Raw genomic sequence first — 115,343 nt, 5'->3', positions numbered from 1 at the left:
AATGGTTTTGGAATGATATAGTCTTTACCAAAGGTTAATCTAGTTTCACCATAAGCAATATTAACTTGCTCTGGAACTGGCTCTTTAGCTAAATCGGCTAATGCCTTAACAGCAGCCATTTTCATTGCTTCATTAATTTTAGTTGCTCTAACATCTAAAGCACCTCTAAAAATAAACGGAAACCCAAGAACGTTATTAACTTGATTAGGATGATCACTTCGACCTGTGGCCATAATAATGTCATCTCGTGTATCAACTGCAAGTTGGTATTCAATTTCAGGATTAGGATTAGCCATAGCAAAAACAATTGGGTTGGCTGCCATCACTTTTAACATACTTGGCTTAACAATATCTGCCATAGACAAACCAATAAAGACATCAGCATCTTTCATAGCCTCATCAAGTGTATCTATTTTTCGATGTGTTGCAAACTCTGCTTTTTGAGAGGTTAAATCATCACGATCATTTCTAATAACGCCTTTGCTATCAAGCATTACCATGTTTTCACGTTTAGCACCACAAGCTTGATATAATCTTGAACATGAAATCGCTGCTGCTCCAGCTCCACTTATGACGATTTGGACTTCATCAATCTTTTTATTAGCAATTTCTAAAGCATTAATAAGTGCTGCTGCAGAAATAATTGCCGTTCCATGTTGGTCATCATGCATGACTGGAATATCCAATTCTTCCTTTAATCGCTTTTCTATCTCAAAAGCTTCAGGAGCTTTAATATCCTCAAGATTAATTCCACCAAAAGTGGGCGCAATCATTTTTACAGTTTTTATAAATTCCTCAACATCTTCTGTATCAACTTCTATATCAAAAACATCAATGTCTGCAAAGATTTTAAATAGCAAGCCCTTGCCTTCCATTACAGGTTTAGAGGCTTCAGGACCTATATTACCAAGACCTAAAACTGCTGTTCCGTTTGAAATTACGGCCACTAAATTTCCTTTGGCTGTATATTTATAGGCATTGTTTTTGTCTTTTTCAATTTCTAAACAAGGCTCAGCAACACCTGGAGAATAGGCTAAAGACAAATCACGTTGTGTAGCATATTTTTTTGTAGGAATGACTTCTATCTTTCCTGGTTTCGGTTTTGCGTGATATACTAAGGCTTCCCTTCTTTTACTTTGCTTGCTCATGAAAATGTGAATTAACTACCTGAATTAAATAAGCTACAAATGTAACGGTTTTATAGCAAATGTTATCTTAAAAAAAGGGATTACAAGCCTTGGTTTTTAAATAGAATACTATATTTATACTTTACACGTTTGTAAGAATAATCAACCATCAACATCAAAATGAAAAAACTCTTCTTTTTTATTTTATTAATTGCGTTTAAAGCCTATTCTCAAGGTGAATTGTTATTTACAATTATTGACTTTGAAACCAAAGAACCCGTTGCCTTTGCTAATATCATCTTTAATGATGACGTTTATAGTGGAACGATCTCAGATATCGATGGCGTTTTTTATGCTTCAGCTACGGTGAAAAAATTCACCATTAGTTACGTGGGATATGAATCTAAAACATTAGTCGTATCTAGCCTTAATTCAAATATCATTTCGCTTAAAAAAGAAATAAGTGCGCTTGATGAGGTCGTCATTACGAATACTGAAAACCCAGCACATCGTATCATTAGGAATGCAGTAAAGAATAAAGAATTAAACAATCCTGAAAACTTGAATACATTCACTTATCAATCCTATGATAAAATTATTGTTGATGGCGAAGAGATGAAAGTCAAAGAAGATACACTAAATGAGTTGGGGAAATTTTTTGAGAAATCACATTTATTTATAACTGAAACTGTTGCTAAGCGAAAATATCTAAAACCTAAATTCTCAGAAGATAGCATTATTGCAATTAGAACCTCTGGATTTAAAAGTCCGAATTTTGCATTTTTAGCCAATACCATTCAGCCCTTTTCTTTTTATGAGGAATACATCACATTATTTGAAACTGATTATTTAAATCCTATTTCAAAAGGAAGCACAAATAAATATAAATTCAGACTTAAAGAGGAATACTTACGAGGTCAGGATACTATTTTCGCCATTTCATTCGAGCCAAAAGCAAATCGTAATTTTGAAGGTTTAAAAGGTTTGATTTATATCAATTCTAATAAGTATGCGGTTCAAAGTGTAGATGCTGCTACATTTAATTCTGGAAAAATAGATGTGTCCATACAACAGAAATATAAATTGATAAACCAAGAATATTGGTTTCCTGAACAGTTAAATTTTCAAATTAGAATTGGTGAAAAATATGGAGCTATCAAATATGTTGGTAAAAGTTACCTTTCTAAAATTGACCTCAACACGACACTAACAAAAAAGGATTTTCCAATCTTACCTATTGGAATTCAAACAGAACAGGTAAAAAAAGACGCTAACTTCTGGACTTCTGTTCGACAAGATTCTTTAAACATAAAAGAAGCACGAACGTATGTTGTGATTGACAGTATTGGAGAAAAATTAAAATTTGATAAACTACTTACATTTTCATCAAAACTTGCCAAAGGTAGAATTCCTTTAAAATATGTAGACGTTGACCTAACTAAACTTATTCTTTATAATAAATATGAAGGTTTGAGATTAGGTGCTGGTTTTTTTACAAATGAAGATGTTTTTGAAAATGTTTCTATTGGTGGATTTGCAGGTTACGGATTTCAAGATTACAAATGGAAATATGGGGGTGAACTTTTGATTGATGTGCCGAGTAAAAAAGACATTAAAATTCAGTTGAAGTATGAGAATAATTTAAAAGAAACTGGCACATCTTATTTCAAGCATAATAGTCCGTTGCTAAACACAAGAAGCGTACTCGCAGAACAAATGGATCAAATTGAAGCGTTTAGTTTTAAGACTAAAATGAAATTATATAGAAATATCGATTGGTCGATCGGATTCAATACGTCAGATATTAAACCGCTTTACGATTACAGTTTTAATTCTGGTAGTGCATCTTTAATTAACTACACTAATTCAGAAATAAACATAGGCATCAGTTATTTTGTGAATGAAAAATTGACCAATGTTTTCAATTCTATAACGCGACTAACTAGTGATGATCCCATTTTTAATTTAACCTATTCACGAGGTTTAGCTAATGTATTTGGAAGTGATTTTAGTTACAATAAAATCCGTTTTACGTTTGACGACAGCTTCAAAACTAAAGGTTTAGGGAAAACGACCTATCGATTAGATATGGGTTATATTGACACTTCTCTTCCTTATGGTCAATTGTTTACAGGTGAAGGCAGTTATGATGAAAACTTTCCATATGTGTTTCAGAACTACTTTCAAACCACTGTCCCTTATGAGTTTTTATCTGATAGATATGTGAATCTATTTACCAATCATAACTTCGGCATGTTACTCAATAATAAAGGCTTTTTTACACCTGAAGTTGTGCTTCATAATAACTTTGGAATTGGAAATTTATCACATGCTTCTCATCATGAAACTATAGCCTATAAGATTAAAAATGAGCTCTTTTTAGAAACAGGCTTGGAGCTTCGAAACATTATCAAATTGAATTATCTAGACATGGGTTATATCGGACTTGGAGCTGGTGGTTTTTATCGTTATGGTTTTCATAACTTGCCTAGCTCAGGTGATAACTTTGTGTTTAAATTAGCTACAAGTTTTACGTTTAAGTAATTACTTTTATGAAAAAGAAATTGTTTTTGTACGACCTTCTTCGCTAAATGACACACTAAATATATACGTCTGAAGATTTGCTTTTAACTCTGCCGTATGTTCATTATTTGTCCATATAATATGAATTTCATTTTCGAACGACTTTTTGATTATAATGTCACCCAAAAAAGCTTTTGAAGTATTTCTAAGTCTAATTATTTTTAATTGATTTATAACAATATCATCTTTTATACTCTTATTTATATCTTTTATTGATAGTGTGGTTCTGTTAATTTCTTTATGACCTCCTTCACCTGCATCATCTGCTGCTTGATAATTATTCTTACCAGCAAACAAATCTAAATACCAAACTTGGGGTATTCCTGGCATAAACATTTGAATAGCTCTTGCTAAAAGTAGTTTATCTTCATTCTCACCTAAGGCACTAAAAAAAGTGGCATTCACTTGATAATATGATATTTTTTTACCTGATGGACCATAAAGGTTTTTTACACGTCCACCACGTTCTATAATGGTATTCATTATCGTTTCTATCTCATTGTCTTCAAGTAAGCCTTTGTTATATTTACCATTAACCTCTTTGCCTTTTAAATCTAAAACAGGAATACCATCATGACATCCCAACATATTTACCGTTTTATACCCTTTCGTAACTATTTCATTTGCCCATTTTAAAATGGCCTTATTATTACTGGATTCTAGTGTATGAATTAAAAGTCCAGGGAGGAAAAAATCATAAATATGGTACCCTTTTTTAGACACTTCATCATGAAGCCCTGAACCATATTCCGCATGAATTTCTGGCAAAAGCATTAGGTTATACTTAATAGCTATTTGTTTAATTCGCTCTAGGTATTCCCAAGTACCTGGTGTATTAAAAAAGTTTGATTGCCCTACTTCTTTATGAAGGTATGCAAATGCGTCCAATCTTAATATTTGGCACCCAAACCCTTTTAGTTTTGCAAGTGTCTCTTCATAAAAATCCCAAACTAATGGAGATTTTGCATTAACATCCATTTGCCCTAAATAAGTGCGTTTTTTATTGACAACACTAATTATTTCATTTTTAGAACAATCAGAATCACCAAAATCTATAGTTGAAAAATCTTGACTACTATCGATCGCAAGATTGATTTTAGCACAAATTATTTTAGCATCTTGTGGTTTGAGTTGTGGTACAACTTTTAAATCATCAATAGTAATTGGGTGATACTTTATGTCCTGATAAAATGTATTCCAATATGGCCGTTCACTCCCATCTGGAAATAAGACTTTTAATATTGGAAGACCAGATTTTCTCATAAATAATTTATTGAGATGTTCCGTTTTTGGAATAACAATTCCATCTTTATTCAATTCACCGTGATTGGACCAAAACTCATTCCAATTAATAAAAAAATCTTTAAATTTTGATTGCTCTCCTTTTTCTAAAACATCTTTAAATTGAGGTGAAGCCACAGATAAATGGTTTAAAACAATGTCAAACTTTAGTTTTATATTAAGCTTATCTAAAGCTTTCAAGTCTTCTTTTGAAACAAGATCATTATTTATATTATAATCTACAATTGAAAACCCTCTATCTAAATCACTATTAAAAAAAGTTGGTAACACATAAAACAATGAGAAAACATCTTTAAATTCTGGTCGTTCTAACATGCTTAATGTATCACTCCATTTTTGACCAATACTATCAGGATAAGCGTTAAGCATAACTCCTTTCAAACTCTGATTTTTCAAATCTATATGCATAATGATTTTGAGTTTTAAACTATAATAGTTTTGAAAGTATATTGATATTATCAGGCAACCTTCCTACGTTTTGCAATTTGAGAGCTGCTAATTTTAATGCAACTTCTAAGCATTCTTCAATAGGTTTTTTCTTTATATACGCAAATAAAAAGCCAGACCAAAATGCATCTCCTGCACCAGTTGCATCCATTACTTTTTCAATTTTTATGGCAGGCATTTCTATAATTTTTTTATCTTTTTGAGATAACTTAACACCTTTAGACCCTAATGTTAAACATACAATATCAACACCTTCTTTATGGAAAAATTCAAAAATTTGCTTATGAGATAATGTTTCATGAAAAAGCCTAAACATATCATCCTCACTGATTTTTATTAAAGGATTAAACTTACAATAGGCTTTAATTATTTTTATAGCTTCTTCTTTATCACGCCATAATTTACCAGAATAATTTACATCTATACTTAGTTTACAACCTAAATTAAAAGCTTCTTCTGCCTTTTTAATAATTGTAGTTTGCGCTGGGTCTTTACTTAAAGCAAAACATGTTGTGTGAAAAATATTAGTTTTTAACAAGACATCTTTTGATATTTGGTCTTCTGTTATCAGTACGTCTGCTTCTCTAAAGGGAATGAAATCTGGTGTAGATTCTGACCTAGAGACAAAAATCACACTTGTAGGTATATTTTCAACAATTTTAACATTATCAATATTTACACCTACCTCAGAGAATCTATTGAAAATATAGTCTCCAAAACCATCATCACCAACAGTAGCTACCATTGCCGATTGCAATCCTAATCTTGAAGAGTTCATAGCAACATTTGTAGGTGAACCACCTAAGTATCTGTGATAATCTCTAGTATCATTAATTAAAACTTCTGATTGATGACCTATAAAATCAATTAGCACCTCTCCTACACATAGAATGTCTATGTTTTTCATATCAAAATTTATATTAAATAGTTTCTAATGCCCTGTTTGAATTGGTTTTACTACATCATCAACATCTATTGCCTTTTTTGTTTTTATAAAAAGTGTACAAATTGTCGCAATTAATAATAAAACACCAGCAAATGTAATTGCGTTTCGTGGATCATTATTTAAAAAATGCTTTAAAATATATCCAAATGATAATGTTTGAATAATCATTGGTATTACAATCATCATATTAATTATACCCATATAAACTCCATAGCGCTCTTTAGGAATATCAGCTACTACCATTAAATATGGTATTCCCATCATGCTTGCCCAACCAATACCAAAACCAGTTATAGCAAAGAACAATAAATTTTTATTTTCAATATGAGGAAATGCCAAAAAACCCAAAGCTGCTATAACTAAACAAAAAGCATGTACTTTTTTCGCACTATACTTTTTTGCAAATCCCACCAATGCAAAGGCTACTAAAAAAGTGACTACGTTATACCAACCATTTACTAATCCTGTCCAACTAACAGCTTCACTATAGGCATCTGTGTTTTCTGGTGTCGCATTCCAAACAGAAAGGGCTACACTCTTTGAGGAGTTTTGCCAATAACAAAATAAAGCATACCATTGAAACAAGTAAATTAAGGCAAGTTGCCACATAACTTTTGGCATGTCTTTTATTGCAGAAAAAATTTCTATTAATGGTCCTAAAACACTTCTTTTTTCACTTTTAAGTTTTGCTAATTCTTCTTCTGTTGGAGGAATCTCCTTGGTTTTACTAATACTCCACAAAATTGTTGCTATTGAACATATTGCTCCTAAGAAAAATGATGCGTATACCCAAGTTGGTAATGACCCAGTAGTACCTATAAAAATTAATGGAAAAATAAACAATGATAAATTAGCTAAAACTTGTCCTAAACCAGTAAAGAAACTTTGCATTTGAAATCCTAAAGGTTGTTGCTCTCCATCTAACTGATCTGCTATGAGTGCCCTGTATGGTTCCATTGCTGTATTATTTCCAGCATCTAAAACCCATAATAAACCAGCTGCCATCCATAACGTGCTACTAAAAGGAAATGCTAATAAAGTTAAACTACACAAAATAGCTCCAATTAAAAAAAAAGGTTTACGTCTCCCAAATCTAGGACTCCATGTTTTATCACTTAGTGCTCCAATAATAGGTTGTACTAATAGACCTGTTACAGGTCCTGCTAAATGCAGTAATGGGATCTGATCTGGACTTGCTCCTAAAAAATCATAAATTGGTGTAACAGCACTTTGTTGTAAACCAAAACTATACTGAATTCCAAAAAATCCAACATTCATATTGAGAATTTGCCAGAAGCTTAATTTTGGTTTTTTTAACATAGCCATGGTTTTTATAACGCTTTTATTTTTGAGTAATGTACTTTAATTTTAGTAAAAAAGAGCCAATGCTATAAATATGCATTGACTCTCAACTCAAATCAATTTAAAAATCTATAAATTTTGTTAACACTTAATTAAAATTTATTAGAAACTATAGTTAAGTCCCAGTGAAATTGATCGACCTGGAACTGGCCTAACTCTTAAATAGTTTGTTTGTCCTTCTGCAATACTTCCCTCTTCAGATTCTGTAATTCCCAAAGAGTCAAATAAATTGTTAGCAGAAAGATTTGCATTTAATTTATCTGTAATTCCAAGATTAATAAAACTATTCACTATTACAAAACCTGGTAAAACTAGTTCATTTGAATCTTGTGCATAAGCCTTACTCTGCCCTATAAAACTCAAACCAAAAGAGTTTTGTTTAGCTTTTCCAAAGTTAAAAGTTGGAATGAAATTATATATAAAGTCTGGTTGTCTTCTTGGCGTCTTACCTGCGTTATCTCCAGAATCAATTTCAGCATCTGTAAACGTTAATCCTCCTCTAACACCAATAGATTCACTAAATCTGTAAGAACCTTCTATTTCAACTCCAATAGATTTATAATCATTTTCTATTATACTGTTTGATGTCGCTTCAAAACCACCTTCTTCAACTGTTTTAGCATAAAAGAGGGTTGCATATAGTGATCCTTTTTCAAATCCTCTTTTATAACCAATTTCAGCTTGATTGATAAAATCTAAAGCATTTATTCTATCACTATTAGTATAATCTAAACCTGCAAATAAAATACGATCAGCCTTCGCTGAACCACCTCTACTGTAACGTGCAAATATTGCTTGGCTATCATTTAATAAATAATTAGCACCAACTGAAAATGATACATAATCATACTCATAATTTACTGTTGTTGGATTTGCTAAATCTATAGATTGAACTGTTTGTTCTGGTAAAGAAATATTACCATCGTTATTAATATCATTTTGCGAAGTAGCTGGACCAGCAAATGAACCATCTACTTGTCCTTTATCGTAGCGAATACTAGCATCAATATTTAATTTTTCTGAAGCCTCAAATGCCACAGCTAAATAAGGTGCTGAAGTATTGTATTTAGTATCATAACTTCGTTGACAACAATTTCCAAAAAACGCAGCTCCATAACCTACCAAACCATTTGAAGATAGTGGATTACCTCCAGCATCTAAAGCATCAATTAATCTTGCGTCATCTCCCCTAGCTTCTAATAAATATGAATTCCATAACCATGACATAGATACATTTTGCATGCCTTTAAAATAACCAACTGTTATATCAATATTATCAAAAGACTTAGTCAGACGAATATCGTTCATAAAGTTATTGAAGTTATTTAATTGTGTGTCAAATAAAACAACAGGAGTTATTAGAGAGTTTCCTCCAACAGGTCCATCTCCATTAGCATAAACTAATGAGTCATATCCATTATCTGTTGCGAAATCTCCAGCTAAAAAATCTGAAACAGTTGAAACACTTGCAGGAAAAGGGGAATTGAAACCTCCTCTATTAGACGAAAATCTTCCGTTATTTTTAATTTTAAATCCATCACCTAAGTCAAAAGAAGCTTCCATTCCAATTGAAGTAGAAATTGGATTCATCCCATCACTAACATCTGACCTTCTTAATTCACCACTTTCTCCAAGACCAACATTTTGTGTTAAGTATGGCGTATGTAAAGTTTCATTATTAGCATCAAAGTTTGGAACATTTTCAAAATTTGGATTATCATTAGTTCCAGTAACTTTTATTGGATTCGGTAAATATGCAATTGCTCTATCATTTAAATACTTAGTATATACTCTCACATAACCTTTTTCAAATTCTTTTGTGATATTAAACTTGAATTGTCCTCCATTATTTGCAGTATAACCTGCGTTACGAATACCTTCACCAACTCTATAAAATCCACCCATGTGAAAATAAAGTCCATCAGCGATAGGAGCTCCATATTCAAAATCTGTTCTGAAATTACCATAATCTAAACCGAAAGACGTCGCAATTGAACCTCCCTCTTTCTTTCCTGTTTTGCTAATTAAGTTAATAATTGCACCAGGTGAGTTTGAAGACAATGTAGAAGCAGAACCTCCTCTTATAGCTTCAATTCTTGATATATTAGAATCAAATCTTGTGAAAATATCTGCTGTTGCAAAAGACATATCACCAAATAATAATACTGGCAAACCATCTTCTTGTAATTGTACATACTTTGAACCACCAGAAGAAACTGGTACACCACGAACTGCTATATTTGAATTACCTTCTCCACCTGAAGATTCAGAGCGTATTCCAGGTATTGTTCTAAAAATTTCTGCAGTAGTTCTAGGTGCTGATTGCTGAATAACTTCTGGACGTATTGTTGTAACTGACACACTAGACTCAATTCTAGATTTTGGATTAGTCACACCTGTAATAATAATTTGGTCTAAAGATTCAGCATCTTCAGTCATTGTTATGTCTATCGTAATGTCTTCATTATTAACAGTCACACTTTGAGTAAATTTAGAAAACCCTAAATACGTTGCATTTAAAGTGTATGTGCCGTTTTCAACATTTGTAATGGTGTAGTTTCCATCAAAATCAGAAACAGCTCCTTGAGTTGTTCCTTCAATTATAACATTAACTCCTGTTAAGGGTATACCTGAGCTATCAGATATGTTTCCCGAAATATTCGACTGTGCAAAAACTGTCGATACAGAAATCATTAGTATAAGTAATAAACTGTAACATTTTTTAGTTGTAATCATTTTTAGTCTATTTATTAATTTGACAATTATTCTGGTTAATTATTGACGAATCTATATTTATTATTCTATTAATAATGAAATTAACAAATCGAAAACGTTTTCGATTTCACGAAAACGTTTTCGATATTGCTTTTTTTTAGTATTTTGCATAAAAAATTTAGAACTTTTGAAACCAGCAACCTTAAAACAAATTGCCGAAACTTTAGATATTTCTGTTTCTACAGTTTCTAAAGCATTAAAAGATTATTCAGACGTTAGTGAAAAAACCAGAAAACTAGTTAGAGAAACGGCAGCACAACTAAACTATAGACCAAATTCTTTCGCCGTTAATCTTAGGACAAAAGAATCTAAAACAATTGGGTTAATCATACCAGAAGTTGTCCACCACTTCTTTTCTACTGTAATAAAAGGAATTATTTCACAAGCTGAAAAAAAGGGGTATCTCGTTATTATTTTACAATCTAATGAATCTTATGAGCTTGAAAAAAAACAAATTGATTTGTTATTAAGTAAACATGTTGATGGTATTTTAATTTCATTGGCAAACGGAACTTCAGATTTCAAACACTTAACTGATGTCATCGATCAAGACAAACCTATAGTTATGTTTGACAAAATAGCTAAAATTGTTAATTGTTCAAAAGTAATTATAGATGATCGAAAAGCCGCATATACTGCAACACAACACCTAATTGATACTGGCTGTAAACGAATTGCCCATTTTAGAGGTCCATTGTTACCTCAAAACTCCATTGACAGATTTCTTGGTTATAAAAAAGCACTTTTAGACAACAATATACCATATGATTCTTCTCTTGTATATATATGTGATTGTAGTGATATGAGTTTTGAAGAGGGTAAAAAAAATGCTGCTCAATTACTAAAAGATCATAAGGATGTCGATGGTATTTTTATAAATACAGATATGGTGGCTATTGGAGCAATAACAGAGTTTAATAAAAGAGGTGTTAAAATCCCAGAAGATATTTCAATTGTTGGTTTTAGCAATTGGTTTATGTCTTCAGCTATAACGCCATCCCTTTCAACTATAGATCAACCAGGTTATCAAATGGGTAAAATAGCTTTTAAACAACTATACAAAGAACTAAAAGCATTAAAAAAAGAGAAAGAAGTACGCCCTAAAATTATAGAACTAGAAACTGCATTAGTTAAGAGAGACTCAACGAGGACTATGGTTTCAGAAACTTAATATTCCTCTGTAAGCCTTCAAATTTTGTGCGTTTAACTGCAGATTTCTTGAACACTTTATTGAAGGTTTCTTTTGTAATCTCTTCCCAATCGTTTTTGGACATGGATAGTAATTCTGGATGTGGATTAAACAAGGGTTCGTTGTGTGCTTTTGAAAAACGATTCCACGGACAAACATCTTGACATACGTCACAGCCGAACATCCAATCATCAAATTGACCTTTAAATTCTGTTGGAATATTCTCTTTCAATTCAATAGTAAAGTACGAAATACATTTACTTCCATCTACAACATAAGGCTCTGTAATTGCTTCTGTTGGGCAAGCATCAATACAAGCAGTGCACGTACCGCAATGGTCTGTGACAACATGATCATATTCTAAGTCTAAATCAATAATTAACTCAGCAATAAAATAAAAAGAACCTACTTGTTGCGTGAGGAGATTACTGTGTTTGCCAATCCATCCTAATCCTGATTTTGCTGCCCAAGCTTTATCCAAAACTGGAGCCGAATCTACAAACGCACGTCCATGAACATCACCAATTTCATCCTGAATGGCATGTAATAAGTGTTTCAATTTGTCTTTTATCACAAAATGATAATCGGTACCGTAAGCGTACTTTGATAATTTGTAGGTATCTGAATTTTGAGTATCTGAAGGATAATAATTTAAAAGTAAGGACACCACACTCTTAGAGCCTTCAACCAATTTTGTTGGATCTAAGCGTTTATCAAAGTGATTTTCCATGTAACGCATTTCGCCATGCGCATTAGATTTTAACCATTTTTCAAGTCTTGGTGCTTCCTGTTCTAAAAATTCAGCTTTACTAATTCCGCAGGACAAAAAACCTAGGCGCTTGGCTTCCGCTTTTATAAAATGGCTGTATTTAGATTTAGTATTCAATTTCTGTTTTTAGTTCTTTTGTCAGGCTGAGCGCAGTCGAAGCCCTTCCAAATTTGATTATCATTATCTAGTTTAAATTTGAAATGTGTTGCGTTTCTACATTCTGATAGTATTTGTAACCTATCAAAATTGCCTTCGATAAGAGCTTTCTTTTTAGCTCTTGTCCATTTCTTTATTTTTTTTTCAAAATAAATAGCTTGTAAGACATCATTAAATTCTTGATGAAATTCTATTGTTAAAGGACGCCTTTTAAATGTATAACAATCTCTATATTTACCCTTTTGATGTTCTTCAAATCTACGTGAAATGGTATTAGTTATTCCTGTATAATAAGAACTATCCGAACATTTTAATATATAAACGTAATATATATACATATTTCTACATTAGGACTTCGACTGCGTTCAGTCTGACATTATAGTTATTATCGTTCTTCAAATCTCAAAAAAGCATTCTTGGGTTTCAAGGTAATTAACGGCGTAATTTCAATCCTATCAAAATCAGCATGAATTTTATATTTAGACACAAGTTCACTTACTGCGATTATCATTTCGAACATGGCAAAATTATTTCCTATACATTTTCTTGGTCCAGCTCCAAAAGGAAAATATTGAGCTGAGAACTGTCGTCCACCTTCATTAAATCGTTCAGGCAAAAAGGTTTCAGATTGTTCCCATAAATTTGGATGACGATGCATTTCATAAACTGAAAACAATAAATTTGAACCTGCATCAAAATGCATTCCGTTAAACGCATCATCAGTAACATTTACACGATCTATAAAATAAGCTGGAGGATATAATCGCATGGACTCTTCAAGTACTTGCTGACAAACTTTAGAAGTAGAAACTCTTGACATTAAATCGGTGTCATTTCCTCCTAAATTCAACCATTCATCATAAATTCTATCTTGCCATTCCGGATGTTTCGCTAACAACTGAAATGTAAACGTCAAAGCATTAGAAGTGGTTTCATGTCCAGCAGTGAAAATAATTAAGATTTCATCTATGAGTTGCTCTTCCGACATACCTTTCCCATCATCATATCTTGTTTCTAAAAGCATATCAAGCAAGTCATCATATCGCTTTCCTGAATTTTTTCTTTCTTCAACAATGCTTTTTAAAATGGTTCGTGCTTCTTTTGAAAAATTTAAATGTTTGTTTAAAGTACCGCTTAAATTAAACCACCATCCTAAATAAGGTTGACGTAATTCTCTAACTAGCATGCGTTGATTCGCTTCGGTTATAAACTGAAGCCTTTCCATATCTTTTCCCTTTGCGGCTTTCGTAAATAATGATTTCACTACGGTTTGAAAGGCTAAATCATTAAGAATGGGAAAAAGATCCAGAGTTTTATTTGCTTCAATTGCTTCATATTCTGAAACTATAGTGTCTCGCATGCCACTTAGTAAATTCTCTAGTTGCTTTTTATGAAATGCTGGCTGCATCATTTTGCGTTGCTTCTTCCATTTTTCTCCTTCGGAAGTTAATAAACCTTCACCAACATATTTAACTAAATCAACCGTTTGGATTTTAGACTTGACGTAATTCTTCTGATTTTTCTGAAGTACATATTGTGCAAATGCAGTATCTCGAATAAAAAATACTTCATTATTAATTCCAATTTTTAAACGAAAAATATCCCCTTTCTCATTAAAATTTTGACGATGAAATGGTAAAGGGTTCTTGAGAATCTCAAGAGAATGCTTTAAGAATCTATGTAAAGGAACTGTAGGAATTTCTTTTTTTGAATGCATTAAAACTGTTTCCTATAAAGGTAAGATGAGATTCTGAATTAAGCCTAAAATGGAATAAGTATTTTTTAAAATAAACCGCCTTGTGTTGGGCCTTTAATTTTTCCTAAATGTTTATAAGCCAATTCGGTTACTTCACGACCTCGAGGTGTTCGCATGATAAATCCTTGTTGAATTAAAAAAGGTTCATAAACTTCCTCGACAGTTTCCGTACTTTCGCTTACCGCAGTGGCAATAGTACTAATACCTACAGGTCCACCTTTAAACTTATCGATGATGGTTGAAAGGATTTTATTATCCATTTCATCCAAACCATGAGCATCCACATTTAGTGCTTCTAGCGCAAATTTCGCGATCTTGATATCAATGTTTCCATTGCCTTTAATCTGAGCAAAATCTCTCACACGACGTAATAATGCATTAGCAATTCTAGGAGTTCCGCGACTTCTTCCAGCAATTTCAACTGCAGCTTCCATTGAGATTGGAACATCTAATATTGTCGCACTTCGTTGTACTATTGTTGTAAGAAGATCTGTTTTATAGTATTGTAATCTACTTTGGATTCCGAAACGAGCACGCATTGGTGCTGTTAATAATCCTGAACGTGTTGTAGCACCAACTAAAGTAAACGGATTTAAATTGATTTGAACTGTTCTGGCATTTGGACCAGATTCAATCATGATATCAATTTTATAATCTTCCATTGCAGAATATAAATACTCTTCAACTATTGGACTTAGTCTATGGATTTCGTCAATGAATAAAACATCACGTTCTTCAAGATTGGTTAACAAACCTGCTAAATCTCCTGGCTTGTCTAATACTGGACCCGAAGTTACTTTGATTCCAACACTAAGTTCACTTGCCAAAATATGAGCAAGGGTGGTTTTACCTAGACCTGGAGGGCCATGAAACAAAGTATGGTCTAAAGCCTCATCCCTTTGATTAGCCGCTTGAACAAAAATCTGAAGATTTTCTAAAACTTGATCCTGACCCGTAAAATCATCAAATGATAAGGGTCTTAATTTTTTTTCTACATCCAGTTCTTCTGGTGAAAAATGGTCGTTTGAAGGATCTAAGTTTTCGTTCATAACTATAATTAGACACTGAAACAATTTCAGCATAAGCAAATATAAACAAAAAGCCTTTCGATATTTACGAAAGGCTTTTCAATATTTTATAAAAACTATTTAATGTTGTAGTTCTTCTTCTCCATCCTTTAATGGCACATTTTGAGGAACAAAATCGACATCATATCCTGGTTTGCTATAATCATAAGCCCAACGGTGAACATGAGGAATTTCGCCTTCCCAGTTTCCGTGAATATGCTTTATTGGAGCTGTCCATTCTAATGTAGTAGATCTCCAAGGGTTTTGAACAGTTTTTTGTCCGAAGAATATTGAGTAGAAGAAATTCCACAAATATACTAACTGGAAAACACCACCTACGATGGCAAACATTGTAATTACAACATTAGCATTAGCTGTATCGTCAAATAACGGAAAATTAGAGTTTGTATAATAACGTCTTGGAAGACCTGCCATACCTATAAAGTGCATTGGAAAGAATACACCATAAGCGCAAATAGCTGTTACCCAAAAGTGAATATAACCTAAGTTTTTATTAAGCATTCGTCCAAACATTTTCGGATACCAATGATAGATTCCTGCAAACATTCCGTAAAGGGCAGAAATACCCATTACTAAGTGGAAATGCGCTACAACGAAATAGGTATCGTGAACGTTAATATCTAAAGCACTATCTCCTAAAATAATACCAGTTAATCCACCAGTGATAAACGTTGATACGAAACCAATTGAAAACAACATGGCTGGATTCATTTGGACGTTACCTTTCCAAATCGTGGTTATCCAGTTAAATGCTTTTACTGCGGAAGGAATTGCAATCAACAACGTTGTAAATGTAAATACAGACCCAAGGAATGGGTTCATACCAGAGATAAACATGTGGTGACCCCAAACAATTGTTGACAAAAATGCAATCGCTAAAATTGACATAATCATTGCTCTGTATCCGAAAATTGGTTTTCGTGAGCTTGATGCCATAATTTCAGAAACTAATCCCATCGCTGGAAGGATTACAATGTAAACTTCAGGGTGACCTAAGAACCAAAATAAGTGTTCAAATAATACAGGAGAACCACCTTGATAATGTAAAACCTCACCTTGAATAAATATATCTGATAAGAAGAATGATGTTCCAAAACTTCTATCCATAATTAACAATAAAGCTGCAGATAATAAAACTGGAAATGATACCACACCAATAATTGCAGTTACAAAAAATGCCCAAATTGTTAAAGGCAGTCTTGTCATAGACATTCCTTTTGTACGTAGGTTAATTACAGTTACAATATAATTTAATGACCCTAATAATGAAGACGCAATAAATATAGCCATGGAAACTAACCACAAGGTCATTCCCATACCAGAACCACCTTGAGCCAGTGGTAAGGCACTTAAGGGCGGATAAATCGTCCAACCAGCAGCTGCTGGTCCTGCCTCAACAAATAATGATATTACCATTATTACACTTGACAAGAAAAACAACCAATAGGATACCATGTTTAAAAAACCTGATGCCATATCTCGTGCACCAATTTGCAATGGAATAAGCAAGTTACTAAACGTACCACTTAATCCAGCTGTCAATACAAAGAATACCATAATAGTACCATGAATAGTCACCAATGCTAAATAAATATCTGCATCCATAACACCATCGGGAGCCCATTTTCCAAGAAGTGCTTCAAAAAGCACATTAGGTTCTTCTGGCCATGCAATTTGCATACGGAACATTATTGACATTAAAACACCAATAACTCCCATTATAGTACCTGTTATTAGATACTGTTTAGCAATCATTTTGTGATCTTGACTAAAAATATATTTAGTCACAAATGTCTCTTTATGATGATGTCCGTGATCGTCGTGTGCGTGAGTATCTGCGTGTGCTGACATAATCTATTTTCTTTTTTAAGTCTTTTAGTTAGTTAAAGAATTCTTGAAGGTTTTTTGTTCACTTATCCAAGCATCATATTCCTCTTGGGTTTCTACAATAATCTTCATTTGCATATTATAATGAGATTTACCACATATTTTATTACATAACAATAGGTAGTCAAACTCATATAATAACTCTTGTCCTTTAGCTTCAATTTCTTCTTTTCTGTCTAATCGTAGTGCGTTAATATTAGCTACTTTTTCAACAATATCAGGATTTTGACGCATTTCTGCAGTTGTCACAGTTGGTGTAAATCCAAACTGCGTAATCATTCCTGGCACACAATTCATTTGTGCTCTAAAGTGAGGCATATAAGCTGAGTGTAAAACATCTTGAGAACGCATCTTAAACAAGACAGGAGTCCCAACTGGTAAATGAAGTTCAGTTGTTATCACATCATCTTGAGCATTTGGATCAGACTCATCAACTCCTAAAATATTAGCTCGGTCAATATCAATTAATCTCACATTAGCCATTCCTAGTGTATTATCTTCTCCTGCATAACGTGCTTTCCAGTTAAATTGTTGAGCGTATAATTCGATGACCATTGGGTCTTCACTTTCGTCAACATTCATAATGCTTGTCCAAGTAAATAAACCATAAATAATTAATCCTGCTAATACAACAACAGGAATAAATGTCCAGATCGCTTCTAACGTATTGTTATCTGCATAAAATAATGCTTTACGACCTTTTTCTCCTTTGTATTTATAAGCAAAATAGTGTAACAAAAACTGAGTAAAGGTTTGTACTACAAAAATAAGAGCCATCGAGATAATCATAAGATTATCTAAACCAGGTCCATGTTCTGAAGCAGAATTTGACATTAAAGGCAGATCTCCCAAGTACCAAAAGCTAGCAATAGTAATCGCATAGATAAAGATTAGGAATCCCATCATTAAATATGCATTAATTGTATTGTCTTTATCTGTAGCTACTTGTCCATTATTTGAACCTACTTGAGCAAGGTCAAATATTTTTACCATTTGCCAAATGGCAATAGCTATAAAAAGTACTATTATAAGTGTTAAAAAAGCAGTCATTGTCGTTTGTCTTCTTTATTTAATTTATTAATAATGGAAATGTTCACTCTCTTTAATAAATGGATTTCCTTTCGCCAATAATGGATGTTTTGCTAATGCTGTAAACACTACAAAAATGAATATTCCAGCAAAAAGCATTACTGACGCTATCTCAGGAATACCAATATACCATCTATCTCCAACAGTTGCAGGCATTATCATATTGAATACATCAATATAATGTCCACATAAAATAACGATGCCAGCCATTACTACGAACCAAGGAATACGCTTATAATCACTATTCATTAAAAGTAATAGTGGGAAAACGAAATTCATGGCTACCATACCTAAGAACGGTAATTGATAATCTTGGAAACGTGTTACGAAGTATGTTACCTCTTCTGGTATATTAGAATACCAAATTAACATGAATTGTGAAAACCATAAATACGTCCAAAATATACTGATTGCAAACATGAATTTAGCTAAATCATGTAAGTGACTATCATTTACAAATGGTAAATGACCTCTAGATTTTAAGTACATTGTAATCATTGCAATTACTGTTATACCACTAACAAACATAGATGCAAATACATACCATCCAAATAATGTTGAGAACCAGTGCGGATCAACACTCATTATCCAATCCCAAGACATCATAGATTCTGTATAAATATAGAATACTAAGAATGCAGCTGAAATACGGAATGTTTTCTTGAAATAACTATTATCATTAATATCTGCTTGATCTTGAGCCAATGAGAATTTTCTTGCATAAGTTCTATATAAGACCCATCCTCCTAAGTAAATTAGACCTCTAATAAAAAACCAAGGTCTATTTAACCAACCTTCTTTTCCGGCAACTAAAGCATCATATTTATCACTTGTTGGATCTACCATATCTGGATTCATCCAAACAAAAATATGATCTCCAGCAAAAAATGCTACAGCTAAAACAAATAAACCTCCCCATAAAACGTATGCAGTAATACCTTCCATAACCCTGAATAGGACTGGTGACCATCCTGCTTGAGCAGCCCATTGAATTCCGTAGAATGCTAAAGCTCCTAATGCAATCATAAAGAAGAAAAATGCAGCAACATACAATGCTGACCAAGGTCTATTATGTATTTGATGTAGAACATGCTCTTCATGGCTCATTTCGTGTCCTTCACTAGCATGAGCTTCTTCTCCATCATGAGCATCATCTGCGTGTGTTCCAGCGTCAACTGCATGTGAAGCAGTATCGTGGCTTGTATCAGCATGTGCATCGTCATGACCATGACCATGTTCACTTGCTAGTAATACCTTTACATCTTCTTCGGTTTGATAATGGTGAGAATCCCAAAAACCATAAGCAACGCCAAGTGCACCTAAAACAATAAGTACAATAGAGAATGTTTTTAATTTACTTGAAAATGTGTACATATCTGTATATAATCTTTATCTAAATTATTATTCTAGATCCGCTTTTAATTTTAAAACGTAATCTACAACTTGCCAACGTTCTTCTTCGTTTAATTGATTAGCGTAAGAACCCATTGCATTTTTTCCGTAATAAATAGTATGGTAAATACTACCTTCAGTAATTGCTCTTCCAGCATCATCATAACTAGGTACACCTAGTATTTTTTCTCTCTTCACTAATTTTCCTTGACCTTTACCTTTATTTCCATGGCAAATTCCACAATAAATATCGTACAATTCTTTTCCTCTTTCACTATCTACTTTAGTCGAATCCAAAGGGCTCATTAAAGTCTCTTTAGCTAAAAGGTAGCCATCATTAGTGTTTTCAATTTCAAATGGCATAAAATCTCCCCTTGGAATTGAACCCTCTGCAGGTAATTGAGCTTCAACTCCTCCTGGAAAAGCATCAGACTCAGCATAAGTTTCATAACCTACAGGCTCATACATATTTGGCATAAACTGATAGTTTGGTCTAGTATCCTTCTTACATGAAAGACTACTTGCAAATACCATTAATACTACTATTATTTTAAATAAGCTTTTCATCTGAATAAATTAGTGCTCTTTATCAATTAAATTAACTTCTACTGCTCCAGTTTCCTTTAATAACTTAGACAATTCATTTTCGTTACCATGAACGGCAATTTCCATAAGAAAATGATCATCTGTAGTTCTAGGATCAGGATTTTCAGCTTTTTTAAATGGCCACATTCTACTTCTTAAATAAAATGTGATTACCATTAAGTGAGCTGCAAAAAATACGGTCAACTCAAACATAATAGGTACAAAAGCTGGCATGTTTTCTATATAACTAAAACTAGGCTTACCTCCTATGTTTTGAGGCCAGTCTTCAATCATGATGAAATTCATCATTACAATTGCAACCGTTAAACCAACACATCCATACATAAATGATGCAATTGCAATACGAGTTGGTTCTAATCCCATAGCCTTGTCTAGTCCATGAACTGGAAAAGGTGTATATATCTCTTCAATGTGATGTCTTTCTGACTTTACCTTTTTAACAGCAGCCATTAAAACGTCATCATCTGTATAAATAGCGTGAATTACTTTTGAAGCTTCCATGTACTATTTTAGTTTATTAATTTTTTAGCTTGTCCAGACCAATCATCACGTTCAGCTCTTCCTGGGAAAGAACCTGTAATTGAATCTAACAAGTCATATTCTCTTTTTGTCATTTTACTCACTTGCAAGAATGTATAAATACCAATACTATTTAGTACTTCTTCCATTTTAGGACCAATTCCATTGACTTGTTTCAAATCATCAGCTGTTTGTGAACTAGCATCAAAAGAACCAATAGAACCTAATAAGTCGGTTACTTTAGCAGAATTATCAGCAACTGGTTTAGTAGTTGCTTCTGTTTTTACAGCTACTGTTTTACCAGACGTTCTTTCATCTGAACCTGTACCTACTAAACTATCTCCTCTATCTCTAATATTTTTATAACGTTCTCCTGAAGATTTCAAAATTGTTTTCACCTCTGCTTGTGCAATTACAGGGAATGTTCTCGCATATAAAAGGAATAGTACGAAGAAGAAACCAATTGTTCCAATGAAAATTCCAATATCAACAAACGTTGGTGAGAACATTGTCCATGACGATGGTAAATAATCTCTGTGTAATGATGTTACGATAATCACGAAACGCTCAAACCACATTCCAATATTTACAACAATAGAAATAAAGAAAGAGAACATGATACTTGTTCGTAACCTTTTAAACCACATAAACTGAGGCGAGAATACGTTACAAGTCATCATTGCCCAATATGCCCAAGCATAAGGACCAGTTGCTCTGTTTAAGAATGCATATTGCTCATATTCAACTCCAGAATACCAAGCTATAAATAATTCAGTAATATAAGCCACACCAACAATAGAACCTGTAATCATAATTACAATGTTCATTAACTCAATATGTTGTACTGTAATATAATCTTCAAGGCTACACACTTTTCTCATAATAATTAAGAGTGTGTTTACCATCGCAAATCCAGAGAAAATCGCTCCTGCAACAAAGTAAGGAGGAAAAATAGTTGTATGCCAACCAGGAATTACTGAGGTTGCGAAATCAAAAGATACAATAGTATGTACTGAAAGTACAAGAGGTGTTGCTAAACCAGCAAGTACCAATGACACTTCTTCAAATCGTTGCCAATCTTTAGCTCTACCAGACCAACCAAAACTTAATAACGAATAGATTTTCTTTTGGAAAGGCTTCACAGCTCTATCTCTAATCATTGCAAAATCAGGAAGTAAACCTGTCCACCAAAATACTAATGATACTGAAAGATAAGTCGAGATTGCAAATACATCCCAAAGTAAAGGTGAGTTAAAGTTTACCCAAAGTGAACCAAATTGATTTGGTATAGGTAAAACCCAATACCCTAACCAAGGACGACCCATGTGAATAACAGGAAACAAACCTGCTTGAATTACTGAGAAAATGGTCATTGCTTCCGCAGAACGGTTAATTGCCATTCTCCATTTTTGACGGAATAGTAAAAGTACCGCAGAAATAAGTGTTCCTGCGTGACCAATACCAACCCACCAAACGAAGTTAGTAATATCCCAAGCCCAACCAACGGTTTTGTTTAGACCCCAAACACCAATTCCAGTAGAAATTGTATAAATAATACACCCTATTCCCCAAAGGAAAGCGATTAGTGCTATTGAAAATACAATCCACCAAGATTTGTTTGCTTTTCCTTCAACTGGAGCAGCCACATCTATCGATACATCGTGATATGATTTTTCTCCCGTAACTAAGGGTCTTCTAATAGGTGCTTCGTAGTGAGACGCCATAATCTATTATAATTGTTTCTTAATTAATTTTTATGCTTCAGTTGTATTTCTCACTTTAGTATGGTACTGCACATTTGGCTTAGTACCAACACTTTCTAATAAGTGATACATACGATCATCTTTTAAAAGTTTTGCAACTTTACTGTCTTTATCATTGATATCTCCAAATACCATTGCTCCATTACTACAAGCAGAAGAACATGCTGTTTGGAATTCTCCATCCTTAATTTCACGTCCATCACGTTTTGCATCTAAAATTGTTTTCTGTGTTTTTTGAATACACAATGAACATTTTTCCATTACACCACGAGAACGAACTACAACATCTGGATTTAATACCATACGACCTAAATCATCATTCATATAGTAATCAAACTCATCATTTTGAGCGTACAAGAACCAGTTGAATCGTCTTACTTTGTAAGGACAGTTATTTGCGCAATAACGAGTTCCTACACAGCGGTTGTAAGCCATATGGTTTTGACCTTGACGACCATGCGATGTTGCCGCAACTGGACAAACTGTTTCACATGGTGCATGATTACAATGCTGACACATTACAGGTTGGAAAGCTACTTGTGGATTATCAGCTGGATTTTCCATTTCTCCAAATCCGCCTAATGATCCTTTTTCTCCAAAAAGTCCTGAAAATTCATCCTTCTTGCTATCATCTTCAGCAAACGAATCTTCTGAAGAATAATATCTATCTATACGCAGCCAATGCATATCACGGCTTCGTCTAATTTCTTCTTTACCAACTACAGGTACATTATTTTCAGCGTGACATGCAATTACACAAGCACCACATCCTGTACATGAATTTAAATCAATAGATAAATTAAAATGATGACCAATAGATCTGTCAAACTCATCCCATAAATCAACTTCAGGAGAAGTCACTGGTGTTTCAACGTGATTTAATGATACCACAGGAATTGGGTTCCAGTGCTTTTTATCTTTTGTATTAAATACTTCTAAAGTTGTTTCTCTAATAATATCGCCACGACCCATTAAGGTGTTTTGCAACTGAACACATGCAAATTCATGCATTCCAGTCGCTTTACTAATCGTTACGTTTTGAGCATTATTAAAATTCTGATATAACGGATAAGCGTTAACACCAGTTTTCATTTCATCTTTTAAACCTGCTGTTCTACCAAACCCTAAGGACAACCCTAAAGATCCCTTAGCTTGTCCTGGTTGAATAATTACAGGCACATTTTTCACAGTAACTCCATTTACAGTTAAATCTGCATAACTACCATTTAAGGCTCCAGTTGCTTCATGTTCATTTATTAAATTCAATGATTTAGCATCAGCTGCAGAAACTGTTACATAGTTATCCCATGATGTTCTTGTTATTGGATCAGGAAATTCTTGTAACCAAGGGTTATTAGCATCTTGACCATCTCCCATTCCAGTCTTTGTATAGAGTTGTAACTCCATCCCATCAGATTTAGCTGACGTTGCTAAAGTTCTTGCCGCACTACCTGCGTTAATTGCAGCCATACCTGCAACAGAATTAGAGCCACCTGTTGTTGTAGTTGAAGAAGATGATGATGTTACATATTCATCTTTATCTTCATCCTTAATCCCAACGCCTACAGCGACGTCATGAATAATTCCTCCTACAAAAGTTCTGTCTTTCTTATCTTTTAATTCAGATGACGTATCAGTTGTTGTAACAGATGATCCTGCTGGAATACTACCAAACATTCCTGGAACATAAACACCATCCTGAACCGCTTTATTAAACGATGATCCAGATAATATTGACGTTCCCCAAGCATCTTTAATATACTCGCGATAGGTCATATCATTACCAGTCCATTTTAATAATGCTTCCTGAAATTGGCGCGTATCAAATAATGTACGGATTGTTGGTTGTGTTATACTGAAATGACCTTTTTTCATTTCAACATCTCCCCAAGATTCCAAATAATGAGGTGCAGCTGCAGTGTAATTACAAACTGAAGATGTTTCATCAGATTTTAAAGAGAAAGCAACAGATACTTCTGTGTTTGCTAGACCTTCAGCAAATTCAGAAGCATTAGGAAGCGTATACATTGGATTTACACCACTCATGATTATTGCACCAACCTTACCTGCTTTCATATCTGCAACTAAAGACATCACATCTTTATCGTTACCTTGTCTTGTTTTTATTGTCGTTTTTGGATCAAATGCTTTACTGCCTAAAGACTCGTTAATTGCTATTGCAACCGTTTGTGCATTTACATCCTGAATACCTGTAACTAAAACGCCGTTACTTCCAGCTTTTTTTAATTCGTTAGCTGCATTTTGAACAGCTGTGTTTATATATTCTGGCAAGTCTGTTGCTACAGAACCACCAACTACTAAACTATATAATTTTGCTAATGCCTGTTTTTGTTGACTTGGCGTTAACGGCACGCGTTTGTCTGCATTGGCTCCAGTTAATGACATATTGGATTCAAACTGAATATGTCTAGACATTTTACCATCCTTTGGTGAACGCCCTTTTGCGTATCCTGAATCAAATCCTCCACCTTGCCAATCTCCTAAGAAATCTGCTCCAACAGACACAATAGTAGCTGCTTTTGAGAAATCATAATTTGCTAAACCACGCTCACCATATTGAGCTTGATAAGCATCAAGAGCAGGAGATTCTGAAACTGCATCATAAACTACATGACGCACATTTCCGTATTTTGCTGAGAATTCAGAAATCAATTTTGAAGTCGAAGGACTTGCAAAAGTTTGTGTTAATAACACGATTTGCTTTCCTGATGATTTCGCTGATTCTAATGCCTGACCAACTTCAGCATCTAAGGTTGACCAAGAGATCTCTGATTCACCTTTCATTGGAGACTTCACTCTCAATATATCATACAATCCTAGAACTGAAGCATTTACTCTAGCATTTGCACCACCATTGGTAGCTGCCATTGTATTATTTTCAATTTTAATTGGACGACCTTCACGAGTTTTAACTAATACACTTGCAAAATCAAAACCGTTAGCAATAGTTGTTGCATAGTAATTAGCAACTCCAGGAATAATCTCCTCAGGTTGTACTACGTAAGGAATAGATTTAATCACTGGTCCTTCACAAGCTGCTAAAGATGCCGCTGCAGTACTAAAACCAACGTACTTTAAAAAGTCACGACGCGTAGTAGAAGAGGTTTCTAAAGATTCTTTATTACCTAAAAATTCTTCGGTAGGAATCTCATTAACAAATTCATTCTGTTTAAGCGTCTCAACAATAGAGCTGTTTTTGTTTAGCTCTTCAACACTTTTCCAGTATTTCTTGTTTGATGACATATTATATAATTGAATTACTTCTTATTAAACTTATTAGTAATGGCATTTTCCACATTCCAGTCCACCCATTTGAGCTGCCGTTAATTTATCTACACCATATTTCTTAGATAATTGCTCATGTATTTTAGTGTAATATGCATTATCTTTTACATTTACTTCAGTCTCTCTATGACAATCAATACACCAACCCATAGTTAATGGTGCATATTGATACATTACTTCCATTTCTTCCACTGGACCATGACATGTTTGACATTGTACACCAGCTACAGTAACGTGTTGTGAATGGTTGAAATATGCGAAATCAGGTAAATTATGTATTCTCACCCATTTAACAGGAGACGTTTCGCCAGTATATTTTTGTTCAGCATCATCCCAACCAACAGCGGCATAAAGTTTTTTGATTTCAGCATTATAATCAACTCCATATTCATTCATACCTTCAGCCTGTGTTTCTGCTGCAACTTCATAAATAGACTTATGACAGTTCATACAAACATTTAATGAAGGAATACCAGATGTTTTACTAACTCTAGCAGACGAGTGACAATATTTACAATCAATACCATTGTCACCAGCGTGAATTCTATGCGAATAATGAATAGGCTGAACAGGCTCGTAACCTTGATCTACACCTATTTGTGATAAGTATCCAAAAACGAAATAAGCACTTGCCAATAAGAATAAAATTACAGTTACTAAAATCAAAAATTGATTTTTAATAAAGGCTTTCCAAATCGGAAGGTGTTTATCTTCACTAGCAGTATCTATACCTTTAGCTTCGGCAAAACGATTCAACGTTTTTCGCACTAAAACTAAAGCCATAGCTAGCAATGCAAATAAGATAGCTAACGCTCCTAAGATTAATTTATTTGAAACTCCGCCTTCAGCTTGATCAGTTCCTGCTTGACCTCCTCCGCCATTTACAACTTCTGGCTCTTTCTTAGGTTCAGCAGTATAAGCTAAAATATCCGAAATATCTTGATCAGACAATTGAGGAAAAGCTGTCATTGCCGTTCCATTGTACTCATTATAAATTTGGTTAGCATAAGCATCCCCAGATTTAACTAAACCAGCACTATTTCTAATCCATTTGTCTAGCCATTCTCTATCTAATCCTTGTTCATCTGATAGACGCGCTTCTATATTTCGTAAAGCAGGACCAGTCATTTTCTTATCTAATTGGTGACAAGAAGCACAATTTGTATTAAATAAAGTTTTTCCTTTTGCTGGATCACCTTCCTGAGCAGTAAGTGAAGTAGAAATCGTGAGTAAAAAAACTAACCCTAAATTGAGAAAATTTGCTGTTAGTTTACGGTAAATCACTTGTATCATAGTGTTAGTTGAATTATCTTCTAAACTTTGGTATGATTTTTTCATTAATTAAAATTGAAAAAAACGTTTGTAAAATCTCACGCAAAAATAACACTTAATGTCGATTTTAGAAATGTTAGTGAAGTGTTAATTGTTAATTTATACAGATTCTAAATAATATTTTAAAACTTCAATAAGTTATATAATTGATACAAATATAGACACACTAAAAAAAAAACATTTTCTTTGCATTAAATCACACAGTTATGATAAAACATAAGATCAAATTTTCATTATTTTTAATCGCTTTATTTAGTTTCACAGTTGGGAGTTTTGCTCAGGATGGAACTGTTATTGTTGATCAGGATAGTGATATAGACAAATTACTAGAATTTAAGAAAGACATTAAAACGGTGAATCTGTTTAAAATCCAGGTGTATTCTGGCACTCGTTCTGGAGCCGAAGCTTCTAAACAAAATTTTCTAAACTCATTTAACGAATGGCCAGTTAGCATGGAATTTGATTCGCCAAATACAAAAATTTGGGTCGGAAATTTCAGAAGCAGGCTAGAGGCAGATAAAGCACTTTTAAAAATAAAAAGGAAATATAATAACGCCTTTATTTTTGAACCCAAAAAAGACAAGAAATAAATAGTTCTAATTTAATGTACATAAAAAAAGCGACCATTTATTTTGGTCGCTTTTTTTATTTCATATATAATTGATTACTTCAATTTCTTTTTGACTTCAACTTCTTGGAATGCTTCAATGACATCATCAATTTGAATATCGTTATAACCTTTTAATTGAATACCACAGTCGTAACCTTTTGCTACTTCTTTAGCATCATCTTTAAAACGTTTTAAGGACGTTAACTCACCAGTGTGAATTACAACTCCATCACGTATTAATCGAATTCCTGAACTTCTAAAGATTTTACCATTAGTAACCATACATCCTGCGATAGTACCAATTTTAGATATTTTGAAAGTTTCTCTAATTTCAGCTGTACCTGTAATCTCTTCTTTAAGCTCTGGAGACAACATGCCTTCCATCGCATCTTTCAGATCATTAATCGCATCATAGATAATTGAATATGTTCTGATATCAATTTCTTCGTTGTCTGCAATTTGACGCGCATTACCCATTGGCCTTACATTAAACCCAATAATAATTGCATCAGAAGCTGTTGCTAATAAAACATCGCTTTCAGTAATAGCTCCAACACCTTTATGAATAATATTTACCTGAATTTCTTCAGTAGATAATTTCTGGAATGAATCTGTTAATGCTTCAACTGAACCATCTACGTCACCCTTAAGAATGATATTTAATTCTTGGAAATCTCCAAGAGCAATACGACGTCCGATTTCATCAAGCGTAATATGGCGTTGTGTTCTAACAGATTGCTCGCGTTGTAACTGAGTACGTTTAGCGGCAATTTGTTTCGCTTCTCTTTCATCTTCAAACACATTAAACTTATCACCTGCTTGAGGCGCACCATCTAATCCTAAGATTGAAACTGGTGTTGATGGTCCGGCAACTTTAATTTCCTTTCCACGTTCATCATGCATTGCTTTTACCTTACCACTGTTTTTACCAGCAAGAACGTAATCTCCAACTTTTAATGTTCCAGCTTGAACTAAAATTGTTGACACGTATCCACGTCCTTTATCTAAAAAGGCTTCAACTACAGTTCCACTAGCTAATTTATTTGGATTTGCTTTTAATTCTAATAATTCAGCTTCAAGCAATACCTTTTCTAATAATTCTTTGATTCCTGTACCGTTTTTAGCTGAAATATCATGAGACTGAATTTTTCCACCCCAATCTTCAACTAATAAATTCATTTGTGCTAATCCTTCTTTTACTTTTTCTGGATTTGCACCAACTTTATCAATTTTGTTAATCGCAAATATAATAGGCACTTCTGCTGCTTGAGCATGTGCGATTGCTTCTTTTGTTTGTGGCATTATTGAATCATCTGCCGCAACTACAATAATTGCTAAATCGGTAACCTGAGCACCACGAGCACGCATAGCTGTAAAAGCTTCGTGACCTGGTGTATCAAGGAACGCGATTTTTTGTCCGCCTTCTAATTCAACACCATAAGCTCCAATATGCTGCGTAATTCCACCAGATTCTCCAGCGATTACATTTTCTTGACGAATATAATCTAGTAAAGATGTTTTACCGTGATCTACGTGACCCATAACAGTAACGATTGGTGCACGAGGCACTAAATCTTCTGGTTTATCGACAACCTCTTCTATTGATTCTTCAATATCAGATGTTACAAAGTCAACATTATAACCAAATTCATCAGCAACAACCGATAAGGTTTCAGCATCTAAACGCTGATTCATGGTTACCATCATACCAAGTGACATACATGCCGAAATAATTTCTGTAACAGAAACATTCATCATGGTAGCAACTTCATTGGCAGTTACAAATTCAGTTACTTTTAGAATTTTACTTTCAGCAGCTTCAATCTTCTGATCAATTTCGGTCTGTTCTCTATGCTGATCTCTTTTCTCTCTTCTGTATTTTGCGCCTTTTCCTTTACTTGATTTTCCTTGAAGTTTTTCAAGAGTTTCACGTACCTGCTTTTGAACTTCTTCAGCACTAGGCTCTTCTTTAACTGTTGTTGGACGCTTTCCTTTTCCTTTAAATCCGCCTCTTTGGTTTCCACCTCTATTTCCATAGCTGTTATCACCTCCAGAACCTGGTCCTTTACTTATACGTCGTCTTTTCTTTTTATTAGCGTCTCCTGAAGCTGTTTTATTATCAGCTGGTTTCTTTTCTTCCTTTTTCTTCTTAGGTTTATTAAACTTAGAAAGGTCAATTTTTTCACCTGCAATTTTAGGTCCAGTTAACTTTTTATATTGTGTTTTTAAAGTTTCGTCTACAGGCTCTTCTGTAGTTTCTGTTTTAGACTCTTCTTTAGCTTCTGTTTTAGGCGTTTCTTTTTCTTTCTTTTCTGCGGTCTTAGGAGTTTCTTCCTTTACATCTTCTTTTTTAGAAGCTTCTTCTTTAGCTTTTGGCTTTTCAACTTGAGGTTTTTCAACTTCTTTAGGCTCTTCTGGCTTTTCTTGTTTTGGCTCTTCAGCCTTTTTAGCCTTTTTATCTAAGTCTATTTTACCAACTTGTTTTGGCCCACTTAATTCGGCTTTAGCTTTAACTACTTGTTTGCTTCTTTTTTCTTCTTCTTTAGCCTTTTCTTCCAACTCACGCTCACGCTGTTCGCGCAATTCTTCCTTTTCCTTAAGTTTTGCTTCACTAACTTCTTGCGACGCCATTTTTTTATTAGCGTCAGTTTGAAATTCGTTGGAAAGAATTGTGTAAACGTCTTCTGATATTTTCGTATTCGGACTCTTTTCTATTTCGACACCTTTTGATTCTAAAAAATCAACAGCACGATCAATAGAAATATTGAGTTCTCGTAATACTTTATTTAATCTTGTTTGAGCCATAAATCGCTTATAATATAACTTAAAAATCTTTTATACCAAATTACTGTACATTGTTAAAATGGTACTATTCTTCGAATTCTTCTTTAAGAATTCTAATAACATCTAATATTGTTTCTTCTTCTAAATCTGTACGTTTTACAAGATCTACAACATCTTGTTCTAATATACTTTTAGCAGTATCTAAACCTGCTTTACTGAATTCTGCAATAATCCAGCTTTCAATTTCATCTGTAAATTCGCTTAATTCTACATCTTCTTCTGCACCTTCTCTAAACACATCAATTTCGTAACCTGTTAATTGACCTGCTAATCTTATATTATGACCACCTCTACCAATTGCCTTTGATACTTCTTCAGGTTTCAATAAAACTTCAGCACGTTTTGTTTCTTCATCTATTTTAATTGAAGTCACTCTTGCTGGACTTAGAGCCCTTGTAATAAAAAGATTGAGGTTATTTGTGTAATTGATAACATCAATATTTTCATTTCCTAATTCACGAACAATTCCGTGGATTCTCGACCCTTTCATACCAACACAAGCTCCAACTGGATCAATTCTGTCATCATAAGAATCTACAGCAACTTTTGCTTTTTCACCTGGAATACGAACGACCTTTTTAATAGTAATTAAACCATCAAATACTTCTGGAATTTCTTGTTCAAATAATTTTTCAAGAAATACAGGAGCTGTTCTTGACATGATTATGGCTGGCTTGTTTCCTTTAAGCTCAACGCTTTCAATAATTCCTCTCACGTTTTCTCCTTTTCTAAAGAAATCTGAAGGAATTTGTTTGTCTTTTGGAAGAATAATTTCGTTACCATCATCATCTAAAAGAATGATTGCTCTATGACGAATATGATGTACTTCTGCAGAGTATATCTCTCCTTCTAAATCTTTAAATTGCTTGTATATATTTGTGTTATCATGTTCATGGATCTTAGAGATTAAGTTTTGTCTTAAGGCTAAAATCGAACGTCGACCTAAATCAACAAGTTTTACTTCTTCGGCAACATCTTCACCAACTTCAAAATCAGGTTCTATTTTTTGAGCTTCAGATAAAGCTATTTCTTGATTAGGTTCTTCAACTTCATCATCTGCAACTACAATTCTATTTCTCCAAATTTCTAAATCGCCTTTATCAGGATTGATAATAATATCAAAGTTATCATCGTCACCATATTTTTTCTTTAAGGCATTTCTCAAAACATCTTCTAAAATCGCCATTAACGTTACACGATCGATCAACTTTTCATCTTTAAACTCTGAAAAAGAATCAATTAACGCAATATTTTCCATTACTCTTATAAATTAAAATTTTATTACAACTTGAGCCTTACTTATCGAATCAAATGATAATTCGGCTTGCTTTTTTACAGTCACTTTGCCTTTACCAATTGGTTTTGGCTCTCTAGTTTTCCATTCCAGAAGAATCTTATCATCGTCAACTTCTGTTAGTATTCCTTCCAGATCTTCATCGCTTGTGGTTTTCACACTTAGTGTTCTACCAATATTCTTTTTGTATTGTCTTTTATTTGTTAAAGGTGATGTTGCACCTGCAGACAATATTTCTAAAGAAAAATCCTGTTCTTCTCTATCAAGATTATGCTCTATTGCTCTACTAATGAACATACAGTCTTCTACAAGAACACCATTATCTCCATCTATAACCACTTTAATTGTGTTATCTCCTAAAACTTCAAAATCAACTAGAAACAGGTCTTCTCTTTGAGCAAGTCCTTCATCTAATAATTTTTTTACGGAATCTCTGAACATTTTTAGTATAAAAAGAGCGGACTTCCCGTCCGCTCATTATTCTTTTTTCTTCAAACAACGCTGCAAATATACAATAATTATATTGATTTCACCAAGCTGTGTTATGTCGATTTTTATTATTAAATTTATGTGATTAAAATCAACCTTAAACTTTATGAAAAAAATATTAGTTCCTACAGACTTTTCACCAGAAGCAGAAAACGCATTAAAAGTAGCATCACAAATCGCAAAAAAACATGGCAGTGAAATCTATTTATTGCATATGTTAGAAATCCCTTTGCAAGATTTAGATGCCGTAAGTTCTCAAGCTGATGTGCCTGAAGTCATGTTTTTCATGAAAATGGCTCATCAAAAATTTAAAGACATTTTGAATAGCGATTACCTTAATGATCTTACTGTTCATGAGATAGTTAAACCAGATGGGTCTTTTAATGGTATTTCGGAAATCTGTAAAGAACATGGTATTACAATGATTATTATGGGTTCTCATGGAGCAAGTGGAATTAAAGAAATGTTTGTTGGTTCAAATGCTGAAAAAGCTGTACGTAACTCTGATGTTCCTGTACTTGTAATCAAAAACAGTCATGAAGATTTTAGTATTGATGATATAGTGTTTGCATCTGATTTTAAAAATGATAACAAAGAAACCTACAGACAGGCAACCGATTTTGCAATGGCTTTTGGCGCTCAATTACATTTATTAATGGTAAATACAGCCAGCAACTTTAGTACGACCAAAAAAGCAAATGATAGGATTAATTCGTTTATTGAGGATTATAGTTTTAAAAATTATACCATTAACATTTATAATGATGAGTCCATTGAAAAAGGTATTTTAAACTTTTCAAAACATATAGATGCAGATCTTATTGGTATTAGCACGCATGGTAGACAAGGTATAGCACATTTTTTTAACGGTAGCATAAGTGAAGATTTAGTAAATCATGCAAATCGACCTGTAATTACTTTTAAAATTTAAAACGATATTTATAGAAAAGAAAAAGTCTTCCTAAATTAGGAAGACTTTTTTGTTGGCCCACTAGGGATCGAACCTAGACTCTTTGGTACCAAAAACCAATGTGTTGCCAGTTACACCATAGGCCAATCTCTTAAAGAGGATGCAAATTTAGTACAAAGTTTTATTTGTACAAACAAAAAGTTATAAAATAATCAAAAAAGCATAACGTTTACTTAAAAACTCTAGCGATTCATATAATTATTACTAAATTCGCTCGCATAAAATAGACCTTGAATATGACACATTTCAACTTCAAGAAATGGAATACCATTTTAGGATGGTTTGCTTTTACAATAGCATTAATTACGTATGCATTAACCATAGAGCCTACTGTAAGTTTTTGGGATGCAGGCGAATACATATTAACTTCTTCAAAATTACAAGTTGGTCATCCACCTGGAGCACCCTTGTTTCAAATTTTAGGAGCTTTTTTCTCAATTTTCACTTTTGGAAACAATGAGTTAATAGGTATGATGATGAATATGATGAGTGCTGTTGCAAGTGCTTTTACTATTCTTTTCATGTTTTGGACTATTAGTATCCTATTGAAAAAACTAGTTGCTAATACAGGTGAGGTAACTCAAAATGCTTCAATTGCAATCTTAGGTAGTGCTTTGGTTGGTAGTTTAGCATTTACTTTTACAGATTCGTTCTGGTTTAATGCTGTTGAAACTGAAGTGTATGCAATGGCAACCTTAATAATGTCAGTTTTATTTTATTTAGGCTTACGCTGGGAACAAGATATGAACGAACCCAGAGGGCATCGATGGTTAATCTTAATTGCTTTTGTAATTGGTCTCTCTTTTGGTGTGCACTTTATGGGGCTGTTAACCATACCAGCTTTAGGGTTAATTTACTTTTTCAAAAACTATCAAAAGGTAAATGCTAAGAATTTTATCATTGCCAATATCGTAGCCGTTGCTATTTTATTATTTATTTTCAAATTACTTCTACCTAACGCACTTAAACTGTTTAGTGCTTCAGAAATTTTCTTTGTTAACACCATTGGATTGCCGTTTAATTCAGGATCTGTAATTGCTGGATTAGTTTTAGTTACCATATTTTACTTCGGATTAAAAGAAACAAAAAAGAAAGGTTATAAATATGCAAATACCTTAATCCTGTGTTTAATTTTTATTTTTATTGGTTTTTCATCTTGGCTGATGTTGCCAATTAGAGCAAATGCAAATGTCATTATTAATGAAAATAACCCATCAAGTGCAAGAGAACTTTTAGCATACTATAACTTAGAACAATATCCTGAAACTCATTTATTTTATGGTCCGTTATTTACAGAACAATATACTGGTTTAGATGAAAACAACCCTTATATTGATGACAAACCCAAGTATGAAAAAGATCATGAAAAAGGGGAATATGTTATTGTCAACGACTATAAAAACGCAAAGCAAAATTACAATTCTGAACAAGCAGCAATTTTACCACGTATGTGGAGTACCGAACATGCTGAAAACTATATGATGTTTACTGGCTTACTTGATTTTAAGTTAAAACCAGATTTAGCTATTACTATGTACAACGATGCGTTAGCACAAGGATATTCTAATGATGAGGCTAGTCAATATTCGAACCTACGAGTTAATAGCATTAAGGAACAAGTGAATGCATTTAGAAAAGATGTCATGGAAGGTCAAGTTGATTACGAAGACTATCACAACTTCCTTAAACAATTTGGACAACAATTTTTAGATATTGAAAAACCTTCACTTATTGATAATTTCTATTATATGATAGATTATCAATTAGGGTATATGTATTGGCGTTATTTTATGTGGAATTTCACTGGACGCCAAGACGACCTTCAAGGAAAATACACAGCTTTACATGGTAATTGGATTAGTGGTATTGACTTTATTGACGAACTACATTTAGGTATATCACAAGACAACTTGCCAAGTGATGTAGAAAATAACAAAGCACGAAATACGTATTATTTCCTTCCATTCATTTTAGGCCTTATCGGGTTCTTTTATCTAATGTATAAAGACCCTAAACGCTTTTGGATGATGTTAGTATTCTTCCTGTTTACTGGTTTAGCAATTCAATTTTACACTAATGTAAGACCGTTTGAACCTAGAGAACGAGACTATTCTGTAGTTGGTTCATTTTATGTGTTTGCCATTTGGATTGGATTTGGCGTTTATGCCATTTATGATCTCTTAAAAACTAAAGTAGCTTCAAAATTATTGGCTCCAGCAATCACTTTAGCTTGTTTGGTACTAGTTCCAGGAATATTAGCTGCAAACAATTGGGACGACCATGACAGGTCTGATAAATACACTGCAAATGCAATGGCACGAAAATATTTAGAATCCTGTGCTCCAAATGCTATATTATTTACTATTGGTGATAACGATAGTTTCCCACTTTGGTATTTGCAAGAAATTGAAGGTGTTCGTACAGATGTTAGAGTAGTTAACACCAGTCTTTTTCAAACAGATTGGTATATTGATCAAATGAAAAGAAAAGCCTATGAAAGTGATCCAATTCCTTCTCAATTAACTCATGATCAATATAAATACGGAACAAGAGATTATGTGATGCGAAGGGAAATTACAGATGATACGTTAATGATAAAAGATTTTATGAATTTTATTTCTAATGACGATCCTAAGTATAAACTGAAGTACATTTTACAACGTGAGGGTGAAGATCCAGCAGGATATCCTACGCAATTACTTAACTCAAATTACTTTCCGACACGATATATTAGAATTCCTGTTGATAAGCAAACTGTTCTAGACAATGGCATTGTAAAACAAAAGGATGCTGATGAAATTTTGCCATATTTAGACGTTGAGATTAAAGGCAGTGCATTGTATAAAAATAGATTACTAATGTTAGATATCGTTGCTAATAACGATTGGAAACGACCTATTTATTTTACGGGAGGAGCCTTTAGTGATGAAGATTATGTTTGGATGAAAGATTTCCTTCAATTAGACGGTTTGTGTTATAAATTAGTACCTATAAAAACTGCTATTGACAGAGCTAACCCATTTGATATGGGACGAATTGATTCAGAATTAATGTACGACAAAGTAATGTCTTGGGACTGGGGAAATAGTGGAAGTGACGCTATTTATCACGATGTTGAAACCCGTAAAAATGGGATTACCTATAGAGGCAATCTTGCACGCCTTATGGAACTACTCATCAACGAAGACCAACTTGACAAAGCCGAAAATGTAGCTGACTTAGCTATGGAAAAAATGCCAGTAGATAAGTTTGGATATTACACATTACTTGAACCTTATATTGGTGGTTATTACGAAATTGAAAAAACCGAGAAGGCAAGAAAGATTTATCATGATGTCGCCAAAAAATACCAGGAGAACCTTAAATATTACAGTGAGTTATCTATTGAAAACCAAACTCGATATCTCGATGAAATCGTTTCAGATATTGAACGTTATAGAGGTTTAGTTGATTTACTAGTTATTTATAACGATAAAGATCTTGCGCTTCAAGAAACGGAGAAATTCAATAATTACCTTAGATTGTTTAGACATTTTACAGATGAAGAAGATTCTGATGAAGAGGAATTCATTAGGGAAGATGCAGATATTGCAAAGGATACCATAGACAGTATTCTAAAATTAGATCAATAGTGAATTGTGAAAATTACACCAGTTAAAACACCTTTAGTTGCAAAAAAGTTGTTTCCAAATTATGTTTGGGATATCCCTACTAATTCTAAAGAATTGTATTTAACATTTGATGATGGTCCAACACCAGAAATTACAAATTGGACCTTAGACACGCTGAAACATTACAATGCTAAGGCAACATTTTTCTGTATTGGAGCTAACATAGAAAAACATCCCGATATCTTTAATAACATTATTAGACATGGACATGCGATTGGTAATCATACGCAACACCATGTTAAAGGTTGGAAAACAAAAACTAAAGCCTACATAAACGAAGTTTTAGAAGCCGAAAAGCAAATAGAATTGCATCAATCTACAAGAACATATTTATTTCGTCCTCCATACGGCCAAATACAACCAAAGCAAGGAAAAAAGCTTATGGAATTAGATTACAAAGTAATTATGTGGGATGTCTTATCTTTTGATTGGCAAAAGGATATTTCAGAAGCCGATTGCTTTAATAATGTCATTTCAAAAAGTAAAAATGGTAGTATTATAGTTTTCCATGATAGTGTGAAAGCATCAAAAAACATGATGTATACTCTTCCTAAAGTTTTGGACTATTTTAGTAAGGCAGGATTTAAATTTAAAGCTTTAAGTTTCTAAAGAAACTCTTGAACGATACCGATTAATGTATTTGCATCTTGTTCTCCACTATGACGCCATTTCATTTCGCCATTTTTATAAATAATAAGAGTTGGTAAGCCTTTAACACGAAGTGCTTCAGCTAACTCTTTATTTTTATCAACGTCGATTTTTATAACTTTAGCTTTATCGCCAAGAGCAGCAGCAACATCTCTCATTACAGGATGCATTGCCGTAGATTGTTCATTCCATTCTGTGAAAAAATCCAACAAAACTGGAATATCAACATCTATAAGTTCCCCAAATTTTGACATACGTTTAAACTTTTAAATCAAACATGTTACTACAAACCTACACATTTTTTTGGTAATACTTTAAATAATGTATTCTAGTAGGTTCACTCTGACTTATTTATAAAAATAAACAATTTCAGAGTAATAATAACATTTCCGCGCTATTATGCATTATTTGTTCCTTTTTTAAGTGTAATAACAGTAACCTCTGGCCAAATTCCAACACGACCAGGATAGCCTAAATATCCAAATCCTCTGTTCACATTTAGGTATTGTCCTAATTCTTTATAAATTCCAGCCCATTGCTTATATCGCCATTTTACCGGACTCCATTTTATCCATCCTGGAATTTCAATCCCAAATTGCATCCCATGCGTATGACCACTTAAAGTAAGATGATAATGTAGGTCATCATTTATAACTTCAGCTTCCCAATGACTTGGATCGTGGCTCATTAATATTTTAAAATCTTTAGCGCTAACTTGCTCTGATGCTTTTTTAAGGTCTCCAGCTTTTTTGAATCCATTTTGCCCCCAATTCTCAACTCCTACTATAGCAATTCGTTCTCCATTTCGCTCTATAAAATGAGATTCATTTAATAATAAATTATAGCCCATTTCTTTTTGAATTGCTTTCAGGTCGTCTAGGTTTTTTGTTTTTTCTTCCTTAGAATTCCAATTTACATAATCACCATAATCGTGGTTTCCTAAAACAGAAAATACACCATCTTTAGCTTTTAATGTTCCGAAAAGATCTTTCCACGGTAACATTTCTGACGCCTTATTATTTACCATATCACCAGTAAACATAATCACATCTGAGTTTTGTTCATTGATAAGATTAACGCCATATTCAATCTTTTCTCGATTGTCAAAACTTCCTGAGTGAATATCACTAATTTGAGTAATCCTATAACCATCAAAAGTCTCAGGTAAGTCTTCAAAATGAAGCACATAATCTAAAACCCTAAAGCGGTATTTCCCTCTATACATACCATAAAGCAAAGACGCAAACGGAATAGCTGCTAATCCTAAGGCAACTGTACTAATAAACTTTCGTCTTGAGGGTAAATAAAATGATTCTTTTGTAGCGAACAATTTATCATAGAGACCTAAGAAAACTCTAATAATATCTTCACCAATCAAAATGGGAACTATGACCAAATTGAAAGACATAAATGCTAGTAAAAATCCAAAAGCATAACTCTTAGCTGGATTAAGTACTCGTCCTTCAGAACCAATAGAAAATTGATAAACAAAATTTCCAGCAACAATTAATGCAATAGCAATGAAAAGATAGTGCAACCAACTAAGTTTCGTTACTGTTTTAATAGCTTGATAGCCATATACTGAAAAAAGAGAATAGATTAAAATAAAGATAATCCAACGAATCATATACTGAAGTTTCTTCAAAGATAACCCATTTTAAAAAGGAACTATGACCTTAAAAAATATTTAACGATACGTTAAGATTTAGTATCTTTTCAAACAATATAAAGAATCTTCTATGAAACATCTTTTCGCTTTTGTTTTAATCGCTTTATTACTAATTAGTTGTGATACAGTACCACAAATAGAACCAGCAAAAAAAGATAGAGCACTTATTAATTATGTAAATCCATTTATTGGTACTGGTGGTCATGGTCATACGTATCCTGGAGCCACAATGCCTTTCGGGATGATGCAATTGAGTCCAGATACAAGACTAGATGGTTGGGATGGGTGCTCTGGTTATCATTACAGTGATGACTACATTTATGGGTTTTCTCATACCCATTTAAGCGGCACAGGAGTCAGCGATTATGGTGATATTTTATTAATGCCAACAAATCTTATAAATTTCAACAATGGAAGCGATGGAAAACCAGGTTATCGCGCTCATTTTTCGCATGATAATGAAATTGCCGAACCTGGCTATTATAAAGTCCTTTTAGATTCTACAAACATTGAAGTGGAATTAACTGTTTCTAAACGAAGTGGCATCCATAAATACAAATTTCCTTCGTCCGACAATCAATATGTAGTTTTAGACCTAGAACATCGTGATGAATTATTAGATTATAAGATTCAAATGTTAAATGATTCAACACTAACCGGATTCAGACATTCAAAAGCTTGGGCAACCGATCAACGGTTATTTTATACTATTCAATTTTCAGAATCTATAAAAGACATTACTTATCTTGAACGTAATGCTCCAATTTCAAAAAACTATAAGTTTCTTAGTAAAAAAGCCGTCATTGAGTTTGATAACCCATCAAATGAACCTGTATATGTGAAAATTGGTATTAGTGCCGTTGATCAAGAAGGTGCGCTTAAAAACTTAAAGGAAGAAATTGGCAACAAAACCTTTGAAGACGTAAAAATCGAAGCACAAAACACTTGGGAAACACAATTAGAAAAGATTGTTATGGAATCTCAAAATGAGGATTATAAGACAAACTTTTATTCAGCATTATATCACACCATGATTGCTCCAAATTTGTACCAAGATGTCGATGGTCGATATCGCGGGATGGACTTAGAAATTCACCAAACTAATGATTTCGATTACTATACAGTCTTTTCACTTTGGGATACCTATCGTGCTGCACATCCGTTATACACCATTATCGAACAAGAGCGAACCAATGATTTTATCAATACTTTTTTAGCCAAACACAATGAAGGTGGTATTATGCCTATTTGGGATTTAAGTGCAAATTATACTGGTTGTATGATTGGTTATCATGCAGTTCCAGTTATTGCTGATGCGTATTTAAAAGGCATTAATGATTATGATGCTGAAAAAGCATTTGAAGCGATGAAACATTCGGCAACTCGAGATCAACTCGGACTTAAATCTTATAAAACATTTGGCTTCATTCCAGTTGAAGAAGAAAGCGAATCAGTTTCAAAAACCTTAGAGTATTCCTACGACGATTGGACCATTGCGCAAATGGCAAAGTCTTTAGGTAAAAAAGATGATTATAAAACCTTCACCGAAAGAGCACAGTTTTTTAAGAACATTTATGATCCAGAAACGCAATTTATGAGAGGTCGTTTCAGAAATACTTGGTTTGCTCCTTTTGATCCATATGAAGTCAATTTTAATTATACTGAAGCCAATTCTTGGCAATATAGTTTTTACGTTCCTCAGGATATTTCAGGATTTATAAATCTTCTTGGCGGAAAAGACAAATTAGAAGCCCAATTGGATGAGTTATTTACTGCTGAAGCGGAAACCTCTGGACGAAACCAAGCTGATATCACTGGGCTTATCGGACAATATGCTCATGGCAACGAGCCAAGTCACCACATGGCTTACCTCTATAATTTTGTCAATAAACCACATAAAACACAAGAGAAGGTCTACCAAATACTAACAGAATTATATACCAACGAACCTGATGGTATTTCTGGAAATGAAGATTGCGGACAAATGAGCGCATGGTATGTGTTTTCTTCCATGGGATTTTACCCTGTAACGCCAGGAAGCAATCAATATATTATTGGTACGCCTCTATTTGACAAAGCAACCATTAATCTTGAAAGTGGAAAGACGTTTACAATTGCAGCCTATGATCTAAATGCAACTAACAAATACATTGAATACGCATATCTCAATGGTGAGAAATTAGACAGAACTTATCTCAATCATGAAGACATTATAAATGGAGGTGTTTTAGAATTTCATATGACCGATAATCCTGCCATTTGGGGAAGTCGTGACGGACAAGAACCTAATACAGAAATCAATGAGCATGTTATTGTTCCAGCACCATTTATTGCCAAAGGAAATGTCGCATTTAAAGGTAATACTGAAGTCGTTTTAGATAATGTAGATATCGCTGCTACTATTTTTTATAGCCTTGATGGGTCTGAATTTAAAACTTATGAAAATCCGATACACATTTCTGAACCAACACTACTTAAAGTATATTCAGAAAAAAACGAAATCAAAAGCGCTACGATTGAAACCAAATTTTATAAGATAGATCCAAACCTCTCTATAAAACTAGAAACTGAATATGCTAATCAATACAATGCTGGAGGAAATGATGCACTTATAGATGGTATTTTCGGAACACAAGATTTTAGAACAGGTACTTGGCAAGGCTATTGGAATGAAGATGTTATTGCAACAGTAGATTTGGGTAGCTTGAAGACAGTAAATACGGTCATGACTAATTTTTTACAAGATCAAGGATCATGGATTTTCTATCCCACAGAAATTGAATGTTTAGGCTCTAAAGACGGTTTTAATTTTGTTCCAATAGATCAAAAAATTAGTATTGAGGCTACAATTCCTTTTGAAGACAGTGAAATCAAAAAAGTGCATTTCAAAGAAGCATCTAAAGAATTTAGATTTATAAAAATCATTGCAAAAAAATTAGGCGAACTTCCAGAATGGCACTTAGGCTATCCTCATGATGGCAGAAGTTGGATCTTCGTAGATGAAATTACAATTAAATAATTAAATCCTATTTTAATATAAAAACAAACTCATGACAAACCAAAACAACAAATCAGCTTTAACCACACTAGTTACAGTGTTTTTTTTCTGGGGATTTATTGCAGCTTCAAATGGTGTATTTATTCCATTTTGTAAAACCTATTTTAATATAGATCAATTTCAATCGCAATTGGTTGATTTTGCTTTTTATGGTGCCTATTACATTGGAGCGCTTTTACTATTCATAATGTCAAGTGCCATTAAAAAAGACATCCTTAATAATTGGGGATATAAAGCTGGTATTGTTTACGGCTTATTGTTATCTGCCGTTGGTGCATTCATTATGTATCCAGCCACATCAGGTGCTGAACAAGGCCAAACTAGTGTTTTCTACTTTGTGCTTATCGCATTATTTATTGTTGGATTAGGGTTTTCATTGCAACAAACTGCAGCAAATCCTTTTGCTATTGCTCTTGGTGATCCAAAAACTGGCTCTCATCGTTTAAATTTAGCAGGTGGTATTAATTCTTTCGGAACTACAATAGGACCAATTGTCGTAAGCTTTGTAATTTTTGGCTCTGCCACTTGGAGTACAGATGAATTAGCTCAAATGATATCGAATAACGAAATCACGCTAGTAACAGTACAAACCTTATATCTTGGTGTTGGTGCTTTGTTTTTGGTTGCTGCAGCATTGTTCTACTTTTCAAAAAAATTGCCAGCTTTAAAATCGGAAACTGCATTTGAACCAGCAAATAAAGCTCGTAATTTATTAATTGTATTGACCTTAGTAGTTGTAGGTTGTTTCGGATATATCTTTAAAACGTATTCTGGAAATGCAATTACAACTGAAGATATTGAACAAACACGTCTAATTATCCTCTTTATTGCACTATTTGCTGTTATTGCATCTGTGTTTATAGCAAACTCTATGGCATCTAAACAACCTATAGGTTGGGGAGCGATGAAATACCCTCAATTAGTTTTAGGAATGCTAGCTATCTTTACTTATGTAGGTGTTGAAGTTACAATTGGAAGTAATCTTGGAGAATTATTAAAGCAAGGTGTTGGAAACTCCAACTTAAATGCTCTAGGTCTGCCCATTTTAAATGATTCTGAAATTGGCAAATACATATCACTGTATTGGGGCGGATTAATGATAGGTCGTTGGGTTGGTGCTATTACTGTATTTAATCCTACTAAAGGGTTAAAGAAGGCATTATTGATTATAGTTCCTTACATAGCCTTTGGTGTGATTCTATTGGTAAATTCATACAATAGTACGTTTACAACTAATGAAATATTATTTTTTGCAGTTTGTATTGCTGTTCAAATTTTTGGATTCTTCTTAGCTAAAGATAGCCCAGTTAAAACCTTAAAAATATTTAGTCTATTAGGAATGATTGGAATGTTAATAGGTCTATTTTCATCAGGAAACCTTGCCTTATTTGCTTTTTTATCGGGTGGGTTATTCTGCTCAATTATGTGGCCATGTATTTTTACATTAAGTATTGCTGGATTGGGAAAATACACCTCTCAAGGTTCTGCCTTTTTAATTATGATGATATTAGGAGGCGCAATTATTCCTCCAGTTCAAGGAAAATTAGCTGATGTTTTTAATATCCAATCATCGTACTGGATAGCGGTTGCTTGTTTTGGTTATTTATTGTTTTATGCGTATCGAACCAAAGCTGTTTTAGATAAACAGGATGTGACCTACTAATTGTTAAAAATTAAAACATGAAACGTAGAAATTTTTTAAAAAAAGCATCCTTAACAGGAGTTGGAATTGCAGTGAGCAGCACTACAACTATTGGTTGCGCTGAAACACCTTCCGAAGAAAAAAAATCAGTTGCTATGGCATCTTCAACTAAAGCGACTTTGCCATTAGTAATCGCAACATGGCATGTGATGGATGCAACTGCAAAAGCTATGGAAGTTTTGCAAGCAGGTGGAAATGCACTGGATGCCGTAGAACAAGGTTGTAGAGTTGAAGAAGCTAATGAAAAAGGACAATCAGTTGGTAAGGGTGGCTTACCAGATCGTGATGGAAATGTCACCCTTGATGCTTGTATTATGGACAAACATGGCAATTGTGGTTCTGTAGTGTATTTACAAAATATTACTCATGCTGTTTCCGTAGCAAGAAAAGTAATGGAAGACACGCCTCATGTTATGCTTGCTGGTGAAGGCGCCAAACAATTTGCTGTTTCCAAAGGTTTTGAAGCAGAAAATTTGTTAACAGAAGCCTCTAAAAAAGCTTGGGAAAAATGGAAAGTAGAAGCAAAATATAAACCTATCATCAATATCGAAAATCATGATACGATTGGTATGTTAGCTATCGATAAAAATGGTGATATTTCTGGAGCTTGTACTACAAGTGGTTTAGCCTATAAAATGGGTGGACGTGTTGGAGATTCTCCAATCATAGGCTCAGGTTTATTTGTCGATAATGAAATTGGCGCATGTGTTGCCACAGGTTTAGGGGAAGAAGTCGTAAAAACGGTTGGAAGTTTTTTAGTCGTGGAATTAATGCGTCAAGGTAAAACACCTCAAGAAGCCTGTGAAGAAGCTGTTGGGAGAATTGTAAACAAACCCAATAGTGATTATAAAAACTTTCAAGTTGGTTATATAGCTGTAAATAAAAAGGGAGAAACGGGAAGTTATGCCATTCACCAATGGTTTAGTATGACCAAATTTCAAGACGGAATTAATGAGCAAATACAATCTGATTATTTTAATAAAGCCTAAAATGAGTATCTTGTAAAAAGATAATGATATCAATAGCCTCTTGAAAACCATTCTTCAAACATTTTTAATACTAATCTCATTCATATGTTTCTCTCAGAATAATTCTGAAGTTGATAGTTTATTATCAGTAATTAAATCGACTAAGAATGATTCAATAAAAATGCTGACATACAATAATTTGCGAAGAGCTACTTATTATTCTGATCCAAATAGTTCAAAATCTTACACGAAAAAGTTTCTAGAAACAGCTATAAGAGTGCAAGACTCGTTCAATATTTCACTCGGTAATTTTTATCTAGGGAACGCCAATGTGGTTTCCAGTAATTTTGAAGTCGCCTTAACACATTATTTGGCCTCTGCAAATTATTTTGAAAAAGTCAAAGATTCTGCCAGACTCAGTTCTGTTTTTAATGGAATTGGTGCTGCCTACGAAAACAGCGGTAATGACTCACTTTCTTTGAACTATTTTATCAAGTCCCAACAAATTAGTTATTCAATTGGTGATTTAAGACGAAGCGCTATTGCCTTAACCAATATTGGTAACATCTACAAATATCGTGGCGATCTTGAAAATGCAAAATCATACATGGAACAAGCTGTAGTTCAAATTAAGACAACGAATCGATTGCAATATATACATTCTTTAACCTTGAATCTTGCCAATATCTACGTAGAATTGAAAGATTATGATGACGCGACACCTTTGTTTGAAGAGGTTTTAACAACCGTCGACACCATTAATGATGTTTATATTTATGGAGCATCTCTAAGAGGACTCGGTAATGTTGCATTGGAAAGAAAAGACTATTCCGATGGTTTGAGAAAAATTAAGAAGGCTTATAAAAAATTGAAATCTTCAGGCTTTTTTGACGAAGCCTTGGCAACCATGCCTGATCTAATACTAGCATACGAGTTAAATGGTCAATACAAAAATGGATTGATGGTGGCAAACCAATACCAGAAACTAACGGATTCTATATTTTCGAATGAAAAAGATAAAAATCTTACTGAAGCGCTTCAGAAATATGAAGCTGAAAAAAAAGATACAGAACTTAAGCTTTTAAAGGTTGAAACCGAAAAAAAAGAACAACAAAACAGGTTATATTTCATTTTAGCCATAGCTGGACTTTTTATTGCTAGTTTATTGGGTTATTTCAGTTTCAAAAACAGGCAAAAAAATAAAACATTAGCAAATCAGAAAAAACTTTTAGAAAACACTTTAGATGAAAAAAACACGTTATTAAAGGAGGTTCATCATCGTGTCAAAAATAGTTTCCAAATAGTTTCCAGTTTATTATATCTTCAATCTGAAAACATGGAGGGTAAAGAAGCCAAAATAGCGATTAAGGAAGCAGAGAATAGAGTGAGATCAATGGTTTTGGTACATCAAAAGCTTTATAGTAAAGATGAATTGGTTGGGATAAACACAAAAGAATACATTAGTGATTTAGTTAAAGACATTGTTGAAAGTCATCAATTTAATTCAAACTTAATGGACTTCAGTTTAAATATCGAATCTCATGTTTTAGATATTGAAACCATTACGCCTTTAGGACTAATTTTAAATGAACTTATAATTAATACTCTAAAACACGCATTTTCAGCATCCATGACAAACCCCAAAATTGACATTAGTTTTATACAAATTGATGATGCCATGGTTTTGATGGTTTCGGATAATGGTAAAGGTTTTGAAGGAAAAATTAAGCAAACATCTTTCGGTATTTCGTTGTTGAAAGCCTTATCAAAAACTTTGAAAGCCAACTTAGAATACAGCTCTATAATAAACAAAGGGACATCAGCAGTTCTAACAATAAAAAAATTTAAAATATTAACTTAAGCGATTCACTAAAAAAAAACACTCAATCACTAAAAAACTAATTTGTTTCAGAATGTTTAAAAGTATTTTAAAAAAAATAGAATTTAAAATTGAACACGCTTAACATCTATATCGTTGAAGACGAACCTTTAATAGTTTCTACCATTGAAACAGCTCTATTAAAACAAGGCTATAAAGTTGTGGGTGATGCTGAAGATGTAGTTACTGCAATTAAAGAGATTAGAACCTTACAACCTGATTTAATTTTAATTGATATACAATTAGAAGGTAATCAAGATGGCATTGATTTAGCATTAGAGCTAGACAGAAGCCAATTACCTTATATATTTCTTACTTCACAAACAGATCCTGAAACTGTAGAAAGAGTAAAACAAACACATCCTTTAGGCTACATTGTTAAACCTTTTACAGAAGCTGGACTACAAAGCAACATCGAATTAGCATGGCATAATCATGAATCTAAGAATACTCGGTTTATTATTCTAAAATCTGATGGTCGACAGCACAAAATCAACGAAAATAGTATTCTTTATTTAAAGGCATTTGACAACTATTGTTATGTTTATACTGCTTCCAAAACTTATCTAGTTCCACATACCTTAAAACATATGTCTGAACAACTCCATAAAGATATTTTCATCAAGACCCACCGTTCTTATTGGGTAAATCTAAACCATATAGATTCTGTTGGTATAAATGAACTCGTATTAAAAACAGAACCAATTCCAATTAGTGCATCTCATAAAAGTCTAGTTATGAGCAAATTAAAAAGCAAATAATTAAGATAATCTGTATTCGCTAAAAATATCCAAGTATTCACTAAAAATATACTCTTAAAACATTGATTCTAAATTAGTTTTATAACAGCTATTAATTATAATGCTAATTTCCTCATATCCCTACAACATTATTTAGAGGTTATTAGCTTTTCTCAAAACATAAGTTATGAAAACTAAGTCAATTATTATAGGTTTTTTAGCCATGGTATTCTACTATGGTGTATTTGCTCAAGTTGGTATTGGTACAACGAATCCAGATGGTTCTTCTGTTTTGGATATCACCTCTTCTGATAAAGGTATTTTAATTCCAAGAATGAGTGCTATTGAACGCATGGCAATTACCACACCAGCTGATGGATTAATAATTTATCAAACAGATGATGTAAAGGGGTTTTATTATTATGATTTAACTCTTGGAACCTGGGATAGAGTTCTAAAACAAACCAAAGATGCCATACCAATAGGTTCTATATTTACATTTCCGATGGCTACAATTCCTACAGGATATTTGGTTTGCGATGGAAGTGCCGTAAGCAGATCAAATTATGCTGATTTGTTTGCGATTCTGGGCACTACTTATGGAGCTGGAGATGGCAGTACAACTTTTAATTTACCAGACTACAGAGGCCAATTTTTAAGAGGAAATGATAATGGATCTGGAAATGATCCTGACGCTGGAGCAAGACTAGATCGAGGAGATGGCACTACTGGAGATGCCGTTGGTACCAATCAAAATACTGCCATGTTTAGTCATTTACATGAGATAGATCCACCCAACACTAACACATTATCTAATGGGAATCATTCACATAGCGTTGGTACTCTAAATGGAAACACAGCGTTTTCTGGTAATCATTCTCATCATATAAGTGGCACGACAGGAAACACGAATTCTTCTGGAAGTCATTCACATATAATTAGAGGTACAGAAGCTAATATAAATTATAGTACAAATCCATTTGGTGGTGGTGGAAATCATTTTGTGGTAGATGACAATGGTACGGCTGGTCCTGATTCAATCAATACTCTAACATCGCCTAATCACACTCATAGTGTAAATATTCCTTCAAACAATACCAATTCAAATGGAAACCATAACCACTCCGTTACTATTAATGGGTTTAATACTAATAACTCTGGTTCACATTATCACTCAGTTGATGTACCAGTATTTGATTCACAACTCTCAGGATCGTCATTAGAGAACAGACCGATTAATATTTCGGTCATTTATTGTATAAAATATTAAAGAGAATTAATAATTGAAAATGCTATTCAGTTATGTTTTTGAGAAAAAAAGTCGTTTGTAGGGAACGGCTTTTTTTATTAAAACCATTTGATGGTAGCTTTCACTAATTTCTCTTTAAACTTAGTATAAGGCGGAAACAATAAATGTAAAGGTCCGACGGTATGTTTCTTTAAAACAGATCGTGCATTAGAAAATTCTTGAAAACCAAAAAAACCATGTGCTTTTCCAATTCCACTATTATTTGAACCTCCAAATGGCAAATTATGGTTAGAGTATTGTAATGCATTACTATTTACACACGTACTTCCAGCTCTAGTACTATTAATTATAGTTTTTATGAATTTTTTATTGTTGGCATAAACATATAACGCTAGTGGCTTTTCTTTCGAATTTATATAGTCTAACACCTCATCTATAGAAGTATATGTTTTAATAGGAAGAATTGGCCCGAAAATTTCTTCCTTCATTAATAGAGCATCTTCCGATACATTTGATATTAATGTAGGTGCAATATAATTGGAGACCTCATCATAATCGCCTCCTAATTCAATATTCGCATTATTAGTTTTCGCATTTTCTATATAAGATACTAAGCGTTTAAAATGCTTTCCATTCACAATACGACTGAAAGATTCTGAAGTCATTGGGTTTTCAGAATAGTATTCTAAAGTCTTAGTCTTAAAGGCTTCTACAAATTCACTTTTAATTGATTCATGAATTAACACATAGTCTGGCGCAATACAGGTTTGACCATTATTTAGAAATTTTCCCCAAACCAAATTCTGTATTGCTGCTTTAATGTTTGTTGATTCATGAATAATGGTAGGTGACTTTCCTCCTAACTCTAATGTAACAGAGGTTAAATGTTTAGCTGCTGCTTGCATCACTATTTTACCAACAGCAGGAGAACCAGTAAAAAAGATATGATTAAATGGCAATTTTAAAAGTTCTTGTGACACCTCAACGTCACCTTCAATAAGCGCAACTTCATTGTTGTTAAATAGCTCATTAACAATCTTCGCCATTACAGCCGAAGTATTAGTCGTCATTTCAGATGGTTTTAAAATCACTGTATTTCCAGCAGCAATTGCAGACACTAATGGGCCGAACGTTAAATTAATTGGATAGTTCCAAGGCGATATGATTAAACATACTCCTTTTGGTTCATACTTAATATATGAAGATGTACCTAATAAGGTAATTGGTGTTTCAACACTCTGATTCTTTAACCAGGATTTTAAATTAGAAATGGCATATTTAATTTCCTTTACTACAATATATATTTCTGTAAGATCTGTTTCGAGCTTAGGTTTCTTAAAATCTTTATAGATAGCTTCAATTAATTCATATCGATAAGTCTTTTCGAGTGCTAATTTTAAAGCTTTGAGTTTTTTAATGCGCTCTTTATAACTTGTCTGACCAATATGATATTGATTTGCTTTTTGAGCATTGAAGAGTGTTTCGTAGGTATTATTGGAGTCGTTCATTCTTTGTTTTAATGAAAGCAGAAAGATACGAAAAAACAATCCTTCAATATTTCCGATGAGATCAAAAAAACTATCGATAAACGGCAAACCATGAAGTAAAAAGGTCTGAAAAGCTTGTAAACACTGGGTTTTATAAATTAAATGTCAATTTTATCGCTGAAATGCAGCTTAAAAAACCTCTTATCTATAAAAAATAACACTTCATCCAACAACGTATTTACTGGGATACAAGCTGTATTTGTGTATTTCATCGATGTTTTTAACCAGCGCCTTCATCTTATCTAAAAATCAGCTGCTTTTGTCCAAAATATTCACCATCAGCTTTAATGTTGTGTTTCTTTGAACTGAGTTTAATAACAAGCCCCAAGCAATTATGAAAACAGTTTTAACAATATTAGCGATTACATTATTACCTTTCTTATCTATTGGACAAGAAGCTAATACAGACATTAATAACAATAATACTATTGAGACTGTAATTGAAAAGAACACTGAAACTCAAGTAATCAAAAACGAAACAACTGCAGCTTCTGCAATTAAAGCTCAGGTTATTAAAATTAACCGTAAGAAGAGTACTGATATTATTAGCATTAAAGCTTACAGAAAAAGTTTACACATTAAAGTAAAGGAAGTAAGAGTTTGCTAAACAGCAATAAAAAATAAAAAAACCCGAAACAATGTTTCGGGTTTTTTTATGTCTAATCTAAACACTAGGCAAAATTCAACTCACCTCTTGCTTCCTGCTCTTTAAATTTCTTAACTAAATCTAGTGCATCAGGAATCACGTCACTACATAATATAATTAATGATCCTTTTACCGCATTTTTAACAGCATATGTAATCGCTTCCTTTTCTGAAGGTATAATCGTTGTCTTTTTATTAGGATCTTTCATTTTAATTCCGTCATTCAACATCTTAATAAGTTCCTCTTCAGTTTTTCCGCGTAAGCGTTTATCTTGTCGAATAATTATTTCGTCAAACATTTCTGCAGCAATAGCTCCCATTTCATTGTTATCTTCTACTCGTCTATCACCAATACCAGCAATTATTCCAACTTTAACAGTTGCTTCTAATTCATCTGTGAAATTTTTCAATGCTCGCATGCCTGCTGCATTATGTGCATAATCTAATAAAATAGAAAAGTTTTCAAATTTGAAAAGGTTTAATCGTCCAGGCGTTTGAGAAGCTGAAGGAATAAAAGTTTCTAATCCAGCTTTCATATCTTCTATACTTATACCCTGAACATGAACCGCTAAAATAGCAGCTAATACATTCTGAATCATAAACTTTGCTTTTCCACCATAGGTCAACGGTATCTGATCTGCTCTCATGATGCGCATTTTCCATTCACCTCTACAAATCGTTACATATCCATTTTCATAAACAGCAGTAATTCCATTAAGTCGTTGCATAGCCTTAATCCTAGGATTATTCTCGTCCATTGAAAATAAAGCCACGTTACAGTTAACTGTTCTACGCATGTCATACACCAAATCATCATCTGCATTAAGAATTGCATAACCTTCAGGTAAAACGGTTTCTGGAATCACACCTTTTACCTTAGCTAATTGCTCAATGGTATGAATACCTTTTAATCCTAAATGGTCTGCAGCAACGTTAGTTACAATTCCGACATCACATTTTTTAAACCCTAAACCCGCTCTAAGTAATCCACCTCTAGCACATTCTAAAACTGCAAAATTGACGGTTGGGTCTTTAAGTACAAATTCAGCACTAGCTGGACCAGTACAATCGCCTGTCATTAATAATCTATTTTGTATATAAACACCATCACTCGTAGTATAACCTACTCTGTGACCATTCATTTTTGCAATATGAGCAATTAAACGTGAGGTTGTTGTTTTTCCATTTGTACCAGTAATTGCAATAATAGGAATGCGACCTGTATCGCCTTTTTGTGGAAATAATTTATCGATTACTGGAGCAGCCACATTTCTTGGCAACCCTGAAGTTGGTGCTAAATGCATTCTAAATCCAGGACCAGCATTAACTTCTAAAACAGCGCCTCCTGTTTCACTTAGAGGCTTTGTAATATCGGTTGTCATGATATCTATACCGCAAATATCTAAATCAATAATTTTTGAAATTCGTTCTGCCATCGAGACATTTGCTGGATGTATAATATCGGTAATATCTTCTGCAGTTCCACCTGTACTAAGATTAGCAGTATCTTTTAAAATAAGTCGTTCGCCTTCTGGTAAAACAGAATCTAAAGTATATCCTGCATCTTTAATAATTGTTTTTGTTAAGTCGTTTACGGTGATTTGAGTTAGCACATTTTCATGTCCATAGCCACGTCTAGAATCAGAATTTACGATATCAATTAACTCTTGTACTGTTGATTTACCATCACCAATAACATGTGCAGGTGTTCGTATTGCACCAGCAACCAATTTATTATTAATCACTAATAATCTATAGTCGTCTCCTATTATAAATTTCTCAACGATAATTGCACCACTTTTTGAACTTTCTTTTGCATGATGAAATGCTTGAAGCGCATCTTCATAATTTTGAATATCGACTGTAATTCCTCTACCATGATTGCCATCAATTGGTTTTATAACCAGTGGATAACCTACATAACGGCAAGCATCTTCTAAACTGCGTTCACGACGAATAATATCACCTCTAGGCACTTCAACTTCTGCTTGTTCTAATAAAAATTTAGTGTCTTCTTTATCACAAGCTAACTCCACACCAATACTACTTGTTTCGCTAGTAACAGTAGCTTGAATTCGCTTTTGATTGGCTCCATAACCTAATTGACAAAGGGAGTACTTATTTAATCGGATCCAAGGAATTCCACGTGCTTCAGCTTCTTCCACTATAGAACCTGTACTTGGTCCTAAACGGTCAGCTTCTCGAAGCTCTCGCATTTTTTGAATATCCTCAGTTAAATCATAATCTTCACCACTAATTAAGGCTTCACATATATTAACTGAAGCTTTTGCTGCATAGCGCCCAACTGATTCTTCCATATAGGCAAACACCACATTATAAACCCCTTCTTCACCATAACCTCTAGTTCTTCCAAAGCCAACGTCCATTCCGGCAAGGGTTTGAATTTCGAGAGCTATATGCTCAATAATGTGTCCCATCCAAGTTCCTTCTTCAACCCGTTGAAAAAAACCACCAGGTTCTCCAACAGAACAACGATGTTCAAACATACTTGGAAACATTGCTTTCAATCGATCATAAAAACCATCAATCTTGTTTGAAGGCAATTCCTCCATCTCTTCAAGATCAAGAACCATTACTATTAATTTATGACGTCTTACAGACCAATAATTTGGCCCTCTCATGGCATTTATCTCGCGTATGTTCATGTGTTTTTATTTTTCAGTTAGTTAATGTGAAAGATTATAAATATAACATTTTTCAATAGAAAATTTAGTTTATTTTTGGCCTATATTTAAACTAGAGAAAGATTTATATGCTGAAGAATAAAGGAACACTAATCCCTATTGGTGGAAATGAAGACAAGGGAATAGAAGATAATGAACAATATACTTTAGAGTTTATTGATGAAGGTATTCTGTATCATGTGGTTAGAGAAGCAGGAGGAACAGATGCTAAAATTGTTGTTATCCCAACAGCATCAAGTATACCTGTGGAAGTTGGAAAAAATTACTTAGAAGCCTTCTCAACTTTAGGCTGTAAAAATGTGAGTGTTTTAGATATTAGAAGCAAAAAAGATTCGGAACAACAAGAGGCTATAGATTTAATAAAGTCTGCAAATTGTCTTATGTTTTCAGGAGGTGACCAATCTAAAATTACAGATAAAATTGGTGGCACAGAAATTCATGAGATTATAAAGTACCGTTACAAAAATGAAAAAGGTTTTGTTGTTGCTGGAACAAGTGCAGGTGCTATGATGATGTCTCAAGAAATGATTGCTGGTGGAAGCGCTACAGAATCATTTATTAAAGGTGCAGTAAACATGTACAATGGCTTAAGCTTAATTCCTGGTTTAATAATCGATACGCATTTTATAAAACGTGGTCGTTTTGGGAGAATTTCCGAAGCTGTAGCTCAATTTCCTGAATTAATTGGTATTGGACTGGCAGAAGACACTGGTATGATTATTAAAAATAACACGTGTAGAGTTATTGGCTCTGGAATGGTTATTATTTTTGATGGAAGACGTATAAAACACAACAACCATAAAATACTTAAACAAGGCACTCCGATGTCATTGACAAATATGCGCACACATATTTTATCAAATGGAGATCGCTTCCACATCGATAAGAAAAAAGTTAAAGTGCTCGCTATTGAAGCACCTTTCATCTAATTTTTTTGATAATTATTTCAATTACTCGTAGATTCGAAGCTTATGAAAACTAGATTTTTTATAGGACTACTTTTTATCTTGCTTCAAGTGGGATCGATGGTTTACGCTCGTTTTATTCCAGAACGTTTTTTTTGTTGGGCACCTTATGATACGCATGTGAATTTTGAGGTTTTTGTAACTATAGATGGAAAAACACTCACTCCAAAAGCTACAGAAGCACGTTACAGATACAAAATGAAGGGTTGGGAACAACGATCAATTGATAATATTTTCTTATTGATTTCACGATACGAAAGCACTTTTGGTAAAGCTGATAATGCACAAGTACTTATGGTTTATTCTATAAATGGTCATGAAGAAAAAGAGTGGAGGTTTAAACATGAATAATACAACAGCATTCTTATTAAGACCCTTTCAGTTTGAAGGCACAAAGCTGCATCCAAACGTATTATTAATGTGCAAATTATTGGTCATATTGATGACAGCACATCACATCATTACTGATATAGAAGACCCTTTTGTTCCTTTTATTGCTGCATTAGATGGGTTTAATGACTATCCATATGTTTTTAAATATACTTTAAGAACACTTTATGTTCTAAGTGCCTTTGCTTTAATTTTTAATATTAAAGTCCGTACTGCTAGTATTACAATAGGCTTGGTAGTCATCTTAAACATGCTAGGATCATTACCTTTATTTGCTAATCACACCTTTATTTGCGGTTGTGCCCTTTTTTTGGCTGGATTGACAAATGATAAAGAACCTCCTTATCTATTAATATTACAATTAAGCTTAGTCTATTTTGGCGCATCAATAAATAAATTTTTAGAACCCGATTGGTGGTCAGGTGCCTTTATGGATACCTGGTTAGGAACTGCAAGACATAATGCCGTGTATTTGTATGTTTCTGAGTTATTACCTGAGTTGCTTTTAGCAAAACTATTGTCTTATATCGCCATGTTTACTGAATTTGCCATAGCTGTATTAATTTTATTTAAAAGGACAAGACACTTAACACTTTGGTTTATTATTATTTTTCACACCTCTTTGTTTACGCTTACTGCTTTTAGGTTTGGTCATTTTTTAGAATCGTTAGCACTGGTATTATTAGCCTTTTTAAGTATTCCGAAAGCGCAATTGATCGTGAATTACAAATCACAATCGTTAGAGACTTTAAAACGATTCTTTAAATTTTTAGATCGAGATCAGAAACAAGTCTGGTCGCCTTTATCTTCTGAAAACTCACGGTGGTTAAGCCTCAAAACAACGAACAAAACACTTTATAATCATGATGCTTTAAAGGACATTTTATTATATACGCCTAACTTTTTCGTTCTATTGCTGTTTATAGATATGGCTATATATATTTTACTCTATAATCACAGAACCGCCTTATTTGTTTTGAATGTGATTTTCGTCTGGAGTGTTATTTTATATTTTTTGCCATTTAATTGGTTTAGAAAAAAAAGTGATCAATAGAGATTTCTGTTACTTAAATATCAAGATTCATTTCCTAATTGTAATTCCATTTCATACTGATTAACCGTGTTTTTTAGACCAGCGTTTTCTATAGCCAATCGTTTAGAAACTAGACTATCATCAACATTAATAATTCTAACCTGTGTTGAAATCGACTGAATAGCCTGAAGTAATCGTTCCCAATTTCCGTTTTGATTGTTTAAAACTTCGAGTTGATTAATAGTTCCGTTTTCAGAATTAATCGAAAAAAAGGATTCCAAAATAGAATTGCTATAAACATTATAATAGTTAGAATTTCCGTCCTTTAAACACCTATAATGAAAGTCCCAAGAATATTTGTCTTGATTAGGTATTTGCTCCCAAGACACCTCATTATATGCTATTTTTTGGACTTCTACTTGACTTTCTCCTGCTATTAATTCACCTCCAAAACAACTAAACGTCTTACAAATTTTAAAACCAACGCCTTCATACGCTTTTATAGCTTTTTCGTTTTCGATAATCACTTCAAGCACACTTTTTGTAATACCATTGCGTTTTAAATCTGAAATAGCATAGTCATAAATCGACTTCACTATTTTTTGACCTCTGTATTTAGGAATCACTCCAGTACCTGTGTTGAAAGCGATACGTTCACCATGACGGTCGTCAATAGCATGAATTATAAATCCAACTAATTCGTCACCATCAAACATGCCATACGATAAGTTAAAATCTACTTTAGCAGCTTTCCAACGTTGTTTATAAAAGTTATAATCTGTAGGCATTTTGACAAAATAATTTTCAAACGCAGACAGAAAACTTGCCATTATCGTATTGAAATCTGTATGTCCTAAATGCTTAACCATCATTATTTATATATAGAAATTTCTTCGTCTCCTTCCGAAGTTTTACTCGCACGATACATGCCTTCCGTATTAAAAGGCATTGCAATATTACCATCAGAATCAACAGCAATCAATCCGCCATCACCACCAATTTCTAAAATGCGTTTATGAATCACTTCTTCAGAAGCAGCCTTCAAACTCAACCCTTTATGTTCCATTAAACAAGCGACATCATAAGCGACAACACCTCGAATAAAAAACTCACCACTTCCAGTACAGGAAATTGCACAGGTTTTATTATTGGCATAATTTCCTGCTCCTACCATAGGAGAATCACCAACACGTCCCCATTTTTTATTCGTCATTCCACCCGTTGATGTTGCAGCTGCAATATTTCCATTTTGGTCACAAGCAACTGCTCCTACTGTTCCAAATTTTGAGTCTTTTTTAGTTGAATGATCTAACTGAAAACTGTCCGTATCCTTGATGTCTAACCATTGCTTATGACGAAATTCATCATAGAAATACGAATCGTTTTCCAAAATATAATCTAATTCTTTGGCGAACTGCATCGCACCTTCTCCAGCCAAAAACACATGTTCACTTTTTTCCATCACATCTCGAGCCAAACTTACAGGGTTTTTAATTCCAGTAATTAAACTTACTGCGCCTGCATTTAAGGTCTTTCCATCCATAATACTTGCATCCATTTCATGAGATTCAGTTGCTGTAAAAACAGAACCTTTTCCTGCATTAAACAATGGAGAATCTTCCAAAACCTGCACAGCTACCTCTACAGCTTCAATTGCTGTTCCACCAGAATTTAACCTAGCATATCCTTGATCAAGAGCTAATTTTAAATCGGCTCTATATTGAGCTTCTAACTCTGTAGTCATCATACCTTTTACTAAGGTTCCTGCTCCTCCATGTATGGCAATCGAAAATTTTTTCATCCGTTTTTATTTATGCTTGAAAATTACAAATTGCTTATCAATTTAGTTAAAGATGTCAAATAATAATTTTAATGTGGCAGATTAGCTGATTTCATTTACTTAAGATAACCAATGATTTACTTAAAGAAAATATCACTTCACTTTTATAAATGGCTATGGATTGTAAATACTACTAGCTTTATACTATTCCCTAAAAATTAATAGCACAAAAAACAAACGAATAATTAAAAAAACTAAGAGATGAAACAGTTGTTCATTTTTATAGCCTTTGTCCTATTTATTAATGCCTCTGCACAAGTTGGCATTGGGAACACAAACCCTCAAGCTAGTTTAGATATCACAGCAAACAATGTGGCTACACCAAGCAATACTGATGGTATTTTAATTCCTCGAATTGATGATTTTCCTGTTACAAATCCTGGAGCTAGCCAAGATGGGATGATGGTTTTTGTAACAGGCAATGGAACACCAACAAAAGGGTTTTACTATTGGGATAATGCTATTACGACTTGGGTTACGGTTATAGGAACACAAAACACCTTAGACCAAGCTTATGATGAAGGTGGTCTAGGAGCAGGAAAAAATATTGATGCCTCTAATGGTGCTTTAAGAATTAATGGAACGGACGGTTTACTAGTTACTGGTGCCTTTAATTCTGGAAATTCGATTGATACTGAAGTAACTGGAGCAGGTGTACGCATGTTCTTCAATCCTAGAACTGGTGCCTTTAGAAGTGGTCAAGTTTTGAGTAATAAATGGGATTCATCTCGCATTGGAGCAGTTTCATTTGCAACAAATTATGACACTCAAGCGTCTGGAGCTCGATCTTTTGCAACAGGGTCAGCAACATTAGCATCAGGATTGTACTCATTTTCAGGTGGCTTAAACTCAATTGCATCTGGTGTAGGAAGTACAACCTTTGGAATACATAGTGAGGCACCTTCTTGGGGAGAATTTACCATTGGACTCTTTCCTACAACATATTCAGTTCCTAATAATTGGACTTTCGTGCCCACTGAACGCGTTTTTACAGTAGGTAATGGTACTGGAACTTTAGCTAGAAGTAATGCCTTAACTATTTACAAAAGCGGTCTTATTAACATTAATGAAGAATATAATTTGCCTTTAACTGATGGCACTAATGGACAAGCTATTGTTACTGATGGTGCAGGAAATCTTAGTTTCCAAAATCCAATAGGCGATGGCGATACCCAAAACACCTTGAATCAGGCTTATAATGAAGGTGGTGCTGGAGCTGGTCGAGATATAATTGCTTCTGATGGCGCTGTTAGTATAAGTGGTGAAGACGGTTTTGAAATTACTGGAACTTTTGGCAGTGGAGCTGACCTTACACTAACTGGAAGTGGAACACGTTTGTTTTTCAATCCAAAAAAAGCTGCATTTAGAGCAGGTTATGCCATAGGTGGTGCATGGAATAATACCAATGTAGGCAACTACTCATTTGCTTCAAATTATAATACATCTGCGGAAGGTGAAGCATCATTTTCTGCTAATTCCTACTCTACTGCAAGTGGTCGATTTTCGGCTTCTTTTGGAAGGTTTTCTGAAGCTTTTTCTTATACTGAAATGGCTATTGGTTCGTATCCAACTACCTATGCACCCGCAAATGCAAATGCCTTTAATATAGCCGATCGTGCGTTTGTAATAGGAAATTCTACAACAACAGTTTCTAGAAGTAATGCCTTTGAAGTCTGGAAAGATGGACGTGTCATTATCAATGAAGCTTACACTTTACCAACCTCAGATGGCGCTAATAATCAAGTATTAACAACTGATGGAGCAGGCAATATCACTTTTCAAGATAGTGTTGGTGATGGCGATACTCAAAACACACTTGATGGCGCTTATGATGAAGGAGGTGCAGGACTAGGAAAAAATATTTTTGCAGATGCAGGTTCAGTTAGAATAAATGGAGACGATGGGTTTTTAGTTACTGGCACTTTAGGAAGTGGAAATACCATAGACACAGAAATTACTGGTAGTGGAACACGAATGTTTTTCAACCCAAACAAAGCAGCTTTTAGGGCTGGTGGAGTTTCTGGAAGTCAATGGAATAATACTAACTTAGGCCTTTGGTCTATTGGATTTGGCGCAAATACAACAGCATCTGGAACCACTTCTACAGCTTTTGGAAGTGGCACTGTAGCTTCTGGAAATTCTTCAACCTCTTTTGGAGTAGATACAAATGCAACTGGAAGTAATTCTACTACGTTTGGTCAACTTACTACGGCTTCTGGAAGTTCTTCAACCTCTTTTGGAGTGGGTACAATAGCATCTGGTTCTTACGCTTATGTTTCTGGGTCATTTAATACCGCACCTTCTTTTGCAGAAACAGTAATGGGTACATATGCCACAAATTATACACCAGTCGCCACTGGAGCTTTTAATTCAGCTGACAAACTTTTTGTCATTGGTAATGGAACAACAAGTGCTTTACGAAGTAACGCTCTTACCATTTTTAAAAGTGGCTTAATGAATATTAATGATGCGTACAACATGCCATTAACAGATGGAACAAGTGGACAAGTGTTAACTACAGATGGAGCTGGCTCTGCTAGTTGGCAGGATAATACAACACCTACTTTAGCATTAGCAAGAATAACAATGCAAGTAGGTCAAAATGTATCTAGTCCTAGTAAATTAAATTTCAATACTGTTGACTTTGATCTTAACTCTAACTTTAACACCACAACAGATCGATTTGTGGTTTCAACTGCTGGTTATTATAGAATTAGCGGTCAATACTCTGGCAGTACTGATGAGGATTTTTCTGAAATTTTCGTTTTTGACATTACAGTTAATGGAAGTTTTGTCAGACGAACCTTGACTTTTAATTACGAAGAATTCATTATTACACAAAGTGTAAGCAGTGTCATGTATTTAAATGTAAACGATTATATAGAATTAGAATTAAACCCTGGACAATCTGTTAGTGTTTCATCACTTCCTGAACGATCTTATTTTGAAATTGAACAAATCCGTTAGATTTTATTACACTCTATTCTTAATCTTACCAAGGGCTAGTTTCTCAATAGTTCACGATTATTTATTACTTTTAAACAAACTTGTGAAAATGAAAAAAATAATCTGTATTATCGGAATTATCCTAACCTATTATTCTGGATTTTCTCAAATTCAATTAAATAATACCTTAATTACAGAACGTGTTATTGCAACAAATCTCGATGTTCCTTGGGATATGGTCTATAGCAATGATGGTTGGATTTGGTTCACAGAACTTTCTGGAAGAATAAGTCGTGTCCATCCAGATACAGATGTACAGGAGTTAATTTATACAGTTCCTGATGTTCAAGTTTTTGGGTTTAGCGCAGGCATGCATTCTATCGTATTACATCCTGATTTTCCATCAATACCTTATCTATTTGTACATTATACAAATACGACAACAACATCCAAATTGGTACGCTATACCTATGGCATTAATAGTAATACACTCTCGAGCCCTTTAACAATTATCGATAATATTCCAGGAAGTGTCTCGCATAATGGATCACGAATGTTGATTGACAATGACAAATTATTTATAAGCATTGGTGATGGCTATACAAATACTGCTTCAGCACAAGATTTAAATACATTAAATGGAAATATACTTCGGTTGAATCTTGATGGTTCTATTCCATCAGACAATCCGATTTCTGGAAGTTACATCTGGTCTTTTGGTCATAGAAATCCTCAAGGTTTATGTTTTGGAAATGGTAAACTTTACAGCTCAGAACATGGAACGTCTATAGATGATGAAATTAATATCATTGAGGAAAATAGAAATTACGGCTGGCCAAATGTAGAAGGTTATTGTGATTTGGCTTCTGAAACTGCATTTTGTAATAGTGAAAATGTTGCAGAACCCATTTGGACATGGACACCTGCGATTGCACCTTGCGGAATGGATTATTTTAATCATCCATCGATTCCTGAATGGCAAAATTCATTATTGCTAGCAGTTCTAAAAGATCGAAAACTCATCCAATTAAAATTGAGTGCTGATGGTAATTCTATCATTGAAGAAAATAGCTATTTAGTAAATACATTAGGTCGAATAAGAGATGTCCTAGTTATACCAGATGGACGAATTTTTATTTGTACAACCAATAGAGATTTTGCTGGCACACCAAATGCTGACGATGATAAAATCATTGAGTTACAAAATGATGATTTTCTAGGACTCGATGACATTATCGACCAAACATTTAACTTGTTTCCAAATCCTTCAAATGGAATTTTTACACTTCAAACTAATGAACTAAGTGATTTAAATTATACAATTGAGATTATTTCAATGGATGGTAATTCCGTTTTTAAGGATTCCATACATGGACGTTCTACAGAAATTAATGCGAATGTACTGAACTCTGGACTCTATTTTATTAAAATCAATAATTCAATGACATCGGTTTACAAAAAAATCATCATTAAATAGAAATTGAATTTTTAAATCTTCCTATCAAAAGCATAACTTTTCGTAGCTTTGAGTTTCTTGTCTGTTCGAGTGTTGTGGAGAACTATCGTTTTTGTAAAAAGACCTTTCGACTGCGCTCAAGGTGACATTCATTTTCAAATTAGATTACTACTATGTCAGATCAAAAACGCTTATTTCTAGTTGATGCTTATGCCCTTATTTTCCGTGGCTATTATGCATTTATAAAGAATCCAAGAATCAATTCCAAAGGCGAAGATACGTCAGCCATCATGGGTTTTATGAACTCCTTATTAGATGTTATCAAACGTGAACGACCAGATCATTTGGCGGTTTGTTTTGATAATGGCGGAAGTGTGGATCGTGTGGAAATGTTTGAAGCATACAAAGCCAATCGTGATGAAACACCTGAAGGCATTAAAACTGCTGTGCCTTATATCCATGAGATATTAAAGGCCATGCATATTCCTATAATTGAAAAAGTAGGCTTTGAAGCTGATGATGTTATTGGAACACTTTCCCGTCAAGCGGAAAAAGAAGGTTATAAAACCTATATGGTAACTCCTGATAAAGATTTTGCGCAGTTAGTGACCGAAAATATTTTCATGTATCGACCAGTCTTTGGTGGTGGTTATGAAACTTGGGGCATTCCTGAAGTACAAAAGAAATTTGAAGTGACAGATCCAATGCAAGTCATTGACTTTCTTGGAATGATGGGAGATTCATCAGATAATATTCCGGGACTTCCTGGTGTTGGTGAAAAAACAGCCAAGAAATTTTTAGCCGCTTATGGAAGCATGGAAAACTTGTTAGCCAATACCCATGAGCTCAAAGGAAAAATGAAAGAAAAAATTGAAGCGAATAAAGAACTAGGCATCCTCTCGAAACAATTGGCAACTATAATGCTTGATGTTCCTGTAACATTTAATGCGAAAGATTTTGAGCTCGATCATCCTGATGTCGAAAAAGTAAAAGACATCTTCACGCAATTAGAATTTAGACGATTAACCGATAACTTCGTAAAAACGTTTTCTGCAGAAGTTACTGCAACTCAGACACAAACTTCTACCGAAAATCCTTCAGAGAAAACGGAAACAAAAGCAACACCAAAGGAAGTTAAATCTGCTGGAGCTGGACAATTTAGCTTGTTTGGAGCAGAAGACAATTCCGCGGAAGCGATACCAAGCAACACAAGAAAAACTGCCGAAACAACCTCACATTTCTACCAAAGTATTGCCTCAGGAATGGCGACCAAATTATTCGTGAAAAACCTCATGAATCAATCGTCGGTATGCTTTGATACGGAAACTACTGGACTTAATCCGTTGACAGCTGAACTCGTCGGCATTTCATTTTCATGGGAAACTGGCAAAGGTTTTTATGTACCTTTTCCAGAGGATAAAAACGAAGCGCAAGACTTAATTGAAGTCTTTAGGCCGTTTTTTGAAAACGAACAGATTGAAAAAATTGGTCAGAATTTAAAATACGATATCAAGGTCTTAGCAAAATATAATATTGAAGTGAAAGGCAAGCTCTTTGACACCATGTTAGCGCATTATTTGATTAATCCAGATATGCGACATAATATGGATGTGCTCGCTGAAACCTATCTCAATTACACACCAATTTCTATCGTCGATTTGATTGGTAAAAAAGGGAAGAATCAATTATCGATGCGTGAGGTTCCGTTAGAAAAGCAAACGGAATACGCTGTAGAAGATGCAGATATTACCTTACAGTTAAAAGAACATTTCGAAAAAGAATTAGTCGAAGCCAATACGCAAAAATTATTTGATGAGATTGAAATTCCGTTATTACGTGTGTTAGCTGCGATGGAATTGGAAGGGATTAATCTCGATACAGCGTTTTTAAATTCACTTTCTGAAGACTTAAATACTGACATCGCTACGCTTGAAAAAAGCATTTACGACGCTGCAGGTGAAGAATTTAATATAGCTTCACCAAAACAGTTAGGTATCATTTTATTTGAAAAACTAAAATTAGTTGACAAGCCAAAAAAGACGAAAACAGGTCAATACGCAACTGGTGAAGATATCTTATCGTATTTAGCAAAAGACCATGAGATTATTCGAAATATTTTGGAGTATCGTGGACTCGCAAAACTAAAAAGCACCTATGTTGATGCCTTACCTTTACAAGTAGAAGAAAGTACTGGAAGAGTTCACACTGATTATATGCAAACCGTTGCTGCAACAGGACGATTGAGTAGTAATAATCCGAATTTACAGAACATTCCAATTCGTACAGAACGTGGTCGACAAGTTAGAAAAGCATTCGTTCCTAGAAATAATGACTACACCTTATTGGCTGCCGATTACTCGCAAATAGAATTACGAATTATTGCCGCTTTAAGTCAAGAAGAAACCATGATTGAAGCCTTTAAAAACGGTGAAGATATTCACGCGTCAACCGCTTCAAGAGTGTTTGGTGTGCCGTTGGCTGACGTCACTCGTGAGCAACGTGGTAATGCCAAAACCGTCAACTTCGGAATCATTTATGGCGTCTCTGCGTTTGGCTTGAGCAATCAAACCGATTTATCACGTGGTGAAGCCAAAGAACTCATTGACACCTATTATGAAACCTATCCGAAATTACGTGCGTATATGAGTGAGCAAGTCGATTTTGCCAGAGACCATGGTTATGTGCAAACCGTTTTAGGTCGACGTCGTTATTTAAAAGATATCAATTCACGTAATACTGTCGTTCGTGGTGCTGCAGAGCGAAATGCAGTCAATGCGCCAATTCAAGGATCTGCAGCAGATATCATTAAAGTGGCCATGATTAAGATTTATGATAAACTCCAAGAAGGCAACTACAAATCGAAAATGCTCTTGCAAGTGCATGATGAATTGGTATTTGATGTGTACAAACCAGAACTCGAAGCGATGAAAACACTCATCAAAACTGAAATGGAAAATGCATATACACTCGATGTGCCTTTAGATGTCGATTTAGATATTGGCGATAATTGGTTGGAGGCGCATTAAATCGTATTTAGATGAAAAAAATTGAGGTTGTCGCTGCAATAATAAATTTCGGAAATGAAATTCTCTGTGTTCAAAGACCTAAAAACAAGCTAAGTTATATTTCAGAAAAATTTGAATTTCCTGGAGGAAAAATTGAAAAGGGAGAATCAAGAAAAGAAGCTTTAAAAAGAGAATTAATTGAAGAATTAAATTTCACTCCAAATAAAATAGATGAATTGTTTTTAACTGTTGTCCATCAATATCCAGATTTTGAATTAACAATGCATAGTTTTAAATGCTATTCTGAAACAAAGGACATAGAATTAAATGAACACATTTCTTGTGAATGGTTGACAATAAAAAACTTAAATAAACTAGATTGGGCAGAAGCAGATATTCCAATAGTAAATAGATTAATTGAGAATGGAGAAATCGTTTAACGATAATTTTAAAAATAGTTTACTAACCGGATTCATTGACAAGTCCTTGGACTCTGATATTCTATATCAACCGGAATTACTAGTAAATAGAAAAATTCCAAGAAAGAAAGTTCTATCAACAATTATTAAAGAATTAGAAAATTGCGATAGTTTTTTTATATCTGTTGCATTTGTTACAACAAGTGGTGTTGCAGCTTTAATAAATACTTTTAAAAGCCTAGAGGAAAAAGGTGTGAAAGGGAAAATTCTTGTTTCTCAATATTTAAACTTTACCCAACCTGAAGCTTTAAAAAGGCTTTCACAATTTAAAAACATAGAATTAAAAATAGTAACTAAAGAAAACTCACATTCTAAAGGTTACATTTTTAAATATTCTGATTATTACAATTTGGTTATTGGAAGCAGTAATTTAACTTCCTCTGCATTATCTACAAATAAAGAATGGAATATGAAGGTTTCTGCAAGAAACTCAAGTTCCATAGTAGATAAAGTAATTAATGAGTTTCAAGATGATTTTGAAATAGGTGAAACTGTAAATGAAACTTATATTAAAAAATATGAAGAAGTCTATAAAAAACAATTTCTAGTTTATAAAAAAAGTGAAGAAGAGTTTTCTAAAGATTTAAGTTTAGAAATAACTCCAAATTCTATGCAAAAAGAAGCATTAGAGAATCTAGAATTTTTAAGAAAAGAGAACGATAAGGCTTTAATAATTTCTGCAACAGGAACTGGGAAAACATATTTAGCTGCGTTTGATGCCAGAGCTTTTAATCCTAAAAAACTATTATTTGTTGTACATAGACGAAATATAGCAGAAAAAGCAATGGAGACTTTTCAAACTATATTTGGAAAGTCTAAAACATTGGGATTATACTCTGGTCAAAAAAGAGAATTAGATAAAGACTTTGTTTTCTGCACAATACAAACTATATCAAAATCTAATCACTTAGAACAATTTGAAAATAATTTTTTCGACTATATAATTATTGATGAATCACATCGTTCAGGAGCAAATTCCTATATAAAATTATTAGAATATTTCAATCCAAGATTTCTTCTTGGAATGACTGCAACACCTGACAGAACAGATGATAAAGATATTTACGGTTTGTTTGACCATAACATAGCTTATGAAATCAGACTGAATAAAGCGATGGAAGAAGACATGCTTATTCCGTTTCACTATTATGGTGTTACAGATTTATCCGTTAATGACGAAATACTTGAGAAAGACTCTGATTTTAGACTTTTGACAGCTGAAGAAAGAGTAAGGAAGATTATTTCTAAAATTGAGTTTTATGGTTCTGATAATGGAATAACAAGGGGTTTAATTTTTTGCTCTAGAAAGGATGAAGCAAAAGAATTATCAGATAGTTTCAACCTAAGAGGGTTTAAAACAGTTGCTTTAACTGGAGATAGTTCTGAAGATGATAGAACAAAGGCCATTAAACTATTAGAAAGTGATGATTTATCAATAAAATTAGATTATATATTTACTGTTGACATTTTTAATGAAGGAATAGATATTCCTAAAATTAATCAGGTTATAATGATTCGTCCAACGCAATCAGCTATAATTTTTATTCAACAACTAGGACGAGGATTAAGAAAAACTGATGGCAAATATTACTTAACTATCATTGATTTTATTGGCAACTATAAAAATAACTACTTAATACCCATAGCTTTATATGGAGATACGTCCTTTAATAAGGATAAAATAAGAAAGTTGATTTCTGAAGGCAGCAGTATGATTCCTGGAGAATCTACTATCAATTTCGATGAAATAACCAAAGAAAGAATATTTGCTTCAATTGATTCTACAAACATGCAATTGCTTACTGATTTAAAGCTTGATTATAATAATTTAAAAAGTAGAATTGGACGCACTCCAATGATGATGGATTTTGTTAAAAATGGAGCTAGAGAACCATTTTCATTTGTTGCGTATTCAAAATCTCATTTCAATTTCATCAACAAAGTTGATAATTCATTTGATAAAACTCTAAACAAAAAACTCTCTGAGTTATTAGAATTTTTTTCTAAAGAAATAAACAATGCTAAAAGGATAGAAGAAAGTTTAATCTTAAAAGAATTACTTATTAATCATGAATTAAATATTTCAGAACTCAATAAAATAATTTTTGAAAAATATGAATATAAACCTACTATAGAAACTATTGAATCTTGTATCTCAAATATCAACTTTAGCTTTATTCGAAAGGAAGAAAAAATCATGTTTCTAGAAGATAATATTTTTAAATTTCATGATGAATTTAAAAAGGTTCTTTCTAACGAAACTTTTAAGGAATTCTTTCTAGATTCTATAAATTACTCCATTTACACTTTCAATAATAATTATGATAAAAATTATTATAAAAATGGACTTCTACTTTTTAATAAATATAGTCGTAAAGATGTTTGCAGATTATTGAATTGGGAAAATGACATTAGTAGTACTGTTTACGGTTATCGAACAAGAAATGAAGTCACTCCTTGTTTTGTAACCTATCATAAATCTGATGATATTGAAGATACAATTAAGTATAATGATTACTTTGTTTCTCCATCAATTTTTGCATGGGAATCAAGGTCAAATAGGAAACTATCTAGTCCAGAAATTAAAAATGTAATAGATTCCAAACGTATATTATTATTCGTGAAAAAGGAAGATGCAGAAGGAACTGATTTTTATTACATGGGAGATGCATCAATTATTAAAGATTCTATTCAACAAGCAGAAATGCCTGAATCTGGACAACCAGTTGTTCATTTTAAATTTAAATTAGAACAACCTGTAAAAGATGATTTATATAATTATATAACTGCCGTTAATAGAGAAAAATTACCTCAAAAAAATCTGAAGTCTGAAATACTGTTAACAGAAAAAGTTGAAGAAACATCTAAATTCAGAATTCCTTTATACGATTTTTACGCAGCTGCTGGTAGTTTTAGTGAAATGCAAGATGAAAAAGAATATAAATTAACATCTGTTCCTGAAAGATATACATCAGATGATTATTTCGCTTGCAGAGTAATTGGAGAATCTATGAATAAATCCATTCCAAATAACTCAATCTGCATTTTCAAAAAGAATGTAATAGGTTCTCGTAATGGAAAAATTCTACTAATAGAAAATAGAGATTCTTTCGACCCAGATTTTAACTCAGCTTTTACAGTTAAAACATATTCAAGTGAGAAAACAATTACAGAAGAAGGCTGGCAACATAATTCAATTGTATTAAAGCCAAATTCCTATGATGATAGTTTTAAAAATTTAATCATTGATGAAGAAAACAGTAAAGAAATGAGAATAATTGGTGAGTTTGTAAAAGTTTTAGATTAATATCATCGCCTCCTCTTCTTAGACTTAAACTTAGCCTTAGTCTTCCGCTGATTAAAAGGAATCGCATCATCAAAAGTATGTTTCGCATCACCTTTAGGTTTGTTTTTACGCCATTTTTCGTCTTTTGCTGGAAGCAAAACGTCTAATAAATCTTGACGTCCTAATCGGTTTAAGGTCTTTTTAATCCACGCTTTGTTTTCATCCTTATACCAGAAGAAAAAACGATGTTGCTCATCTTTCTCTTTTCGAGTAATTGGTGTGTTTACTTTTTTAAGCGTATACGGATGATAACCACTATAATAAATCACAGTTGCCACTGTCATAGGTGTTGGTGTAAACCCTTGCACTTGCTCTAACTGGAAACCCATATCTTTAGTTTCGGCAGCAAGATTTGCCATATCTTCAACTTCACAAGCTGGATGATTCGATATAAAATACGGAATCAATTGCAGCTTTAAATTCTTCTTGATATTGATCTTATCAAAACGTTCTTTAAACTTATGGAAGTATGAAAACGATGGTTTACGCATCAACTTCAATACAGGATCACTCGTATGTTCAGGTGCGACTTTAAGTCGGCCAGATACGTGTTTCGTCATCACCTCTTCCGTATAATCGTCTAACTCTTTCGGATCAGCATTTTTATTGAATTCTGGCACTAACATATCGTGACGAATTCCAGAACCAATAAAGGATTTCTTGACTTTCGGATGACTATCAACAGCCTGATATAATTCGGTTAAAGGCTTGTGAGACGTATCTAAATTACTACAAATCACTGGCGAAATACAACTAGGCGCAACACACTTGTCGCAAATAGACTGTACTTTCCCTTTCATTTTATACATGTTGGCACTTGGTCCACCAATATCAGACAAATAGCCTTTAAAATCTGGCATATTCGCAACCGTGTCGACTTCACGCAACACAGATTCCTGACTACGAGAGGCAATGAATTTTCCTTGATGTGCCGAAATCGTACAAAAGCTACAACCACCAAAACAACCTCTGTGAATGTTGATGGAAAACTTTATCATTTCATACGCAGAAATCGGTCCACGCTTATTATATTTTGGGTGTGGTAATCGTGTGTAAGGCAACTCAAAAGACGCATCAATTTCGTCTTCGGTCATGGTTGGATAAGGCGGATTAATCATCAAGGTCTTATCGCCTACCTTCTGAAAAATACGTCGTGCAGCTAATTTATTAGATTCCTGCTCGATGATTTTAAAGTTAGACGCGAATTTCTTTTTATCGCTTAAACACACCTCATGCGATACGATTTCAACATCGTCCCAATTACTGTTTTTAGGAATTCTAGCATTTTCATTTAACAGCACTGCCGTTTGTTTAATGGTTGTTATACTAGAAAACGGAACCCCTTTTTGTAACAAACGTACAATTTCACGAAGTGGCTGTTCTCCCATACCATAGACCAACAAATCGGCTTTAGAGGTTTCTAAAATGCTTGGCATCAATTGATCACTCCAATAATCGTAATGCGTCACACGACGCAAAGACGCTTCAATACCTCCAATTAACACAGGAACATCTGGCCATTTGTCTTTTAATATTTTAGAATAGACAGAGGTGGCATAATCAGGTCGAAACCCAATCTCACCATTTGGCGTATAGGCATCTTTATCACGACGTTTTTTATTCGCATTATAATTGCTAATCATAGGATCCATGCAACCTCCAGTCACTCCAAAAAATAATTTTGGTGCACCAAGTTTTACAAAATCCTGAAGATTATCATTCACATTAGGTTGCGGTACAATAGCAACGCGCAAGCCATAACTTTCTAAAATACGACCAATCACTGCAGGACCAAACGACGGATGATCTACATAAGCGTCACCACTAAATAGAATCACGTCGAGTTCGTCCCAACCGCGTATTTTCACCTCTTTGTTTGTGGTAGGCAACCAATCTGAAAGTTTTAATTCACTCATACCAATGCAAAAGTAGTCAAAAATTGCTGGACCTATATCAGAATTTTTATGTCATTCAGAGGGAAGTATGACCGATGAATCTATTTAAAATACGGAATTCAAAATTGTTGAGATTCTTCACTGCGTTCTGAATGACATTATATAAGCATTTGTTAAGTTGGGCGTTACCCAAGGGTCGCGCTTTCGGCAGTCGCTTTTTTATGTTGCATATATGCAACAACATAAAAAGAGCTTCAACATATGCCTTAAATGCTTTGCATTCACGATTTCTTTCTCAATAGTGTGTATGAGTAATCGCTAACGCAAGGCAACAGTTAAATACGCAAGTGAATAGCAGCTTAAATCGTAATTTGTTTGTCATTCCGACAGAAATCGAGGATTCTCATACTTATAAGATTTCTCGTCACTCATTCTTCGCTCTGTCGAAATGACAAGAGGCTTAAAAAAGTATATTAGCAACTAAATTACAAATCAATCGCTTTTAAACTCTCAACACGATTCCTCACTAAGAAATCATCAATCGTTTCAAAATGTTCAATAACACGTTGGTCTTTAAATTCGAATACTTTTTTAGACAAACCTTGTAGAAAATCACGATCGTGAGAAACCAGAATTAAAGTCCCATCAAAATTCTGAAGCGCTTCTTTTAACACATCTTTAGATTTTAAATCTAAGTGATTCGTAGGCTCATCGAGAATAAGTAAGTTCACAGGTTCTAACAATAATTTCACCATAGCCAATCTGGTTTTTTCTCCACCTGATAATACGCTAACTTTCTTATCAATTTCATCGCCTCTAAACATAAAACGACCCAAAATGTTTTTGACTTGTGTTCTTACATCACCTTTAGCTACCTCATCAACCGTTTGAAAAATCGTTAAGTCTTCATCTAACAAAGCCGCTTGGTTCTGCGCAAAATAGCCAACCTTAACATTGTGTCCTAAACTGCAAGTGCCTTCCACATCAATTTCACCAAGAATGGCTTTAATCATGGTTGATTTCCCTTCACCATTTCGACCTACAAAACAGACTTTTTCGCCTCTTGCAATCGACATATTTGCATCGTTAAACACAACATGTTCACCATAAGATTTAGATACATCCTTTACCGTTACAGGATAATCACCAGAACGTTGCGTTGGTGGAAAACGTAGTTTCAATGCTGACGTATCGATATCATCAATTTCAATGATCTCTAATTTTTCAAGCATACGTTCTCGAGACGACACCTGATTTGTTTTTGAATAGGTGCCTTTAAATCGGTCGATAAACGCTTGATTATCGGCAATAAACTTTTGCTGTTCCTGAAAAGCTTTTATTTGATGTGTTCTTCGATCTTCTCGCAATTGTAAATAATGTGTGTACTTGGCTTTATAGTCATAAATACGACCCATAGTTACTTCAATCGTGCGATTTGTAATATTATCAATAAAAGCACGATCATGAGAAATCACAACGACTGCATTGGCTTTATTCACTAAAAAGTCTTCCAACCAAATCACAGACTCTATATCAATATGGTTGGTAGGCTCATCTAATAAAATCAAATCTGGTTTCTGAAGTAAAATCTTTGCGAGTTCAATTCGCATACGATAACCTCCAGAAAATTCATTGGTTTGCCTCGTGAAATCTGTTTGCTTAAAGCCTAAACCTTTAAGGGCTTTTTCAACTTCAGCATCGTAATTCACATCTTCTAAGGCATAATAACTTTCTCCTAAGTCAGAAACACGCTCAATGATTTTCATGTACTCATCAGACTCGTAATCGGTTCTGGTTTCGAGCTGCTTATTCAACCCTTCCATTTCATCACGCATAGCAAACACATGACTAAAGGCTTTAGACGCTTCATCAAAAACAGTGGTATTATCTTCAGTTAATAAATGCTGTGGCAAATATGCAATAATTGCATCCTTTGGCGTTCTTACATTGCCACGTGTGGCATTTTGAACACCTGCAATAATTTTCATCATGGTCGATTTTCCTGCGCCATTTTTTCCCATTAATGCAATTTTATCATCTGCATTTATGGTAAAAGACACATCACTAAACAACGTGTGACCACTAAATTCTACTGATAAATTATCAACTGAAATCATCTCAAATCATTTAAGGCTGCAAAACTACTAATAAATCTTTCATTTTTTTGAACTAATATTGCAATGTGTAAAGAACTTATGAGTATCATTTCAACAGACATATCAAAAGCGGTTGCAATTTTAAACGCAGAAGAATTGGTGGCTATTCCTACTGAAACGGTTTATGGATTGGCTGGAAATATCTTCAGTGAAAAAGCTATTAAACGCATTTTTGAAACGAAGAAGCGTCCGTTTTTTAATCCGTTGATTGTTCATATTCCTTCTATCGAATTGTTACCTACGATTGTAAGTTATATTCCTGAAAAAGCACAACGCTTAGCAGATGCCTTTTGGCCTGGGCCTTTAACTTTAGTGTTACCAAAACAATCGTCGATTCCAGAATTAATTACTGCAGGAAAAGATACGGTTGCGGTTCGTATTCCAAATCACTCGACGACCTTAGACTTATTGAATCAATTAGATTTTCCATTGGCTGCACCAAGTGCCAATCCGTTTGGGAATATCAGTCCGACAACTGCACAACACGTGGAGAACTATTTTAAAGATGCTATTAAAATGGTACTTGATGGTGGACCATGTCAGCGAGGCATAGAATCAACTATCATAGGTTTTGAAGGTGTAGAACCTATTATTTATCGTTTGGGTTCGACCTCTATTGAAGCTATTGAATCCATTGTTGGACCAATTCAAATAAAAAACAAAAAAGAAATCGCTCCAGATGCACCAGGTATGTTAGATCGACATTATGCACCAAAAACTCGAACTATTTTAGTTGATAATATTTCGGATGCTATTGAAAAGTATACAGATAAACGTATTGGAGTTTTAGCATTTAGCAAACCTTCAGAACACAATGCTATAGTCTTTCAAATTGTGCTTTCAGAATTAACAGACTTGCAAGAAGCGGCTTCAAAATTATACGATGCCTTACATCAATTAGACAAACAAGAATTAGACATTATTATCGCAGAACGGTTTCCAGACAAAGGATTAGGGAAATCTATTAACGATAGATTGCAACGAGCGACAGTTCGCGCTTGAATTAATCGCAATATAATCTCCTCTTTTTTTTGCTTACAAAAAACACGCACGTCTGTTTGGTTATCAAATATATAATCGTAAATTTGCAAACTCTTTTTGAGAGAGAAAAGTTTAACCTATTTGTCGTGAGACAAGTAATTAATATGAATAAGTGTGGACACATTAAGCTACAAAACGATTTCAGCAAACAAAGCTACTGTTAATAAAGAGTGGGTTTTAGTTGATGCTGAAAATCAAACGCTAGGTCGTTTAGCTTCTAAGGTAGCAATACTTTTAAGAGGTAAACACAAGCCTAACTTCACACCACATGTTGATTGTGGAGATAACGTAATTGTTATCAATGCAGAAAAAATCAACTTATCAGGTAACAAGTGGAATGACAAAACGTACATTCGACACACAGGTTATCCAGGTGGTCAAAGAAGTTTAACTGCGACTGAATTGTTTGGAAAAGATCCTGCAAGAATCGTAGAAAAATCAGTAAAAGGAATGCTCCCTAAAAACAAATTAGGTGCAGAGCTATTCCGTAATTTAAATGTTGTTGTTGGTTCGGCTCATACACATGAAGCTCAAAAACCAAAAGCAATTGACTTAAACAAAGTTAACTAATGGAAGTAATTCACAAAATCGGTCGTAGAAAGACGGCTGTTGCTCGTGTGTACCTTGCTAAAGGAAAAGGCAAGATCACGGTAAACAAAAAAGACATGGCGGTTTATTTTCCTACTGCAACATTGCAGTACAAAGTAAACCAACCTTTAACCATGACTAACAACGATGGCAACTTTGATATTACAGTAAACGTTTATGGTGGTGGCATTACAGGCCAAGCCGAAGCGATCCGTTTAGCATTATCTCGCGCTATGTGTGAGCTTGATGCAGAAAACAGACTAATATTAAAGCCAGAAGGATTATTAACTAGAGACCCAAGAATGGTTGAACGTAAAAAGTTCGGTCAGAAAAAAGCAAGGAAGAAATTCCAGTTCTCGAAACGTTAATCCTATTCTTTTTTATTATTCTGAATTTTCTTCGGAATATAAAAAATTTCAAAAGCTGTTCTGGTCAATTATCAGAACAGCTTTAGATTAAAAGTCTGAATCGTGAGTTTTCACAGTTCAGCAGCATAAATAAATCCCGAAATGAGTTCGGGATAAAGTTTAGCATCTAAATGATAAAGGCGAGCGCAAGCAACCACTTTGTCATTGCTAATTTAACAGAACGTAAACGAATACAACATGGAAAAAGTAGAAGTAAAAGAATTACTTGACGCAGGTGTACACTTTGGTCACCTAACGAGAAAATGGGATCCAAACATGGCGCCTTACATCTATATGGAACGTAATGGTATCCATATTATCAACCTTTACAAAACTCAAGCAAAAATTGAAGAAACGTCTGAAGCATTGCACAAAATTGCCGCTTCTGGAAAGAAAATCTTATTTGTTGCTACAAAAAAACAAGCTAAAGACATCGTAGCTGAAAAAGCTGGCGCTGTAAACATGCCTTACATTACTGAAAGATGGCCAGGCGGAATGTTAACAAACTTCGTAACAATTAGAAAAGCCGTTAAGAAAATGGCTATGATTGATCGTATGAAGAAAGATGGAACATTCAACTCTTTATCTAAAAAAGAGCGTTTACAAGTGGATCGTCAAAGAGCTAAATTAGAAAAGAATTTAGGTTCTATTTCTGATATGACACGTTTACCTGGAGCATTATTTGTTGTAGATATCAAACGTGAGCACATCGCTATTAAAGAAGCGCAAAAATTAAACATTCCAATCTTCGCAATGGTAGATACGAACTCTGACCCTCGTGAAGTAGATTATTTAATTCCTGCTAATGATGATGCTTCTAAGTCAATCAATTGTATTATGTCTGTGGTAACATCGGCAGTTGCAGATGGTTTGGCTGAAAGAAAATCTGATAAAGCTGAAAAAGATGCTAAAAGTGAAAAATCACCAGCAGCTAAAAAAGAAGTGAAAGCAGACACAAAGGTTAAAGCAAAAGCTGAAAAGAAAACTGAAGTAGTTGCACCAGTTGCAGCTAACGAAGAAGAATAAATTAACAATTACACAATAGTATTAAGTCGTTTAATTGTTTTCTTATGAAATGATAATTAAACGACTTTTTTTAATTTTATAACATTATGGAAAATACTGTAAAAATTACAGCCGCTGAAGTAAATAAATTAAGACAAGCTACTGGAGCTGGTATGATGGATTGCAAAAAAGCTCTAGTTGAAGCTGGAGGCGATTTTGACAAAGCCATTGAAGTACTTCGTAAAAAAGGACAAAAAGTTGCAGAAAAAAGAGCTGACAGAGATTCTTCTGAAGGTGCTGCAATTGCAAAAATTAATGCAGATAACACATCAGGTGTTGCTATCGTATTAGGATGTGAAACAGATTTCGTTGGAAAAAACGAAAACTTTATCGAATTAGCTAATCAATTAGCAGATATCGCTTTAAACTGTAATACTAAAGAAGAATTTTTAGCTGCAGATTTTGGTGGAATGACTGTTGCTGAAAAACTAATTGAGCAAACAGGAGTTATTGGTGAAAAATTAGACATCACAGCTTTTGAAAAAATTGACGCACCTTATGTTGGTCAATATGTTCATATTAACAAAATTGCTGCTTTAGTTGGTTTATCTGCTAAAGTTGATAACGCTGAAGTATTAGTTAAAGATGTAGCAATGCAAGTCGCTTCAATGGGAGCAACAACATTATCTTATAAAGATTTTGATCCAGCATTCGTTGCTTCTGAAACTGAAGCTAGAATTGCAGTTATTGAAAAAGACAATATCGAATTAGGACGTTTAGGAAAGACCTTAAAGAATGTACCAAGTTACATTTCTATGGCGCAATTAACTCCTGAAGTAATTGCAGAAGCTGAAAACGCAGCAAAAGCTGAATTGAAAGCTGAAGGTAAACCAGAACAAATCTGGGATAGAATATTACCAGGTAAAATGGAACGTTTTATTTCTGATAATACAACTTTAGATCAAGAAAAATGTTTACTTGATCAAAAATTCATCAAAGATGAAAAGCAAACTGTTGCTCAGTATGTTAAGACTTATGGTGACGTTGCTGTTACTGGATTTAAACGTGCTACAGTAGGATAATCAGAATATTCGTTATATAAAAATTAAACCTCTCATTAACTGAGAGGTTTTTTTTATTTTATTTTTTTATCAACCGCCTTGTCATTGTTAGGCCATCTTTAGCATATACTTTTAATAAGTAAACACCTGTGGTTAGATGACTTAAATCAATTTCGGACTTATAATTATTTAAGTAAGCAGAATAAATCAATTGACCTTCGATGTTATAAATATTAAGATTTTGTAACACTGATTTTGCTTTAATAAATAGGTCATTCGAAACTGGATTAGGATAGATGTTGAGGGAATTTTCAAGGCTTTCCTCCTGTATTCCAAGAACCTCATTATCTAAACGCATCAGGAAAATATCCTTATAGCCTTGAGCTGTTATCAGTTCAGAACCCGAATTAAAGTCAACAGTATCACTAAATTCTCCAACTGAATAAACTTTACCCATACTATTTATCATTATTCCTTTTCCTGAAACGTCACTCGTTAATGCTTGATCACCACTTAGACTATGAACCCAAATAAAATCTCCTTCAGTAGTATATCTAGCACAAAAATAGTCTGAAATACCATTCGCTGTAATACCAAACGTTTCATTGGGATCTGGATCAAAATCAACTTCATTAGCATACGTTATTCCACCCGTAATATATACCGAATCACCATCTAATGCGATAGCATTACTACTATCTGCTGGTCCGTAATTACTTCCAAAACCAAAAGCCCAATTAAATTCCCCATTATTATTCCACTTAAAAAGGTAGTTATCGTAATAAGAACCAAAGCCTTCAACGATATATTCTGAAGTATCTGAAGGATCAAAATCTACATTTCCTCCGTATATACCTGTAGCAAAAATATTACCCTCACTATCACATATTAAATGTTGAGATTCTACGCGCTCTAATTGCTTTACCCAAACTAAAGTCCCATCTAAGAGATATTTAGCAAAAAAACTTGCGCCATTTTCATTCTCTAAAACTGATGTTCCAGAATCAAAATCAAAATCAAAACTCCCTCTAAATCTTCCTGATATTAACACATGGTTAGTGCCATTCATAATGATATTATCAACACTATCATAGTTATACCAAGTATTCGCAGGATCGCCAAACTGATTTGATCTCATATAATTACTTGAGGAATCTAAAGTAATCCAAAACCCCTTTTGTCGTGTTGAACTATAAACAACAGCGTTATTATTGGGATCAGGTCTAAACAAACCTTCATAATAATTTCCTGTAATATGAAGGTTCCCTTCAGAATCTACTACTAAATCTTGTGGTGTTGTTTTTGCTGATGAATTTGTCCAACCCTCAACCCATTGAAAATTTCCATCCAAATCATAGAAAGCCAAAAACATCTTACTTCCAGAAGAAAGACTAGCTGTCAATACAGTTGTCCCTGAATCAAAATCAGCACTTTCTCTAAAATAACCTGCAACGTAAATCCCATTATTTACTATCAATAGCTTATTAATTACAACAAAACTAGAAGTTTCTATAGCTTTAACCCATTGCAAATCTCCAGAACTATTGTATTGTGTAAGAAATGCATAATACGCACCATTCGCATTAATACTATTATCATTTCCTGTTGGATCAAAATCTGTTTCGCCATCAAAATATCCAGCAACGTAAAGGTTGTCAGAATCATCCATAACAGAATGTGTTATATTTTTTGTCCCAGTTCCTTCAATATGTTTGACCCATTCAAATCCTTGTGCGAAACAAGTGAAATTAAAAAAGAGAATAATTAGAGGTATGTAATTTAATTTCATAGATATTGTATTTTAGCATTATATCTATATATCGAAGTAATTATAGAATGTCATCAGAAAAATAAAAAGAAATACGTTCTATTTTTGTTATTTTTGTACAACTTTCAAATGAAACATGAAATACAAGAGAATCTTACTCAAGTTATCTGGTGAAGCCCTAATGGGTTCCCGTCAGTACGGAATTGACCCAGAACGATTATCAGAATACGCTAAAGACATCAAAGAAATCACAGATTTAGGTGTAGAAGTCGCTATTGTTATTGGTGGAGGTAATATATTTAGAGGTGTTGCTGGAGCAATGGCTGGTATGGATCGTGTTCAAGGTGATCATATGGGAATGTTAGCAACAGTCATTAACGGACTAGCACTACAAAATGCCCTTGAAGATGCTGGTGTAAAAACACGTTTACAAACTGCTATTAAAATCAATGAAGTTGCCGAACCGTTCATTAGACGTAAAGCAATGAGTCATCTTAAAAAAGGACGCGTTGTGATTTTTGGTGGAGGAACAGGAAATCCATATTTCACAACAGATTCTGCAGCTGTTTTAAGAGCTATTGAAATTGAAGCTGATGTGATTTTAAAAGGCACACGTGTTGATGGAATTTATACGGCAGATCCTGAAAAAGATTTAAATGCTGTTAAGTTTGATCACATCACCTTTGCCGATGTATTACGTAAAGGTCTTAAAGTTATGGACACCACAGCATTTACCTTAAGTCAGGAAAACAATTTACCAATTATTGTATTCGATATGAATAAAAAAGGAAACTTGATGAAGGTTGTTTCCGGAGAAAACATAGGTACTAAAGTTAATTTATAATGTTTGGCTTATTTTTTGGTAAGCTTTTTACAACTTAAAGTTTTTTAAAATGAACGAAGACATAAAATTTATATTAGATACAGCTCAAGAAGCTATGGATGCTGCTATGAAGCATCTCGAAAAACAATTTTTAAATATTAGAGCTGGTAAAGCAAGTCCGGCAATGCTAGGAAGTGTAATGGTAGATTACTATGGTTCTCAAACACCGTTATCACAAGTTGCCAATGTGAACACACCAGATGGAAGAACAATTACTGTTCAGCCATGGGAAAAAACTATGCTTCAAGAAATTGAACGCGGTATTATGTTTGCGAACTTAGGTTTTAATCCTATGAATAATGGAGAAACAATAATCATCAATGTTCCTCCATTAACTGAAGAACGCAGACGTGATTTATCAAAACAAGCAAAAGCAGAAGCAGAAGATGCTAAAGTAGGTGTGAGAAATGCACGTAAAGAAGCTAATACTGACATCAAGAACCTGGATGATGCTTCTGAAGATCAACAAAAAAATGCTGAAATTGACGTGCAACAAATGACAGACAAGTACGTTAAAAAGATAGACGATGTTTTTGAAGTCAAAGAAAAAGAAATCATGACTGTATAATTCTCAACAAAGCGACTTATTAAAACGTCGCTTTTTTATTCTTTTAATTTAATCCATTAGTAGTCCTCAATGCGCAAGTGTTTATTTTTACTCGTTATAACACTATGTTCATATGCATTGCACTCACAAGAGCCCAATACTCAACAAGATTCTGCAGTAGTTCTAACTGATTCTATTCATAAAATTGACTATTTGCAACATTTAGGAAATGGTTATTTTCCAACTAAATTTTTAAATGTAGACCTTCGCTATTTGGTAAAATTTAATCAATATGAAGGGTTTAGAACTGGATTAGGTGGTGTAACTAATGATGAGTTTTCTGAAAAATACCGTATTGATAGTTATGTTGTTTACGGATTTAAAGATCATCGCTTCAAATATAAAATTGGAGGTGGATTTAGAATCCATGAAGCCACAAAAACTTGGATTAATTTATCCTATACTGATGATTTGCAGGAAACTGGAAGCTCAAGTTTTTTAACTGATAAACGGTTTTTTCAATTTTTCGAACCACGCTTATTGAATATTGATTTATTCCATAAACATATCACAAAAGCAATTAATATCGAACACCAATTATCTAATAATTTAATTACCGAAACTGAATTAGCAATCAGTAAAATTGATCCAACTTATAATTACATCTTTGTTACAAAAGATACAAATTATAAAAACTTTGATCTCACTACTGCAAAAATTGGATTGCAATGGAGTCCTTTTAGTGATTTTATAACTTTAAATGATAAAACCATAGAAACTAAGGATGGTTATCCAAAATTCACACTTCAATTAACTCAAAGTTTTAAAAATGTTTTAAAGGGTGATTTCAATTTTTTTAAAGTCGATTTTAGAAAGCAGCATAAAATAAGGTATAATGAGGACGTCTTTTCAGAATTAATAGTAAGTAGTGGTCTTGCCACAGGAAGCACACCTCTAACTCATTTGTATCACGCATATCCTAATAATATTACTAAGGAAACCATTGTGCGACGTTTTTCTGTTGCTGGTGTTAATAGCTTTGAAACCATGTATTTCAATGAGTTTTTCTCAGATCGATTTGCTACACTTCAATTAAAGCATTACGTTAAACCATTCAAGATCAGTGAACGCTACAGACCACAATTGGTTTTGATTTCTAGATTTGCTATTGGAGACATGCATGACATTGAGCGACATGAAAATATCACATTTGGCACATTAGAAAAAGGCTACTCAGAAGCTGGTTTCGAAATCAATAAATTACTATTTGGTTTTGGTTTAAGTTTCGCATATCGCTATGGTGGATATCATCTCCCAAAATTGAATGATAATATTGCTGCAAAATTCACATTTAACGTTAGCTTATAAATACTATAAATTAGCATTAATTTATAGAGCATATCCTTTGGTTTTTTCTACCTTTGTCGCTCCTTTTTAATAGGTAGATGTTTAAATTATTTTCAACAGGTTTTTGGGAAGTTATTGCGCGATTAATTTTGCGTAATAAAATTGGTATTCTCATTTGTATTGTATTGGCAACTATTTTCTTTAGTTACCAATGGAAACACATGCGGTTTACCTATACTGAAGCTAATTTACTTCCTGATGATCATGACGTTAACATCACCTACAATGAGTTTCTAGATATCTTCGGTGAAGAAGGTAATCTTATTGTTCTTGGCGTAAAAGATTCAACACTATTTACTGTCGAAAAATTAAATGCTTGGAATCAACTTTCGGAAGATTTAAAATCTTATGACGAAGTAGAAACGGTTGTGTCTATTAAAGATCTACAAAAATTAATAAAAAATACAAAAGCCGAAAAATTTGATCTAGAACCTTTTATAAAAGATTCCATCACTTCTATTGAACAAATAGATATTCTTCAGCAAGAACTCTTTAAACAATATCCTTTTTACGATAACTTTTTGTTTAATAAAAAAACAAAAACGATACGTACAGCAATATATCTTAAAAAAGACATCGTTAATACGTCTGCGAGAAAAGACTTTGTCATGCTTTCGCTTGAAGACAAAATAAATGATTTTGAGACCAACTATAATTTGGATGTTCGAGTTTCTGGTATGCCTTATATTAGAACATTAAATGCGCAAAATATTGTTGATGAAATTGGTCTTTTTATCGGTTTAGCACTTGGTGTTACATCGCTTATATTCTTCTTATTCTTTAGATCATTTAGAGCCACTTTTATATCACTTATTGTAGTTTGTATAGGTGTAATGTGGACCTTCGGAATTTTAGGATTACTCAAATATGAAATTACAGTTCTAACTGCGTTAATTCCGCCTTTGATTATTGTCATTGGAATTCCTAATTGTATTTTCTTAATCAATAAATACCAACACGAAGTAAAATTACATGGTAATAAAGTAAAGTCCCTTCAACGAGTTATTACTAAAATCGGTAATGCCACGTTAATGACAAACGTAACCACAGCTTCTGGTTTTGCTACATTTATTTTAACAGAAAGCACCTTACTTAAAGAGTTTGGTATTGTGGCATCGCTGAGTATTCTAGCAATTTTCATATTGTGTTTATTGGTCATTCCAATCATGTATACGTTTTTACCTTACCCACAAGAAAGACATCTCGAGCATTTGAATAAGCGATGGATTGGAGGATTTGTAGATTGGATTGAACGCATGGTTAAGTATAAAAAAATCACAATTTATCTGACCTCCTTGATTCTTTTAGTTGCCAGTATCATCGGAATTTATCAAATAAAAATTTCAGGCAGCCTTATTGAAGATATGCCTAAAGACACTGCCTTTTTTAAAGACATCAAGTTTTTTGAAAGTGAGTTTAATGGTATCATGCCTTTGGAAATTATGATAGATACCAAACGAAAAAAAGGTGTGATGAAGTTGAGTACGCTTAAGCGTATGAACGAATTAGAAGAACTTATTATTGAAACACCCGAATTATCAAAACCAATTTCAGTTGTAAGCTTGGTAAAATATAGTAAACAAGCCTATTATAACGGAAATCCAAAATACTATCAACTTCCAACAAGTCAAGAAAATAGTTTTATTTTATCTTACGCTAAAAACTCATCGTCTAATGTAGATATGCTGAAGAATTTTGTGGATAGCACTGGTCAATATGCGCGTATCACAACGTTCATGAAAGACATTGGTACTGATAAAATGGAACGCATTGAAGAGAATCTGCAAAACAAAATTGATAAGGTATTTCCAGAAGATCGCTTTGAAGTTACAATGACTGGTAAAGCTTTAGTGTTTCAAAAAGGAACCAAATATTTAGTGCGAAATTTAGTCATTTCTTTAAGTCTTGCTATTTTCCTTATTTCCTTATTTATGGCTTATATGTTCAGGTCATTTCGAATGATTCTCGTATCATTAGTTCCAAACCTATTGCCTTTATTAATTACTGCTGGATTAATGGGATTTCTAAATGTCCCAATAAAGCCATCAACAATATTAGTATTTAGCATCGCCTTTGGTATTTCAGTAGATGATACCATTCACTTTTTGGCAAAATACAGGCAAGAATTACAAGCCAACCACTGGAAAATACGTAAATCAGTATATGCTGCTTTACGAGAAACAGGTGTAAGTATGTTTTACACATCTATTGTTTTATTCTTTGGTTTCATTGTATTTACTACCTCTAGTTTTGGAGGCACAAAAGCCTTAGGAGCATTAGTTTCAGCAACATTGCTCTTTGCAATGTTATCAAATTTACTATTGTTACCATCGCTATTATTATCACTTGAAAGAAATATTGCAAACAAAGAAGTATTAAAAGAACCTTCAATAAATATTATCCCTCAAGATTCTGAAGATATCGAAGTCATTGAAGAAGTCGAAAATCTAGAAGAAAATACTATTTCATAAACATTTATATTTGCAAAAAAATTAATAAAAATGACATATTCAGTTTCACAATTATTAACACAAGATATTCCATTACAACCCCTTGAAATTAAAGGATGGGTAAGAACGTTTAGAGCAAATCGATTCATTGCTTTAAATGATGGTTCTACAATAAATAATATCCAATGCGTTGTCGATTTTGAAAACACTGATGAAACTACTTTAAAACGAATAACTACAGGAGCTGCAGTTCATATTAAGGGCGACCTAGTAGAAAGCCAAGGAAAAGGTCAGAAAGTTGAAATACAAGTGACTTCAATAGATGTTTTAGGTGATTCTCATCCAGATGAATATCCAATTCAACCAAAAAAACACTCTTTTGAGTTTTTACGTGAAAATGCTCATTTACGCACAAGAACAAACACATTTAGTGCTGTAATGCGTTTGCGTTCGTCATTATCCTTTGCAGTACATAAGTATTTCAACGAGAATGGGTTTTATTATATGCATACACCAATTATCACAGGAAGTGATGCTGAAGGTGCTGGTGAAATGTTTAAGGTTAGCGCTTTAGATGCTAAAAATCCTCCATTAACAGAAAATGGCGATGTAGATTATACAAAAGATTTCTTCGGGAAGGAAACCAACCTTACGGTATCTGGACAGTTAGAAGCTGAAACCTATGCCATGTCTCTTGGGAAAGTGTATACATTCGGACCAACATTTAGGGCTGAAAACTCAAATACCTCTCGTCATTTAGCAGAATTTTGGATGATAGAGCCAGAAGTAGCTTTTATGGATTTGGCTGGAAATATGGATTTAGCTGAGGACTTTATGAAATCGGTGTTAAACTACGTTTTAGAACATAATCGTGAAGATTTAGAATTTTTAGAACAACGCTTACTTGATGAAGAAAAAACAAAACCACAAGCTGAACGTTCAGAAATGAGCTTGATTGATAAAATTAAATTTGTTGTCGACAATAATTTTAAACGCGTAAGTTATACAGAAGCAATCGATATTTTAAAGAATAGTAAACCAAACAAGAAAAAGAAATTCAATTACATCATTGAAGAATGGGGAGCAGATTTACAAAGTGAACATGAACGTTTCTTAGTTGAAAAACATTTTAAATGTCCAGTAATTTTATTCGATTATCCAGCAAATATTAAAGCCTTTTATATGCGCTTAAATGAAGATGGTAAAACAGTTCGCGCAATGGATATTTTATTTCCTGGCATAGGTGAAATGGTAGGAGGATCTCAACGTGAAGAGCGCTTAGAGGTGCTGAAAGAAAAAATGAAAGCACTTGATATCGACGAGAAAGAATTATGGTGGTATTTAGATTTACGTAAATACGGAACTGCAGTTCATTCTGGTTTTGGTTTAGGTTTTGAACGTTTAGTGATGTTCGCAACTGGAATGGGTAACATTAGAGATGTAATTCCTTATCCTAGAACACCTCAAAATGCCGAATTTTAATTTTTTTTTGGCATAACAATTGACTAAAACAATCTATGTTTATACAATAATATAGATTGTTTTTTTTTAACTTTACTTTTATACCATATTCAATACATGCTTAAACAATATCTACAGTTTAAATTATCTCAGAAGTTGTCACCGCAACAAATTCAACTCATGAAGTTGATACAGTTGCCTACTCAAGCTTTTGAGCAACGTTTAAAGCAAGAATTAGAAGAAAATCCGGCTTTAGAGAATGGGAAGGAAACTAAAGATGAGTTTGACGATAATATGGATGAATTTGATAATTCTGATGATGACTTTAATGAAAATGAAACCATTGAAGCTGAAGACATAAATGTTGACGATTACTTAAGCGACGATGAAATTCCAGATTATCGTACACAAGCCAATAATTACAGTGCAGATGATGAAGAAAAAAATGTGCCATATGCCGCTGGCACTTCATTTACACAACACTTAACGAATCAATTAAACACCTTTAGACTTAGCGATGAGGAATATAATATCGCCGAATTTCTAGTGGGAAGCGTGGATGAAAGTGGTTATATACGTCGATCAATTAGTGATATTGTAGATGATTTGGCATTTACACAAGGTGTTTATACCGATGAAAAATCAGTAGAGCAAATTTTTCAGATTGTGCATCAATTAGATCCTGCAGGTGTAGGAGCCCGGAGTTTACAAGAATGTTTAAGTATTCAGTTACATAGAAAAGAAAAATACCCAGATGTTGAACTCGCTTGTAATATAATTGATAAGGCTTTCGATCAGTTTACAAAAAAACATTACAAGAAATTACTTCAAAAGTTTGACATTACTGAAATGCAACTAAAAGATGCTATTGAAGAAATTGAACGACTAAATCCTAAACCTGGTGGTTCTTACGCTGGAAACAATAGAATGGTGGAACACGTTGTTCCCGATTTTGCTATAAAAATTGTTGACGGAGAATTAGAACTCACCCTTAATGGAAGAAACGCTCCTGAACTTCATGTGTCTAGAGAATATAGCAACATGATGAAAGGCTATAAAGAAGCTAAGGAAAAAAGTAAATCACAAAAAGATGCCGTACTTTTCATTAAGCAAAAATTAGATGCAGCCAAATGGTTTATTGAAGCAATAAAACAACGTCAGCAAACGCTTTTCGTAACAATGAGTTCAATTATGCATTATCAAAAGGACTATTTTCTTTCGGGTGATGAACGTAAACTGAAGCCAATGATTCTTAAAGACATTGCAGATGAAATTGATATGGATGTTTCAACCGTTTCAAGAGTTGCGAACAGTAAATATGTTGACACACCTTATGGCACTAAATTAATTAAAGAATTTTTCTCAGAATCGATGACTAACGATCAAGGTGAAGAAGTATCTACTCGTGAAATCAAGAAAATTTTAGAAACGGTTATTGAAGAAGAAAATAAACGCAAACCACTTACAGACGAAAAGTTAGCTACAATTCTAAAAGAAAAAGGCTATCCTATTGCACGTCGAACAGTTGCAAAATATCGAGAACAGTTAGATATTCCAGTTGCAAGATTGAGAAAAAAGATATGATAAATCAGCTGCTAAAAAGCATATCGTTTATTTTTCATCCACTATTAATGCCTTTACTAGGTGTGCTTTTTTATTTTTCGAAGACTCCTCGATTTATTCCAGATCCAGTCCTAAAAGCGAAATTATTTTCGATTACAATATTAACAGTGATTTTGCCTATTTTACTTTATTATCTTTTAAAGACGCTTAGAAAAGTAGATTCGGTATATCTTGAAACTACAGATGAACGAAAGCTTCCGTTATTACTAAATTGTTTTATTGTAATTTTAGTAATCATAAGGGTTCTTCCACAAAATGAAATTCCTGAATTATACTTCTTTTTTATTGGTATTTTAATTTCCACAATAACTTGTTTTGCTTTAGCCATTGTAAAATTTAAAGCAAGTATTCACATGATTGCTGCTACCGGATTTTTTATGTTTGCAGTTGCATTAGCTGTTCATTATAAAATTAATATCAACGGAACTATTGCATTAATGAGTATTATTCTTGGTGCTATTGCAACCTCAAGATTACATCTAAAAGCGCATACACCAATTGAATTGATTATTGGATTTTTTGTGGGCTTGTTACCGCAGTTAATTCTACTTAATTATTGGATTTAATCTTTATAGAATATAAAACATTAATCCAATTCGAACGGAATTCATATCAATTGATTTTCCATCAACCATAGCATTGCTCTTAAAAATCTCATTAAGGCCATAGTACAAATGAAAACTTATTGTGGAATATCCAGCACTAAGGGTTAGACCATACTGGAACCCATTAAAATCACCAATATTTGACAGTTTAATATCTGCAGCTGTACTATTAAACTTGGAAGAGTTATATAATACATATCCTAATTTTACACCTGCATATATTCGCCAAAAGTCATAGTCTAGGGCCGTTGACGTTCGCCATCTAAACTCAATTGGAAACTCAACTAAATATGTAGAAAACTTGTTTTTACTATATTCTATTTCATTATCATTTAAAATAACATACTGAAAACTAGAATTACTTTCAGAAATTTGAAGTGTTTGATTATAAGAATTAGATGAAAATCCGAGTCCAACACCAATCGCTAAATTTCTTTTTTTATTAATGGGCATATCCCTAATAAAACCAAAATGGTATCCACTAGAAAAACCACTTTGAGAAACACCATCGGGTTTTTTACCTAAGAGATTATAAGTTACTGATATATAAAACTGATCCTCTCTATATTTATCATCAACTACTGACGTTGTATCTGCTATAATTGCTGTTTGAGATGGATTTTGGGCATTTAACCAATTACATCCCAAAACCATAAAAAGTAAAAAAGAAAAACTAAGTTTCATAGTACAAATATAACGCAATAGACCCTAAAATATTAGGCCGTTTATATAAAAAAAGCATCCTAGAAATTCTAGGATGCTTTTACATTATTAAGTGTAAATAGTTATTCTAAGTTCTTTTTAGCATCACCAGTCGCAGTAGTATAATTAATTCTAAATGCACTAGCTTTTCTAAGTTCTTTCTTAATATCACCTACAATACCCATATTTGCTTCTTTATCAACTTTTAATGACACCGTAAGCTTAGGTATTAATTCTTCACGTAAAGCAGCTCTTTCAGAATTTATAAACGCTTGAATTTCTGTAATCTCAGCTAGCTTATCATTCAATTGCATTCGAGCTTCAGTACCATACTTTTCGTATGCTTTTGAAGGTTTACCTACATAAATATAACTAATAGGATATTTCTTATCTAGTTTTTCAACTTGATCTGCCTGAGGTAATCTGTTTTCAATTAAAAGGTTATCTTCTCTCATTACGGTTACTACCATAAAGAAGAACAGTAACATAAATACAATATCAGGTAAAGATGCCGTATTTACTGCTGGCAAACTATTATCTTTTTTACTTTTAAATTTAGACATGTTCTATGTTTTAATTTATTCTACTTCAGATAGTTTTTGAGGTATCTCTAATTTGATTTGCTCAATAACTTCTTTAAGTTTTTCTTTATTTCCCGTAAACTTAGCATCATCATACGATTTTTCCATAGCTATAAAGTCCATATCAGGAAATCCTTTCTTTGGTCCAATCTCTAAAGCTCTTCTGTTACGAAGTTCATTATATGCTGCTACTAGTTCATTTTGAACAGTAATGTAAGCGGCATAAGATGTCTGCCTATCATTTTTCAATGAAATAATTGCCTTATCAGGATTATCAGATGACTTTGGATCCTTTGCTCCCTTGCAATATGAACATGTTCCATCTCCACCATTATCAAGGAACTTAATTGCTGCCTTTCTTAAATTCTTAATCTCCATCAATTCATCTTCAACTAAAAGCTGATCTTTACCATTTAATAATACGGTAAAAATATTCTTTTCCTTGATAATTACATCCTCATCATTTTCTTCAATTGGAGGCAACTTACGTGTGATACCAGAATCTTTAGGTATCGTAGTTGTCACCAAGAAGAATATGAGCAATAAGAATGCAATATCAGCCATAGATCCTGCATTTACTTCTGGTGCTGATCGTTTTGCCATAATTTAGTTTGTATTATTATTTACTTAACATCTTTTTAACTCCGAAAAACGCCATCAAACCTGCCGCAAACAAAATTAAAATATAGAAGGCCTTAATTCCTGCTTCAACCATTTGAGATTGACCTGCAGTTAAAACTTTACCATCATCTAAAAGTCTTTCTTCTCCTGAAGAAGCAAACCATGCGATTGCTAATACAAGTGCAAAAACACCTAAAGAAATTAATGCTTTTTTAAGCTTTTCTGGTTGACTAACTAAGTTGACAAGACTAAATAGCACAGCTGATATTGCTGCGATAGCCAATACAACATAAGCTAGGTTTGCAAAACCAGATAAAACACCCTGATTTGCAACATCTGCCTCAATAGCTTCATCACCTAACATCATTATTCTTACTAAGAAGAACACCGCAATTAGACCAATTACTAAAGCACCAATTTTGATTATTTTTTGAATATTCATATTATGTATGATTTAATAAATGATGATTACTTTTTGTGTCTTACCAATAAATCCATTAAAGTTATTGATGAATCTTCCATATCATTAACGATACTATCAATTTTAGAGATAATATAGTTGTAAAAGATTTGTAATATAATAGCAACAATCAGACCAAATACGGTTGTTAATAAGGCCACTTTAATACCACCTGCAACTAATGAAGGATTCATATCACCTGCAGCTTCAATTTTATCAAAAGCATCAATCATACCAAGTACAGTTCCCATGAAACCAAGCATTGGTGCTAATGCTATAAATAATGAAATCCAAGACACATTCTTTTCTAATTGTCCCATTTGAACTCCACCATAAGCTACAACAGCTTTTTCTGCAGCTTCAAGATTTTCATCTGCTCGGTCTAACCCTTGATAAAAAATAGATGCAACTGGACCTTTTGTATTTCTGCAAACTTCCTTAGCGGCATCAACTCCACCCGATTGAAGAGCATCTTCAACATTTTGAGTTAATTTTTTAGTGTTAGTTGTAGCAAGATTTAAATAAATAATTCTTTCAATAGCAATTGCTAATCCTAAGATTAAACATAATAATACAATACCCATGAAAAATGGTCCACCTTCAATAAAACGTTCTTTTACTTGTTGCGTAAAAGATAATTCTTCAGTTGGTACCTCTTGAAATGTGGTTGCAATTGTTGTTGCAGTAGCACTTACAGTAGCGAAAGCCGATATTCCTGTTATGGCTAAGATAGAAAATAGTCTTTTCATCGTTCTAGTTCTTAATTTTATTAGTTTAAGCGTTAAAGATATAAAAAAATTGTAATTAAAAAATAAAATTTACATCAGAGTACAAAGGTTTAACGTTCTATTGCTCCTTAGTTAATTCTACTTATATACGAAAGTAAATAAAAATGCTTTACATTTTTTATTTCTGAAAAAATAATACCATCCACATTTAATTACCCATGATATATCAATCCTATCCTTATTCTTTTAAATTTTCATTTCAGGTTTTAATTATAAAATGTAACTTTGAGATAACCCAAATTCATAAACCATGATAGATAATTTAATATCCAATCTACAAGTCGGCATCTACCATGTCCTTCATATTAACGCTTATGATCATATTCTTTTTTTACTAGTCTTAACATTACCATACCTATTTAAGGATTGGAAGCGAATACTATTATTAATTAGCATTTTCACTATTGGACATTGTTTATCCTTAAGTTTAGTGACGTATAATATCATAAGTGTTGATATTAAAGTTATATCATTCCTCATTCCGCTTACCATTTTAATTGTTGCTCTTTTCAATATTTTTACTGCTGGTAAAAAGGCACAACAATCTAAAATGGGATTACTCTTTTTTATTGCACTATTTTTTGGTTTAATTCATGGATTAGGCTTTGAAAACGACCTCAACGCATCATTATCAGCTTCTGAAAACAAATTGCTTGCCATTATAGAAATTGCTTTAGGCATAGAAATAGGTCAGCTCGTAATAGCATTTATTGTTATCTTTTTAAGTTTTCTGTGCCAAACAATATTCAGGTTTTCTAAACGCGACTGGATTATGGTAATTTCAGCAATCGCTTTAGGTTGTGTATTACCAATGCTAATTAATAGCAAGCTTTTCTCTTAAAAAATTAAGAAAGCAAGTCCATTTTTGGTAAAACTTTAACGTAAACATCAAAATTTAATACCTGTATCTTTTGTTATAATCATTACTTTTGGAACGTGTTTATATGCTTATTAACAATACTATTGTAATTAAAATATGAACCAATTATATTCGTTGTATAGATTTTAAATACATATAATGCCAAAAGAAAAACAACTTCGATACGATAAGGCCTATTTAAGAATTGCTAAAGAATGGGGAAAACTTTCGCATTGCGAACGCAAACAAGTAGGCGCTTTAATTGTAAAAGACAGAATGATTATTTCTGATGGCTATAATGGTACACCTACTGGTTTTGAAAACTATTGTGAAGACGATGATGGCTACACTAAATGGTATGTGCTCCACGCTGAAGCAAATGCGATATTAAAAGTTGCTGCTTCGACACAGTCTTGTAAAGGAGCTACTTTATATATAACGCTATCACCTTGTAAAGAATGTAGCAAACTTATTCATCAAGCTGGCATAATTCGTGTTGTATATCAGGAAGGATATAAAGATGACTCTGGAATTCAGTTCCTAAAAAAAGCTGGAATTGCACTCGAACTGATTGAAGATTTACATGCATAAATGAACTTTCAAAAAAAATACATACCACTATTATTTGGAGTCGCTATTGCTGCTGGAGTATTTATTGGTGGAAAGCTAAACTTCTCAGATACATCAGATCGTTTATTTACTACTAATAGCAAAAAAGACAAACTTAACAGACTTATAGATTATATCGATTACGAATATGTGGATCAAATTAACACTGACAGCATTGTTGATGTCACCGTAAATAGCATTTTAGATAATTTAGATCCGCATTCTATTTATATACCAAAAAGCGAAATGCAGAGTAATATTGATAATATGAAAGGTGATTTTATTGGTATTGGAGTTAGTTTTTATACCTATAAAGATACTGTTACAGTAATTAGACCTATTGAAGGTGGACCAAGCGAAAAAGCCGGTATTAAAGGTGGTGATCGAATTATAATGGCCAATGGAGATTCTATTTTTGGAAAGGAATGGACCAATGAAGCCATCGTTAAAAAATTAAAAGGCGAGAAAAATAGCAAGATTACACTTAAAGTATATCGTCCTGGTGAAGAAGAATTATTAACCTTTAAAGTTAAATATTCAGACATTCCGTTAAAAAGTGTTGAAGCGTCCTATATGTTAACCGACAACTTAGGTTATATTAAAATTAATCGCTTTGCAGAATCTACTTATAAAGAATTTAAAAAAGCATTAGACGAACTTCAAGATCGAGGTGCAACAAAATTAGCTTTGGATCTAAGAGATAATCCAGGTGGTTTTCTTGACATAGCTGAACAAATTGTAGACGAGTTTCTAGAAGATGACAAACTTATTTTATTCACTAAAAATAAGGCAGGCAAAATTGAAAAAAGGTACGCAACACGACGAGGAGATTTTGAAGAAGGAGCTATTTATATTCTTATAAATGAGAACTCGGCATCTGCTAGTGAAATTGTTGCAGGTGCGTTGCAAGACAATGATAAAGGAACAATTATTGGCAGACGAAGTTATGGTAAAGGTTTAGTACAACGTGAAATGTCTTTAGGTGATGGTAGTGCTGTTAGACTTACTGTTTCTAGATATTACACTCCTACTGGTCGCTCAATTCAGCGTCCTTATGACAATGGCAATAACAATGATTATCATAATGATTACTACAAGCGCCTCAGTAATGGTGAATTTCAAAACCCAGAGAACATTCAAATTTCAGATTCTTTAAAATACACAACTCCAAATGGCAAAATTGTTTACGGTGGAGGCGGTATAATTCCAGATATTTTTGTGCCACTTAATACAAGTAAACAGAACGAAACGCTGACTTACATTAAACGAAGAGGATACGTTAGTAATTTTGTGTTTGAAGAACTAGATAAGGACAGATCACTTTACGTAGATTTTGAAGCTTCTGACTTTATTAAAAATTTTGTTGTAGGTGATGATGTGGTTGAAGAATTTCAAGACTTCCTAAATTTAAAAGAAAGAACAAATATTTCATTTGTTAATTATCATGACCAAATGAAAATGTTAATTAAAGCAGAATTAGCTAGTCAATTATTTAATAGTAGTACTTCAGAACAAATTATCAATGAAACTGATGTGATGATTGAAGAAGTAATTCTTTTGAGTAAAGCAAATGAAACTTTAGACAACTAATTTATTCTTAAACTTTGTCGTGAATTTTCGTATGCTTCCCAGCATTCCAAAGTGTTAAAATATCTGTTGCTACTTGCGCTCCACTTCCTGAAGCAATAGCAAATTGACTTCGCCACCCAGCCATTGTGCCCGCAACATAAAGTTGATCATCTACTACATGATTCTTATTTTTTAACCAGATACGCTCTTTTTCAATTACGGCTCTTGGGTGCGGTTCTAAATAGCCTTCAAGACCTTCGATAGTTACTAAATTGGTGTAACCTACAGCCACAACCACTAATTTTGATGCGTAGGTATTTTTATTTGTAGTAATAGTATATCCTTCCGTCGATTTAATAAGCGATTTAACTTTTTCGTTTTCAATCTGTTCAACATGAGGATACAATTGAGCCAATTGCTTTTTTCCATTTTCTAAAATAGATGCACCAGTTGTACCAGGAGCTAAACCCAAAACATTATTAAATAAGGCATTTTGTAAGTGAGACGCTCTTTGATGTAATACAATACCAATTTGTTTGTCATCAGCAAAAGGTTTTGATTTTGCAGATCCTAAAACCAAAGCGCAAGACATACCTGCTGCTCCACCTCCTACAATAAGCACATCAAACATTAGTTATTGCTTTTTAGTTTTTGTTCTACTTTTTTTGACAACCTTAAAATCTGTAATAAAAAGATAGCACAAAGGGAAGCAAAAATTGTAATAAGAGCCACAACACTTTGCCCTTCAAATGGCGCATCCAAATTAATTTGAGTAATATTAAATCCGATTAATATGATGGCAATAATTGTAAGTAGGATGGTTACTAGTTTCATCTTTTAATTTTTAATGATAATAATTGGTCAATTAAATTTCACCAATAAATACTACTGTTGACATTTAGAATTGTTGGTATGCAATTCAATGTTAAAATTTTAAGCAAGCTCAAAAAGGGCTTTAATATTGTGTGCAAATAATTTTACGGCAATGGCTAATAAAATGACACCAAATACTTTTCTAATGATATTAATCCCATTTTTACCCAAAATATGTTCAAGTTTTGCCGACGTTTTAAGCACAATAAAGATAACAATTACGTTACATATTACAGCAATAATTATATTTTCAATTGCAAATTCAGCTCTCAAGGATAGTAGTGTTGTTAAACTACCAGGTCCTGCAATAAGAGGAAATGCTAACGGAAATACAGATGCCGTCATAGGACTAGAACCATCATCTTTATACAAGGTAATTCCTAAAATCATTTCTAAGGCAATGAAAAAGATAACAAAAGCACCAGCAACAGCAAAAGAATTGACATCAACACCAATTAAAGACAATATTGTTTTCCCTAAGAACAAAAACAAAATCATAATTACACCTGCAATAATTGATGCTTTTTCACTCTGTATATGTCCAACTTTTTTACGCAAATCGATAATAATTGGAATATTTCCAATAATATCAATAACCGCAAACAGTACCATAAATGCAGTAAATATTTCTTTAAAATTCAATTGAATATCCATGACTTCCAAATTTTCGGCAAAAGTAAGTCTTTAAGAAGGATTTATAACATTAAATAATCGTAAAGTTTAACTATTTTTGTCGTTACTACTATTAGCTTAAAATCGTATGTTCCAACTAGGAAAAACCATTGTTTCAGAAGACATTATAGAAAAAGATTTTGTGTGCAATCTTTCGGCTTGCAAAGGCGCTTGTTGCATCGATGGTGATGCTGGTGCTCCTTTAGATTCTGAAGAAATAAAAATTTTAAAAGACATCTACCCAAAAGTGAAACCGTTCTTGCGCAAAGAAGGTATTGCTGCAATTGAAGCTCAAGGCACGCATATCACTACGGCATTTGGAGATTTTGAAACACCTTTAATTAATGGAGCTGATTGTGCCTATGTGATTTTTGATGACAAAAAAACAGCACTTTGCGCTATTGAAGAAGCTTACAATCAAGGTGAAGTCTCATGGAAAAAACCAGTGTCTTGTCATTTATACCCTATTCGAGTTAAAGACTATTCTGAATTTTCAGCAGTTAATTATGATAAATGGGAAATTTGTGATGATGCCTGTACTTTAGGAAAAGAACTTCAAGTACCCGTTTATAAGTTTGTAAAAGAAGCACTTATTAGAAAGTTTGGCGAAGATTGGTATTCCGAATTAGAGAAGGTTGCCGTAACCTATAAGTAACCTTAAGCAGTTCTTAATGCAATTGAATTAATAGGAATCTCAACAATCACTTTTGTCCCAGTAGGATTTTGATTGGCATCGTAAAGATCCTCAATACGAAGACTGTAATCTCCTGAATAATCTTTTGAAAAATTTGCCAATCTGGCCTTAGTTAAAGATATTCCAACTGATTTACGCTTCAATAATTTATCACTGTTAATTTTAGTTGAACGTACTCTTCCAATACCATTATCTTCTATAGAAATGGTGACAAAATCTTCATTAGTTTGAAATACATTGAGAGTGATTTTTTTATCGTCATCCTTTTTAGAAGACAAACCATGCCATAGTGCATTTTCAATAAATGGTTGCAAAATCATTGATGGCACTTTTATACTTGCTGTATTAATTGTGTCTTCTATATGAATATCAAATTGAATTGCATTTGAAAACCTAATATTCTCTATATTCATATACAGTTTCATTGTGTCGAGTTCATTTTCTAAAGAAATGTCCTTTTCGGTTGAAGACACTAAAATTTTCCTGATAAATTTTGAGAACTTATTCAGATAATAAACCGCATTTTCTTTTTCATTATTAATAATGTATAGCTTTATGGAGTTAAGAGAGTTAAAAATGAAATGCGGATTCATTTGGCTCCTTAACATATCCTGCTCTAATGTTAATATTTGTTTTTCTTGTTGTAATTGCCTTGTTCTGTAAAGTGCAACCATTATAGCACCAATTATCGCCAAGGCTAACATCGAATACCAAAATAATTTTTTATTGCGTTCTAATCTAGATTTCACCAATTCATTTTCATCAGCTAATGCCTTAATTTGGTTATTCTTGGCTTCATTTTCGTATTGGATAATAACATCATTAACATATCTCAAATTACGATCATTGGAAATTGTTTTTTCTAAGTCAACAGCTTCTCTATACGCATTTAGTGCTAAATTAGGTTTATTAGTTTGTTCATATAACTCTGACAAATGCTTCTGAGCTTCGACAATAGAGGATTTTAATCCGTAAGTTTTTGCGAGGTCTAATCCTATTTTAAGATTGGTTTCAGATAAATCATTCAATTCCAAATGTTTTTGAGCCCATCCCAAATTAATATAAGAGGAGGCAGTATAAAACTGATCACCAATCAATAAAGCCTTTTCAAGTGCTTTTTGAATTATATCCTTAGCACCAATAAATTGTTCTTGCTGTATATACACCTTTCCTATGCTATTGAAACAAATAACGCGTCCAAGCTCTGAGTCAATTTGATTATTATAGTCTAATGAGCGTCTGTAATTACGTAATGCATTATCTAACTCGCCTTGCGCCTCATAAGCAAAACCGATGTTTTGATAGTTGATAGCCAGTCCTAATTTATTGTCAGCTTCTTTTTCTACAATAAGAGATTTCTGAAACTGTCGCATAGCGAGCTCGTACTGCTCAAGCACCAAATAAATATTGCCCATACTGTTTTGAGACACAGCAATATTATATTTTATTTCTTTTGAAGGATTAGCAACAGATCTAGCAATATCTAGAGCTTTGGTATGAAAGTCTAATGCAGGTTTTACGAGATCCATTCTTCGGTAAACCACACCTATATTATTTAGATTGATAACTCTAAGTTCTAAATTATCAGTTTCTATAGCTAATGCATTAGCTTTGGTATGTGATTTAATTGCTTTTTCGTAAAGTGAATTATTTCTGTAAAACACACCCAAATTATTTAAGGCAAAACTTTCACCTTCAGAATAATTAAGATCTCTAGACTTACGTGCTAAAGCATTCATTTTTATGGTATCTCTTTCAAATTTCGAAAAAACTGAATCTAGTATTTTGAAATCTCTAGGCATTGTAGTTGTGACGGTTTCCAATTGTGAAGCAAAACTAGATTCCAAATTATCTTGTGCCTCAAGGTTTAAGCATAAGGCCAAGCAACATGTAAAAACACCTATAGATTTAAGCTTAGCTAAGATTATGATTTGAAGACGACTCATCTTATAATTTCTCTAAAAAATCTGATTTTCGTTGTCTAGCGACCGGAATTTTATGATTGGACTGCATCACCACATAACCTTCACTTTTGATAAACTCTTTTATTTTATTCAGATTTATGATATACGAATTATGGATTCTAAAAAAACAGTGTTCAGGTAAAATCGCATCAACTTCTTTTAGTTTCTTGGTGATAACCAATTTTTGAGCTTTTTCTAAAAAAATGGTACTGTAATTACCATCAGATTCTACATAAAGAATATCATCAATATTTAAAAAAATGAGCTTTCCATCTGTATTAATTGTTATTCGTTTATTATCCAATTTATCATTAAAATTGGTTAATACTTCTTCTATTTTTGTGGCGTTTAAAACTTTAGAATTGTATTTTTTAATTTTTTGAATGGTGTCCTCAAGATCATCAGAATCTATAGGTTTCAATAAATAATCAATAGCTTCATGCTTTAACGCCTTTATGGCATACTCGTCATAGGCAGTCGTAATAACCACTGCAAAATCTTTATTTGTTAATTTTTCAAGAAACTGAAAACCATCCATAGTTGGCATTTGAATATCTAAAAACAAGCAATCTGGAGTGTTTGCATTTAAATAGAATATAGCTTCCTCAGGATTAGAAAACGTTTTAATAATAGTAATATCATTACTAAAATTAGAAAGCTCCCAAGACAAACTTTGGATAGCCTTTGGCTCATCATCTACTATTACAGCTTTTATCATAATATCAAATATATAATTTTATGTAACACGATTTCTGCAATATGTATGGTTAGCCTTCTTTTGTGTGTATTGTGTTAAAAAAGGACTTTTACAGGTGAGCAAAAAAACAACAATACCATCTATACACATTTTATTACCAACTACACAAATTCAATTTAAGTATCAATAAAAAAAAATCATCTTTGAGTAAACAAATTAATGACCAATCTACATTAATAGGTATAAAAAAAAGTGATCGTGGGGATTCACTATTTGATTAAATGCTATTAATCATAAAAAGTCAGGGTCAAACCTGACTTTTTAATTTTAAGACGTCATACAATACTATTATACAGTTAATAGTTTTAGTTAGTTTAATTAATTATTAGGGATTAAAGAGAGCAATTAACGCTCTCTTTTTTTGCATAATTTTCAACATGATTTTCAATCTATTCAACGTAGTAAACATCGGTTACAGCAGCTTATTTAATAGGATTATACTTACAATTCACAATCAATTATTTTTAAAATAATATTCTCATTATCAGTGATTTACAATTATTTTTAACAATTCTTTGATTTTTTTATCAATTTCCCAATTGTTAAAAACTTGTTGAAAAGCTTTCCAAAAAAACGGTGATATATCTCATACATTTTTGAATCTTTGTTAGTCCCAAATCACACGAAATTTTTCAGTCAATTTTTAAATAAAAAAACCAATTAATATGTCTCAATTTGTAGAACCAATTTTGCAAGAAAATAAAGATCGATTTGTGATTTTTCCTATTCAACATCATGATTTATGGGAATGGTATAAAAAATCTGAAGCGAGTATGTGGACTGCAGAAGAAATTGATTTACATCAAGACATTACAGATTGGACTGGAAAATTAACAGATGATGAACGCTACTTTATCAAACATGTTTTAGCATTTTTTGCTGCAAGTGATGGTATCGTAAACGAAAATCTTGCTGAAAACTTCGTGAATGAAGTACAATATAGCGAAGCAAAGTTTTTCTATGGTTTTCAAATTATGATGGAAAACATTCACAGTGAAACCTACTCATTGTTAATTGACACCTACGTAAAAGACGAAAAAGAAAAAGCAATGCTTTTTAATGCTATTGAGACTTTTCCTGCAATCAAGAAAAAAGCAGATTGGGCATTAAAATGGATTGAATCTCCAAGTTTTGCTGAGCGTTTAATCGCTTTTGCTGCTGTAGAAGGTATTTTCTTTTCGGGATCTTTTTGCTCAATATTTTGGTTGAAGAAACGTGGTTTAATGCCAGGTTTAACATTTTCTAATGAGTTAATTTCTCGTGATGAAGGTATGCACTGTGACTTTGCAGTTCATTTACACGAACATCACCTAATAAATAAAGTGCCAAAAGAACGTATTAAAGATATTTTGGTAGATGCCCTAAACATCGAAAGAGAATTTATTACAGAATCTCTTCCTGCAAGTTTAATCGGTATGAATTCTAAATTAATGTCACAATATTTAGAATTTGTAACTGATGGATTACTGCAGGATCTTGGTTGTGAGAAAGTTTATAATACAGCAAACCCTTTTGATTTCATGGATATGATTTCATTACAAGGAAAAACAAATTTCTTCGAGAAACGTGTTTCTGAATACCAAAAAGCTGGTGTTCTTAACAAAGAGGAAGAAGAAAATAAATACGATTTTGGTTCAGATAGTTTCGACTTCTAAAACCAAAAAACAAAGACAGAATTATTTTAATTGGCGTCGTGGTCCTTTTGTTATAAAGTTTCACAACCAGTTTTAATTTCAGAATAAAAAACTAATAATTAATCCAACTATTACTCAGCATCCTACTGATTAATAACAACTAACTAATCCCTTTTCTGAATGGTAGCTTCAGAAAAACTAAAAAAACGTGTGACCTATGTATGTAGTTAAAAGAAACGGAAGAAAAGAACCAATAATGTTCGACAAAATTACGGCAAGAGTTCGTAAACTTTGTTATGGACTTAATGAACTTGTTGATCCAATTAAAGTGGCAATGCGAGTAATTGATGGTTTATACGACGGTGTAACAACGAGTGAATTAGATAATTTAGCAGCTGAACAAGCAGCAACAATGACTACTGCTCATCCAGATTATGCACGCTTAGCGGCTCGTATTTCAGTTTCTAATCTACATAAAAACACAAAAAAGACCTTTAGCGAGGTGATGGAAGATTTATACACTTATGTAAATCCGAGAACTGGAAAAAAAGCGCCTTTATTGAGTGGTGAAGTGTATAAAGTCATTACTGACAATAAAGACATGTTAGATTCTGCTATTATCTATAACCGTGATTTTGGTTATGATTATTTCGGTTTTAAAACGCTTGAACGTTCATACCTGTTAAAACTGAATGGTCAAATTGCAGAGCGACCTCAACACATGTTAATGAGAGTATCAATTGGTATTCACCTTAACGATTTAGATGCAGCCATTGAGACTTATGAGTTGATGTCTAAAAAATACTTTACACACGCTACACCAACATTATTTAATTCAGGAACACCGAAACCACAAATGTCTTCTTGTTTCTTATTAACAATGAAAGACGATAGCATTGATGGGATTTATGACACTTTAAAGCAAACGGCAAAGATTTCACAATCTGCTGGAGGAATTGGTTTATCTATTCATAATGTTCGTGCAACAGGAAGCTATATTGCAGGCACTAACGGAACTAGTAATGGTATTGTACCAATGCTAAAAGTATTTAATGATACGGCTCGTTATGTAGATCAAGGTGGTGGAAAACGTAAAGGCAGCTTTGCTATGTACATCGAACCTTGGCATGCAGACATCATGAGTTTCCTCGATTTGAAGAAGAATCATGGAGCCGAAGAATTACGTGCACGTGATTTATTTTATGCAATGTGGATGCCAGATTTGTTTATGAAACGTGTGCAGGAAGATGCAGAATGGACTTTAATGTGTCCTAACGAATGTCCAGGTTTATGTGATGTTCATAGCGAAGAATTTGAAGCATTATACACAAAATATGAATCTGAAGGTAAAGGTCGTAAAGCGATTAAAGCAAGAGAACTTTGGGAAAAAATATTAGAATCTCAAATTGAAACAGGAACACCTTACATGTTGTATAAAGATGCAGCAAATCGTAAATCTAACCAGAAGAATTTAGGAACTATTCGTTCTTCAAATTTATGTACAGAAATTATGGAGTACACCTCTCCAGATGAAGTTGCTGTATGTAATTTAGCATCTATTGCATTGCCAATGTTTGTTAAAAACGGAGAATTTGATCATAAAGAATTATTTAAAATCACCAAGCGTGTTACCAAAAACTTAAACAGGGTTATTGATAGAAATTACTATCCTGTTAAAGAAGCTGAAAATTCTAATTTCCGTCACAGACCAGTTGGTTTAGGTGTTCAAGGTTTAGCTGACACATTCATTAAACTAAGAATGCCATTTACAAGTGATGAAGCTAAAAAGTTAAATCACGATATTTTTGAAACACTCTATTTTGCTGCTGTAACAGCAAGTATGGAAGAAGCAAAAGTGGATGGCCCTTACCAAACTTATGAAGGTTCTCCAATAAGTAAAGGAGAATTTCAGTACAACCTTTGGGGAATTAAAGATGAAGAACTTAGTGGACTATGGGATTGGGCGAAATTACGTAAACAAGTATTGAAAAATGGCGTTCGTAACTCTTTATTAGTTGCTCCAATGCCAACAGCATCTACATCACAGATTCTAGGAAACAACGAATGTTTTGAGCCCTACACTTCAAACATTTATACACGTCGTGTGTTGTCTGGTGAATTTATTGTTGTAAACAAACATTTACTTGAAGATTTAGTAGAATTAGGACTTTGGAATGAAGACTTAAAGAACGAAATCATGAGAGCTAATGGATCTGTACAAAACGTAGATTGCATTCCTGATGATATTAAAGAATTATATAAAACTGTTTGGGAACTATCTATGAAAGATATTATAGATATGTCACGTCAACGTGGTTACTTTATTGACCAATCGCAATCGCTTAACTTATTCTTAGAAGGCGCAACGATGGCTAAGTTAACCTCTATGCATTTTTATGCTTGGAAAAGTGGCTTAAAAACTGGAATGTATTATTTACGAACTAAGAGTGCCGTTGATGCTAAAAAAGTAACAATCTCAAGAGCAGCAAAAGCAGAACCTGTTGCAGAAGTACAAGAAGTTACAGTAGACAACGTCGCACAGAAACAACAGAAAGCTGCTGAAACTGCAGCGAAATTCGCAAAGCAAGTTGCAGAAAAACCACAAGTAGAACCAATTCAAGTTGAAGTTGCTCCAATGAGTGCAGAAGAAATGAAAGCACTCATTGCTCAAGCTAAAGAAGCTGAAGGTGATGATTGCTTAATGTGCGGTTCTTAATAGTTTTAATTACTTAAATAAAAAAACATCTCCTTCGAGATGTTTTTTTATTTGGTATTAATCATTAATTTAAAATACAACTATTTGAGTTTAATTTAATTTTACGCTATCTTAAACTCTTTTTAGTAATATATGGCATACAGTTTTTACGATATTTTGCAACTTGTTGGAGCCTTAGGCCTATTCCTTTTTGGAATGAAAGTCATGAGTGACGCCTTATTAAAACTTGCAGGAAATAAGTTGCGGTCGTTTTTGGCCACCATGACTTCCAATAGAGTTTTTGGAGTAATTACTGGCTTTTTTATCACATCAGTTATTCAATCTTCTTCTGCTACAACACTGATGGTTGTTAGTTTTTCTAATGCAGGATTATTAACACTTACAGAATCGATAAGTGTTATAATGGGAGCTAATATCGGAACAACTATCACAGCTTGGCTAATTACTATTCTAGGCTTTAAAGTAAGCATGAGTACAATAGCCTTACCTCTGGTTGGATTTGGATTTCTTTTTACTTTTTCCAAACGCAAAAATCTAGATAATTGGGGTAATTTCATCATTGGTTTTGCATTATTATTTATCGGACTTCAGTTTTTAAAGGATGCCATGCCAGACATTAAAAACAATCCTGAAATATTGGCTTTTTTAAGTCAGTATACTGATCTTGGTTTTCTTTCTGTATTACTTTTTTTACTTATAGGCACAGTTTTAACTGTCGTTATTCAGTCTTCTAGTGCAACTATGGCCTTAACTTTAATTATGACTGCTGAAGGCTGGATTCCTTTTGAATTAGCAGCAGCAATGGTATTAGGCGAGAATATAGGCACAACAATCACAGCCAACTTAGCAGCTCTAGTGGCTAGTTATAAAGCCAAACGAACAGCAAGAGCGCATTTAGCATTTAATATCATAGGTGTAATTTGGGTGCTCGTCTTATTTTATCCTTTTTTAAGATTTGTTAGTTGGTTAGCCGAATTATTAGGATCACAGTCTCCTTATATAACTGCTGCTGCAATACCTGTAGCTATTTCTTTGTTTCATACAGTATTCAACATTAGTAACACCATTTTACTTATTTGGTTTATCAATCCTATTGCGAAAATTGTAGAAAAGTTAGTCCCAGAACAAATAGAACCAGATATAAAAGTTGATGAACCAAAATTCTTAAATAAAGAAGTTTTAAAATACCCAGAAACAGCCATTTCAGTTTTACTTAAAGAATCAAAATATTTATTTAAAACTACAGTATTTGAAATTGTATCACATGCATTACATATCCATAGATCTGATATTAAATCAGATTTAAAACTAAAAAAGGTAATAAAAAAATCGAATATTCTATTTGAACTCGATGTAAGAGAACAGTACGTCACTCGAGTAAAATACATTTATGGTCAAATAATAAACTATGCGACTAAAGCACAGACTGATCTAGATTTAAACGAACAACAAAACCAACAGATTAGCGAGATTAAAATTGCAAACCGGAACATGGTAGAAATTATTAAAGACGTTAATGAATTAAGTAGAAATATCACTATTTATTTAAATTCTGAAAACAAATACATTCAAAAGGAATATGATAAATTAAGAAAAAGAGTCGTTAAAGTTTTAAGAGTTATTCATCTCTTTAGAACCGAGAAGGATAATGAAGCCTATCACAACACTCTAAAAAGATTAAAAGATCGAGCTCGTGATAATAAAAATATGAGTAATGCGAATTTAGATAAACTCATCAGAGAAGATTTAATCACAGTAGATATGGCATCTTCACTTGTTAATGATACAGATAATGTAAATGATATAATTAAGAATTTAATTATTACCGCAGAATTATTGTACGGGAAAAAAGATACGTTACTTGATAATGGAAATAATACTTAAATTACTTTTCTAAAGTATCAGTTGCTAAATACGCATCATCTTTATTATAATACCAAGCTCTTACCTTTGGTATTTTAATTTGATTTATAGTTTCAGATTTTGACAACATAATATATTCTCCACTATCTAATTTTAACTTCCCTTGCTCATCAGTTTTAAAAAATTGATAGACCTCCATTGCAAAAGTTTCAGGATTAAAATAAAAATACCAAACGTCGCTACCTACAGCTTCTTCATAAGTAACTTTTAATACCAAATAATCTTTCCCTTTGAATGTTTTACGTTCTACAGTTTCAGAAATTTTTGTGCCCTTATCTTTCAGCTTCATTGGTAAGCCATATAAATAGGTATAATAATTTTTGTACATGGTTGCGCGCTCACAACTCAGGTTATTCGAAAATAACTCTGCCTTAGTTAAATCTGTTTTTCCATTCAATGAAATCAAACAATCTCCTTTATCAACTGTGTACTCAGTAACCACAGAATCTCGTGTTGCTTTCACTTTAAAATATTCTGAAGGAAGATTAATAGTAATATGGCTTATACGTTTAGGATTGTCTGGCATCTCCATAATAATATCAAACTCGCCCTTAAAGGTATCCCATTGGGAATTTGGATCATGATATTGAATTGCTTTTTCTAATAACATTGTTCCACTAATATTTTGAGCTGATATAAGTTGAAAATTAAAAATAAAGACGAATAAGAATGTGAATAATTTCATGACTGAATTTTTTAGATTCACTAATTTAAACTTTTTGATGTTAACCTAAGAATATTATATTTGAAACACAAGAGCTTAATACAATTTTCAACCACTGCTAGTTTAACCTCATATGATGAATCCCAAATTAAAAGAAGTTGCACAAGTGTTTTTTAAACTAGGTTGTTTTGCTTTTGGTGGTCCAGCAGCACATATTGCAATGATGGAAGATGAAATCATTGAAAAACGAAAATGGATGACCAGAGATTATTTTCTTGATCTTATAGGCACTACAAATCTAATCCCTGGACCTAATTCTACAGAAATGACCATGCATTGTGGTTATGAACGTGCTGGAAAACCAGGTTTATTTGTGGCTGGAATTTCTTTTATTTTTCCGGCAACCATTATCACAGCATTGTTAGCTTTTTTATATGTAAAATATGGACAACTCCCAAAAGTAGAACCCTTTATTTATGGCATAAAACCTGCTGTTTTAGCTATTATCGCATCTGCTATTTTAAAGCTAGGCAAAAAGGCCATAAAAAGTTTCGAACTCGTTGTTCTTGGACTTTTAGTTTTATCTGCAAGCCTGCTTGGAGTAAATGAAATAATCGCTTTATTGGCAGCTGGTATTTTAGGAATGCTATATTTCTATTTGAAATCTAAGTCAAATTCATCTCTTAACTCTGTATCACCATTTCTTTTTTTCTTTGGAATAAGTACAATTACGGCAAAGGTTTCTACCTTCAAACTATTTATGATTTTCCTTAAAGTTGGTGCTATACTTTATGGAAGTGGCTACGTGCTTTTTGCTTATTTAGATGCCGAATTAGTGACCAGAGGATTGTTAACTAGAGCTGAACTTATTGATGCCATTGCAATTGGACAATTTACACCTGGACCTGTTTTGTCTACATCAACATTTATTGGCTATCAACTTTCAGGTTTTACAGGTGCCTTAGCAGCAACGACAGGTATCTTTTTACCTTCATTCCTTTTCGTTTTAATCCTAAATCCATTCATACCTAGAATGCGAAATTCAAAAATACTACGTTATTTTTTGGACTCAGTTAATGTAGCGGCAGTTGCTGTTATGGTTGCTGTATTGATTGCAATGACGAGAGAAACTCTTGTAGAATGGCAAAGCATTACAATTGCTCTTATAGCAGTATTTTTAACTTTTAAAACCAAAATTAGTACGATTTGGATTATTGTTATGGGAGCCATAATAGGATTTCTTTTAATGATCTTAACGACATGAAAAAAGCCATCATTAAAAAATGATGGCTTTAAAAAAAATTATAATTTACAGATTATTCTTCTTGTTCTGAAGCCTCTGAAGAATCTGATTTCTCAATAATTTCATCAACAACTGTTATAGTAGCTGGTTCAACAGAACTGTCGAAAGAATTATGATATTCTTCTAATAAACTCATCGTTGCCTTAAGTAAATCTTTAGTCTCTAATAATACACTAAAATAGAGAGTTGTGTTCTTTGGACTTGATTCTTCAGTTCTTGTACGTGCAACTTGTTTCTTAATTTTATCCTTTACCAAATTATAAACTTCTGTTCTTTCGTCTAAAATAGCACCTATCTGTTCAAAGGACTCAGAATTAAAAGCAACTCTTGTATCTTCAAATAAAATTTCAAGTTTATCATCTATTTCCTTCAACTCTTTTATTTGGCTAAACTTAAGTTTTTTATGATTGTTATTAACATGCTTGTAACTGATTTTAGAAATATATTCTAAAGACTGCGTCATATCCTGAAGATATCCTAGGATATTAATATAAAAATCACTTGCCCCAACACTTGACTCATCTAAGTTTTTAATAAAATAGAAGACATTATCTCTTAAATCATCAACCTCCTCAGTAAGTTTTACTACTTGTTTCTTACTCTTTTTAAGCAAGACTAAATCTTGCCTTGCAAGACCAACTATTGAATTTGAATAAATTCGATTAGTTCGTTTTACAACATTTGCCATATTGTTAGCACTTTCTAATATAACACCTTGAAGAGAGCTACTTTCTCCTTTTTTCAAGCTGTCTTCATCAATAGTTTTTGTAGATTTCCTCTTGTGAGACGTATAGTTTCTATACAATAATAGTACAGTTAACAATAGTAATATTGGTATAATAACACTTGGGTTCCAATTTATCAAGAACACAACAATACCTGCAGCCATAAAAGCACCTATTGCAGTACCAAACCATCCACCAATAACATTTAATACACCAGCTACTCGATAAACAGCACTTTCTCTTCCCCAAGCACGATCGGCAAGGGACGTACCCATGGCTACCATAAACGTAACATATGTTGTAGATAACGGTAACTTCATTGAGGTTGCAATTGCAATTAAAACTCCCGCAACCATTAAATTTACAGAAGCACGAATCATATCAAAGGCAGGAGCATCAATGCTTTGATCTTTTGATATGACATGGTTAGGTTTTTCAAAACTGTTTCCTATTCTTTGTTGAATTGAATTAGGAACTACGATACCGAAGTAACTGGATAATTGAGACGTTCCTTTTACAATTGCTCGTGAAAGTCTATTAGGCTCAAACTTTTCATGTGTATCACCTTGACGAGATAAACTAATTTCTGTCTCTGCCACTGTCTTGGCTTTTTTAGAAAACCAAAGTGTCAAAACCATTATAGATCCTGCTATGAACAATAAATATGGCTCAGCTGGCACCTTCTTTTCTAAAACTGCCATAGACATCGTCACGTCCATACCTCCTGCAACCCATGCTTCATATGAATGATATGCAGCCATTGGCACACCAATAAAGTTTACAAGGTCATTTCCTGAGAATGCTAATGCCAATCCGAAAGTTCCGATAGCAATTACCACAAGTAAGACTGTTTTTTTGGTTAGTTTCTCAAAAATGAAAGAAAATAAGGTCCAAAACACAAAACTTCCAAGTATGATGTAAATCTCATTGCCTTCTACTAGAGTCTTTAAATCGGAATAATAAGGCGTTCCTTTAAGACCTTTTAGGAAGATAAAGTAAGTAATAGCGGTTAACGCTACGCCTCCAAAAATGATTCCGAAATTCTTTATTTTTTTCTCATAATTGAATGTGAAAATTAATCTTGAAACCCACTGAACAAGTGCACCTACCGAAAAAGCAATTACAACTGATAATAATATCCCTGATATAATTTCAATGGCCTTTTCAGTATTTATATAGGTTGCTAGATCTGCTAATGTTTGTGTTTCAGAATGACTTATTTTGATTAAAGACATTACAACAGCTGCACCCAATAAGTTAAAAACGATTGAAACAGTAGTTGAAGTTGGTAATCCGAGAGTATTAAAGAAATCTAATAACAAAATATCTGTAATCATTACAGCCATAAAAATCAACATGATCTCTCCAAATTCAAATTGTGCAGGCACGAAAATACCTTTTCTTGCTACTTCCATCATTCCACTAGAGAATACTGCACCAATAAAAATTCCTAAACTAGCCACAATCATAATTGTTCGAAGTGAAATGGCTTTTGAACCAATAGCAGAGTTTAAGAAGTTAATTGCATCATTACTTACACCAACCACAATATCAGCAATGGCTAACACTGTAATGGCAATTAACATTAATAAGTAAATATTGTCCATAATTTTTAATTAAAATAAGATTGCAAATATCGGTAGTCTATTTAATAATAAGGTTACCTAATTGTTATTTTTTATGATTAAAAGTGAATATCAAAACCAAGTCTAAACGTAATATTAGCATCATTACCATCTACACTGGTATAACTAATATCAGATTGTACTTTTAATTTATGACCAACAACAAATTTATTAACACCAAGTGTATATTGCTTTGATGGTAATGCACCTGTAATATTTTCATACTCTACAGTAGTGTATCGAGCTGCTATTTCATAGTTGCTTTTAAATAAATATCCAGCTTGCAAATTCAAAGCATTACCTGTTAAAACAACGTCTCCAGTAGGAGTAAAGCCATCAGCTTCTGTTGTTGGAGTGATTCCGTCTAATTCTGTTGCAATTTCATCATCTGCTGTACGTTTTGCATATTCTCCCATAAATGAAAACCCTTTGTATTTAAACATTGCATCTGCAAAAATGGTAGTTTGGTCAGTTTCATAAATTGAACCATCTGATCGTATCATATAATCACCTGCAAAACCTCGTTCTCTAACGGCATCTTGGTTATAGTTATATGTAAAACCTAACATTAGTTTTGGCTTTTCTTCACGTTTTAAATCCGATTGGCTGTAATCGCCTTTTGACTTAAATGTTCCGAAAGGCAAAAACTCTAAACGACCTGTATATTGAAGACCTCCTTCATTTCCTTCTGAAACATTTCGCCCTTCACCTTGTGAAATTGATAATTTTTCCCGCATTAAAAATTCAGAACCTAACTTTGTTTTGTGACGTAATTGAATTCCTAAATCACGATCAATATTAAATCGACTATTCAACAACGAACGGTCAATTAACTGAAGATTTGCTGAGGAAACAACACGTTCTACGTTACCAGGAAGTTTCGTTTGTCCAGCCCAAAGTTCCCAGTTTCCAGCAAAATTCCACATAATAACTGCATCTAGTATATAGCGTGGTGTGTTTCTATTAAAAGCATTTGCTCCTGAGATATCTCTATTAGATAAACCTAGTTCAATTTTATATTTAAGTTTTGTACTGTAGGCGAATCCATCAAATTTTAATCTTGCACGACGCACAATAAAATTGTGTTCTGGACTACCATATTGATTTCCATCATGATCCCAAGAGGATATAGAGCGAACTTGAAAACGTGGAGCAAATTTTACACTAAAGGAGCTATCTTTTGCCACGAAATTTATCATGCCTTTACCAAATTTGGTATCACTGATTTCTTGAGCGTTAATTGAGGAGCATACACATATAAAGAATGTGAGTAAAGTAATTCTAAGTTTCATTGTAAGTACTAGTTTTTGTCGAGTACAAATAACCAACTCTAATGTTAACTAATTGTTTCCTAATCATTAAATTTTGGGTACAAAAAAACTGCCTTGGCCAAAGGCAGTCATTAGAATTCATGATAATTAGTCGACAAAAACTAATAGATTATACGAAACTAATATATCTCATGAGACAAGAACAAATGTAAATCAGCGGTTTAATTAGATTGTAATCTTAATATTATCTAATTATTAAGTTTTGACTACAAAACAAATACATTTAAATAATTGAAATACAGTTACTTAATAGTTTAATGTAAATTTAATGTTAATTAATTGTTGCTTAAATATTATGTAATCTTTATCTTTGAGAAATACACACAATTTAAACCCAGAATTATGAACAAAAAAGTAATGCTTTTACTCGCTTTATTAATCAGTGTGGTTTCTTTTGCTCAGCAAGAGAGAAAATTAGAACTTAACAAAGACACCAATTTAATTGAAGTTACCTATTATCACGACAATGGAGTTGTAAGCCAAACAGGCTCATATACTTTAGATGGTAAGTTACAGGGTCAATGGTTAAGTTATGATACTGAAGGTAAAAAGAGTATTTCGGCGAATTATGATAATGGGAAAAAAGTCGGCAAGTGGTTTTATTGGAACGATACCACACTAAAAGAAGTAGATTATACAAATAACGCTATTACTAGTGTAAATGAATGGGACAACAAAACATCTGTTGCTATTCGAAATTAGATATTATATTTAATAAAAAAAGCATCCCAATTGGGATGCTTTTTTGTAAATTAGACTAACTACTTATTGAATGGTCCATCCTGCTCCCCAAGTTGCATAATCAGTAGCAACACCATTACCTAAACCAGATATAAATTCTGCTTCATTAAAAACTTCACCTGTATCATTTTGTAAGCTGAACATTACATCCACAAAAGTCACATCTGTTGCACTTAAATCGCCGTTAAGAACGCCTGCTCCCGTTGGATTAGTACTATTTGAACCAGCATCTCCATCTAAATCGAATCCTTCTTCAAAACCTTCGATATATACATTAGTGAAAACGCCTTGGGTTCCTGCTCTTAAACGAATAGCCTCGTTTCCTGTATCTGATCCATTTCCATAGATAGCAAGATTATTTACTGTAGGTTTAGAGAAAAATACTGGATTTGAGTTGTTTCCAATATCGGTATTATAACCATCAGCTTCAATTCCTTTATCGTGTTCTGTTCCGTGTTTTACATATGCATTTGTAATTACACCACTATAACCTTCAGTCCAGTCAATTGAATCGTCTTGCGCATGTACAACAGACACAAAACTTGCATTTACAGTACCACCAAAAAACTCAATACCATCATCTTTACCCTCATAAGCTTGAATATATTCAACCAATGTTCCGTTTCCAACACCATAAAAAGAGAAACCATTGTTTTCAGACTGTCCATCTGCAGCTCCGCCTGAGTAATCTACTCGAACATATCTTAAAATTCCTGAATCATCTGAGGCATCAATTCCTCCATAAGGCAAACTCGCAATTTCTGACGTAGATGTTGCTGTTCCAGTTACTGAATTAACTGGAGCCTTACCCAATAAAATTAAACCTCCCCAATCTCCAGCAGCTGGTGAAGAAGCATCTGATGTTAAAATAATTGGATTATCAGCAGTTCCGTTTGCAACAATTCTTGCGCCTTGAGAAATTGCAATATATACATTGGCTCCTGCTGCTAATGCTTCAATAGTCATACCTGCAGGAATCGTTAAGGTCGTACCTGAAGCCATAATTAATGGTCCGTTTACAACATAGCTGTTATTCGCATCTAGTTCTAGATCTGAAGTATATGTTCCAGACAAGAAAATTGTTCCTGGATCTGTTGTTCCTCCATCACTGTTGTTGTTAGTAATACTATTATCATTAATGATAATATCTGCAGTATCATCTGAAGTACAAGAAGTAACAAGCATTGCGATAATTACCAATCCTAATATTAAATTATTTTTCATTTTTTTTGTGTTTAATTAAAGTTCTGATTTACGTTTATAGTTTATGTTTAAAATTTATATTTAAGTTGTATGGACACATCAATTCCTCTTTCATAATTGGTAACATCTTTACCATTAGGAGAAGTTACTAATACGTCGCCAACTGAAGTTCCTTCTCTAAAATACTGTACTGTAGGATTTAAAAGATTTCTAGCCGCTAAATTGATTTCAAATTTTTCTGAAATTTTATTTTGAAGTACAAAATCTAAGTTTGGTAATCCTTTTTCAATAACATTACCTAATTGTCCCGATCCTAATGCATCAATCCTGTCTGAGAAATAAGAGAATATTAAGTTTGCTGCTGGTTTATAATTTCCAAACGTTGGAGAATAGTTAATATCAGCATTTATAATAAATGGTGAAGCACCTTGCAATTCCTCGCTGTCATCTCTAAAGCTAACATCGAATAATGTGCCATCGATTGATTCATATAAATCCTGTTCTGTATGGATATATGTGGCATTTAATCCTACAGACAGCTTGGCTGTATCATCATTTTCTCCTGTATTCATGATGATATTCTTTCTAACCTCAGCCTCAAAACCAATAACCTGTGCTTGATCTCCTGTTCTGAAAAAACGTTGTGTTCCTGTGGCATCAAATGCTACCACTTGGTTAATTGGATCGCTAATTTGCTTATAGAATGCTGCTACAGAAATTAGTTCTGACTTACTCATGAACCACTCATACTTTAAGTCTAAGTTTAAAATTTCTGAATAACCCAATACATCAGGATTACCACCTATTCGTTGTGATACACCTTCGTAAACAAATGGTGCAACTTCTTTAAACTCTGGAAGAGATATGGTCTGACTTGCAGAAAAACGTAAGTTTTGTTCATCCGTCAAGCTATATTTTATATTTAAACTTGGTAAGTACACGACGTCTGAAAATGATCTACTTCCAATACCACTATTACCTTGGTTGATGACATCGTAATTAATGTTTTGAGTAAAAGATTCTACTCGAATACCAGGAACAAACAACCATTTATCACCAGCTTTAATTTCGGCATTTACATATCCAGCGTAAATATCTAAACTTCCTGCGTATGTGTTTTCATTTAAACCAGGTCTATTCGTAGTTCCTAACGTTTCATTTCCATCTGGAGAGGTAGGTATTGGTCTAAATACCTTAATAGTATATAAACCATTTCCGTTAGGGTTTACTTGTAGATTATCTAAAGTAAAGAAGTTATTTAAATTATTTGGGTTTCCAACTTGTGTTTGAGAACTAATAATATCATAACCATAACGATTGTTGTCGAAACCTCGTTCTTTACTTCTTCCGTTATAACCAAAATTGAACTTAAGTTTCTCAGTTACTGTATATGCTAAATTTAAAGTGCTATTATGTTCTTCATCTTTAATATTTTGAAAATAGCGCTGATTATCAAAATCGACATTACTATAAAATATGGGATTGGTTGACGGGTCATTGTCAAATACTGTATCATAATTTTCTAAACTAATACGTTTTCTGTCTGGCTCATGAGCATTAACAAGATTGTATCCAATAGCCCAATCTAAATCTAGGGTTTCAAATTTATGTTTTCCAAGTAATTGGTTGACATAAATCAGGTTTTGGTTAAATTGAACATTCATCTGATAAAACCCTTTATCTGTGTTAGCAATCGCATCTCTATTTCGACCTAAGCCATCAATACCAAAATACCCAACCTTATCTGATGAACTATTAATAAATAAGGAATTAAATCTGAATGAGTTTTGGCTATCAACTTTAAAATTTAATCCAAGCATAGCTGTTGATTGAGTCGTATATTCAAATTCTTCAGAATCTTCAAATGATTTCTTTTCAACGTTGGTATAG

General features: G+C 33.3%; 86 protein-coding genes and 1 tRNA gene (2 of these 87 running past the window's edge). 42 read left to right on the top strand and 45 right to left on the bottom strand.

Translation table 11 applies throughout. The features are described from left to right. A protein-coding gene (locus VOI25_RS11760) for an NADP-dependent malic enzyme (protein WP_323789272.1) crosses the window boundary here: on the bottom strand, positions 1-1,148 show its 5' portion. It extends 1,147 nt beyond the left edge of the window; only the first 1,148 of its 2,295 coding nucleotides appear in the window; it begins with the start codon at positions 1,146-1,148; its stop codon lies beyond the left edge, outside the window. A 159-nt stretch (positions 1,149-1,307) separates the two neighbouring features. On the opposite strand from VOI25_RS11760, the gene VOI25_RS11755 reads away from it, so the two are divergent. Further along, on the top strand, positions 1,308-3,671 hold the full coding sequence (locus VOI25_RS11755) for a DUF5686 family protein (protein ID WP_323789271.1): 2,364 nt from the start codon (positions 1,308-1,310) through the stop codon (positions 3,669-3,671). 6 nt (positions 3,672-3,677) lie between these two features. Here the strand turns inward: VOI25_RS11755 and VOI25_RS11750 are convergent, their stop codons facing one another. The 4 genes from VOI25_RS11750 to VOI25_RS11735 all read right to left on the bottom strand — a co-directional run bounded on the left by VOI25_RS11750 (position 3,678) and on the right by VOI25_RS11735 (position 10,503). Further along, positions 3,678-5,420, bottom strand: a complete 1,743-nt coding sequence (locus tag VOI25_RS11750; RefSeq protein WP_323789270.1) for an alpha-amylase family glycosyl hydrolase — start codon at positions 5,418-5,420, stop codon at positions 3,678-3,680. A 19-nt stretch (positions 5,421-5,439) separates the two neighbouring features. After that, positions 5,440-6,366 (bottom strand): carbohydrate kinase, encoded by a 927-nt coding sequence (locus VOI25_RS11745; RefSeq protein ID WP_323789269.1) that lies wholly within the window; start codon positions 6,364-6,366, stop codon positions 5,440-5,442. Between the two features lie 24 nt (positions 6,367-6,390). After that, positions 6,391-7,725 (bottom strand): MFS transporter, encoded by a 1,335-nt coding sequence (locus VOI25_RS11740; protein WP_323789268.1) that lies wholly within the window; start codon positions 7,723-7,725, stop codon positions 6,391-6,393. Between the two features lie 144 nt (positions 7,726-7,869). After that, positions 7,870-10,503 carry a TonB-dependent receptor gene (locus VOI25_RS11735; protein WP_323789267.1) on the bottom strand — a complete coding sequence of 878 codons (2,634 nt, stop codon included), beginning with the start codon at positions 10,501-10,503 and terminating at the stop codon, positions 7,870-7,872. A gap of 166 nt (positions 10,504-10,669) precedes the next feature. Between VOI25_RS11735 and VOI25_RS11730 the strand changes: the two genes are divergently transcribed. Continuing rightward, entirely contained in the window at positions 10,670-11,713 is a 1,044-nt protein-coding gene (locus VOI25_RS11730) for a LacI family DNA-binding transcriptional regulator (RefSeq protein ID WP_323789266.1), read from the top strand. On the opposite strand, the gene queG is transcribed toward VOI25_RS11730, so the two are convergent. From queG to VOI25_RS11670, 12 genes are all read right to left on the bottom strand, one after another. Beyond that, complete coding sequence (gene queG / locus VOI25_RS11725) at positions 11,694-12,617, bottom strand: tRNA epoxyqueuosine(34) reductase QueG (RefSeq protein WP_323789265.1); 924 nt, start codon at positions 12,615-12,617, stop codon at positions 11,694-11,696. The genes VOI25_RS11730 and queG overlap by 20 nt on opposite strands. Further along, positions 12,614-12,994, bottom strand: a complete 381-nt coding sequence (locus VOI25_RS11720) for a GIY-YIG nuclease family protein (protein WP_323789264.1) — start codon at positions 12,992-12,994, stop codon at positions 12,614-12,616. The genes queG and VOI25_RS11720 overlap by 4 nt, the downstream gene beginning before the upstream one ends. Positions 12,995-13,041: 47 nt before the next feature. Beyond that, complete coding sequence (locus VOI25_RS11715) at positions 13,042-14,373, bottom strand: cytochrome P450 (RefSeq protein ID WP_323789263.1); 1,332 nt, start codon at positions 14,371-14,373, stop codon at positions 13,042-13,044. Positions 14,374-14,438: 65 nt separating this feature from the next. Then, a complete protein-coding gene (gene ruvB / locus VOI25_RS11710; RefSeq protein ID WP_323789262.1) occupies positions 14,439-15,461 on the bottom strand; it encodes a Holliday junction branch migration DNA helicase RuvB in 1,023 nt (340 codons plus the stop codon). Between the two features lie 99 nt (positions 15,462-15,560). After that, positions 15,561-17,351 (bottom strand): cytochrome c oxidase subunit I, encoded by a 1,791-nt coding sequence (locus tag VOI25_RS11705; RefSeq protein WP_323789261.1) that lies wholly within the window; start codon positions 17,349-17,351, stop codon positions 15,561-15,563. A gap of 24 nt (positions 17,352-17,375) precedes the next feature. Continuing rightward, positions 17,376-18,437 carry a cytochrome c oxidase subunit II gene (locus VOI25_RS11700; RefSeq protein ID WP_323789260.1) on the bottom strand — a complete coding sequence of 354 codons (1,062 nt, stop codon included), beginning with the start codon at positions 18,435-18,437 and terminating at the stop codon, positions 17,376-17,378. A gap of 27 nt (positions 18,438-18,464) precedes the next feature. Next, positions 18,465-19,850, bottom strand: coding sequence for a quinol:cytochrome C oxidoreductase (locus VOI25_RS11695; RefSeq protein ID WP_323789259.1), 1,386 nt, complete (start codon positions 19,848-19,850; stop codon positions 18,465-18,467). Between the two features lie 27 nt (positions 19,851-19,877). Then, entirely contained in the window at positions 19,878-20,435 is a 558-nt protein-coding gene (locus VOI25_RS11690; protein WP_323789258.1) for a cytochrome c, read from the bottom strand. A gap of 9 nt (positions 20,436-20,444) precedes the next feature. Continuing rightward, entirely contained in the window at positions 20,445-20,975 is a 531-nt protein-coding gene (locus VOI25_RS11685; RefSeq protein ID WP_323789257.1) for a DUF3341 domain-containing protein, read from the bottom strand. 8 nt (positions 20,976-20,983) lie between these two features. Then, positions 20,984-22,717: an NrfD/PsrC family molybdoenzyme membrane anchor subunit gene (nrfD, locus tag VOI25_RS11680; protein WP_323789256.1), complete on the bottom strand. Its 1,734-nt coding sequence runs from the start codon at positions 22,715-22,717 to the stop codon at positions 20,984-20,986. A 30-nt stretch (positions 22,718-22,747) separates the two neighbouring features. Beyond that, on the bottom strand, positions 22,748-26,020 hold the full coding sequence (locus VOI25_RS11675) for a TAT-variant-translocated molybdopterin oxidoreductase (RefSeq protein WP_323789255.1): 3,273 nt from the start codon (positions 26,018-26,020) through the stop codon (positions 22,748-22,750). Between the two features lie 33 nt (positions 26,021-26,053). Then, on the bottom strand, positions 26,054-27,355 hold the full coding sequence (locus tag VOI25_RS11670; protein ID WP_323789304.1) for a c-type cytochrome: 1,302 nt from the start codon (positions 27,353-27,355) through the stop codon (positions 26,054-26,056). A 245-nt stretch (positions 27,356-27,600) separates the two neighbouring features. On the opposite strand from VOI25_RS11670, the gene VOI25_RS11665 reads away from it, so the two are divergent. After that, on the top strand, positions 27,601-27,984 hold the full coding sequence (locus VOI25_RS11665; protein WP_323789254.1) for an SPOR domain-containing protein: 384 nt from the start codon (positions 27,601-27,603) through the stop codon (positions 27,982-27,984). Between the two features lie 74 nt (positions 27,985-28,058). Here VOI25_RS11665 and infB read toward each other — a convergent pair whose 3' ends face one another. From infB to rimP, 3 genes are all read right to left on the bottom strand, one after another. Beyond that, positions 28,059-30,809 carry a translation initiation factor IF-2 gene (gene infB / locus VOI25_RS11660; RefSeq protein WP_323789253.1) on the bottom strand — a complete coding sequence of 917 codons (2,751 nt, stop codon included), beginning with the start codon at positions 30,807-30,809 and terminating at the stop codon, positions 28,059-28,061. 64 nt (positions 30,810-30,873) lie between these two features. Next, positions 30,874-32,106, bottom strand: coding sequence for a transcription termination factor NusA (gene nusA, locus VOI25_RS11655; protein ID WP_323789252.1), 1,233 nt, complete (start codon positions 32,104-32,106; stop codon positions 30,874-30,876). A gap of 12 nt (positions 32,107-32,118) precedes the next feature. Then, complete coding sequence (gene rimP / locus VOI25_RS11650) at positions 32,119-32,583, bottom strand: ribosome assembly cofactor RimP (protein WP_323789251.1); 465 nt, start codon at positions 32,581-32,583, stop codon at positions 32,119-32,121. Positions 32,584-32,737: 154 nt separating this feature from the next. Here rimP and VOI25_RS11645 point away from each other — a divergent pair, with 154 nt between their 5' ends. Beyond that, the gene (locus VOI25_RS11645; RefSeq protein ID WP_323789250.1) at positions 32,738-33,562 is read left to right on the top strand and encodes a universal stress protein; all 825 of its coding nucleotides are present in this window, start codon (positions 32,738-32,740) and stop codon (positions 33,560-33,562) included. 52 nt (positions 33,563-33,614) lie between these two features. Here VOI25_RS11645 and VOI25_RS11640 read toward each other — a convergent pair. Continuing rightward, a tRNA-Gln gene (locus tag VOI25_RS11640) sits at positions 33,615-33,687 on the bottom strand. A gap of 150 nt (positions 33,688-33,837) precedes the next feature. Here VOI25_RS11640 and VOI25_RS11635 point away from each other — a divergent pair. Together VOI25_RS11635 and VOI25_RS11630 are read left to right on the top strand one after the other, a co-directional pair. Continuing rightward, positions 33,838-37,233, top strand: a complete 3,396-nt coding sequence (locus VOI25_RS11635) for a DUF2723 domain-containing protein (RefSeq protein WP_323789249.1) — start codon at positions 33,838-33,840, stop codon at positions 37,231-37,233. Between the two features lie 6 nt (positions 37,234-37,239). Then, positions 37,240-37,881 carry a polysaccharide deacetylase family protein gene (locus VOI25_RS11630; RefSeq protein ID WP_323789248.1) on the top strand — a complete coding sequence of 214 codons (642 nt, stop codon included), beginning with the start codon at positions 37,240-37,242 and terminating at the stop codon, positions 37,879-37,881. On the opposite strand, the gene VOI25_RS11625 is transcribed toward VOI25_RS11630, so the two are convergent. Together VOI25_RS11625 and VOI25_RS11620 are read right to left on the bottom strand one after the other, a co-directional pair. Further along, the gene (locus tag VOI25_RS11625; protein WP_033957573.1) at positions 37,878-38,174 is read right to left on the bottom strand and encodes a thioredoxin family protein; all 297 of its coding nucleotides are present in this window, start codon (positions 38,172-38,174) and stop codon (positions 37,878-37,880) included. The genes VOI25_RS11630 and VOI25_RS11625 overlap by 4 nt on opposite strands. 143 nt (positions 38,175-38,317) lie before the next feature. Next, the gene (locus tag VOI25_RS11620) at positions 38,318-39,547 is read right to left on the bottom strand and encodes a metallophosphoesterase (RefSeq protein ID WP_323789303.1); all 1,230 of its coding nucleotides are present in this window, start codon (positions 39,545-39,547) and stop codon (positions 38,318-38,320) included. Positions 39,548-39,659: 112 nt separating this feature from the next. On the opposite strand from VOI25_RS11620, the gene VOI25_RS11615 reads away from it, so the two are divergent. The 6 genes from VOI25_RS11615 to VOI25_RS11590 all read left to right on the top strand — a co-directional run bounded on the left by VOI25_RS11615 (position 39,660) and on the right by VOI25_RS11590 (position 49,206). Next, positions 39,660-42,608, top strand: a complete 2,949-nt coding sequence (locus VOI25_RS11615) for a GH92 family glycosyl hydrolase (RefSeq protein WP_323789247.1) — start codon at positions 39,660-39,662, stop codon at positions 42,606-42,608. Between the two features lie 31 nt (positions 42,609-42,639). Beyond that, a complete protein-coding gene (locus tag VOI25_RS11610) occupies positions 42,640-44,310 on the top strand; it encodes an MFS transporter (RefSeq protein WP_323789246.1) in 1,671 nt (556 codons plus the stop codon). 17 nt (positions 44,311-44,327) lie between these two features. Continuing rightward, positions 44,328-45,338 carry a N(4)-(beta-N-acetylglucosaminyl)-L-asparaginase gene (locus VOI25_RS11605; protein ID WP_323789245.1) on the top strand — a complete coding sequence of 337 codons (1,011 nt, stop codon included), beginning with the start codon at positions 44,328-44,330 and terminating at the stop codon, positions 45,336-45,338. A 160-nt stretch (positions 45,339-45,498) separates the two neighbouring features. Continuing rightward, positions 45,499-47,178, top strand: coding sequence for a sensor histidine kinase (locus VOI25_RS11600; protein WP_323789244.1), 1,680 nt, complete (start codon positions 45,499-45,501; stop codon positions 47,176-47,178). A gap of 89 nt (positions 47,179-47,267) precedes the next feature. After that, positions 47,268-47,957, top strand: coding sequence for a LytR/AlgR family response regulator transcription factor (locus tag VOI25_RS11595; RefSeq protein WP_323789243.1), 690 nt, complete (start codon positions 47,268-47,270; stop codon positions 47,955-47,957). Positions 47,958-48,123: 166 nt separating this feature from the next. Continuing rightward, positions 48,124-49,206, top strand: a complete 1,083-nt coding sequence (locus tag VOI25_RS11590; RefSeq protein ID WP_323789242.1) for a phage tail protein — start codon at positions 48,124-48,126, stop codon at positions 49,204-49,206. 77 nt (positions 49,207-49,283) lie between these two features. Here VOI25_RS11590 and VOI25_RS11585 read toward each other — a convergent pair whose 3' ends face one another. Continuing rightward, the gene (locus tag VOI25_RS11585; protein ID WP_323789241.1) at positions 49,284-50,693 is read right to left on the bottom strand and encodes an aldehyde dehydrogenase family protein; all 1,410 of its coding nucleotides are present in this window, start codon (positions 50,691-50,693) and stop codon (positions 49,284-49,286) included. Positions 50,694-51,066: 373 nt separating this feature from the next. Here VOI25_RS11585 and VOI25_RS11580 point away from each other — a divergent pair, with 373 nt between their 5' ends. Further along, positions 51,067-51,339, top strand: coding sequence for a hypothetical protein (locus VOI25_RS11580; RefSeq protein ID WP_323789240.1), 273 nt, complete (start codon positions 51,067-51,069; stop codon positions 51,337-51,339). A 64-nt stretch (positions 51,340-51,403) separates the two neighbouring features. Here VOI25_RS11580 and cphA read toward each other — a convergent pair whose 3' ends face one another. Further along, complete coding sequence (gene cphA, locus VOI25_RS11575; RefSeq protein ID WP_323789239.1) at positions 51,404-54,043, bottom strand: cyanophycin synthetase; 2,640 nt, start codon at positions 54,041-54,043, stop codon at positions 51,404-51,406. 107 nt (positions 54,044-54,150) lie between these two features. On the opposite strand from cphA, the gene VOI25_RS11570 reads away from it, so the two are divergent. The 3 genes from VOI25_RS11570 to VOI25_RS11560 are packed head-to-tail and all read left to right on the top strand — an operon-like array spanning position 54,151 to position 56,491. Continuing rightward, complete coding sequence (locus VOI25_RS11570; protein ID WP_323789238.1) at positions 54,151-55,011, top strand: cyanophycinase; 861 nt, start codon at positions 54,151-54,153, stop codon at positions 55,009-55,011. Between the two features lie 42 nt (positions 55,012-55,053). Further along, positions 55,054-55,398, top strand: a complete 345-nt coding sequence (locus tag VOI25_RS11565; protein WP_323789237.1) for a hypothetical protein — start codon at positions 55,054-55,056, stop codon at positions 55,396-55,398. Beyond that, positions 55,364-56,491 carry an HTTM domain-containing protein gene (locus tag VOI25_RS11560; protein WP_323789236.1) on the top strand — a complete coding sequence of 376 codons (1,128 nt, stop codon included), beginning with the start codon at positions 55,364-55,366 and terminating at the stop codon, positions 56,489-56,491. The genes VOI25_RS11565 and VOI25_RS11560 overlap by 35 nt, the downstream gene beginning before the upstream one ends. Positions 56,492-56,511: 20 nt before the next feature. On the opposite strand, the gene VOI25_RS11555 is transcribed toward VOI25_RS11560, so the two are convergent. Further along, complete coding sequence (locus tag VOI25_RS11555) at positions 56,512-57,342, bottom strand: GNAT family N-acetyltransferase (protein ID WP_323789235.1); 831 nt, start codon at positions 57,340-57,342, stop codon at positions 56,512-56,514. Next, positions 57,342-58,271 (bottom strand): isoaspartyl peptidase/L-asparaginase, encoded by a 930-nt coding sequence (locus VOI25_RS11550; protein WP_323789234.1) that lies wholly within the window; start codon positions 58,269-58,271, stop codon positions 57,342-57,344. The genes VOI25_RS11555 and VOI25_RS11550 overlap by 1 nt, the downstream gene beginning before the upstream one ends. A gap of 240 nt (positions 58,272-58,511) precedes the next feature. Between VOI25_RS11550 and VOI25_RS11545 the strand changes: the two genes are divergently transcribed. From VOI25_RS11545 to VOI25_RS11525, 5 genes are all read left to right on the top strand, one after another. Beyond that, the gene (locus VOI25_RS11545) at positions 58,512-61,277 is read left to right on the top strand and encodes a hypothetical protein (RefSeq protein WP_323789233.1); all 2,766 of its coding nucleotides are present in this window, start codon (positions 58,512-58,514) and stop codon (positions 61,275-61,277) included. Between the two features lie 88 nt (positions 61,278-61,365). Continuing rightward, the gene (locus VOI25_RS11540) at positions 61,366-62,733 is read left to right on the top strand and encodes a PQQ-dependent sugar dehydrogenase (RefSeq protein ID WP_323789232.1); all 1,368 of its coding nucleotides are present in this window, start codon (positions 61,366-61,368) and stop codon (positions 62,731-62,733) included. 152 nt (positions 62,734-62,885) lie between these two features. Continuing rightward, the gene (gene polA, locus VOI25_RS11535; protein ID WP_323789231.1) at positions 62,886-65,738 is read left to right on the top strand and encodes a DNA polymerase I; all 2,853 of its coding nucleotides are present in this window, start codon (positions 62,886-62,888) and stop codon (positions 65,736-65,738) included. An 11-nt stretch (positions 65,739-65,749) separates the two neighbouring features. Further along, positions 65,750-66,157 carry a (deoxy)nucleoside triphosphate pyrophosphohydrolase gene (locus VOI25_RS11530; protein ID WP_323789230.1) on the top strand — a complete coding sequence of 136 codons (408 nt, stop codon included), beginning with the start codon at positions 65,750-65,752 and terminating at the stop codon, positions 66,155-66,157. Further along, on the top strand, positions 66,141-69,503 hold the full coding sequence (locus VOI25_RS11525; protein ID WP_323789229.1) for a DUF3427 domain-containing protein: 3,363 nt from the start codon (positions 66,141-66,143) through the stop codon (positions 69,501-69,503). The genes VOI25_RS11530 and VOI25_RS11525 overlap by 17 nt, the downstream gene beginning before the upstream one ends. A gap of 2 nt (positions 69,504-69,505) precedes the next feature. Here VOI25_RS11525 and VOI25_RS11520 read toward each other — a convergent pair whose 3' ends face one another. Next, positions 69,506-71,458: a YgiQ family radical SAM protein gene (locus VOI25_RS11520; RefSeq protein ID WP_323789228.1), complete on the bottom strand. Its 1,953-nt coding sequence runs from the start codon at positions 71,456-71,458 to the stop codon at positions 69,506-69,508. Positions 71,459-71,922: 464 nt separating this feature from the next. Beyond that, a complete protein-coding gene (locus VOI25_RS11515) occupies positions 71,923-73,554 on the bottom strand; it encodes an ABC-F family ATP-binding cassette domain-containing protein (protein ID WP_323789227.1) in 1,632 nt (543 codons plus the stop codon). 78 nt (positions 73,555-73,632) lie between these two features. Between VOI25_RS11515 and VOI25_RS11510 the strand changes: the two genes are divergently transcribed. From VOI25_RS11510 to tsf, 5 genes are all read left to right on the top strand, one after another. Further along, the gene (locus tag VOI25_RS11510; RefSeq protein ID WP_323789302.1) at positions 73,633-74,595 is read left to right on the top strand and encodes an L-threonylcarbamoyladenylate synthase; all 963 of its coding nucleotides are present in this window, start codon (positions 73,633-73,635) and stop codon (positions 74,593-74,595) included. Positions 74,596-74,748: 153 nt separating this feature from the next. Beyond that, positions 74,749-75,204, top strand: coding sequence for a 50S ribosomal protein L13 (rplM, locus tag VOI25_RS11505; protein WP_323789226.1), 456 nt, complete (start codon positions 74,749-74,751; stop codon positions 75,202-75,204). After that, positions 75,204-75,590 carry a 30S ribosomal protein S9 gene (rpsI, locus tag VOI25_RS11500; protein ID WP_323789224.1) on the top strand — a complete coding sequence of 129 codons (387 nt, stop codon included), beginning with the start codon at positions 75,204-75,206 and terminating at the stop codon, positions 75,588-75,590. Before rplM ends, rpsI begins: the two co-directional genes overlap by 1 nt. Before the next feature lie 237 nt (positions 75,591-75,827). Next, positions 75,828-76,655, top strand: coding sequence for a 30S ribosomal protein S2 (gene rpsB, locus VOI25_RS11495; RefSeq protein WP_323789223.1), 828 nt, complete (start codon positions 75,828-75,830; stop codon positions 76,653-76,655). An 86-nt stretch (positions 76,656-76,741) separates the two neighbouring features. Further along, positions 76,742-77,716, top strand: a complete 975-nt coding sequence (gene tsf, locus VOI25_RS11490) for a translation elongation factor Ts (RefSeq protein ID WP_323789222.1) — start codon at positions 76,742-76,744, stop codon at positions 77,714-77,716. 58 nt (positions 77,717-77,774) lie between these two features. Here tsf and VOI25_RS11485 read toward each other — a convergent pair whose 3' ends face one another. Next, positions 77,775-79,484: a T9SS type A sorting domain-containing protein gene (locus VOI25_RS11485; RefSeq protein ID WP_323789221.1), complete on the bottom strand. Its 1,710-nt coding sequence runs from the start codon at positions 79,482-79,484 to the stop codon at positions 77,775-77,777. 115 nt (positions 79,485-79,599) lie between these two features. On the opposite strand from VOI25_RS11485, the gene pyrH reads away from it, so the two are divergent. From pyrH to VOI25_RS11450, 7 genes are all read left to right on the top strand, one after another. Then, on the top strand, positions 79,600-80,307 hold the full coding sequence (gene pyrH, locus VOI25_RS11480; RefSeq protein WP_323789220.1) for a UMP kinase: 708 nt from the start codon (positions 79,600-79,602) through the stop codon (positions 80,305-80,307). Positions 80,308-80,356: 49 nt separating this feature from the next. Next, complete coding sequence (gene frr / locus VOI25_RS11475) at positions 80,357-80,914, top strand: ribosome recycling factor (RefSeq protein WP_323789219.1); 558 nt, start codon at positions 80,357-80,359, stop codon at positions 80,912-80,914. A gap of 117 nt (positions 80,915-81,031) precedes the next feature. Next, positions 81,032-82,261: a DUF5686 family protein gene (locus tag VOI25_RS11470; protein ID WP_323789218.1), complete on the top strand. Its 1,230-nt coding sequence runs from the start codon at positions 81,032-81,034 to the stop codon at positions 82,259-82,261. A gap of 77 nt (positions 82,262-82,338) precedes the next feature. Beyond that, a complete protein-coding gene (locus VOI25_RS11465; RefSeq protein WP_323789217.1) occupies positions 82,339-84,771 on the top strand; it encodes an efflux RND transporter permease subunit in 2,433 nt (810 codons plus the stop codon). Positions 84,772-84,801: 30 nt separating this feature from the next. After that, positions 84,802-86,232, top strand: a complete 1,431-nt coding sequence (gene asnS / locus VOI25_RS11460; RefSeq protein WP_323789216.1) for an asparagine--tRNA ligase — start codon at positions 84,802-84,804, stop codon at positions 86,230-86,232. Between the two features lie 96 nt (positions 86,233-86,328). Beyond that, on the top strand, positions 86,329-87,795 hold the full coding sequence (gene rpoN, locus VOI25_RS11455) for an RNA polymerase factor sigma-54 (RefSeq protein ID WP_323789215.1): 1,467 nt from the start codon (positions 86,329-86,331) through the stop codon (positions 87,793-87,795). 47 nt (positions 87,796-87,842) lie between these two features. Next, positions 87,843-88,400 carry a hypothetical protein gene (locus VOI25_RS11450; protein WP_323789214.1) on the top strand — a complete coding sequence of 186 codons (558 nt, stop codon included), beginning with the start codon at positions 87,843-87,845 and terminating at the stop codon, positions 88,398-88,400. Between the two features lie 3 nt (positions 88,401-88,403). Here VOI25_RS11450 and VOI25_RS11445 read toward each other — a convergent pair whose 3' ends face one another. The 5 genes from VOI25_RS11445 to VOI25_RS11425 all read right to left on the bottom strand — a co-directional run bounded on the left by VOI25_RS11445 (position 88,404) and on the right by VOI25_RS11425 (position 91,552). Then, positions 88,404-89,123: a porin family protein gene (locus VOI25_RS11445; RefSeq protein WP_323789213.1), complete on the bottom strand. Its 720-nt coding sequence runs from the start codon at positions 89,121-89,123 to the stop codon at positions 88,404-88,406. 101 nt (positions 89,124-89,224) lie between these two features. Continuing rightward, positions 89,225-89,704, bottom strand: coding sequence for a biopolymer transporter ExbD (locus tag VOI25_RS11440; RefSeq protein WP_323789212.1), 480 nt, complete (start codon positions 89,702-89,704; stop codon positions 89,225-89,227). A gap of 15 nt (positions 89,705-89,719) precedes the next feature. After that, positions 89,720-90,325, bottom strand: coding sequence for a biopolymer transporter ExbD (locus VOI25_RS11435; RefSeq protein ID WP_323789211.1), 606 nt, complete (start codon positions 90,323-90,325; stop codon positions 89,720-89,722). Between the two features lie 16 nt (positions 90,326-90,341). Next, positions 90,342-90,785, bottom strand: coding sequence for a hypothetical protein (locus VOI25_RS11430; RefSeq protein WP_323789210.1), 444 nt, complete (start codon positions 90,783-90,785; stop codon positions 90,342-90,344). A 26-nt stretch (positions 90,786-90,811) separates the two neighbouring features. Continuing rightward, on the bottom strand, positions 90,812-91,552 hold the full coding sequence (locus VOI25_RS11425; RefSeq protein ID WP_323789209.1) for a MotA/TolQ/ExbB proton channel family protein: 741 nt from the start codon (positions 91,550-91,552) through the stop codon (positions 90,812-90,814). Between the two features lie 289 nt (positions 91,553-91,841). On the opposite strand from VOI25_RS11425, the gene VOI25_RS11420 reads away from it, so the two are divergent. The 3 genes from VOI25_RS11420 (at position 91,842) to VOI25_RS11410 (ending at position 94,649) form a co-directional block, all read left to right on the top strand. Then, entirely contained in the window at positions 91,842-92,432 is a 591-nt protein-coding gene (locus VOI25_RS11420; protein WP_323789208.1) for a HupE/UreJ family protein, read from the top strand. 177 nt (positions 92,433-92,609) lie between these two features. Beyond that, the gene (locus tag VOI25_RS11415) at positions 92,610-93,041 is read left to right on the top strand and encodes a dCMP deaminase family protein (protein WP_323789207.1); all 432 of its coding nucleotides are present in this window, start codon (positions 92,610-92,612) and stop codon (positions 93,039-93,041) included. Further along, positions 93,042-94,649: a S41 family peptidase gene (locus tag VOI25_RS11410; protein ID WP_323789206.1), complete on the top strand. Its 1,608-nt coding sequence runs from the start codon at positions 93,042-93,044 to the stop codon at positions 94,647-94,649. 7 nt (positions 94,650-94,656) lie between these two features. Here VOI25_RS11410 and VOI25_RS11405 read toward each other — a convergent pair whose 3' ends face one another. From VOI25_RS11405 to VOI25_RS11395, 3 genes are all read right to left on the bottom strand, one after another. Beyond that, the gene (locus tag VOI25_RS11405; RefSeq protein ID WP_323789205.1) at positions 94,657-95,259 is read right to left on the bottom strand and encodes an FAD-dependent oxidoreductase; all 603 of its coding nucleotides are present in this window, start codon (positions 95,257-95,259) and stop codon (positions 94,657-94,659) included. Next, positions 95,259-95,462, bottom strand: coding sequence for a hypothetical protein (locus tag VOI25_RS11400; RefSeq protein WP_323789204.1), 204 nt, complete (start codon positions 95,460-95,462; stop codon positions 95,259-95,261). The genes VOI25_RS11405 and VOI25_RS11400 overlap by 1 nt, the downstream gene beginning before the upstream one ends. A 99-nt stretch (positions 95,463-95,561) precedes the next feature. Further along, the gene (locus tag VOI25_RS11395; protein WP_323789301.1) at positions 95,562-96,149 is read right to left on the bottom strand and encodes a MarC family protein; all 588 of its coding nucleotides are present in this window, start codon (positions 96,147-96,149) and stop codon (positions 95,562-95,564) included. Positions 96,150-96,261: 112 nt separating this feature from the next. On the opposite strand from VOI25_RS11395, the gene VOI25_RS11390 reads away from it, so the two are divergent. Next, a complete protein-coding gene (locus VOI25_RS11390) occupies positions 96,262-96,828 on the top strand; it encodes a DUF3109 family protein (protein ID WP_323789203.1) in 567 nt (188 codons plus the stop codon). A 2-nt stretch (positions 96,829-96,830) separates the two neighbouring features. Here VOI25_RS11390 and VOI25_RS11385 read toward each other — a convergent pair whose 3' ends face one another. Further along, positions 96,831-98,813, bottom strand: a complete 1,983-nt coding sequence (locus VOI25_RS11385; RefSeq protein WP_323789202.1) for a tetratricopeptide repeat protein — start codon at positions 98,811-98,813, stop codon at positions 96,831-96,833. A gap of 1 nt (position 98,814) precedes the next feature. After that, positions 98,815-99,549, bottom strand: coding sequence for a LytTR family DNA-binding domain-containing protein (locus VOI25_RS11380; RefSeq protein WP_323789201.1), 735 nt, complete (start codon positions 99,547-99,549; stop codon positions 98,815-98,817). A 704-nt stretch (positions 99,550-100,253) separates the two neighbouring features. Here VOI25_RS11380 and VOI25_RS11375 point away from each other — a divergent pair. The 3 genes from VOI25_RS11375 to VOI25_RS11365 all read left to right on the top strand — a co-directional run bounded on the left by VOI25_RS11375 (position 100,254) and on the right by VOI25_RS11365 (position 105,822). Then, positions 100,254-101,243, top strand: a complete 990-nt coding sequence (locus tag VOI25_RS11375) for a ribonucleotide-diphosphate reductase subunit beta (RefSeq protein WP_323789200.1) — start codon at positions 100,254-100,256, stop codon at positions 101,241-101,243. A gap of 196 nt (positions 101,244-101,439) precedes the next feature. Further along, the gene (locus VOI25_RS11370) at positions 101,440-103,938 is read left to right on the top strand and encodes a ribonucleoside-diphosphate reductase subunit alpha (protein WP_323789199.1); all 2,499 of its coding nucleotides are present in this window, start codon (positions 101,440-101,442) and stop codon (positions 103,936-103,938) included. A 132-nt stretch (positions 103,939-104,070) separates the two neighbouring features. Beyond that, positions 104,071-105,822: a Na/Pi cotransporter family protein gene (locus tag VOI25_RS11365; RefSeq protein WP_323789198.1), complete on the top strand. Its 1,752-nt coding sequence runs from the start codon at positions 104,071-104,073 to the stop codon at positions 105,820-105,822. 1 nt (position 105,823) lies between these two features. Here the strand turns inward: VOI25_RS11365 and VOI25_RS11360 are convergent, their stop codons facing one another. Further along, on the bottom strand, positions 105,824-106,546 hold the full coding sequence (locus tag VOI25_RS11360) for a DUF6503 family protein (protein WP_323789197.1): 723 nt from the start codon (positions 106,544-106,546) through the stop codon (positions 105,824-105,826). Between the two features lie 115 nt (positions 106,547-106,661). On the opposite strand from VOI25_RS11360, the gene chrA reads away from it, so the two are divergent. After that, the gene (gene chrA / locus VOI25_RS11355) at positions 106,662-107,789 is read left to right on the top strand and encodes a chromate efflux transporter (RefSeq protein ID WP_323789196.1); all 1,128 of its coding nucleotides are present in this window, start codon (positions 106,662-106,664) and stop codon (positions 107,787-107,789) included. Positions 107,790-107,841: 52 nt separating this feature from the next. Here chrA and VOI25_RS11350 read toward each other — a convergent pair whose 3' ends face one another. After that, a complete protein-coding gene (locus VOI25_RS11350) occupies positions 107,842-110,160 on the bottom strand; it encodes an inorganic phosphate transporter (protein WP_323789195.1) in 2,319 nt (772 codons plus the stop codon). Between the two features lie 77 nt (positions 110,161-110,237). Continuing rightward, positions 110,238-111,470 carry a porin gene (locus tag VOI25_RS11345; protein ID WP_323789194.1) on the bottom strand — a complete coding sequence of 411 codons (1,233 nt, stop codon included), beginning with the start codon at positions 111,468-111,470 and terminating at the stop codon, positions 110,238-110,240. Positions 111,471-111,851: 381 nt separating this feature from the next. Here VOI25_RS11345 and VOI25_RS11340 point away from each other — a divergent pair, with 381 nt between their 5' ends. Beyond that, entirely contained in the window at positions 111,852-112,211 is a 360-nt protein-coding gene (locus VOI25_RS11340; RefSeq protein ID WP_323789193.1) for a nicotinic acid mononucleotide adenyltransferase, read from the top strand. Positions 112,212-112,274: 63 nt separating this feature from the next. Here VOI25_RS11340 and VOI25_RS11335 read toward each other — a convergent pair whose 3' ends face one another. Both VOI25_RS11335 and VOI25_RS11330 read right to left on the bottom strand, forming a co-directional pair. Beyond that, a complete protein-coding gene (locus VOI25_RS11335) occupies positions 112,275-113,474 on the bottom strand; it encodes a multidrug transporter (RefSeq protein WP_323789192.1) in 1,200 nt (399 codons plus the stop codon). Between the two features lie 47 nt (positions 113,475-113,521). Then, on the bottom strand, positions 113,522-115,343 hold the 3' portion of the coding sequence (locus VOI25_RS11330; RefSeq protein ID WP_323789191.1) for a TonB-dependent receptor. It continues 1,016 nt past the right edge of the window; the window shows 1,822 of its 2,838 coding nt (coding positions 1,017-2,838); its start codon lies off the right edge, out of view — the gene reads right to left on this strand; the stop codon is at positions 113,522-113,524.

The sequence above is a fragment of the Psychroserpens sp. genome, assembly GCF_034670085.1.
Classification (GTDB): domain Bacteria; phylum Bacteroidota; class Bacteroidia; order Flavobacteriales; family Flavobacteriaceae; genus Psychroserpens.
This window is presented reverse-complemented; position numbering and strand designations above follow the sequence as displayed.

Excerpts from the sequence above, each read along its gene's own strand:
- VOI25_RS11715 (WP_323789263.1), bottom strand. The coding sequence starts at position 14,373 with ATGCATTCAAAAAAAGAAATTCCTACAGTTCCTTTACATAGATTCTTA.
- VOI25_RS11350 (WP_323789195.1), bottom strand. The coding sequence starts at position 110,160 with ATGGACAATATTTACTTATTAATGTTAATTGCCATTACAGTGTTAGCC.
- rpoN (WP_323789215.1), top strand. The coding sequence starts at position 86,329 with ATGCTTAAACAATATCTACAGTTTAAATTATCTCAGAAGTTGTCACCG.
- VOI25_RS11450 (WP_323789214.1), top strand. The coding sequence starts at position 87,843 with ATGCCTTTACTAGGTGTGCTTTTTTATTTTTCGAAGACTCCTCGATTT.
- tsf (WP_323789222.1), top strand. The coding sequence starts at position 76,742 with ATGGAAAATACTGTAAAAATTACAGCCGCTGAAGTAAATAAATTAAGA.
- chrA (WP_323789196.1), top strand. The coding sequence starts at position 106,662 with ATGAATCCCAAATTAAAAGAAGTTGCACAAGTGTTTTTTAAACTAGGT.
- VOI25_RS11555 (WP_323789235.1), bottom strand. The coding sequence starts at position 57,342 with ATGATGGTTAAGCATTTAGGACATACAGATTTCAATACGATAATGGCA.
- VOI25_RS11345 (WP_323789194.1), bottom strand. The coding sequence starts at position 111,470 with ATGAAACTTAGAATTACTTTACTCACATTCTTTATATGTGTATGCTCC.
- VOI25_RS11340 (WP_323789193.1), top strand. The coding sequence starts at position 111,852 with ATGAACAAAAAAGTAATGCTTTTACTCGCTTTATTAATCAGTGTGGTT.
- VOI25_RS11685 (WP_323789257.1), bottom strand. The coding sequence starts at position 20,975 with ATGGAAGCTTCAAAAGTAATTCACGCTATTTATACAGATGATGACGTT.
- VOI25_RS11430 (WP_323789210.1), bottom strand. The coding sequence starts at position 90,785 with ATGAATATTCAAAAAATAATCAAAATTGGTGCTTTAGTAATTGGTCTA.
- VOI25_RS11620 (WP_323789303.1), bottom strand. The coding sequence starts at position 39,547 with ATGATTCGTTGGATTATCTTTATTTTAATCTATTCTCTTTTTTCAGTA.
- rpsB (WP_323789223.1), top strand. The coding sequence starts at position 75,828 with ATGGAAAAAGTAGAAGTAAAAGAATTACTTGACGCAGGTGTACACTTT.
- VOI25_RS11750 (WP_323789270.1), bottom strand. The coding sequence starts at position 5,420 with ATGCATATAGATTTGAAAAATCAGAGTTTGAAAGGAGTTATGCTTAAC.
- VOI25_RS11570 (WP_323789238.1), top strand. The coding sequence starts at position 54,151 with ATGCTGAAGAATAAAGGAACACTAATCCCTATTGGTGGAAATGAAGAC.
- VOI25_RS11665 (WP_323789254.1), top strand. The coding sequence starts at position 27,601 with ATGATAAAACATAAGATCAAATTTTCATTATTTTTAATCGCTTTATTT.
- VOI25_RS11415 (WP_323789207.1), top strand. The coding sequence starts at position 92,610 with ATGCCAAAAGAAAAACAACTTCGATACGATAAGGCCTATTTAAGAATT.
- VOI25_RS11400 (WP_323789204.1), bottom strand. The coding sequence starts at position 95,462 with ATGAAACTAGTAACCATCCTACTTACAATTATTGCCATCATATTAATC.
- VOI25_RS11545 (WP_323789233.1), top strand. The coding sequence starts at position 58,512 with ATGAAACAGTTGTTCATTTTTATAGCCTTTGTCCTATTTATTAATGCC.
- VOI25_RS11445 (WP_323789213.1), bottom strand. The coding sequence starts at position 89,123 with ATGAAACTTAGTTTTTCTTTTTTACTTTTTATGGTTTTGGGATGTAAT.
- VOI25_RS11530 (WP_323789230.1), top strand. The coding sequence starts at position 65,750 with ATGAAAAAAATTGAGGTTGTCGCTGCAATAATAAATTTCGGAAATGAA.
- VOI25_RS11510 (WP_323789302.1), top strand. The coding sequence starts at position 73,633 with ATGAGTATCATTTCAACAGACATATCAAAAGCGGTTGCAATTTTAAAC.
- VOI25_RS11560 (WP_323789236.1), top strand. The coding sequence starts at position 55,364 with ATGAAGAAAAAGAGTGGAGGTTTAAACATGAATAATACAACAGCATTC.
- frr (WP_323789219.1), top strand. The coding sequence starts at position 80,357 with ATGAACGAAGACATAAAATTTATATTAGATACAGCTCAAGAAGCTATG.
- VOI25_RS11690 (WP_323789258.1), bottom strand. The coding sequence starts at position 20,435 with ATGAAAAGCTTATTTAAAATAATAGTAGTATTAATGGTATTTGCAAGT.
- VOI25_RS11515 (WP_323789227.1), bottom strand. The coding sequence starts at position 73,554 with ATGATTTCAGTTGATAATTTATCAGTAGAATTTAGTGGTCACACGTTG.
- nrfD (WP_323789256.1), bottom strand. The coding sequence starts at position 22,717 with ATGGCGTCTCACTACGAAGCACCTATTAGAAGACCCTTAGTTACGGGA.
- VOI25_RS11705 (WP_323789261.1), bottom strand. The coding sequence starts at position 17,351 with ATGTCAGCACACGCAGATACTCACGCACACGACGATCACGGACATCAT.
- VOI25_RS11375 (WP_323789200.1), top strand. The coding sequence starts at position 100,254 with ATGTCTCAATTTGTAGAACCAATTTTGCAAGAAAATAAAGATCGATTT.
- VOI25_RS11360 (WP_323789197.1), bottom strand. The coding sequence starts at position 106,546 with ATGAAATTATTCACATTCTTATTCGTCTTTATTTTTAATTTTCAACTT.
- VOI25_RS11590 (WP_323789242.1), top strand. The coding sequence starts at position 48,124 with ATGAAAACTAAGTCAATTATTATAGGTTTTTTAGCCATGGTATTCTAC.
- VOI25_RS11550 (WP_323789234.1), bottom strand. The coding sequence starts at position 58,271 with ATGAAAAAATTTTCGATTGCCATACATGGAGGAGCAGGAACCTTAGTA.
- VOI25_RS11745 (WP_323789269.1), bottom strand. The coding sequence starts at position 6,366 with ATGAAAAACATAGACATTCTATGTGTAGGAGAGGTGCTAATTGATTTT.
- VOI25_RS11755 (WP_323789271.1), top strand. The coding sequence starts at position 1,308 with ATGAAAAAACTCTTCTTTTTTATTTTATTAATTGCGTTTAAAGCCTAT.
- VOI25_RS11525 (WP_323789229.1), top strand. The coding sequence starts at position 66,141 with ATGGAGAAATCGTTTAACGATAATTTTAAAAATAGTTTACTAACCGGA.
- VOI25_RS11695 (WP_323789259.1), bottom strand. The coding sequence starts at position 19,850 with ATGTACACATTTTCAAGTAAATTAAAAACATTCTCTATTGTACTTATT.
- VOI25_RS11580 (WP_323789240.1), top strand. The coding sequence starts at position 51,067 with ATGAAAACAGTTTTAACAATATTAGCGATTACATTATTACCTTTCTTA.
- VOI25_RS11625 (WP_033957573.1), bottom strand. The coding sequence starts at position 38,174 with ATGTCAAAATTTGGGGAACTTATAGATGTTGATATTCCAGTTTTGTTG.
- VOI25_RS11645 (WP_323789250.1), top strand. The coding sequence starts at position 32,738 with ATGAAAAAAATATTAGTTCCTACAGACTTTTCACCAGAAGCAGAAAAC.
- polA (WP_323789231.1), top strand. The coding sequence starts at position 62,886 with ATGTCAGATCAAAAACGCTTATTTCTAGTTGATGCTTATGCCCTTATT.
- VOI25_RS11485 (WP_323789221.1), bottom strand. The coding sequence starts at position 79,484 with ATGAAATTAAATTACATACCTCTAATTATTCTCTTTTTTAATTTCACT.
- rimP (WP_323789251.1), bottom strand. The coding sequence starts at position 32,583 with ATGTTCAGAGATTCCGTAAAAAAATTATTAGATGAAGGACTTGCTCAA.
- VOI25_RS11635 (WP_323789249.1), top strand. The coding sequence starts at position 33,838 with ATGACACATTTCAACTTCAAGAAATGGAATACCATTTTAGGATGGTTT.
- cphA (WP_323789239.1), bottom strand. The coding sequence starts at position 54,043 with ATGAACATACGCGAGATAAATGCCATGAGAGGGCCAAATTATTGGTCT.
- VOI25_RS11435 (WP_323789211.1), bottom strand. The coding sequence starts at position 90,325 with ATGGCAAAACGATCAGCACCAGAAGTAAATGCAGGATCTATGGCTGAT.
- VOI25_RS11425 (WP_323789209.1), bottom strand. The coding sequence starts at position 91,552 with ATGAAAAGACTATTTTCTATCTTAGCCATAACAGGAATATCGGCTTTC.
- pyrH (WP_323789220.1), top strand. The coding sequence starts at position 79,600 with ATGAAATACAAGAGAATCTTACTCAAGTTATCTGGTGAAGCCCTAATG.
- VOI25_RS11540 (WP_323789232.1), top strand. The coding sequence starts at position 61,366 with ATGAAAAAAATAATCTGTATTATCGGAATTATCCTAACCTATTATTCT.
- VOI25_RS11420 (WP_323789208.1), top strand. The coding sequence starts at position 91,842 with ATGATAGATAATTTAATATCCAATCTACAAGTCGGCATCTACCATGTC.
- VOI25_RS11380 (WP_323789201.1), bottom strand. The coding sequence starts at position 99,549 with ATGATAAAAGCTGTAATAGTAGATGATGAGCCAAAGGCTATCCAAAGT.
- VOI25_RS11465 (WP_323789217.1), top strand. The coding sequence starts at position 82,339 with ATGTTTAAATTATTTTCAACAGGTTTTTGGGAAGTTATTGCGCGATTA.
- VOI25_RS11610 (WP_323789246.1), top strand. The coding sequence starts at position 42,640 with ATGACAAACCAAAACAACAAATCAGCTTTAACCACACTAGTTACAGTG.
- VOI25_RS11385 (WP_323789202.1), bottom strand. The coding sequence starts at position 98,813 with ATGAGTCGTCTTCAAATCATAATCTTAGCTAAGCTTAAATCTATAGGT.
- VOI25_RS11740 (WP_323789268.1), bottom strand. The coding sequence starts at position 7,725 with ATGTTAAAAAAACCAAAATTAAGCTTCTGGCAAATTCTCAATATGAAT.
- VOI25_RS11615 (WP_323789247.1), top strand. The coding sequence starts at position 39,660 with ATGAAACATCTTTTCGCTTTTGTTTTAATCGCTTTATTACTAATTAGT.
- VOI25_RS11365 (WP_323789198.1), top strand. The coding sequence starts at position 104,071 with ATGGCATACAGTTTTTACGATATTTTGCAACTTGTTGGAGCCTTAGGC.
- VOI25_RS11735 (WP_323789267.1), bottom strand. The coding sequence starts at position 10,503 with ATGATTACAACTAAAAAATGTTACAGTTTATTACTTATACTAATGATT.
- VOI25_RS11700 (WP_323789260.1), bottom strand. The coding sequence starts at position 18,437 with ATGACTGCTTTTTTAACACTTATAATAGTACTTTTTATAGCTATTGCC.
- VOI25_RS11370 (WP_323789199.1), top strand. The coding sequence starts at position 101,440 with ATGTATGTAGTTAAAAGAAACGGAAGAAAAGAACCAATAATGTTCGAC.
- VOI25_RS11720 (WP_323789264.1), bottom strand. The coding sequence starts at position 12,994 with ATGTATATATATTACGTTTATATATTAAAATGTTCGGATAGTTCTTAT.
- VOI25_RS11605 (WP_323789245.1), top strand. The coding sequence starts at position 44,328 with ATGAAACGTAGAAATTTTTTAAAAAAAGCATCCTTAACAGGAGTTGGA.
- asnS (WP_323789216.1), top strand. The coding sequence starts at position 84,802 with ATGACATATTCAGTTTCACAATTATTAACACAAGATATTCCATTACAA.
- VOI25_RS11585 (WP_323789241.1), bottom strand. The coding sequence starts at position 50,693 with ATGAACGACTCCAATAATACCTACGAAACACTCTTCAATGCTCAAAAA.
- VOI25_RS11670 (WP_323789304.1), bottom strand. The coding sequence starts at position 27,355 with ATGATACAAGTGATTTACCGTAAACTAACAGCAAATTTTCTCAATTTA.
- VOI25_RS11405 (WP_323789205.1), bottom strand. The coding sequence starts at position 95,259 with ATGTTTGATGTGCTTATTGTAGGAGGTGGAGCAGCAGGTATGTCTTGC.
- rpsI (WP_323789224.1), top strand. The coding sequence starts at position 75,204 with ATGGAAGTAATTCACAAAATCGGTCGTAGAAAGACGGCTGTTGCTCGT.
- VOI25_RS11565 (WP_323789237.1), top strand. The coding sequence starts at position 55,054 with ATGAAAACTAGATTTTTTATAGGACTACTTTTTATCTTGCTTCAAGTG.
- VOI25_RS11410 (WP_323789206.1), top strand. The coding sequence starts at position 93,042 with ATGAACTTTCAAAAAAAATACATACCACTATTATTTGGAGTCGCTATT.
- VOI25_RS11600 (WP_323789244.1), top strand. The coding sequence starts at position 45,499 with ATGCTGACATACAATAATTTGCGAAGAGCTACTTATTATTCTGATCCA.
- VOI25_RS11675 (WP_323789255.1), bottom strand. The coding sequence starts at position 26,020 with ATGTCATCAAACAAGAAATACTGGAAAAGTGTTGAAGAGCTAAACAAA.
- infB (WP_323789253.1), bottom strand. The coding sequence starts at position 30,809 with ATGGCTCAAACAAGATTAAATAAAGTATTACGAGAACTCAATATTTCT.
- VOI25_RS11335 (WP_323789192.1), bottom strand. The coding sequence starts at position 113,474 with ATGAAAAATAATTTAATATTAGGATTGGTAATTATCGCAATGCTTGTT.
- VOI25_RS11520 (WP_323789228.1), bottom strand. The coding sequence starts at position 71,458 with ATGAGTGAATTAAAACTTTCAGATTGGTTGCCTACCACAAACAAAGAG.
- VOI25_RS11390 (WP_323789203.1), top strand. The coding sequence starts at position 96,262 with ATGTTCCAACTAGGAAAAACCATTGTTTCAGAAGACATTATAGAAAAA.
- VOI25_RS11440 (WP_323789212.1), bottom strand. The coding sequence starts at position 89,704 with ATGTCTAAATTTAAAAGTAAAAAAGATAATAGTTTGCCAGCAGTAAAT.
- nusA (WP_323789252.1), bottom strand. The coding sequence starts at position 32,106 with ATGGAAAATATTGCGTTAATTGATTCTTTTTCAGAGTTTAAAGATGAA.
- ruvB (WP_323789262.1), bottom strand. The coding sequence starts at position 15,461 with ATGAACGAAAACTTAGATCCTTCAAACGACCATTTTTCACCAGAAGAA.